Here is an 85774-nt window from a genome sequence, read left to right on the forward strand (position 1 = left end):
AGGCTGTACCACCCAGATAGTTGGTGACTGCGCCAGAAGCTGGCGATGTTGCTGTGTTTGCAGTACCAGCACCTTTGATGGCACTATCGATAGGACTGCCGACATCAACTTTATCCCACCAAATTTGATTCTCTTGGCCAGCGCGGCTCAGAGTACGTTTTTGGTGGAAAGCCTGCACCAGAATACCCATGGTAGATGCATCATTTTTCCAAGCGATCAGACCGCTCAACTGAGGATCAGATTTGCCGGAGTTGGCAGAGTTGACCAGACCGATACTTGCCTGTGCATTGAATTGCTTTTTGAAATCCAGTGGCTTGCGTGTTTCGATATCGACGACACCTTCAGCACCGCCATCAAGCAGGTTGGCTTGAGAGCCTTTATGTACTGTTACGCGGCCTATCAGTTCAGATGGGAACAAAGAGAAGCTGACGCTGCGGCCACCGCCAACGATATTGTCGGCAAACCAGTCGCCGCTCGATACTGAGTGACCATTAAGTGTTGTCAGTGTCAGGCCAAATGGTGTGCCGCGCAAGGCAACGCGATCGTTCTCACCAAAGCTGCCTTCGCCGCCACCGGCTGCAGCAACGCTGACACCCGGTACGCGTTGCAGAGAGTCAGCAACGTTTTTATCAGGCATTTTGCCGATGTCTTCGGCAGTGATGACTTCAACGAAATTATCAGCGTTACGCTTTTGATTCAAAGATTGCTGCAGGGATGCGCGAATACCAGTTACAACCACTTCTTGAGGCGCTGCGGGCTTTGCTGCCTCTTGTGCTTGCGCCTGCATGGCAACGCTCATGATCAGTACCGCAACAGCGGACGCCACGGGCGTTAAATTGTTCCTCATTGGACTCATTTTATTTTGCATTTATTTCTCCTTCGGTTAAGACCTGTGAAAAGCTTTAGATCCGTGACAAAAAATTGCTTCCTCCCCCATACCCTACACACTTGATGTTTTGCCAGTGAGTATTTTCGGTACAACCCGCTGCAGTAAAAGTCATTCAGAGTTAGCTACCACTCGAAACAACAACACCGGATGTGAAGCACTTTAGTGGTGACCAAACAGGTTGTCAATCGGTATCTAAGTGGTATCTTTACGATGTTTAAATGATTATCTCTTTGATATGTGTATTGCATCTATCTATTTGTTTTTATTGAATAAATTATTCTTTTCAAATTTGGAAGATGAGAAGTGGACTGATGTTTTATTCCCACATGTGGTCTTTAATTGTTCCTTTTTTAGTCAATAAAGTGGATTTGAAGTGGCTTTGAACTTGGTTTTTTAAATTTATTTACTTATGCCTTGAGTGAGGTATTGACGGCTGCATTCTGCGCACAAAAAACATGGTTTAAATTTCCCTGGAAGTGCTGACAGATATAGGTGTTGCCCCGATCATGTCTGCTTGATGACTTTATTTGCTGATTGATGAGCTAAGACCAGTTGCAAAAATGTGTCATTGTTTTGACGTGAATTTTTGCTTGAGCAAGGCTCATAATACCTTCTGATTTGAGCCTTTCAGGATGTCCTGAAAATGGTAGATTTAATTCCACATAGATACCTCTTGACAACCAGTTATGAGGACACTACAGTAAGCCAGATTCTAAAGACTGGCGCTTACTTAAGACGTGCTCAAGGCTGTTCAGGGCAAGTTGTACGGGAGTGGTATTTTTGTGTTTTTCTGCAAGGATAAAGTTCGGGGCATGCTTGCATCTGCAAAATTGCAGACACATGAATTGACGCATCATTTATCCAAGCAATGCGATGCAAACTGCTCCTGGTCCTGAATCTGCCATTGCTGTCGTGTATGGGAGCAGGTTGGTGAAAATGTCTTCACAATAATAGAGGGAGCAGTAATGGATTTTTCAAATCGCCAGCAAGAGCCGGGGAAGAAGTTTATAGGCTTAGGGCTGGTTATCGCATTTCACGTACTGGTGGTATATGCCCTGGTATCTGGATTGGCGCGCAAAGCGATGGAAGTGGTGATCAAACCAGCAGAAGTCAAGCTGGTAGAAGAAGTGAAACCACCGCCACCGCCACCAGACACACCGCCACCACCGCCACCGAAATTGTTGGCCCCGCCGCCACCGTTCATTCCGCCACCGGAAGTTCAGGTACAGCCACAGCCACAACAAACGCCAGCGATTACTGCGGTCTCCAATGTCAAGCCAGATAACCCGACCTTGAACAAGGCCCCGCCAGTGGTAGCGGCACCGACAGAAGCCAAGGCCACAGGCCCGGTCACCATACCAGGCGTCATCGACTTCAACGTCGGTGGATGCAAACCGGAATATCCACGTGCCTCCCTGCGCAATGAAGAAACCGGCACCGTCCTGTTGTCCGTATTGATTGGTGCAGATGGTACAGTGGCCGATGTCAAGATCGACAAATCCAGCGGATTCCGCGGTCTCGACAATGCGGTTAAATCCCAGTTGATGTCAGGTTCCTGCAAAAACAAACCAGGTACCGTCGATGGCAAGCCACAACAGACCTGGGCGAAAGTTCAATACGTTTGGAAGTTGGAGTAGATAAAATCAAGATCAAGATCAAGACCTCTCACCACAGAGGCACAGAGACACAGAGAAAAGCAAGAGGAAACACGGATGGATAAAAACATCCACACTTTGCGAAATTTTTCTCACCAGGGTTTTCTCAGTGCCCCCTCTCTGACTCAGTGTCTCTGTGGTGAAGATGTTTGGTCTTAAAGTTTTACATTAAACAAACCAAGTCGCACATAAAAACAGCAGTAAGCAATACCAACCTTATTTTGTTAAAAGGAAGCACCTCAATGAAAACCCGTTTCTCCGCATTCCTGGCTGCAACACTCCTGGCCTTGACAGCCGCCGTTGCCGTCGCCCCTGTTTCTGCACAGGAATCCGCCTCTGCAGCTGCCTCCGCTGCTGCCCCGGCACCAGCCGCTCCAGCAGACGCTGGTGCCCCAGCAGCACCTGCAGCTGCCAAAGAAATGGTAGACAACCCATACGGTCTCGATGCTCTCTGGAAAACTGGTGACTTCGTCGCCAAAGGCACACTCATCATCATGGTCATCATGTCCATGGGCAGCTGGTACATCCTCATCACCAAAATCATTGATCAAGTCAAACTGTCCGGTCAAGCCACAGATGCCCGTTCCAAATTCTGGAAAGCAGCTTCTGTTCAAGCCGGTGCCGCTTCTTTGAAAGAAGGCAGCCCATTCCGCTTCATCGCTGACTCTGGCATCAAAGCCACAGAACACCATGAAGGCGCTCTGCTCGAACAAATCGATCTGAACACCTGGGTTTCCATGTCCATCCAGCGCGCTGTTGATAAAGTTCAAAGCCGTTTGCAAGACGGTCTGGCCTTCCTGGCGACAGTTGGTTCCACAGCACCGTTCGTTGGTCTGTTCGGTACAGTATGGGGTATCTACCATGCGCTGACAGCGATTGGTATGTCCGGTCAGGCATCGATCGACAAAGTAGCGGGCCCGGTTGGTGAAGCGCTGATCATGACCGCGATTGGTCTGGCTGTGGCTGTTCCTGCAGTTCTCGGTTACAACTTCCTGGTTCGCCGCAACAAGAGCGCCATGGAAGAAGTCCGTGCGTTCTCCGCTGACCTGCACTCCGTTGTTCTGTCTGGCACCATGGGCAAGAAGTGAAATACTGATGAAGCTACTGCGCGACGCGATTTTGAACCTGCGATGCTCACCGTACTAAAGTACGGTTGCGCTTCTTAGTCCAAACTAGCGCCGCTCGCTACGCTTCCTCAGCATTTCACACGGCTACTTTTTATGGTTTAAAAAAACTGAAGACACTTAATCGGATAGATGCAGAGGCAGAGGAGCACAGAAAATCAGAATGAATGCAAGTGGATAAAAGAAATTTGTCACTTGTATTTGTCGTGTAGAGATTGCTGTAGGGTGCGCCGTGCGCACCGTTTGTTGTCTGATGGTGCGCATAGCGCACCCTACCTAACTTCTGTGAACCTGCCTTCTGTGTTGAGAGGTCTTAAGGCTTAAAGCGTAACATCGAAAGAGAACACATTATGGCAATGGCAATTGGCAATGATGGAGATGGTGAAGACGAAGTCAACAGCACCATCAACACCACCCCGCTGGTCGACGTCATGCTGGTTTTGCTGATCATCTTCCTGATCACCACCCCGGTGATTACAGATACGGTCAAGCTCAAGCTGCCGGCAGAAACCAACGTGATTTACAAAACCAAACCGGAAAACATCACCCTGTCGGTGAACAAGGATGGTGATCTGTACTGGAACGGCAGCATGAGGCCGCTGGCTGGCACGGATGCCCTGTTTGAAAAGCTCAAGGTAGAAGCAGTCAAGATCCCGCAACCGGAGTTGCATATCCGTGGAGATCAGAATACCCGCTATGAGTTTATTGGCAAAAGTATCCTGACGGCACAGCGTGCCGGTATCGCCAAGGTCGGCTTCGTGATTGAACCGCCACCACGGAACTAAGACAGTAGGGTGCGCCGTGCGCACCATGGGCAATGCTGGAACGGTGCGCATGGCGCACCCTATGGTAAAGCCCCTATAAAGAGGAGTACTTATGGGTATGCAAATAGGTTCCGGTGGAGCGTCAGCCGATCCGGAAGTGATGATAGAAATGAACATGACGCCGCTGATTGACGTCATGCTGGTATTGATCATCATGTTGATTATTACTATTCCTATTCAGAATCACGCAGTGAATCTGAATTTGCCGACAGGTAACCCACCGCCGCCACACACACCACCTGTGGTAGTGAGTATTGATGTCGATTTTGATGGTACGGTGTCCTGGAATGGTACGGTAGTTGATCATACACAACTGGAAGCCAAACTGGCTGAGTCGGCAGCGATGCCAGCAGTTGACCAACCAGAAATCCATCTACGTCCGGTTGCGGTTGTGCCTTACAAGTCTGTGGCTGCGGTCATGGCAGCGGCACAGCGTCTTGGTGTGACCAAGATCGGTATGGTCGGAAATGAACAGTACCTGAAGTAAGAAAGTTCATTGAATAGTCACTGCAAGCGCTAATACAAGTTGTTATGGTGCTTGCGTTGAAAGTGGTCATTAACAGGCCTGTTTCATTGTGCTGGATAGCAATAGTGTTGCGGGAATAAAGTAGGCGAAATTAAATTTAACGATACCACTTAAATACCTATTGACATCCACTAGTAAAAAAACTTACAGTGAGGCTTAAAATAGTAGCAGAAGTACAGATTCTGATTTGGCCGGATAACTTATTGCACCATTTTTATTATCGTTCTTGTCATCGTTTTTATCGTCGTTTTTATCACCATTCTTATCACCATTTAATTATCAATGAACAAACAGGCAGAACATCTTTCTACGGCTGATTCATCAGGTACTGCAGAGCGGTCCTCAGCAAAACCTGCTTGTTCTTATTTTATTGGTGCTGATGGTGGTGGTACTGGCACGCGAGTGGTGTTGGCCGATGCCAGTGGCAAAGAACTTGGCCGTGGCAGTGCTGGTCCTTCTGGTCTCGCACATGGCCGGGATAAAGCCTGGCAATCCATCCTGCTGGCGACCCAGCAAGCGTTTGCAGCAGCGAATCTGGATGTACCGGCACTGGTCGACATCGCAGTCGGCTGCGGCTTGGCTGGTGTCCATAATATTCATTGGGCCAGAGAGTTTGTTGCGCTCAATCCTGGCTTTGGCGCAGTCTGTGCAGAAACCGATGCCTATACCACTTTGCTGGGCGCCCTTGAGGGTAAGCCCGGTTCCATCATTGCCCTGGGAACTGGCAGCGTTGGTGAAGTTTTGTTACCTGATGGTCAGCGTCGAGAAGTCGGTGGCTGGGGTTTTCCGGTCAGTGATGAGGCCAGTGGTGCCTGGCTAGGCATGCGCGCCGTCAATCATTTGCAGCGCGTGCTTGATGGCCGTGCTGCCAGCAATCCATTTGCCAGCGCTGTGCTGACACAATGCGGCGGCGACAAAGATGCCGTCTTCGCCTGGCTCGCACAAGCCAATCAAACCCGTTATGCCGAACTGGCACCCCTGGTGATACGCTTTGCGCCCGAGGTAGAGGTCGCCCGCGCGATCATGCTCGAAGCAGGTAAAGAAGTCGCCATCATGGCACAGGCCCTGGACCCGGAATCTGCATTGCCGATTGCCCTGTGTGGCGGTCTGGCAGCGCCGGTAGCCAGCTATTTGCCAACAGATTTAAAAGAGAGAATACAAATGCCCAAGGCTGATTCAGCAGTTGGGGCTCTCATCCTGATACAACAGCATTTGCAAGCCTGATAAATACATAAAAAATACATAAAAATACATAAAAAAGAGAGAAAGACATGCTGGCACAATTGATAGACTTTAAACCTGACGCAGAAAGTTCTACCCCCTTGTATCTGCAACTGGCGAACAAGCTTGCGAACGGCATACATAGCGGATTGTGGCAGCCGGACGAAGCCTTGCCTTCAGAGCGCATGCTGTCTGACACTCTGGAAATCTCACGCGTCACCGCACGCAAGGCCATAGACATGTTGTGCGAGCGTGGCATGCTGACCCGCAAACATGGCTCTGGTACTTACATCACGCCAAAGATAGAACAACCGCTGTCGCGCCTGACCAATTTCAGTGAAGAATTGCGCAACCGTGGTTTTGTTCCGGGTTCACGCTGGTTGTCTCGTGAAACTGGTATCGCTTCACCAGAAGAGATTTTGTCACTGGGTTTGTCACCCAATACCGTGGTATCGCGTTTGAAGCGTCTGCGTACCGCTGACAATGTCGTGATGGCGATAGAAAGCTCGACCATTCCGGCTATCTACATGCCAAATCCAAAACTGGTCAGTGACAGCCTGTACGGTTACCTCGAATCACATAACCTGTCACCGACACGCGCCTTGCAGCATATACGTGCCGTGAATGCGACTGCCGAACAGGCGCGCCTGGCAGATATCAAGCAGGGCGCTGCGATGTTATTCATCACCCGTGTTGCCTATCTCCCTAACGGTGCAGCGATAGAACTGTCGCATTCTTATTGCCGTAGCGATTACTATGACTTTGTGGCGGAGCTGTTCAGATGAGCTTGCAACAACAAGTGCAGGGACAAATACTGACACCCCAAGGCTGGGTGCGCGGCTCTCTGGTGTTCGATGAAAGAGTGCAGACCATTACTGCCGATGCTGCCGATGCTGATGTAGAGAGCGCTGCTAAAGCAGAATCCCTGCATTACATCTTGCCCGGCTTTGTCGATTTGCATGTACACGGAGCCGGTGGCAAAGACACCATGGAGGCTGGTGACGCCGTCGAAATCATCGCCCGCAAACATGCCAAACATGGCACCACCAGCATGCTGGCCACCACCATGACAGCGCCGCTGTCTGATCTGGAACTGGCCTTGAAGGCGATCAGGCCGCTGGTAGATAAACGCAGCAGTGGCGCTGCCCGCATACTCGGCGTGCATCTCGAAGGGCCGTATATCAACCCCGGCAAGCTTGGTGCGCAACCAGACTTTGCTCACACCGGTTCGCTGGAACAGGTACGTCACCTTGATGCAATAGCACCAATACGCCTGATCACCGTGGCACCAGAAATGGATGGCCATTTGCAGCTGGTACGCGAACTGACAGCCATAGGCATGCAGGTACAAATAGGCCATACCCTCGGTACTTATGAAGAAGGTAAGGCAGCGCTGGAAAACGGTGCCACTGGCTTTACCCACTTATACAACGCCATGTCGCGCCTCGATCATCGCGCGCCCGGTATGGTCGGTGCAGCTTTGGCGCATGCGCAGTTTTCTGAAATTATTCCCGACTTGTTGCATGTCCACCCTGGCGCGATTAAAGCCGCCATGCGTGCGATTCCGCATCTGTATTGCGTCACTGATTCCACTGCCGCTTCCGGTATGCCGGATGGGCAATATATGCTGGGCCGCCAGGTCGTGCATAAATGCCTGGGCGGTGTGCGCCTTGAAGACGGCACGCTGGCTGGCAGCACACTGACCATGGATCAGGCCTTGCGCAATCTGGTCAGCATAGGCCTGGACCTGGAAGATGCATCGAAGCGTGTTTCTACTTACGCAGCCGATTATCTGGGACTGAATGAGCGTGGCCGCCTGCAGGCTGGCAGTTACGCAGACCTGGTTGTGCTGGACCGCCAGCTCAACCTCATCGCTGTTTATGTAGAAGGAGAAAAGATTGACCTCGCAGATGCTTAAGGAAGCCAGCTCTTCCGCTGATTTTGTAGCCGAACAACTCAAACATGAAGGTGAGCGTTATGCCGAACTTGGCGCATACTTGCGCGCCAAACCACCCACATCCGTTGTTACCGTTGCCCGTGGCAGCTCAGATCATGCTGCCAATTATGCAGCCTATCTGATCATGGCCAGGGTAGGGCGCATCGTCGCCTCGCTGCCTATGTCTCTGGTGACCTTGAACAAGGCACCACTGGCTGCAAAAGATGCACTGGCGATTGCGATTTCACAGTCTGGCCAAAGCCCTGATGTGGTCGAGCCTATCCGTTATTTCCGCGAAGGTGGCGCAACTACTGTGGCCCTCGTCAACGACGCAGCATCGCCGCTGGCACAAAGTGCAGAATGGACCATGCCATTGCATGCCGGCCCGGAGCTGAGTGTCGCTGCGACCAAAAGCTTTATAACTTCTCTGGTTGCAGGCGCACGTCTGGCAGGCCATTGGCAAAACGATGCAGAATTTTTGGCGGCGATAGAGCAATTGCCAGAATCCCTGCACGCTGCCACCAAGCTTGACTGGTCACCAGCAATAGAAGTTTTGCAGCCCGCATCACGCATCATGGTGGTGGGCCGTGGCATCAGTTTCCCGGTTGCGCTGGAGTCCGCACTTAAATTCAAAGAGACATCTGTCATCCAGGCAGAAGCTTTCAGCGGTGCAGAAATCAAGCACGGCCCCATGGCCCTGATCCACGACGGTTATCCATTGCTGATTTTCGCAACCCGTGGTCCTGCACAAGCTGGCCTGATTGCTCTGGCAGAAGAAATGCGTGGCCGTGGCGCGAATGTATTGCTGGCAGCACCAGAAGATGTCAAGGAACGTAACCTGACTTTGCCAGTGGCAGCAACACCTGATCTTGATCCTGTGGTTGCAATACAAGCCTTTTACATGATGGCAGCCAACCTGTCGATTGCCCGTGGCCTCGACCCGGACAAGCCAAGGCACTTGAGCAAAGTCACCAAGACAAATTAACATCGCTAAAGCAGCAGGCTATTTTTTAAAAACTTAGAAAATAGATACTGCCCCCAGTATTTTTATTAATAGCAAGATTGGTATGATTAAAATGCGAGATTGCTTAAAAATATTGGGGAGTATGTGTCAAAGAGTGATTTTGGTAACGAAGTTACGCGTGCTCTTGAGCGTACTGCTATTGAGTTTTGGCTTGCACGGCAATGCCTTTGCCGTCCAGAAAATAGAATTCTGGACTATGAGCCTGAAGCCAAAGTTCATTCCCTATTTCCAGGAACTCGTCAAAAATTATGAAGCCCAACACCCCGGCATCAAGCTCGAATGGGTGGACTTTCCCTGGGACATTCTGCAATTAAAACTGATTACCGCGATTGCCGCCGGTACGCCACCGGCACTCGTAAATTTGAGCGTGCCATGGGCAGAAGAAATGGCGCGTGATGGCTTGCTTGAACCTGTTGATGCCTTGCTGGCAGTGCCAGGCACCACCAATGACTACACCGATGCCGCGCTCGCTGACTTGCGTTTCAATGGCAAGGTCTATGGCTTCCCGCATTACAGCAATGTCAATGTGATTGCCTATAACCGCAAGATACTGGCAGCGGCAGGCATCTTCCAGGCACCACGCAGCATGGATGAATTGCTGACCCAAGCAGTCATGATCTCCCTCAAAACCGGCAAACCTGGCTACGCACCAGCACTCGGCAAGATCGATGGTTTTTTCATGCAGCAGGGGCTGGATTTGATGCGTGATGGCAAGGCAGTCTTCAATTCTCCAGCCCATGTGAGCCTGGTCAAAAAATTGGCTGCGACTTACAAGGCGGGCGGTTTTTTAAAAGATAAATTATTTGCAGAAGACAATTTCCCTGCAGTGGTAGATGCCTATCTCGGTGGTCGCCTAGGTGTCATGGTCAGCGCACCGACTGCCATCAAACGCATACAAACTGATGCTCCAGAAATCTATGCGCAGACCGGTATCTTTCCTGTACCGCCGGGCCCAACCGGCATCAATGACGGTGGCTGGATGTTTCATTTCGCTATACCCAAAGGCGTAAAGAAAAAAGATATACCTGAAGTTGCCGCCTTCGCCCGGTACCTGACCAGTGACGCCAATCAACTGGCTTTTGCCAGCATGGCCGGTGTCATGCCGACGACCAAACAGGCGCTGGCAAATTCCTACTTCAAGAAGATATTACCCAATGCTGGCGCATCAGAGCAGGCTTTGGCAGTGGCGGCAAACTCCATGAATTCTGCCCGCAGCCTGTATGTCAGCGGCATAGATGATTATGATGAGTTGCGCCGCTTCCTGGTTAAGGCGGTGGAGGCAGGTGTTACCGGTCGCCGCGATATACAGGAAGCGCTGGATGAAGCAGTAGGTATCTGGAACCGCAAATTGCAAGGGCCAAAGTTGCCATGAGCAAGCCGCATATCTATGTACCTGCGTCCGCGCCTGTATCCGCAACAAGCAAGCGGCACAACCTGCTGGCCTATGCCTTCCTTGCACCAGCCTTGCTATTGCTACTGATGTTTTCTTTTTGGCCCGTGATGTATGGCTCTTACCTGAGCTTTACTGATTTCAGCCTGATACGCGAAGTACACTGGGTAGGTTTTGCCAATTATCGCGCCCTGTTTGCGAACGACATGTTTTTGACAGGACTTAAAAATTCTTTGCTGTTTTTGCTGGTCGTACCCTTCACGCAATTGGGGGCGATAACGCTGGCTGTGCTGGTGAATAATCAATTGCCTGGCATACGCTGGTTTCGCGCTGCTTACTATGTGCCTGTAGTGACGACGGTTTCTGTGGTCGGCATCATGTGGGGCTTCATGTTTCATGAGCAGGGCACACTCAATTATGTGCTGTTGCAATTGCATCTGATTGCTGCGCCACTGGGCTGGTTATCGGACGATGCACTCGCTTTGTTTGCCGTGATGTTCGTCTCTTTCTGGCGCGGCCTGGGCTGGTATATGGTGATGTACTTGGCTGCCTTGCAGTCACTGCCCGCCGAGATGCAGGAAGCCGCAATACTGGACGGTGCCAATCGCTGGCAACGCTTTTGGCGCATCACCGTGCCCATGCTGAAGCCGACGATACTGGTATGTAGCATCATGTCTGTACTGGCCGCTTTGAAGGCTTATCAGGAGGTCGATGTGCTGACGCAAGGTGGCCCCATGAATTCAACCTTCACGGCCCTGTATTATGCCTATGACCAGGGCTTGAAACACCTGAAGCTACCGCGTGGTCTGGCTGCGAGTTTTGTTGTATCCCTCTGCTGCATGGCGATCGCTTTCGTCTGCCTGCGCTGGCTTAAACCAGAGCACAGAGAATGAGCATGCACATCAAAAAAATCCTGCGCACGGTCTCGCAATATGGCTTGCTAAGCTTGATTGCCATCATCTGTATTTTCCCATTCTGGTGGACGCTGGTGGTGGCGATGTCTACCGAGGGCAATCTGTTTGAATTTCCACCCACCTTCTGGCCGCGTGGCATTTCGCTGGATAATTTTATCGAGGCTTTCCGCGTCATCCCCATCATCGCTTTCTACAAGAATTCATTGCTGATCACTTTGGCGACCGTGCTGGGCAAGCTGGTCGTGTGTTCATTCGCCGCTTACCCTTTGTCGCGCATGCAGTTCAGCGGCAGCAAGCTCATCATGGGGGTGATACTGGCGACCATGATCTTGCCGTCTGAAGTCAATTTTCTGGTCAATTTCATTACCATGACCAAAATATCTCTGGTCAATACTTATACCGCCGTAGTGCTGCCAAATATTGTGACAGCAGTCTCGATACTCTTGCTGAAGCAGGCTTTTGATGAGGTGCCGCAAGACTTGCTTGATGCCGCCCGTGTCGATGGTGCCAGTGAATGGGTTATTTTTTATCGTATCGTCCTGCCATTGATTACGCCATGGCTGGCAACGGTGGGCATCCTGACTGCGGTAGAGGCATGGAACGAATACATCTGGCCATCGATAGTCATCAGCAAGCCAGAAGATTTTCCCTTGTCTGCCGGTGTGCTGTATTTGCGCGGCACTTACGGCAGCAGCACCCGCGTGATTGCGGCAGGAACCATTTTGACAGTTGCGCCTATATTGGTCGCCTTTTTATTTACCCAGCGCTTTTTTATGCGCGGCATGGATGGAGCAGTGAAATGACGCAAGACAATAAACAAAACAATAAGCAAGAAAATAATCATCAACATACCCTGACACGCGAAGAAGCACGCCGCCTGGCCGGGCAACTGGTGATGATACGCATGCCCATCACCAGCCTTGATGAGACATCTGCACAATTTTTAAAAGACAATCATATCCGTGGCATTTGCCTGTTCAGGCAAAACATGGTTGACGAAATCCAGCTGAAAAAACTGACGGCTGATCTGCGCCTTATCTTGGGGGAGGGGGCGCTGATCGGCATCGATCAGGAAGGGGGCGCAGTCGTGCGCTCCACCTGGGTACCGCAGCCCCCGGCGGCAATGTCGCTGGGGGCCAGCGATGATCCTGACTTATGCCGCCAGGTGGGCGCTGCTGTTGCCCGCGGCGTCAAGGCCCTGGGCTTTAACTGGAACTTTGCGCCTGTGCTCGATTTGAATAATAACGTCGATAACCCTGTCATTTCTGAACGTTCCTTTGGCTCTGACCCAAAACGCGCCAGTGAATTGGCCCTGGCCTGGATGGATGGCAGCCTGGCTGAAGGCGTGGCCTGCTGCGTCAAGCATTTCCCCGGTCATGGCGACACCAATGTTGATTCCCACCGCGACCTGCCTACCGTCAACAAGAGTCTGGAAGAATTGCAGGCGCTGGAACTGGCACCTTTCCAGATTGCTGTCAGCCGCAATGCACCCGCGATGATGACGGCACATATCGTCTATCCTGCACTGGATGCAGAAAACCCTGCCACCATGTCCAAACCGATATTGACTGGCCTGCTGCGCGATCAATGGAATTACCAGGGCGTCGTCATCACCGACGGCATGGACATGCATGCAATAGCAGGGCGCTATGGCGTAGGCAATGCCGCAGTACGTGCCTTGCTGGCCGGTGCCGACATGGTCATGGCACTGGGTACGACGGAAACCCAACTGGAAACCCTGAATGCCCTGACCGAAGTGATTTTGTCTGGCCAGATTTCTCTCGCAGAAGTGCAGCAAAAACTGCAGCGCATGGCAGACCTGACCAAGACCTACCCCTACCCCTGCATAGACACTGCCTACCAGACCGACATGGCAGACCGCATCCTCATGTCCAACGCCTGGAAGCGCGGCCTGACTACTCAAGGTAATGCACAACCGCCTGCGAAGGGCAGCAAGCTGCGCCTTGTCATCAGCGCCGATGTAGTCAGCGACGGCGTTTCAGAGGCAGGCATACCCGCAGCAAAAGTCAGCGCCATGCTGGCCAGTTTGTATGACGTAGATACCGTCACCTTTGACAATGCCGACAGCTTTGACTGGAGCGCTTTGCCAGATGATGGCCGCTTTGTCGTGCTGGCATCGACCGTGCGCATACGCTACAGCAAACAGGTACGCGACACATGGAAGCCAGACCTGCACCTGGTCTTATGGAACCCGTTTCAAATGCTCGACATTCAGGCACCCGCACTCATCACCTACGGGTTTGCCCCACCAGCCATAGATGCAGCTCGCGCCTGGTTTGCCGCAGAAGTGGTCGCCAGTGGCCAGATGCCGGTTGCCGGTTTTTCCAGCGCCGCTGCTTAAGGGATTAAGGGATGGCCGAAGTCAGACTGCAGCAGATCAGCAAATCCTATGGCAGCAACCAGGTTTTGCAAGGCATAGACCTGCATGTGCGCAATGGTGAATTCATGGTCTTTGTCGGCCCCTCAGGCTGCGGCAAATCCACGCTCTTGCGCATGATTGCCGGTCTGGAAGATATCAGTGCCGGTGAGCTGCATATAGACAATCAACTGGCCAACGATATCCCACCCGCCAAACGCGGCCTGGCCATGGTGTTCCAGTCATATGCCCTGTACCCGCATATGACCGTGTATGAAAACATGGCCTTCAGCCTGAGCCTCACCAGCATGAGCAAGGCCGAGATAGATACAGCCGTACAACATGCCGCCAGCATCCTGCAAATGACCCACCTGCTGCAACGCAAGCCGCGTGACCTGTCCGGCGGCCAGCGCCAGCGCGTCGCCATAGGCCGCGCCATCGTACGCAAGCCTGGTTTGTTCCTGTTTGATGAGCCGCTATCGAATCTAGATGCCAGCCTGCGCGTACAAATGCGCATAGAACTCAGCAAGCTGCACAGAGAACTTGCCGCCACCATGATCTACGTCACGCACGACCAGGTAGAAGCCATGACCCTGGGCCAGCGCATCGCCGTATTCAACGGTGGCAAGATAGAACAAATAGGCGTACCGCTGGAGCTCTATGACAAACCCGCGAATCTCTTCGTCGCAGGCTTCCTCGGTTCACCGAAGATGAACATCGTCAAAGCCAAGGTATTGCGCAATCTGGGTAATGAGGCAGAACTGCAACTGGCAGCAGGTACCCATATCAACATCCAGCTTGATGCCAGTAATTTGCAGCCAGGTGACGAAGTCAGCCTCGGCATTAGGGCAGAACACATCCTGCTGGCATCACAAACCACAGAGCATAGCAACCAGCTCGAAGTCTGCATCAGCTTTGTTGAACATCTGGGGGATGCTGCGATTGTCTATGCGACACTGGCGGGTGAAGAGAATCTGTTCGCTATCAAGCTGCCAGCGGATACTTCAGACCTGTATGCAGGGGCTGATCTTTGCATACAGCTGCCGGGGTATAGGTGTCATGTGTTTGATGCCAACGGTGTCGCACTACCCAAGTGACAAACAAAAGCTAACCGGGCGTGTTGATAGTATTACTTCTTCCTGTCGCTTAAAGCGTAAGCAACGATAGCATTGGCGTGCCCGTGCCCCATTTCGTGCTCAGCCTTGAGCCTGTTGACTATCTCCATGTGCTTTAATCCCTTGTTCTGCTGAACCAGGTCCAGCCAGTGTTGGATCGGCTTGCCATACTTCTTTTCTATGGATGGAAAATAAGAAGCAGGGCCTTTGACTTTTTCTTCGTTTGACATGGGTATTGCCTTTCTTGGATATATCTTAAGTAGGACTTACGCAAAACCGCCCCAGCTGCGTTGTAGCTCCTAGCCGTACTAAAGTACTGTCTTCGTCGCTACGCCTTGCTGGGACAATTTTGCGTTAGTCCTATTAAGTAGATAAGGACAGCTTCACTGCGTGTCTGCCATGGTCAGACTTGCATGATATTGTGCATCAGATTGATATTGTTGCAAGGAAGTATATTGTACTTGTAATGTCAACTTAAATTACCAGAGAGGAGGAGGGGTGTTCATCGGCAGCATCAAGCAGTTGCTGCAGCATGGCCAGGGCGCTGTCGTGATGGCGAGGTTGCCGTTTAAGGTGTCGAGGGTTTTGAGGGCCTTGCAGATGCTGTCCAGTTCGTCGAACTGGGCGTCAAAGGCGATGAGCTTTAAGGCCTCAACTTGCAGGCCGCGCAGGCGTTTCAGGGTTTTTGCAGATATTGCAGGCGTGTAAAGGCAAAGGACGGGCGTGGTGAAGACACTGCGGGGGCAATAGGGTGAGCAGCCTTGATGGCCTCTTGGTGGTTTTTCGCTCAAATTCACCCCTGTTCAGAGGGTGGCAGGGTATTTGAACATTGCCACTAGACGGCCCGTAAATTTCCTCTTGCGGGTCTTGTATGGTTACGCGCTACACTGCCATAGGAAACCTATGGCCGTAAAAAACCACAACTTACGGGCGCGGGCGGTTGGCCGCTAGTGGACAGGTGTGTTGAGCACCTGGCGCAGGTATAGCGCAGATTTGGGGGAAATGGCAATGTGTATCGTTATAACTACTTAAGTTTCGTGGCGGTAATCAATTAACAACAATTAACCATTAATGTAGATAATTATTGATAAATTTAAATATAAATTAGTTAATTGTGTTGAGCTTGGCGATTTGGCAAATCTCGCAAGTCGTTATGCGGTGCTATCCGTGCCTGCATGGACTAATACAAATAATTATTCTATAGATAATTTTGTTGCCTTGGAGATTTGATAATGATTGAGATACCTTTAGGGAAATTTTTTGCGACAATGAATCAAATCTCTACGTTCTCCCAAGTGGCAGAAATGCAAATATCCAATAAAAGTGTTGTGATAATTGATGAAAAAACCCATGCGGATTTTGTTGTGAGTGTGAATGAATTTATTGGCATTTGTGAGGCTGTAGGTCTTCAAGCAACGCAGCTTGCCGCACAAGATTTTTGTAAGGCATTAACTGCCGGAAAAATTAATAATAATAGTTTTGAATTTTCTTTTGCTCAGCTAGCAATGGCACATGGAAGCGCACGTGCTGTTCAAAACTGTCTTAAGTATGAGTCTTCGATAAAAGTGGGTCTTATTTTGCATCACAACAAAATTGAATTGTTTAGCCCAAGAAATCCTTTGTTTGGGCATTCTGTGCAGACTAGCTTTCCAAATATCAAATATGAAATAGATGAAGCTGGCAAATGCTTGGCACTGGGTCGATCTACAGCGACAGTATTCCATTTAATGCGAATTATGGAAACCGCACTTAGATCAATTTATTTATGTCTAAGCATTCAGGCCCCGTTGACTGGCAATAACAAGAATTGGGGAAATATACTCCAAGCTATTAAGACTGAAATTGCTCGAAGAGGGAACAACTGGTCTGAGAAAGAATATTTTAATGAAATCTATGCAATGGTTGCAGCAGTTAAAGATGCATGGAGAAATACAACTATGCATGTTGAAAAGATATACACCGAACATGAGGCTTCTGTTCTGTTTGAAATCATCAATGCTTTCATGAAGAAAATCGCATCACGTTTGGATGAAAATGGGCAGCCATTAGCTTAGCAAATTTTTTGATTTAAAAGATTTTTAAAGGAGGTTTTTTGCGTGCTGAATTTCTAATCCTCATTCCAGATAATGAATCCTTTTGCAGCACAAAAAAAGGTTTTGTTGATTTTCTCAAAATTGACTCATTGATCTCGATAACAGGACAAAACCTTGCATTTAGAAGATCACCCAAGTCAAAAGATATTGTCTCGGTAAAATTTCATGTCGATACTGCCAAAGTGAAGTCACAAGCGGAGCGTTATTTCTTATTTTCTATGGAGTGTGAAGATCAGAATTTAATCGATGAATTCTTTGAGCTTTCCGAAAAAATTAAAGCCATAGTTCAAAGGATTTCACCTGGCTCAACTTCAATCAATGTCTTATGGGATGATGTTGGCCGTATTTATGCCGAAAAATCATATCCAATTATTAATGAGACAGAAAATTTAATGCGACGCCTCATTGCAAAGTTTATGTTGATTACGGTTGGTATGAATTGGTCTAAGGATGCCTTCAATGATGCATTGCAAAAAAAAATAAAAAATTTTGGTGATGAGGACACATACCTAAACGACTTGTATAAATTGGATTTTATTCATTTGAACGAAGTGTTATTTGAAAAAAAACGCGATATAGGAATAGATGAATTAACTAGAATACTTTCTAAGACGGACTTTTCCAAAGCAGATCAAGAGCAAATTTCAAAGTATGTTCCCAAATCGAATTGGGAAAAATATTTTTCCGAGTTGGTTGATAAAAAAGATAGCAGTCTCGAAACAAAATGGAAATTGCTATATGAGTTAAGGAATAAGGTTGCTCATAATCGAAATGTCAAAAAAGCAGAGTTTGAGCAGATCAAGGGCCTTTCAAGTGATATAAAAATCATCATTGAAAAGGCGATCTCTAAATTGGGGGACATTGATATCAATTCTGATGAGAGAGATTTGATTATTGAGTCGCACATTTTTGAGCTTAAAACGGAAACACGTGGAGAAAATTTTTCGGATGTTATTAACTCGGTGGCAGAATATTATGGGAAAAATGGATTTGGGGTACAAATGTGGATCGCCTCAAACAAAGATGGTTTAGGTGATTTCAGTATTGGTAAAGGCGGTGAGATATACATTGTTGAAGTGTTGAATTTCACACCATTGTTATTCCCATTCCGCTGGCGCGAGTTAATAAATAAATACCGTGACGCATTTCCTGGTGATCCTGCATACGACCCAATGCCTAAACTTCACGTAGTAGTTGTTATGCCTACAGTTATCAACTTGGAACGTTTAGCTTCGGTGCGGAAACTTACAAGCGCATCTGAAAAAATGTTTGTTGATAGATTGACCGTGACCATTGGAAACCGCAAAGACGGTATTGTTTTTGAGCCTTTAGGCCATTTGTGATTTTTACCTAAAAAGATGAATTCGATCGTTGCGGCTAGCCCTTATAGGTGTTTAATTTGATAATAGGCGATGAAAAAAAATCTTCGGAAATTGTCAGACCAGAAAAAGAAGTTTTGCTGGAAGGTACTTTTGTTGGATTTGGTTGGCGGGATCTGAAACCTTTTTTAATTGAAGGCGGGAAGGATGTTGAAGAAATATTGCTGTTTAGTCGTGATGAACATATGGACGAACACTTTCGCCAAATCGGAGGGAAAGTCTTCAAAATTATTGATGATAACTTTGTGACAGTTCTAGAAGGTAGTTTAGGTTCATTGTGTGGCAACTGTTATTCCTATGTGAATAAGGCACAGTTAAAGGGTTTAGTTCGCCAGAATCCAGATCAAACTGAATTTATTTTGACAGAAATATCCATGGCAAGAATTGTGGAGGATGATGGACGCGTGCACGATCTTGCGCTATAAGTTTTAGCTTCGAATGAAACTCAGGATTATTCCAGAGTTGTCTCTTTATCTGTTTGACTGAAACCTATCAAGCGGCGCTCTGTATAGTGAGCTGCTTGCCTGTTTGCTGGACGATGACGCGCTCTGTGATGTCGAGGTCAATGCTGATGTCGACGCTGTTGTTGTTGAAATCGACTTCAAAGCGCATGGATTTGGCTTTGTCGTCGTTGCTGAGCAGGTCTGCCTGGTGGGCCGTTACCCAGTCGAGCAGGGGGTCCATGAGGGCATCTTCCTCGCCGCTAAAGTCAGTGACGATGATGTTGAGGATATAGGCGTATTCAAACGAGCGGGAAGCGGTGCGGATGGTGTGCAGGCTGCCTTTGTCTGCGAAGGCGAGGAGTTTGTCTGGGTTGCGCTTTAAGTTGGGGATAGCGGCGGTTAAATGGGTTTGTCACAACAGCTTGTTTCACAACGCCGCAAACTTCCCCGCCAAAAACTCCACCAGCGCCCTTACCCGGTTAGGTATGAAACGCCCACTGGGCAGCAGTGCATGCAGCGGATAAGCCTCAGTCTCCCAGTCCGTCAGCAGCGCTACCAAACTGCCATTTTCCAGCTCCTGCCTGACATCGATCAATGATTTAAAAATGATGCCTGCGCCTGCTATCGCCCACATGCGGGCCAGTGAGGCGTCGTCGGCACTGCGGTCGCCTTTTACTCTGACCTCTTTCCATTTGCCGTTTTGTCCAAAGCGCCAGGTCTTGTGCAGGCGGCTGCTGCGTTCGAATAGCAGGCAATTGTGGTGGGCCAGGTCTTGCGGTGTTTGCGGGGCAGGGTGGCGGGCCAGGTAGCTGGGGGCGGCGCAAAGTATCGGGCGGCTTTGTGCCAGTACCCTGGCGACCAGGCGTGAGTCTGTCAGGGTGCCATACCTTATTGCCACATCCACCTCATCGCGCACTACGTCGAGTGGTCTGTCACCGACATTCAGCGCCAGTTGCACACCGGGATGCAGGGCCAAAAATTCATCCAGCCAGGGTAGCAGGGTGGTGCGGGTCAGGTCGGACGGGGCGGCGACGCGTATCGTGCCGACCAGTGCGGTGCGGGCTTCTGATACCTGGGATTCGCCTTCATCGAGCAAATCAAATGCCCTTTGCGCATAGTCGAGCAGGATTTGCCCTTGGGCGGTGATACGCAGGGCGCGGGTCGATCGTTCGAACAGTCGGGTGCCTAGCTGGGTTTCCAGTCGCTTGAGGGTGGCACTGGCGGCTGCGGGTGTCATGCCCAGCACGCTGGCCGCGCCTGAGAGTGAGCCGCAGCGTGCGGTTTGCACGAGTACATGCAGGTCGCTGAGATTTTCAATTTTCATTTGAAAGTGATAGTTATTTATCGGTCTTATCAATTCATGCTTCAGATTCTACAATGCCTGCACTGATCTGGAAATGTTTCTGGACACCATACCGATACCTAACATATTCAACATACTCAAGGACTCAACATGAAAGCCATTGCCTACCGCCATTCTTTACCTATCGATAACACTGCATCTCTGGAAGATGTGGAATTGCCAAAACCGGCGCTGGAAGCGCGTGACCTGCTGGTGCGCGTAAATGCCATCTCCGTCAACCCTGTCGATACCAAGGTCAGGCTGGGTCGTGCACCTGCTGAAGGCCAGTTGAATGTGCTGGGCTGGGATGCGGTTGGCATCGTTGAAGAAGTTGGTGCTGCAGTCAGTAACTTCAAAGCGGGCGACCGCGTTTATTATGCTGGCGCGATAGACCGCGCCGGCGCAAACAGTGAATTGCATGCGGTGGATGAGCGCATCGTCGCCAAGGCACCCTCTACGCTGGATGATGCACAGGCTGCCGCCTTGCCACTGACGACGATTACTGCCTACGAATTGCTTTTTGAACGCCTGGGTGTCGCCAAGAACGGTGGCGCCGGCCAGACCTTGCTAGTGATAGGTGGTGCCGGTGGTGTTGGTTCCATCCTCATACAACTGGCACGCCAGCTGACGCAATTGCGTGTGATTGCCACAGCTTCACGTGCCGAGACACGTCAGTGGTGCCTGGATCTGGGCGCACATGCAGTGATTGATCACTCTAAACCCCTGAGCGCTGAATTGAAAGCCATAGGCATCAATGAAGTCGATATCGTCGCTGGCCTGACGCAGACAGCGCAGCACTATGCAGAAATCATTGCCAGCCTGAAGCCACAAGGCAAGCTGGCCGTGATTGACGACATGGTAGCGCTGGACTTGATGCAGTTGAAAGGCAAATCCATCTCCCTGCACTGGGAAATGATGTTCACCCGCTCAATGTTCAAGACCGTCGATATGGATGAGCAAGGCAAGTTGCTGGCAGAAGTTGCCGCACTGGTGGATGCAGGTAAAGTGCGCACAACTGTGAATGCGAATTTTGGCAAGATCAATGCGGCAAACTTGCGCAAGGCGCACGCGCTGATAGAAAGCGGCAAGGCGCAAGGCAAGGTTGTTCTGCAAGGCTTTTAATTTAATCTCACCAAAATTTACCAGAAAGTTTTTATGCAAACTACGAACATCAATAAATCATTTACGGCTGCCAGCATCACCCGCGATGCTGCGCATGCCCTGATCACCGCAGCCAGTGCTGCCGCCCGCGATATCGGCATCGATGTCACGATAGCCGTTACCGACAATGCCGGTCATTTGAAAGCATTTGAACGTGCAGACAGCGCAGCATTTTTGACGGTAGATGTGGCAATCGACAAAGCCTGGACGGCAGCCTCGTTTGGCCTGCCTACCCATACCTGGACAGCAATCATCAGCAATGACGTGGTAGCCCAACTTGCCCACAGGCCGCGCCTGGTGGCAGTTGGTGGTGGTTGCCCGATTATTGAAAATGGCAAAGTCATAGGCGGTATAGGTATATCTGGCGGTAATGCACTGCAAGACCAGCAGGCGGCAGAAATTGCATTGGCTGCACTGGGTTTTGACGTGAAGGCGTAAGTCAAACCATCTGCGTTGAGAAAATGCATGCATGCCATGCATTTTCTCTTTTTAAGGAAATCAATCACCATGAAATCTGGTGTTATTCGTTTGCTGCCAGTAAAGCCTGGCGCAGTTATTTTTTTGGCCTTGTCAATATTCATGTACATGGCACATGCAGGCAAACTCAATGAGATGGATGCGGTCAAAGCCGCGTCCGTCGATTTTTTTGCCAGCATCAGTAGCCGAAATCTCACATCAGTGACAAGCTATCTGGGTTCTGAAGGGTTTACTGAGTTCATTCCTGAATCAGATAAACTCTTGCAACTGAATGCTGGTGCATTTTCTGCTTTATTCAAATCAGGCGCGCAAATTGATGTACGTCTCACCGACATTCAGGTCAGGACCAATGGAGACACGGCGATAGTCACCGGCACCCGTGTCGGTGCAATCACCAAACCAGGAGTAACACCAGTTGAAGGAAAATCACTGGTTACGATGATATGGTTCCGGCACGACAGCGGCTGGCAGCTTGAACATATTCACCTGTCAGCACTACAGAAATGACTTTACCTATCTGAGCGCGTCAACAAGAAAATCCACCAGACTGGTGAGCTTGCGTCGGGGGTAGGGATCTTGCAGATAGATCAGATGTACCTGAAGCGGCGGTGGCAGGAAATCAGTCAGGACGGAAACCAGTTGCCCGTTCTGAATGGATTCTTCCAGCAATGCTTCTGGTTGCATGATCAGGCCGACACCACTGATGGCGGCGGCGCGCAAGGCATAGCCGTCATTTGAAGAAAACACATGCCGGGTGGGCCAGCTTAATTCTGCCCCGTCATCTTGTTGCCATACTGGTTGCCATAACTGATGTGCAAGGCAACGGTGCTTGTCGAGATCGGACCATTTTCTGGGCACGCCTTCGCGCTGCAAATAAGCAGGTGAGCCGCAAATCAGGTTGCGGTAAGGGCGCAGCGGGCGTGCGACCAGGCCAGAATCTGGCAAGACACCCACACGTATGGCCAGGTCGAACCCTTCATCGATCAAATCTACTTTGGCATTGCTCAGCACCAGTTCGATTTCTACCGTTGGAAAACGATGAAAATAGCTTGCCAGCAGCGGTGCAATGACGCAGCTACCCATGGATACCGGGGCGCTGATACGCAGTTTTCCGCCAAGCCCGGTTTCCAGTTCAAGGACTGCGTCTTGCGCTTCGTTGATGTCGTTGAGTATCGTTTTGGCACGGCGATAGTAGACGGCACCCGCATCAGTCAGGCTTTGGTGGCGCGTATTGCGCTTTAGCAGGCGCGATCCCAGCAATTCTTCCAATTGGCGAATCTGCTTGCCAACCATGACGGAGGTTATGTCGAGTTTGACAGCGGCCAGCGTGAAGTTGCCTGTTTCGACCACGGTGACAAACACTTCCATGCATTTCAATTTATCCATTGCTAACCATTAGTTAGAACACTACTTCCCGCTGCCTGCTTCACCGGCAGTTGTCATCCATGGACAATGTGAAGCCTTGAGACAAGTTGCAAGTACATTCATTTGTGGAGATCAAACATGACAAAGCTTTCAGAATTTTATATCACCAAAAAGTGGTATCCAGCCCATGTGGACAGGATACAGCTTTATTCCCTGGCTACGCCAAATGGCGTCAAGGTTTCCATCATGCTTGAAGAGACAGGCCTGGCCTACGATGCCCATCGCGTTACGCTGGACCAGGACGGGGTATGGTCGCCGCATTTTCTGTCGGTCAATCCCAACAACAAGATCCCGGCCATTATAGACCCAGCTGGTCCGGATGGAAATTCACTGGCATTGTTCGAATCGGGGGCGATCTTGCTGTACCTGGCCGAAAAAACCGGACAGCTTTTGCCCACATCTGCAGCAGCGCGCTATGAAACCATACAGTGGCTGATGTTCCAGATGGCAGGTATAGGGCCGATGTTTGGTCAGCTTGGTTTCTTCCATCGCTTTGCAGGAAGGGAATATGAAGATAAACGACCGCTGACACGCTACGTCACAGAAACAAAGAGATTGATGGCAGTGCTGGAAAAAAGGCTGACTGGCCGTGCCTGGATCATGGGTGATGACTATACGATTGCCGATATCGCGATTTTCCCGTGGGTGCGCATATTGAGCGGTTTTTTTGAAGCTGGTGAATTGATTGGTATCGACAATTATCCCCATGTTGCACGGGTACTGGCGAATTTTATGCAAAGGCCTGCGGTAATAAAAGGCTTGGAGGTACCTGTTACGCAACGACCTGCTTGATCTGATTTGTACGAATGATCTGAATGATTCGTGTGATCAGAATCAGGCACTATTCCTGGCCGTAATGTTTTCATGGCATGCAGATGCCGGGCCAGGCTTTTTTCTAATTTTGTAAAAACTTATTTTGTAAGAACCTATGCAAACAACACAAATCAGCCGGTCATTTCCCGCCGCCAGTATTACTGCCAGTGCCGCAACAGCCTTGATCGCCGCAGCCAGTGCAGCTGCGCGTGATCTTGGTATCGCAGTGACAATCGCTGTCAATGACAATGCCGGGCATCTGAAAGCCTTTGAACGCGCTGACAGCGCAGCTTTACTGACGGTGGATGTGGCCATAGACAAGGCCTGGACAGCAGCATCCTTCGGTTTGCCTACACATACCTGGACCGCAATCATCAGCAATGATGTCGTGGCCCAGCTCGCTCATAGGCCGCGCCTGGTTGCTGTTGGTGGCGGTTGCCCCATTATAGACAATGGCAAAGTGATCGGTGGTATAGGCATATCCGGCGGGAATGCGCTGCAAGATCAGCAGGTCGCTGAAATTGCCTTGCGGGCACTGGGTTTTGAGATAAAAGCCTGAGACAGGCTCGTCCATGTGCCGGGCCGATCCGTGGCAAGTGTCAAAGATGCGGCCGCCACATACCCATGAAAGCGACGGCAATGCCTATGCCGCTTGCCACACTCAGCACCAGCAATCCGCCTGCCATGCTGTAGCGAGCAAGGGTGCTCTTGCTGTCCTGGGTGCGCAGGTACAGTTCCAGCACCAGCAGGGGGATCAGTGAATTCGCAAACGACAGGAAACTCAGGAAAGGTCCCTCAAAAGTCTTGGGATTAAAGCCTGCCGGGCCATGATTAATGGCTATCCAAAACATCAAACCTATGCGGAAGAACCAGACACCGTTCGCCAGCAGGAACAGACGCAGTGCCCAGCGGTGGTGCAGGGCAAACTGACGGGCGAGAGCATGGTGCAAGACCATGGCTGAGCAGACCAGGATTAATACTGCATTAAGGCTGACACCCAGATGCTGGGTAAAGTCACCAACACCATCGCGTAACCAGACCATGTACAAACCAGTCGTGGCGGCAATGACCAGGCTGGACAGATAAATGCGCCCGTTCCAGCGATGGAATTTTGGTGCCCGTGCGCGGATTTGCGGAATCATCTGGAGTATGCCGGCCAGGGTAATACTGGCCGCCAGAAAGATGTGCGTGATGATGGCGAAATTGCCTGCACTGTCGCCCTTGATATAGCCGTGTGGGAGTACTTTGCTCCATGCAGCAAGATCGCCTTTCATCGCTGACAGAACGTAAAAACCCAGGATGTAATAGACGAATAATAGCTGGCCTATGATGGCGACTGAAAACCACAATCCTGCGGCATATTTCAGGCTGGCACGAGAGAATTTTTCATTGCCATATTTTTTTGCCTGAGGTGTGGCCTGTCCAGAATATATATTCGTTTCATAAGCAGTGTCTTGCGTCATTTGAAAACTCCCTTTTTTAATGTGAATTAGTCGCGTCTGATCCTGCCGAACAGGCGTAAGTGTGCGTGCAACGCGTGCCTGCAAAGGCGGTTTTGCTTTTAAGGTTTGTTGCTGGAGAAAATCAGTGCGGTGCTACATCTGCCTGAAAAGATGCAGGTAGCTGCGGCTGACTGGCAATACATCGGGGCGACCGCGTATATGCAGTTCGGCAGTTTCATTCATGCCGCGAGTGACTTCGCTGACATAGTGCAGGTTGACGATGACAGAGCGATGGGTTTGCGCAAAACGGTCGGGGTCGAGTTCATCGCTGAGTTCACGTATGCTTTTGCGTATCAGCGCATCGCCACCATCCCAGGCGACCAGGGTGTATTTGTCGTCAGAACGCAGGAAGGCGATTTGTTCTACGGGTATCAGGCGCACGCTATTGCCTACCGATGCTTTTATCCATTGCAGGTAGTTTGGTTTTTGACTGCGCTGGCGCATATCGCTGGCCATGCGGTCAAGCAGATCCTCATAGCTGGAGCTTGTATCTATTGTTTGTTTCAGGCGCTGTTGCAGGCGCGTGATGGTATCCGCCAGGCGCGCTTCTATGATGGGCTTGACGAGGTAATCAAGGGCACCTTGCTCAAACGCCTGTACAGCATATTGTTCATAGGCTGTAAAGAAGACGATATGCGCTCTGCGTGCGATAGACCTTGCGGCCTCTATGCCATTTAAGCCTGGCATGTGCACATCCAGAAAGACGATGTCGGGCTGATGGATGTCAAACATCTCCACCGCTTCGCGGCCATTGCGGGCTTCATCGACGATATGCAATTCCGGCCACAGGCGTGCCAGGTTGGTGCGCAGATGTTCCCTCAACAAAGGTTCGTCATCGGCGATCAGCGCAGTGACCTGTTTGCTCATTGCGTTCATGCCTTCGCCCCCGGATGAAAAATTAATTCAACCCGCAAACCATGCGGTGTTTGCTCATGCAAATCGACACGCGTATCTTTGCCAAAGCATGCTTGCAGCCGCGCTTTCACATTTGCCAGGCCAGTACCTGGTACGGCAGTTTCTGCCATGCCTATGCCGGTATCGGCTACCCAAAGCGTGACTGTGTTGTTTGCGTCCTGCTTGCCGCCGATTTCTATACGACCACCTTCTGTGCTGGGGTCTATGCCGTGGCGTACGGCATTTTCTACCAGGGTCAGCAAGGACATTGCCGGAAAACGTAAATCCTTGAGTTCAGGTGTGAGACTCAGCTCAAATTGCAAACGGTCAGGCATGCGCATGTGCATGATTTCCAGATAGGCACTGACTAATTGCATTTCGTTTTCCAGCGTTGCCTCCGCATCATTCAGGCGCGGCATCGCGGCGCGCAGATAGGCAATCAGGTGACGCAGGACCGGTGCTGCATTCTCTGAACCAGCTTCCACCAGTGCTTGCACATTTGCCAGGGTATTAAACAGGAAATGCGGCTCTATCTGTGCCTGCAATAAACGCAGGCGGGCATCCAGCACTTCGCGTTCCAGGGCGCTCTTTTCCAGTTCCAGTTGCAGGCGGTCGGCACGTTCACGTTGTTTGTCTTCGCGCTTGATGGCCGCCACTGCGACAAGGGGCCCAAAAAACAGCGCAAAAATCGTGCTGGTGGCAAAACCGGACAAAAGATTATTCGCCTTGATGAAGTTCATGAAACCGCCGGCTATCGCCACATACGCAGCCAGGCTGGCAAAGGGTGCCAGCAGACAGACTGCGGCTACCCGCACCAGCCAGTGTGGTATCCAGCGTGGCAGCCACAGCAAACGCCAGGTGCCGGAGATTGTGAACGCCAGCAGCATGACCATGGCGATGAAGGTCGTGCGCCTGAGCACCAGCCAGAAAGGTGACTGGAAGATCGGTGTGGTCACCCAGGCGATCAGCAGGCTGATGATAAGCACAACGACAATTTGTCGCAGTCTTGGCAGTGCTGGCCATCTTGGTGTCGTTGTAGTCGCGGTATTCATGAAGCTAAGATAGCTGCAACTGATATTTTCGACAAGCAGGCCAGTCCTGATATGCGACCAGTGACGGTTTTCAGGGCTTGAATGACGGCAGTGCAGGTGTATGCCATTGCCAGGGCTTAACCATAATTTGCAAATATGAACCACTTGCAGAAAGTATCCTTCCCTTTTTAACGTAAACTGCGTGGTATCAGCGATAGTGTGATCTGGCCGCCCTAAACTAGTTCAGAAATGAGAATGCAATGATGAAGAAATGGATGTTTGCAGCGACGGTGCTTGTTGCATCGCCAGCAATGGCAGACACTTTTCGCATTGCTTATTATGAAGGCGGCGATGCGCCCTTTGTCATGCTGGACAAGGGTGGCCCCAGAGGTATATTCCCGGATTTGATGGCAGCAATTGTCAAACTCAGTGGCGACAAACTGGAGCAGCGCTACCTGCCCATGCGCCGCCTGCTCAAATCATTTGAAGACGGGCAACTTGATATGGAAGTCGGGGCAAATCCAAAATGGCGCACAAGTTCGCCCGTGCCTGGTGTGTATAGCATCGCCTTTGGCTTGCCCAAGGCTGTTCTCTGTTTTCGCCCTGGTGAGACACCAAAAGAGCAGGCAGTCAGCGATTTTTATGGGCAAAAAGTGGGAGTGATTTCGGGTTATTCGTATCCTGAATTTGATGCAGCCTTTGCCAGTGGCAAGATACAGAGGGAGGATATTTTTAATTCTCCTAATCTCTTGCTCACCTTAAGGGCGAAGCGCTTTGACCAGATTATCATCAGCAACTATGTACGGCAATACTGGACCAAGGTCGATGCGCAGCGCTATGCCTGCGATGAAGGCCGCATGATAGATGAAAGCGAGATGATGCTGAGGCTGCATCCATCCAAAGCCGATGCCCTGTCGCGCCTGAATGCCGCTATCGCCACCCTGAAAAAGAGTGGCGAGCTCGATGCCATTTTCAAACGCTATACAAATTGATGCGCTTGGTCCGATTGACTGACCGAATTAAGGCGCTGGTGGCGATGCTGGTGAGGCCACTGGCTGGCCTTTTTCGACGACATATACGCCAACCAGTTTAACGGGGTCTTTGCCATGGTTTTTTGCACTATGGACGACGCCGGCAGGTATGACAAATCCTTCCCCCGGTTTTATTTTACGTGGTGCTTGATTGGCGAGCAGTAATTCCAATTCGCCATGCATGACATAGCTGATTTCATCACCAGGATGGGTATGCCAATCGACCTTGCCACCTCCAGCTACATCAATACGAAAGATGTAATCTTCCTTTCCGGGAATCGACGAATCGGCCTGTATCACGGGGGTGCGGGTAACACCTGAATTTTGTGCCAGCAGATTAGTGCTGATCAGCAATAAACCGACGGCAGTTAATTGGCGCAAGATGTTGGTTTTGGTCGAATGCAAGATAGATCTCCCGGTTGAATAGTCATGCGCTGTTGTACATGTTTGCGCATGATTATAATTACAATCCTTTTTGATAAGATAGTAAAGAGGAAATGAATTTGTCTTCGGCTGGTGTTGTTTCCAGAGAGGGGATGGCTTGCAGGTGTTGCGGAATGATGCGAACCGCTGTCCGCATCATTGATAGAAAGATGATCAGGCGTCGGCAGTTTTTGCCATGCCTTCTGACGCAGCCTTGCTGCTGCCTTCTTTGCCGCCAGCACTGTCACCAAAAGAGACAAAGCGTGTCATGACCAGTACAGGAATGGCGCTGAGCAGAACCCATAGGAAGAAGTTCTGATAACCCAGAGCGACCTGTATATCACCGCTGATGGTCTTGAAGAACACAAAGCCCAGCTGCATGACGCCCGTGCCCAGCGCATAGTGAGCTGTCTGGTATTTGCCAGGCGCAACCACCTGCATGATGAACAGGATCAGGCCGACGAAACCAAAGCCATAGCCAAACATTTCGAATGCCAGCGCTGCTGTGATGACGGTCATGCTTTCTGGCAGGCTGCTGCTGAGGAAGAAGAACGCCAGGTTTGGGGTATTCATCGCCAGTATCAACCATGGCAGGGCACGTTTCAAGCCCAGCCATGAGGCAAAGTAACCACCCAGTATGCTGCCACCCAGGAATGCGATCGTGCCAGCAATACCATAAGCAGTGCCGACCTGGTCAGTGGTCAGACCCAGGCCACCGAGGTTTTTGGCTTCGCGCAAGAACAAGGGGCCTATGGTTTGTATCTGACCTTCCGCCGCGCGGAACAGGATGATGAATACGATCGCCAGCCAGATACCGGGCTTTTTAAAGAATTCAACGATCACGTCTTGCAAGGTGACGAAGATGCTATGTACAGACTCCTTGCTTTCTGTATTTTTAGTGCCTGGCAGCGACCAGCTGTTATACAAACCCAGACCGAACAAGAGCACGCCCATGATGGCAAAAATGATCGTCCACGCTTGTGCCGGTGGCAGGCTTTTTTCCAGATAACCGGCCAGATACACCAAAGGCCCGAGGGTAATGAATTTTGCCGCATTAAAAAATGCGCCTTGCCAGCCAGCATAACTGGCTTGCTGGGTGTTGCTCAGGCTGGCCATGTACAAACCGTCGGCGGCAATATCATGGGTGGCAGAGGCAATGGCAACCACGCCAAGCAGGGCAATGCTGATCGCAAAATAAGCAGGCAGTTGCAGCGACAGTGCCAGCAAACCCAGCGACACACCACCCGTCAACTGGAACAGGACTACCAGCATTTTCTTGCTGCCAGCAGCTTCCAGGAAGGGACTCCATAAAGACTTGAACACCCAGGCCAGCCCGACCAGCCCTGTCCAGTGGGCGATCTGATCGTTCGGTACTCCCATACTTTTATACATCAGCCCGGCGATCAGGGCGACAGCATAAAACGGCAGGCCAGATGCCAGATACAGGCTGGGTACCCAGCGCATTGGCGGAGGAATCTTGGTGTTTTCTATGCTCATGTACTTGTCTCTGGTTACGTGTCTCTAGTTGAGGGTGTTCTTAAACCCGGTGCGTTTATATTATTTTTGTTTTTATCTGCCAGCAATGCAAACATACAAGCCGCAAAATTGCTGGTCAACTGGTTTTATATTTACAATGCCACTTAAGTGCCAGTAAGATGTGGCAAGGATGAAATTGACCTCAAATAATGCAGATGTTTGAGGAGATATTTCCGTATTTTTACTATGAAATGGTAAAAGCTTTTTCTATTTTTTTATAAGAGGCCAGATTAAATACCACTTTGTCAGATTTTAGCACTGGTATTAAGCCATCGCTTAGCCATTCTGAGATTTTTCTTGATGCCAGGTAAGCTTGCCTGGCTGAATTGGTATTTCTGTACTGGTCTCAGCACACCCGGAAGCTGGATATGCTTACAGTAAAACGTTTTGCAGCATTGGATGCGATGCGCGGCCTTACGGTTGCTGCCATGCTATTGGTAAACAATGCCGGTGACTGGTCGCATGTGTATCCCTGGCTGGAGCATGCGGCCTGGCATGGCTGTACACCTGCGGATTTTATCTTCCCGTTCTTCTTGTTCATCATGGGCGCGTCTTTAGCGATGTCTGTGGATGCGCAAATCAGTAAAGCTGGCAACATTGTTGATATACGCAAGAAAATACTCTGGCGCGGTTTGCGTCTGGTCATGCTCGGTATTGTTCTGCATCTCATTGCCTGGGCCTTGATAGACGGGCGTCAGTTCCGTTTGCTTGGAGTCTTGCAGCGCATCGGTATCTGTTATGCAGCAGTAGCTTGCCTGATTACCTATGTGCGGCAATTGTCCAGCCTGGCTTTGCTTTCCCTCGCGGCCATGCTCGCCTATTGGGCTTTGCTGGGCTGGGGCGGTTCGTATGAGCCACATCTGAACCTGGTCGATAAAATAGATACTGCCATGCTCGGCAAACTGGCGTATAGCTTTGATGCACAAACCGGTCTCGCGCAAGAGCCGGAAGGTTTGCTTTCTACAGTGATGGCAATGATGAGTGTCTTGACTGGCGTCTGGGCGGGCAGGGCAATGCGTGATACGCAGTTGATGCACATGCTCGCAGGTGCGGCTGGCTTGGTATTGCTGGCGCTGATCTGGTCAGTATATCTGCCTTTCAATAAACAACTGTGGACGCCATCTTTTGTGTGCTGGACCAGTGCCTGGGCGATCTTGCTGTTGCTGGGCATGCACATGCTGATAGACAGGCAGGGCTGGCCAGCGATTGGTAAAAGCCTGGGTGTGAATGCGGTAGCCGTTTATGCGGGCGCATGGCTGGCAACTTGTGTGCTGGCCTGGACTGGGTGGGCAAATGCGATCTACCAGCATGTATTTGTAGCTGTGCTGCAAAAGCAAACAGGCGAAGAATTTTCATCCTTCGCCTATGCAGCATGCTTTACTTTGGTATTTGCCGCCCTGGCATTTGTCATGAACAAAAAGGGCTGGCGGATTGTGATCTGAGGTTTTGCTTCTTTTGCTTCTTTATTACATCATCAGGGCAGTAGCCAGCGTATCTATCTGTTCTTCCTGCTCTTCCATGATGATCTGGAAGCTGCTGTCTTCAGTATCAAAATTCAGGCGACGGGCAAAGCGTTTGTTGTATTCCCTATCGACATCATGCAAAGGCGACAGCACCGGTGCGATGTCATTGGCCAGGATCAAGGTGTCCCCCAGGGACTCTGGCGGGAAGGCGCAAACGCCATGCCACATGGCTTCTACAGCCTGCATGACGCTGTCTGGTATGCCAAGCTGGCGCATGATGCCGCGGCCTATCATACGTTCGCCATATTCAATCCAGATTTCTGGTTCGCCATCAAGCAAGCCAGGGAATTCTTCTGCACGTGAGATCAGGTAAAAGCCACCGATTTCATGGACGATACCGGCAAACATGGCAGTTTCAGGATCAACCCTGGTGACCTGCTTGGCAATCACCTGCGCCAAGGAAGAGACATGGGCAGAGTGTTCCCACAATCTGTCGGCCTTGTGCTTTAAAACCGGGTCAGTGGTCTTGCTATTCAGTTGGCGCACGATGACGGCGGCCAGCATGGCTTTCAGGGTACGGAAACCGAGGCGGTTGACTGCCAGCCTGACGTGGGTGATTTCATTCGTGGTACGGCGATATGCTGCCGAATTGGCGATGGCAACTGTGCGGGCAGACAGCAGGGGGTCGGCCATAATGAGCTTTGCCGCTGCGTCCAGATGGCAATCGGGATCGTCCAGGGTGCGTTGTAGTCTTAGCGAAGCTTCCACATTGGTAGGGAAGACGATGTCCCCACGATTAACCTCTGCGGCTATGCTTTTAAAAATTTCCAACCTGTCCATGACTTTCTCCCGGTAAACATCTGGCGATTCCTCCACTCATAGGCAATTGCTACATGAGTTTGCATGCTGCGGTTTGCGCAGAATGCTAAAAGTTGCCTTGAGGAATGATCGACTGTCTGTATGATAGTCAATAAATTCTCAAAAGCAACTTCTAATTTAACTTTATTTTGCAATCATCCAACGCCTGTCGATAGCATACGCGCTCACGGGAATCATGCAAGATAGGATAGTCAAAAAATTGTTCCGGCAAGAGCTACCGCAAAGGAAACCGCCCTTGAAAGGGCGATTCGTTTCGTCGGCAGACAATTTCTTGTCTGAAACCCCTACTTCACCACTGGCGACGACAGTACAACTGTACGGCTAGACAGTGTAACGCAGCTGGGGCGGTTTTTTGGCTATCCTATTTTAATCAGGGGGGTAATTTACCAAAATATCGACTATTAAGTATATAGACGGAAAGTCATCTCTCTGCACTTTGACGTGATAAGTGCCAATTTTTGTTGGCGCTACGTAGTTACCTGACAAGTTAATGCTGCCGCCGTCGGCTTCAATGACACTCCAGGTTACTGGCTGGCGTATGTAGTTGACATTAGGCGGATAATTAATGCTTGCCTGCAAGTTCATGGTCGCACCCGGCATGACATTGACTATGTGCCTATCTACGCTCAGTGTCGGTACAAAGTCTGGTGTGCTGTTATCCACGACCACCAAAGCAGTTGCGCTCAGTGAAGGATAATCTTCGCGTTGTGCCCTGACATGATAAGTACCTGGCTTGTTGGGTGCAGTGTATTCGCCATTGATATTGATCGTCCCACCATCGGCTTCCACTACCTGCCAGGTGACAGGCTGACGTATGTAATCGATAAGTGGCGGATAATTCATTGCGGCAGTAAACATGCGTTTGCTGCCAGGTGCCATGATCAGTGCACCAGGGGCAATATCAATATAGGCAGCAGTTTCCCAAAGGCCGGGGCCACTGCATGACATAAATTGCTTATCGGCTAACTGTATCAGGCAACCAGCGCGGCCAAATACCGGGAGGCTGGCAGGTGGATTTGTTTTCGCCAGTGTGGTGAGTAGCGGATCATATAAATTTGCCGCCAATGCCAGGTTCAGGGTATCCAGTATTTTGTCCTGGGCATCACCACTGGCGGGGCTGGCGCTGGTGGCTGCTTTCAGTGGCGTGCTGTAAAAATCACTTAAGCTACTGGTATCAAGCAAGCCGCTGAGTAGATTGCGAATTTCGGTTTGCGCCGTCGTGACGTTGGTGCTGGTCAGGGTCTTTGTTACCGCATCCAGATCAGGATTGGTAAAAAAAACAGCCATATCGGTACGCATGAGACGGGTAGAAAGCATCTCAGTCAAGGGCGTCAGGTTGATGACACCGGTATTGACCGCAAGCGCATGCAGTTTTTTGCCATTTGCAGGATTGGAGGTTTCCAGTATGCAGGGTAGTGCACTACCTGCAGGCAGGCTGATTTCAAACGTACCATCTACCGCCGTTCTGGTTGCCCCTGTGCCGTTGCGGCATTTGTAATTGACAGCCGAATCAGCGATGGCCTTGCCTATTGCCGCCGTGCCACGCAAGCTGAGACTGGTGCTCTGTGGTGTGACCACCGGGTTGCTGGCAGTTGAGCTGCCACCACCACAGGCTGCCAGCAAGCTGGTCATCAGGCACAAGCTGCCTGTCAGGAATATATGTCGAGCTTTCAATTTGCTGCCCCATCTTCTATTTTATCGTCCTATCATCATAGTCTCTGGGGCCAGACAGACTTTTGGAAAAGTGTCCGCAAATTGTCATCAATTTGTACCGCACCAGTTCTGTTGCAGCACTGATCTGGTGCGTTTATTCAATGACTGAGTCATTCCAACTTGAACGCTCTGGCAATGGCAGACCAGGGAATGTATTTGAAGTTTTGCGTGCCGTCTGGCAAGCGCTTGTACCCGTCTTGCACGACCAGCATGCCTAGTGCAAACTCGCCACCAAAATTGACAGAACTGACCTCTATCCCATCTGTTTCTGAAGTGCCATCAATACCCTTCGCCAGATTCATGCCTACGCGAAACTTGCCGCGCAGACGATAAGGGGCTTGCGCTTCCAGTACGAGATAACTGCTGTCACCTTGGCTGGATACCAACAGGTAATTTTTCTGCTGACCAAAGTAAATAGCCAAGCCCTCAACATCGGCCACCAGTTGCTTGCCAACCGGCATCACCATTTGTAAATCCGCAGGCTGCTCCGCCTTCGCAGAGGTGACCCAGATACCGCGCTTTTCTTCGCCCATGAACAGGCGGTCAGTCTTGTCATCGGCCACACAACCTTCCGGCTGGCTGGCCAGTTTGAAACTGCGCACCAGGCTGCTGCTGAAACCCTGTTCATTGTGGGTAATGCGGAATTGCTGGTAACTGCCATCCTTGTCATTCACAAAAGCTTCCAGACCACCAGTGCGTGGCTGGTACAGGCAAAAACCGTAAATTTTGTCCAGCTTGGTAGCGAAGCGGGCTGCTTCCGCTACTTGTCCCTGATCATTGATGACGTATAACACAAGACTGTTTTCATCACGCTGGGTGGCCATGGCGATATCAAAGCTTTGCTGACCCCATTTAATATTCTGACGCACATCCACATTATTCAGACGTCCGCTTTCCAGCAACTGGGTTTGCTTGCCCTGCATGTCATACACTAGCAAACCCTGTTTCTTGTTGGTACCCAGCACGCGGGAAAGCCTCGCATCTTGCGGGTGCACCCATATCGCAGGATCATCGGCAGCATCGCCATGACGGGCGACCGTGTCGGTTTGCACCGAGGGTTCGATGACCACTATTTCTGAGGCTTCTGGCTGCTTCCACACGGCACTGCTGGCACGCCAGGTTTTTGCCTGCTCATCCTGCAGCAGGAAATCCAGTTTATTGCTGTTATTGCTGGATGCATTCACATGGATATTCGTTGCACTGTAAGGCAGGTTCAAGATTTGTTCTGGATGGAAATGCTGCTCATCCTTCTGGCGATACAGATGCAGTTTTTTTCCATTCGCATCGAGAATCGCCACACCACCTGGCAGCGCACTGATGGCCGTGGCACCGCCATGTAATTTGCCAAATGGCGCAGTCAAGGCGACGGGCTTCAATTTGGCTGCAGTTTCTGCTTCTGCCGTAAATGCCCAGACGCCGCTATCTGGCACGCTCAGGTACAGGGTCTGGCTCTGATCATCGACACGGCAATGCTTGCTGTGTGGTGGCAGCGCCAGCTTGCGTACCAGTTGCGCGCTGCCTTTGTGCATGACCCATTGTTCGCTCAGTCCTTCCTTGCCTATCAGGAAGACATGATCCAGCTGTTGCGCATCGCGATACAGGCATATGCTTTCCAGTGAAAAATCAGGAGAAGCCATGCTGGCCTGCAAACGCAGTTGCCCGGTTTTCTGATCCGCCACATACGCATAGGTCTTTTGCGTATCTGCATCAGTAAATACTGCCAGCATGCCATCAACATGTGGACGGGCATCGAGATGCTTTGCCCGCATGCTGACTTTGCTGCGTTCTTTGCCTTGCGCATCCAGAAGACGCACACCTTGCTTGTCCAGCGTGAGCCAGCCGCCATCTGGCAGGGCGATTATTTCCTGGGCTTTGCCAGTGACTGCGGGTGGCAAACCTGCTGCTGAAGCGCAGGAAAAGGCCAGTATTGATGCCAGGCTGGATATCAGATATTTTGTTTTCATCGTTTTTATGCTCATCAGAATACGCTGGCTTTCAGTGTGACTTTATACGTGCGACCATATTGTTCGTATTGCGAGTTAAATTGATGCGCGCCTTGATACACATAGTATTTTTCATTGTTCAGGTTTGCCGCTTCAAAGACCAGCTGGAAGCGCTTGCTGAGCTGATAGGCCAGCGAAAAATCGAGCTGCTTTTGAGTATCAACAATACGGTCTTGATCTGCGCGCAAGATATCCGTTCCGAGCTCCAGCAGGTAAGGGGATTTATAGTTGAGCGCAAGGCGGGTGCTGACACGGCCATGCTCGTAACCCAGCATCAGGTTCATGACACGGTCAGACTGGCCGGGCAGGCTGATAGAGCGGCTACGGGATTTACCCAGTGCAGTATCAAAGCGGGCAATGTCTGCACTGGAGCGTGTGAAGCTCGCATTCGCACCAACGATCAGGTATTTCCACGGGGCTGGCAACATGCGCAAAGGCTGTGAGTAAGACAGTTCTATGCCTTTAACATTGGCAGTATCGCCGTTCGCATAGGACACCGCACTGGTATAGCCTTGCCATGCACCTGAACCGGCCAGATTGGTCGTGTAAGTAAAATTCTTTATGTCCTTGTTGAACAGATAGGCAGATACGCTGCCATCATGCGCCAATATTTTTTCTACACCCAGATCAAGATTGCTGGCTTTCAGTGGTTTCAAATCCGGGTTGCCGATAACTGCTTCGGTAGTGCTGGTGAGGTTGATGCCGGGTGCCAACTGGCTGAAGTTGGCACGTACGACAGCATTGGTCCACGCTGCGCGTACACTGGTTTTCTGGTCTAGGTCATAGCGCAGGTGCAGGGACGGCAGCCAGTCTGAATAACTGCGCTGGCGGCTGATGGCTTGCAGGCTGGTGCCTCCAGTCACTTGCGTACCAGCAGCGTCAAACTGCGTGCGTTCTACGCGGGCACCGGCCAGTATGTGCAAGGCATCCATGTCAAAGCTGTTTTGCAGATAGGCGGCGTCAATATTTTCATTGATCTTGTAATCATTGATGGCCGATTCCAGCACCAGGCGCGCAGCATTTCTGTCCAGACCAGCCACGCGGGCGCGTATCAGGTCAGTACTGATGGCGGTGCCTATATTACCCAGGGGATAATCGAGCGCCTGGTTTTGGACGAAGGCTGTCATGGAGGTAGAGCCCGGCCCCCAGTAATTGCCGCTGCTGGTTTTGCTGCTGTTATAAGTCCATTGATTGGTGTCATTGGTCTTTTCACGACGGCTGGTCTTAGCGCCGAATTTCAGATTTGATTCAAACTGCTCGAAATGGAACTTACGGGCCAGATCAAATTTCAGATGTTGTTCAGTATCCTTGGAAAAACGCTGCTGCAGGCTGATGGCATTCAGGCTGTAGTTCGCCGGATCATACAGGCTGGCCGGGCCTATGATCTTGGGCACTTCACCATCAACAAAACCAACTCCAGCGAAATTGGCATTGCCCCGGAAGCGGCCGTCGTTCAAGGCTTCTGGCGTATCTTCGCTGGCACGACTGGAGCCTGCTGCCAGATCCAGTTTCCAGTCCTGGAATTTTTGTTCCGTGCCCAGCTCGATGGAACTGATGGTCTGGGTATATTTACGCTGGCGTATGCGGCGCTCTGCTCTCGCCGTAGTCGTTGCACCTTCGGCCAGAGTGCCGCTGGCAAAGCTGCCTATGGTGATGCGATCACGTACTTCATCATCGCTGAAGTCGCTCAAAAAACCATGCATGAAGTAAGTTTGTGATGCTGTCGGCTTGTAATCCAGGTTCAAGGCATAGGCATGACGTTCACGCACAGGCAGGTAATCACGTAATTCAAATCCACCCAGTTTGCCATTGTCCCAGGCACCACCGGTTTCCACATTGTCTGAGCCAAAGCTGCGTTTCTCAGCGCTAATACCAGCGGCGATACCCAGCTTGCCGCCAGCAAAACGGTCAGCCCACAATAGACCAGCATTAGGGCTGGTCTTGCCAGTGACCTGGTCATAGCTGGCACCGGTGTTTAATGTCAAAAATTTCCCTGGCAAATCAAAGGCAGTCAGGCTCTTGACTTCGACTGCGCCGCCGAGCGAGCTGGCATCCTGTTCAGGGCGCAGGGTCTTGGTGACCTCCAGTGAACGTATCATCCCGGCAGGCAAAACATCGAGCGCTACCGCACGACGACTGGCTTCTGGTGAGGGCACAAGTGCATTGTTGATGGTCACACCGTTCAGATCGGCACCCAGGCCGCGTACAACGATATATCGGCCTTCGCCCTGATCACGCTGGACAGAAATGCCGGGCAGGCGTGCCAATGCTTCCGCTGCATTTTTATCTGGCAGGCCACCGATATCATCACTACTGACCACGCTGACGATATTGTCGGCCTTTTCCTGCATCTCCAGCGCCTTGCGCATACTGGCGCGCTGGCCGCTGATAACGACGCTGCTGGCATCACTGACAGTCACGTTAGGCCCCTGGGCATGCGCGTTCAGCATGGCGGAGATGCCCAGCATGATGATGGATAGTTGGGGGACAGGCTTTTTCTTCAGGGTTTTCATGAGTGAGATTTTCCGCAGGTAATGGATGGCAAAGAGTGGGCGGATTCTAGGAGTTACATATGTCGGGTTTGTGACAGGGGGGAGCCTGCTTTGCCGTTACGAGGAAATCGCACTGTAAATCGCGAAAATGTGAGCTGAAATGACTTTTGCGTTTGGCGATACTCGACTGATAACGGGCCCATTTTGAAAAACAGACCAAAAAGCTCACCACAGAGACACAGAGACACAGAGGCACAGCGGAAGAAAGAAGAGAATACTCAAATCAAGTCTATCCATTTTGGCAAAGAGACTTTTTCCTCTTGTTTTTCTCTGCGTCTCTGTGCCTCTGTGGTGAGAGGTCTTTCAGGCATTGAACCCGTGAAGATGAAAAAGAACTGAGCTGTTTGCACCCCCGTTGTTTTCCATCCATAGGCAATACGAAAATGCACGCATGTCATCGTCCCGTCACGCATGTCAATTACCCTCGCGCGACTTGACCTTAGGATGTGAATGCAATGCTCAAAAATTCCATGCTGCGCCTGCATAGAAACTTCATCATCACTGCCTGTGTGGCTTTGATTGCCTTTATTTTTCTGTATGCCTATATGGGCACACCCAAGCCTTTCATCAAATGGAAGTGGATGGACATCGTCGGTGAAGGCGGCACTTCAGTCATGTCTGGTTTGTGGTTGCTGATCATGCTCAGCAGCCGTCCCAAGGGGCTGGTGACGCGGCTGTTTGCATTTGGCCTGGCGGCCATCATGCTGGGGTCATGGGCAGATTGTCTGGATGAGTTTTTTGCCATCCCCAAGGCGGATGTCTGGGATAACTGGCTGGAATCCATGCTGGTCTTTGCCGGTATGCTGATCGTCACTGCCGGCATGTATTACTGGCGCGAAGAACAGTTCACCCTGAATGAGCATTTGCAAAAACGTGAGCGTCTGTTCCGTGACCACCGTGCATTTGACCGTGTGACCCAGCTCAGCAATGCTGATTATTTGCGCCAGCAAATCAAGCAGGAGCTGGACAGCCATCCCGGCGTGCCTTGTGCGCTGGTATTGCTGGACATAGACCAGTTCCATCTGATCAACCGTCAGCATGGCCAGCATGAGGGTGACCGTGTTTTACAGGCCGTCAGCCACATGCTCTTGCTGAACCTGCGTAATGAAGACGTGCTATGTCGTTATGCAGGCGACAGGTTTGCTCTGGTCTTGCATGACACCAGCCTGGAAGAAGCGCAGGCATTGGCCGTACATCTGTGCAAAATGGTCAGGCAGATGCGTTATTGCGCCAGAGAGGTGACACTGGAAATCAGCATGCGTCATGCCTGCACTGTGGCGGATGATGCGCCGGATACTTTGTTGAGCAGGCTCAGTCGCGCAGTGGAAGCCAGTGCACTTGCCTCTACTGAGCCGCAGTTGGCAGCGAGGGGCTTGTAATGCATTTCCATCAGGCTGCAGATGCCTGCCTGCCAGCCGGATACCATGCGGCGCAGATATTGGCCTATACGCGTAGCCGCGAAGTCGATGATGAGCTCATCTTGCGTAGTGTAAGCCTTGATGCTGCACGGATCACGCAAGGGCAATGCAATATCAGTCCACTGCAATATCTGCAATTGCTGGCAAATGCCTTGCAAGCCCTGCGCAGTGCCGACAGCAGTTTCATGTTGGGGCAACAAATGCTGCCTGGGCATTTTGGCAGCATCAGTCATGCATTATTGCAGGCACAAAGCCTGCGGCAGGCATTGGAGATTTTGTGCGCACATTCTACCCGACTATGTCCTTTGCTCAGCCCCAGGTTCAGTGAAGGCAAGGATGTAGCTGTCTTGTACTGGATGAATAGCTATGGCGCCCCCAGTCTGCGCCCGGCAATAGTCGAGATGCACATGACAGCCGTGGTTGCGATGTGTCGCTGGTTAAGCGGTATGCGCCTGCCATGGCGCTTCTGTTTCAACCGCAGCGCTGCTCGCCACACCGAGCAACATGAAGTGCACCTCGGTAGTGAGCTGCGTTTTAATTGCCATCTGGATGCGATGCTGATTGCCACAGAATATCTGGACTCGCCTTGGCCACGAGGTAGTGCGCTGGCAGCCAGCCTGGCCTTGCAACAGGCACAGCAAGAAGCCTTGCTCAGCGATGAAACGCCGAGTCTGTTAAATGCGGTCTATGATTATCTGCTGACCCATATACGCGGTAACCCTAGCCTGGAGCAACTGGCGGCTGCATTTGCAGTTAGCCCGGCCAGCATGAAACGCTATTTGGCCAAAGAGGGCACGCATTTCCAGGCCGAGCTTGATCAGGTACGCACCCATGTCGCCCTGTATCTATTCCAGAGCCGTCATTACGACAATGAGGCAGTCGCCATGCACCTGGGTTTTCATGACGCGAATAATTTCCGGCGTTCTTTCAAGCGCTGGACAGGGCTGACGCCCAGCAGCGTGAAAGAAAATCTGACTCAGGATTTTCCTGGACTGAATTTCAGTGTTGGGATTTGATGGTGCGATAGCAGTCAGGCTGTTTTTGCAACTATCCAATCAATGTATATCCTTGATTCGTCTTTCATACGGCACGTTTGCATCTTTCCCGCGGTTTTGCCGCACGCTCATGGAAATGATTTTCAATAATATCCTGATGAGGACAAAGGCAATAAACAAGGTAATGATCAGCGGAATAATGGTGATCAGTAGTGCGATGGCCAGTACGACAACCAGGATTTTTGGCAAAGGCGTACGCAGCAGGCGTTCTCCTACCTTTTGTCCTATCTGACGAAATTCTTGCGCTGCCTGTCGGCAAACGGAATACAAGTATTGGCTGATGCTATTTTTCATGGGTTACTCCTGAATCGGTGCTTGCCTGAGCTAAAAATCAGGCGATGGAGGCATTATCAGCATGCTTGCGCAAATAATCTACGGTAATTTTAATGCGAAATTGCCGTTCCCTGTTTTTTGCTTTTAGCCTTCAGGCCAATTTCCATCAAAACGTATGCGCACCCAAGCAGGTATTAATTGCTAACAAGAACGGTTAGCCTCTTAAGCAAAATCAAGTTTCCACGGCTTGATCGAAGCTGGGCTGTAAAGCATGATTATAAGCTTTTCGTCCTGTTCTGGATGAAGGGCCTATTGACACAGGCATGTAAAGTGTCAGCAATCAGGAATATCATGCGGTCAACACTCCTTATTATTTTTACTCTCAGCATAACCGTGCAGATAGCGCAGTTTGCACAGGCACAGACAGCAGTCGGCATGGAAAAGCAAATCGCTGACAACGAGTTCAAAATTAAAAAACTGGAAGCAGAACAACAACGCTTGCTGCAAGAAGCAAAAAAATCGGTGAAGCTACGTGATCCAGAACAACAGAAAATAGCCGATCGGGCTGAGCAAATTATCCGTGAGATTGAAGCGCAATCCCATCCTCTGAAAATCACACCTTCAACAAAATTCAGCAGCCCAGTGGCGCAAGAGTATATAAATACGATTTCAAAAAAAATAGAAGATTGTGGAACCGAACATTTCCCTGTAAAAAACAAGAAAAAATTGTACGGCAAGGGCATTTTCATGCTCCGCTTTGACCGTGCAGGAATATTAAATGACAATCAGGTTCTGCTCTCCAGCAAAAACAAAGAACTGGACAGGTATTTATTGAAGATCGTCAAAGCATCTGGCCCATTTGGCCCTGCACCACAAGAATTGCATGAGGGGATCTATAAGGATTTTGAAGTTTACTCTGCTTTCAACTTTACACGTGAAAACCAGCCCGGCACACAGGGAACGGAAATAAAATATCATTGCCCATGGAAAAATTAGGTGTTTGATCAAACCCTGACATCAGATAACTCTCGCCATGAATATTTTTTAAAAAACGCCAGCACTCGTTTCATTGCTAAGCTATTGCTTATTGGCTTTGTAAGCTTTAGGCCTCAAAGCATAATCAAACTTCATTCGAATACTCGTTCCCTTGATAGAAGCAAAAAGAGCGACCAGCATGGTCGCTCTTTTGTTCAAGTTAACCGCGGCTAATTCAATGCTTATTTAGCCTTGCCCAAATGCTGCAGGAAGAAAGCTTCATATTTCTTGTGCAAAGCCTTCGGTTTGACTGTGCCACCCAGGCCATGTTCACCATCTGGATCAAGGAATAGATCAACCAGGGATTCCTTGCCGTTTTCGAGCAGGGCACGATACACATTCACTGTGTCCTGATACAAGACATTTGGATCCTGCATGCCGTGTACCAGCATCAAGGGTTTTTTTAGACCAGCAGTCAGAGGCAGTAGTGAATATTTACGCAGGTTAGGTTTGCTGCGCTCTGTTTTGCCTATGGTGCGGCCACTGTACCAGCTATTGTAGTTTTCCCATTCTGTCGGGCCAGCACCGGCGATACCGGCAGCAAAGGTATCAGGGCTGGTGTACATGGTGTATTGGGTCTGGAAACCGCCAAAGCTCCAGCCTGTGAGGCCTATGCGCTTGCCATCAACACCGAGGTTCTTTTGCATGTACTTGGTCAGGTCTTCCAGATCTTCAGCCTGCGGTTTGCCTACCTGTTCCCAGTTGGCATCGCTGAACTTGCGGCCATAATTGGAGTGGCCGCGTGGATCAACCGCCACGGTCACATAACCATGTTTGGCTGCCATATACATGCCAAACATATAGGCGGTCTGCTGGAAGCTGTCAGTTTCGACGATATGCCTGTCATTCAGCGGGCCACCGTAGGTATAAACAATCGCAGGGCGGTGGTCAGAAGAGCTCAGACCGGCTGGCTTGAATACATAGGCCTGTATCTTGTCACCATGGCGGTTGGTGTAGCTGAAGCGCTCAGGGCGTTGCAGGTCTATCGCATTCCACTGAGGGTCATGGCTTTGTGTCAGCGTCGTGGATTTGGCTTTGCTGATATCCACCAGTTTCAATTCAGGGCGGCTGGCCCATTGGCCTGCCATGCTGGCTAGTTTGTCGCCGCTTTCAGTCACAGTGCTGTTGCGATAGAAGTCACCAGCCTGGCCCAGGGCTTTCATGTCACCAGTTGCGAGATCAACCTTGTACGCATTCATTGCTGCAAAATCATCCTTGTTGGCGAGTACGAACATGGATTTATTGTCATCGCTAAAACCGATGATGTTGTGCGCTTCAAACTCGCCTTTCAGCAAGGGTTTGACGCTGCCGTTGCTGACATCAATGACATAGGGCTGGCGATAACCTTGTTCATCAAGCACGGCAATCAGTTGCTGGCTGTCGGCGGTGAAGCGTGGTGCCAGTACATTGACGACTTCATGACCAACGTTGCCGCGTCTTTCCAGAACCATTTGTGGTTTGACACCTTCTTCTGCCTTGCCTACATAGATGCGCAGCAAGTCTTTTTCACGTTCCCAGGTGGAGAAGGTGTAGCGGCTGCCATCCTTGGCCCAGGCAACCGGGCTCATTTCAAACCAGACATCGCCACCGTCATTGGTGAAGACAGGTAGTGGCTGGCGTGCAGAGGCATCGCCAACGCGGCGTATATACAGGGCCGTAGCGGGTATCTTGCGTTTGTCGTCGGATACTTCACGCGATACTTTTTTTGCCGTAGCAAAGCGCTCGCTGTAGTTCATGATCTCGACCTGGCGCTCAGCAGGTGGGGCAGGTTTGCCATTTTCTGGTTTGGCATCCGGTGCCTCGGCAGAAATCGCCATCCATTGTTTGTCTTCACTGAGCACGGTACTGGCAATGCGATATTTTTTATCGGCGTCGTCTGGGTGTATCAGTTCGCGGTTCAACTGGCGTATTGCGCTGCTGCTAAAGCTGGCGTTGAACAGGCGTTTTTCATCCATGTAGATATAGCCATTATCATCTGCCTGATAGGCGACGATGCGTTCGGTTTTATCAGTCTGTGTCAGGCGTTCTATCTTGCCATCTGCGGCGTTCAGGCGGAACAGGTCACCGCGATACTGGAAGATCAGCTCATTCTTTTTATTCGCCCAGACCAGACCATCTACACCTGGGTAGAGGTCACTGGGTTTGAGTTTTTCTTTTTCGAGTTTCTTTTTCAGCTCGTCACGCAGCTCCCAGATTTCCTTGGCTTTGTTGTCGTCCTTTGCATCTTTCTTTTCGTCTTTTTTGTCGCCATCGTTTTTAGCTACGCTGGCTGTGCCGGTTTTCGCGGCAGCCGCAGCGGCCTTTTCCCTCGCAGCTTCAGCATCGGTTTCAGCTTTCTTGGCAGCGTCCTTGGCTTTTTTCTCGGCCAGTTCACGCTTCACTTCTTCGAGCGCGGCCTCTTCCCACTGCATCAGGTTGACTTTTTCACCGCGCAGGTAGGCGGCCTGGGCTTCTGCTTTGGCCTGGCGCTCGGCTTCTTCTTTTTCTTTTTGTTTGGCTTTTTTATCGAAGCGTTCCCAGTCTTCTGGTGCATCGTAGGTTTTCATCAGGGCTGGTGAAGTAATGCGTTTGGTTTCTCCAGTCTGGGTGTCATGCACATATAAATCAAAACCATTTTCACCGAAAGGGTTCCAGGTGTAAGCCAGGTAACGGCCATCCTTGCTGAATTGTATATGGCGGGCGGCCTGCCCTGCATAGCCTTTGGCGCGGTATACCTGTTCCAGCGTCAGGTCGGCTGGCTTGATTTTGGCGACGTTATTAATAGCCGGCGCAGCTTGTGCTGTTTCTTGAGGAAATAACAAGCTGGCTGCTCCGCTAAAAGCGAGCGCAATACTGACGGTGAGAATTTTCGGAGACATGATGAAAACCTTGGTTTTAGTTTAATTAGCAGGTATGGGATTGATCAAGAGGTGATGCGTAAACGCTGATGTTAGCAAGCTATCGCCGGAATTAACGCATTTTCCATAGACAAATGTCTTTGAAAACAGTTCCGTGGGAAAATATTTTCTGTGAAAATCGGTAGAAAATTTGCTTTTGCTTTATGAAAGCGGAGTTAGCTTCAGTTTTTTGCGGGATTGAGCTTCACCCAGCCAGCTTGCGGTATTGCTGAGGGCTAAGCCCCAGCCTGGATTTAAAGGCGCTACCAAGATGGGATTGATGAGCAAAACCACAATCTGCGGCAATATCGGCAATAGACAAATTGCTATCAAGGATGAGCAAGCGCGCTCTTTGCAGGCGGCGTTCGGTAATGTAGGCATGTGGTGTGGTGCCGGTTGCATGGGCAAAGCTGCGCAAGAAACGCAGCAGTGGCATATTTGCCATCGTTGCTAGTTCTTCCAGATTCAATGTGGTGTCGAGTTGATCTTCTATGTAATCCAGTATGCGGCCATGCAAAACTTTGTCTTGCGCATATGGGCTGCACGTCTTTACCTTGCTTGATCTTTCATTGGTGAGTATTAATCCGCGCTGTAAAAACAAGCCAGCTTTTTCTTGCAGAAGCAGAGCGTCTTTGTCTTTTTGCAAGAGCAGGCTGCGCAGTTGCCAGGCCAGCATGACGGCCTGTTTGTCGCCTTGGAATATCTGCCTTGGCGATGATGCATGCATGTCTGCCAACAGATCAGGATTGGTGATATGCATGAGCAGGTATTCTCCGCCATGTGCTGATTCTGAAAACATCGGCAAGCCAGCAGTGCTGATGGCAAAGTCGCCTGGCCATGCATCAAAGTCATGACGGATATCGCTGCCTATCGCATGCACGCCTGTCTGACGTGCAAATGCCAGACCCAGGCTGGTATGGGAAGATGTGCTGCTGATGGAATAGGGCAGGGCTGGCAATAATTCCAGTCTTGCCCACTTGATGTCGATGGTATCCATGCTCATGACAAAAGCTCTATGCTGAAATTTCTTGATAGCCTGGAAAATGCGGTCTGTTTATTATAGATCCATTCTATCCACTGGCCAGGGCAGCGGCCTTTAATTTACACATGGAGTTGCAATGAAAACCATAGGCCTGATAGGTGGCATGAGTTGGGAATCGACGATACCTTATTACAAGCAAATCAATGAAACCATCAAAGAAAAACTCGGTGGCCTGCATTCTGCAAAAATCATCCTGTATAGCGTCGATTTTCATGAGATAGAGAGACTGCAACACGCCGGTGACTGGGATGCCGCTGGTGTCATCCTCGCGCAAGCAGCGCGATCACTGGAGTTGGCCGAGGCAGATTTTCTGGTGTTGTGTACCAATACCATGCACAAGCTGGCAGATGTTATTGACGCTGCGGTAGCGATACCCTTGTTTCATATCGCCGACCCTACTGCGCAAGCCATCAAGGATGCGGGTTACGGCAAGATAGGTTTGCTCGGTACACGCTTTACCATGGAGCAGGATTTTTACCGCGAGCGTTTGCACAGCAAACATGGTTTGCAAGTGCTGGTGCCCGAGCTGGCAGACCGTGACATTATTCACCAGGTTATTTATGAAGAACTTTGCCTGGGCAAGATCAATGAGGCATCACGCCAGCACTACCGCCGTATCATGGCCAGCCTGAAAGAGAGTGGGGCGCAGGCAATCATCCTTGGTTGTACCGAGATCAGCCTGCTGGTAGGCCAGGATGATGCTGGTGTGCCCTTGTTTGATACTACGGCCATTCATGCGCGCAGTGCTGCGCTGCATGCTTTGTCGTGAGGGGCGGGTATCAATTGACTTTGCGCAGGGCTTCCCTCACAGCGGGCAAGAGGTTTTCCTTCAGGGCGGGTTCGGTGCTCTCCCTGACTGAAAAATATAGCGGTAGCAAAAAGGCGCTGACATTATGTCTTTGCGCCAGTCTGGCCTGGTTGTATGGGCCAGGCTGTATGCTGTTGTCCATCAGCTTGTTGAACCACAGATCCCAGTCGCGCTTGTTGAAACTCGGTGCGCGCGCCAGATAATACACGGCTGTCATCAACCTGACTCCCTCACCATATTGATAGAAATGCGTGGATGGGGCGATCTGCGTAGCAATGGCTGCCAGCATAGTGTCATGCTGGGATTTTTCTATGTCCGGGTTCATCGCCAGTTGCAGCATCAGGTCAGCACTATGTGCTATGCCATGTCGCCAGCCGTCTTTTTCATCAAAGCCACGATAGTCGCGCAAGTTGCTCAGATAGTGGCTGCCGGCATTGACGATATCAATTCTCTCCTGTGCGCTCAGATATGTTTTTTTCCTGTCTGCCCGCACCAGTTCTGCCAGCGTCAATATGGCAAAGGGTCGCAAAAAGCTGCTTTCTTCCGCTGCAGGTGCCTGTACGGCATTCAGCATTTTCATGCGCAGGCCGGTGAGTGTCGTGATCTCCAGTTTCTCAGCGCGCATCCAGGCTGATAACCCTTCAAAGGCCAGTTCATCACGCAATTCTGTATCCGGGTTACCAAGACAATCAGCCGCAGAGAGTGCCAGGCTTTGTCGCTTGCTGTCATCGTCCAGTTTCCAGCCAGCAGATTTCGCGGACTTCAAGTCCTGTTTGGTCGGTTCAGCACAATCGGCTAATGCAGTAGTGGTGGCGAACAATAAAGCGAGCAGACAAAAAGTAGAGGTCAGGCGATGCATGAGTGCTATCCATACAGAAGAGGAAGATTGACAAGTGTGCCATGCCGATTTTTTCTTGTCATGCACCGCAAAAAACTTGCACAAACTGAATTGAGTTAGTGTTATAGTTAACTACAACACTAATTTACTTGTGGATGACGCATTAGAAGTATCAATCTCGTTGTCCCAAGTATTCACAGGAAGGTGCAAGCATGAGTGTTAACTGGAATGACCAGACGCCGATTTACCGACAATTGAAGCAGCGGGTGCTGGGCATGATGCTGGATGGCTTGTTAAAGCCGGGCGATGCCTTGCCCTCGGTCAGGCAGGTGGCAGCAGAGTATCAGCTCAATCCGATTACGGTCTTGAAAGCCTATCAGGAATTGGTCGATGAAGAACTGGTGGAAAAACGAAGGGGTGTGGGCATGTATATGACCGAATCAGCGCTCGATAAATTACTGGCAAATGAACGCCAGCGTTTCATTGAAGAAGAATGGCCAGCCATGCTGGAGCGCATACGCAGGCTAGGTTTGGATGTGCAGCAATTGCCGGGTTTGATGACGACAGGAGGGGGCAAATGAGCAGTATCACCAATACTATAAGCAGCGCTATATCCGCCCGTGGCGTCAGCAAGCAATATGGCAAACAGCGGGTACTCGATGACATCAGCTTCGAGATTGCTCCTGGTCGCATCGTAGGCCTGATAGGGCCGAATGGTTCGGGCAAGACCACCACCCTCAAATCAATACTGGGTTTGGGCAATTTTGACGGTGAAATGCAGGTATTAGGGTTGGACCCGCGTACCCAGCGTGATGCCCTCATGAATGACGTCTGCTTTATCGCTGATGTCGCCATTTTGCCGCGCTGGATCAAGGTGAAGCAGGCTATCGATTTCATTGCAGGAGTGCACCCCAAATTTAACCGTGCCAAGGCTGAAAAATACCTGGCTAATACCAAGTTGACGCCGGATATGAAGGTCAGGGCCATGTCCAAGGGCATGATAGTGCAATTACATCTGGCGCTGGTCATGGCCATTGACGCGAAACTGCTGGTGCTTGATGAGCCTACCCTGGGCCTGGATATTTTGTACCGCAAGCAGTTTTATCAAAATTTGCTGGAAGATTATTTTGATGAAAACAAAACCATCATCATCACTACCCATCAGGTAGAAGAAGTTGAGCATATTCTCAGTGACCTGATTTTTATTAATGAAGGAAAAATTGTGCTGGAAACCAGCATGGAGCAAATGGCCGGGCGTTTTGTCGAAGTGATGGTTGCACCGGAAAACATGCAGAAGGCAATCGCCTTGCAACCCATTGATCAACGCGCAGTATTCGGCAAAACGGTGATGCTGTTTGATGGCGTTGCGCAGGAATTGTTGTCCAGTCTCGGTGAAACACGCATACCTGGCGTGGCAGACTTGTTCGTCGCCAGTATGAAAGGAATCGCTAAATGAAAACCATGATTAGTCTTTTGAAGCGTGAATTCTGGGAACACAAGGGCATGTTCCTGTGGACACCCTTGTGCGTGGCTGGCGCCATGATATTTGTGTTCCTCTTATCCTTTCTAAGGGGACATGCATTATTTGGTGCCAGGATTTTAGGAAGGGTAACGACATTTAAAGAAGATATACCCAGAGTCGGTGATCTATTGGCAAGCATGTATTTGCTTTTCTCTGGGCCCTTGCTGATAGTAATGGCCATCATTATTTTCTTTTATTGTCTGGGTGCGTTATTTGATGACCGGCGAGATCGCAGTATCTTGTTCTGGAAGTCTTTGCCCGTCTCGGATTTTCAAACAGTATTGTCCAAGTTAATTACCGCTAGTCTGACCGTCCCGGTGATATTTATCCTTTGCGCTATCGCCATGTCTTTTCTCATGTTGATGATAGTTAGTATTGCATTGACGACTCAGGATGTGTATGTATTTCAGGAATTGTTCTTGAATGGGAAATTGTACCTGGCACCCTTGCAGTTATTCGCGACCTTGCCAGTGTATATTTTATGGGCTTTGCCCAGCATAGGTTGGTTGATGCTGGTATCGAGCTGGGCGCATTCCAGGGTGTTTTTGTGGGCAGTTGGCATACCATTGCTCCTGGTATTTTTGGTGGTTATGCTGAATTTGCTGTTGGGTCAAAATGGTGACATAAAATGGTTCAGCAATTTGATTGTTGGACGTGCATTGGGAGGAATACTTCCAGGTGCATGGATAGAGTTTGAACATGTCCCGCTTGCCAGTTTCGCCCGCCCTTCGGGCACAGGCGTAGATTTCAGCAACGTGCTGTCAGTATCCTGGCAGACGATGTTCAGTCTGCAGTTATGGCTGGGTGTGGTGGCAGCAGCAGGAATGTTTTATCTGACCGTGCGGTTGCGCCGCTGGCGCGAAGCAGCCTGACGCAAAAAGAACAGGGATTGCGGCAATAAGCGCAAGCCCTGCATTTCACCTTGATGGTCTGACCACCAGCGCTACACCCGCCAGCGCAATCACCATGCCCAGTATCGCTGTCATCGTCAGCTTCTCGCCAAACATCAGCCAGGCCATGGCGGCTGTGACTGCTGGCACCAGGTACATATAGCTGGTGACCTTGGTTGCCTCGCCATGCCGTATCATGATGAACAGTACCGAGATACCAACGCCAGACAATACAAATACTGACCAGGCCATGGCAGCAAAGAACTGTGGTGTCCAGATGATGGTCTGGGTTTCCAGCGTCAGTGCGAATGGCAGCGTCACCAATAAAGATGCAACAAACTGTATGACTTGCCCGGTTCTGACATCAAAACTGGGGCAGGTTTTTTTCTGGTACAGCGTGCCTATGGTCATTGCCGTCAATGCCATGACGGCCAGCGCCACGCTGCTGACGGACAAGCCGATGACAGAGATTTTGTTGGCGACCACCAGCGCTACGCCACAAATACCAAGCGCCAGTCCTGCCCATTGTTTGCCATAGATGCGCTCACCGATGATGGGGCCGAGGAATGCAGTAAAGATGGGCTGAGTGTTGGCGATGAGTGCGGCGACGCCAGCTGGCATGCCCAGCTTGACCGCACACCAGATACCGCCGAGGTACATGGCCTGCATCATGATGCCTGCGACAGCTATCGGCAGCCAGAAGCGGCGTTCAGGCCAGGGCGCGCGCATGGTCAGCGCCAGTATCAGCATGAAGATGATCACGCCCAGATAACGCAGACATAAAAACGTCAGCGGTTCGGCATAGGGCAGGCCGTATTTAGCGACGACATAACCGGATGCCCAGATGAAAATGAAGATGGCGGGGAGAAAGCGTAATAAAGGAGAGGCTTTGGTTTGCATGCTGTTCAAAGAGTAAGGCGATAGAGCATAGGGGGAAATTCCTTGCGCTCATTTGAGCCATGATCTTCGCATAAACAGCTTGAATGATGGATGAAAAAAAAACCTGCGGTGCTGATGCAAGCGCAGGTTTTTTTCATCTGTGATGTATATGTCATGCTTATGTCATGATGCGGCTGGCATCATGACAAGCTGGCTCAGCCCAGGTTTGCTGTTGCAAATTCCCAGTTGACCAGTGCCCAGAATGCTTCCAGGTATTTTGGACGTGCATTGCGGTAGTCGATGTAGTAAGCGTGTTCCCACAGATCGCAAGTCAGCAATGGTGTGTCTTCTGTTGTCAGTGGTGTTGCTGCATTGGATGTGTTGACGATATCCAGTGTGCCGTCGGCTTTTTTAACCAGCCATGTCCAGGAGGAACCGAAGTTGCCCACGCAAGACTTGGTGAAAGCTTCTTTGAATGCATCGAAAGAACCCCATTTGGCATTGATGGCATCTGCCAGTTTGCCGCTAGGTGCGCCGCCGCCGTTAGGTTTCAGGCCATTCCAGTAGAAAGTGTGGTTCCAGATCTGTGCGGAGTTATTGAAAATGCCGCCAGAAGATTTCTTGACGATTTCTTCCAGTGTGGAGTTTTCAAATTCTGTACCCTTGATCAGGTTGTTCAGATTGGTCACATAGGTTTGATGATGCTTGCCATAGTGATATTCCAGAGTCTCCTGGGAGATATGTGGAGCCAAAGCATCCAGTGCATAAGGCAGTGCCGGTAAGGTATGTTCCATATCGTGTCCTTTTATCGTGAGTTCATCATTTCCGGCAATCCGGAAAAGCCAGACCAGCATTGTAAGCTTTTGTGCAAAAGCGTGCACGCGACCTTATACAAATTCTATGTATATGCGCAAAATGATGATTGCGACAGAACGGGGGCAAAACTGCGTAGTTCGGCTTAAGTGCGCATCAGTCGAGTTTGTTTTGCACGCTGCTGATACCAACTTCAGCGGTACCTGATGCCAGCCTGACTTGTATCAGCGATTGCGGTTTGAGTTCAGACGTCTTACGCAAGGCCTTGCCTTTGTGGTCGCTGAGGATGGCGTAGCCGCGCTCCAGCGTGCGCTGTGGGTTCAGCAGCTCCAGTTGGCTGCGCAGGGCAGATAGCTGCTGTTGCTGGCCTTCAAGATTGTGTATGGCCGCTTGCTGCAGGCGTCTTTGCATGTCTGCCAGCCGCAGTCTGGGTTTGCTCAGGTCGGGCCTGTGTGTTTGCCAGCTCAGGGTCAGTTGCGTCAGTTCATGCCGCGCCTGGCGTACTGGCAGGCTGGCGCTGTGGCTGAGGTTGCGGGCTAGGTTTGCCAGTTGCAGGCGCCTGGCGGCAATAGCAGCCTTGGGGCTGAGCAAGCGGCGGCTTTGCCAGTCCAGGGTCTGGGCCTTGTCATCCAGTTGTCTGTGCATGCAACGGCTGAGTATTTGCGCCTGACGTTGCAATAACTGCAGCCAGGCGTCTCGCGGCGTTGCTGCCAGCTCCGCAGCCGCTGTCGGAGTGGCTGCGCGCAAGTCGGCGGCAAAATCGGCGATGGTAAAGTCGGTTTCATGGCCTATGCCGGCAATTACAGGCATGGGGCAATTGACGATGGTGCGGGCGACGACTTCTTCATTAAAGGCCCACAGGTCTTCCATGCTGCCACCGCCACGGCAAACCAGCAAGATATCGCATTCTTCGCGGGCAGCGGCAGAGGCTATCGCCTGGGCGATCTTCATGCCTGCGCCTTCGCCTTGTACTGGGGTAGGGTAGAGGATGACGTTGACGTGTGGCGCACGCCTGTGCAACGCGGTCAGTATGTCGCGCAGGGCGGCAGCCTGCGGGCTGGTGACTATGCCTATGGTTTTGACAAAGGTGGGCAAGGGGCGCTTGCGTTCAGCGTCAAACAAGCCTTCCTGTGTCAGTTGCGCTTTCAGGCGCAAGAATGCTTCATATAAATTGCCAACGCCGGCGCGGCGTATGGCCTCTACACTCAACTGATAATCGCCGCGCGGTGCGTACAGGGTGACCAGGGCGCGTACTTCTACCTTGTCGCCTTCCCTGGGCTGGAAGTCTGCATATTGCGCGCGGCCACGGAACATCACGGCCCTGACCTGAGCACCACTGTCTTTTAATGTGAAGTACCAATGTCCAGACGCGGCGCGGGTAAAGTTGGAAATCTCGCCAGAAACCCAGGTCAATGGCAGGTTGCGTTCCAAAAGCTGAGCAACGGCCTGATTCAGCGCCGTAACTGTCATCACGGGGGGCGTGTTTACTGGAGTGGCGTAAGGCGATTCAGGATTCATAAAGCTCGGCAGCGGAAAATCTGTCCACAGAAGCGTGGAATGGTCATCAGCATGTCATTTTGCCTCTGAGATGTCAAAAGAAATGAAAGTTTACTATCTAAGTCTTTGATTTTTAATAAAAATCAATCTGCAAAAGAATGAGGCAAAATGAAAATTCCCTTTCAAATCAAGGACATTGCGCTACATCAAGCAGCTTGTGCACAAACTTATCCACAGAAATTGTGGTTAAGCTGTTGAAAACTTTATTTTCCAGCCTGCTCAAGCGTTTTGCCTAAAATATTTGCATTGCAGTAATCTTTTTTAAAATCAAGTACTTAGTGCCTTTCCCTGCGCTTTTACACAAGCTTGTCCACATATTTTGTGCAGAATAAAGTGTAATTCGTGGGGAAAATGATAGTAAAGACAATATTTTGAACCTGCCTGTGAATAATTAGAGTTTGCCACTTTTTTAGGCGTGAATAAAAGAATGATTAAAATCAGTGACTTAGTTACATACCCTATACTTTTTCACATAGTTGTCCACATATTTTGTGCAAAAGCCCGGATTGAAGAAAATCTGCCTCATACATATTTGCTTTAATGTTAATTTTTCTGTGGAAAAAGTATTGTTGCACTGAAAAATTGCCGCTTGCCTGTTTTTCTGGCAGGAGATATTAATGATTAAAAATCAGTGACTTGTAGCATTTATTTGCGGTAATGCACAATGTTGTCCACATATTTTGTGCAAAACGCAGAGCATTTTCCTGCTTACATTTTTATGATGAAAATTTGTGCAAAAATGCGTCAGATTGGATGTTTGCCTAAAATATTGGCAGTACAATAATTTGCTTTTAAATCAGTCACTTGTCAGTATGTGCAAGACTTTTGCACATACTTGTCCACAAATTATGTGTAGAAAAGACGGGGCTAAAATGGGAAAAATGCTGTTTTATCCACAAAATCGCTGTGCCTAAATCTTTGGCACAGTCAAAAAAATGAAATAAATCATGGGCTTAGGCAGAATCGATGTACTTATCCACAAGCTTGCGCACAGATTTTGTGTAAAACAGTGAATATTTTCAAACACAGTACGTTGTTGTGATCAAAGCGAGCTTTATGCTTTTTGTTGAAAATTATGCTTTGAAACATTTTGTGCCTAGTTTTTTGCTTTGCACTCTTGCCCGCAGGCAGACAACGCGCTACATTGCGGGCTTGGATTTAGGAACCTTCAAGGAGTTAATTTGTTCGATATCATTCGCGCCGCGGGCTGGCCAATTTATTTTTTATTGATTGCCTCAGTTATAGCGCTGGCTTTAATCATAGAACGCAGCCTTTCTTTGCGTCGTAGCCGCATTTTGCCACCTACTCTGGTCGATGAAGTCATACGTGTCTATCAGGCAGGCAAGGTAAAGCCAGAAGTCATAGAACAGCTGGCAGGTAACTCCCCTTTGGGGAAAGTACTGGCCGCAGGTTTGCGCAATGTGAATGCGCCGCGTGAAGTCATGAAAGAATCGATAGAAGAAGCGGGCAGTGCCGTTGCCCATGAACTTGAGCGTTTTCTGACTACTTTGGGCACGATTGCTTCTCTGGCACCTTTGATGGGCCTGTTTGGTACTGTCGTCGGTATGATAGAAATTTTCGGTTCGCAAAATGCAACTGGGGCTAATCCGGCGCAACTGGCGCATGGTATTTCTGTGGCCTTGTATAACACTGGCTTTGGTTTGATGATCGCCATGCCTGCGATGGTGTTCTGGCGTCATTTCCGCGCGCTTGTTGATAGCATCGTCGTCGATATGGAACAACAGGCAATCAAGTTTGTTGATGTCGTCCACAGCTCCAGGAAGTAGTCATGAATTTTCGTAAAGGAAGGGGCAGGGAAGAGCCAGAGATCAACCTGATCCCGTTTATCGACGTCTTGCTGGTGATCCTGATCTTTTTGATGGTGACAACGACGTACAGCCGCTTCACCGAACTGCAAATCACCTTGCCAACTGCAGATGCAGAAAAAGCCCAGGACAAACCGAATCAGATAGATATCGGTATTGATGCTCAGGGCCGCTACAAGATCAATAACCAGGCCGTGTCTTTCCTTGACACCCTGACCCTGGCGGAAGATTTGAAAAAAGCGGCAGCAGCGCTGGAAGCCGGCAAGACTGGTACCCAGCCTGATCCTGTGATCATCATCAATGCTGACCGTGCGACCAGCCATCAGTCTGTGATCGATGTGCTGGAAGCTGCACGTATTGCTGGCATGGCCAAGGTCACGTTTGCGGCCCAGGCTACGGCGAAGTAAAGTATGAAATGACCAGCTTGTAAGTAGCGTAGTGCTTCAGAAGCTGGCAAAAAACCGGGGAGTGTAACTCCCCGGTTTCTTTTTGTAGAAAACAGCTATAGAAAAACAAGAGAGTGACATGCGGGCAGTATTGGAAAAAGTCTTATTGAGTACCTGGCAAAAGCGCGGGCTGCTGGCATGCCTGCTGTGGCCAGTATCCAGGCTATTCCAGCTCATTGTCACTTTCCGTTTTGGTTTGTTTGTCATGGGCTACAAAGCGCAAACCAAATTACCCGTACCTGTGGTCGTGGTCGGCAATATCTTTATCGGCGGTACCGGCAAGACACCGCTGGTGATCTGGCTGGTGCAGCAATTAAAGCTTGCAGGCTGGCATCCGGCTGTCATCTCACGTGGTTATGGTGTGCATGCCGAGAGCGTAATTTTGCTGGATGCTACTTCGCAGCCGCAGCAGGTTGGTGATGAGCCAGTATTGATTGCTGCCAGGGCAGAATGCCCGGTAGCGGTGGGGCGTGACCGCGTTGCCGTGGCGCGTTGCGTGCTGGCAGCTAATCCGCAAGTCGATGTCATTATTGCTGACGATGGTTTGCAGCATTACGCCCTGGGCCGTGATGTTGAACTCGTGCTGTTTGACCAGCGTGGCGCTGGCAATGGCTGGCTCTTGCCAGCCGGGCCTTTGCGTGAACCTGTGGAAAGGCGGCGTGATTTTACTATCTGCAATATGCCAGCGCCGGACGCAGTATTTCCGCCGAGGATGCCAGCAGACACCGTGCGCATGCAGTTGCAGGCAGGTCAGGCTTATCGTTTGAATGATGATACTCAATGCAAGCCACTGGCCGGATTTGCAGGGCAGCGTTTGCTGGCAGCCGCTGGCATAGGTAACCCACAACGATTTTTTAATATGCTGGCAATGCAGGGTTTGCCATGCCAGACCAGAGCTTTTCCTGATCATCATGCCTTTGATGCGCAGAGTTTTGAAGGCGTTGATGCTGATTGCATCCTGATTACCGAAAAGGATGCAGTAAAATGTAGGCAAATCCCGGCTTTACTGGACGATACCCGCATCTGGGTAGTGCCAGTCGAAGCTCAACTTGATGCAGCTTTTGCCGCATCCCTGATACAAATGATTTCGGAGAAAAAACATGGACGCACGTCTGCTTGATGTGTTGGTTTGCCCTTTGTGCAAAGGACAATTGGTCTATCAAAAAGCCAGTCAGGAATTGATTTGCTATGGCGATAAACTGGCTTACCAGATACGCGACGATATCCCCATCATGTGGGCAGATCAGGCGCGCGCGCTGACGAATGAAGAACTTGATGCCAGACCGAAGGCATAAGTTTTATGAGTTTTATCGCTATTATTCCGGCCCGGCTGGCCTCCAGCCGTTTAGCCAATAAACCGCTGGCAGATATAGGCGGCAAACCCATGGTAGTGCGCACGGCTGAGCAGGCATTATTGTCTGGTGCCAGTGCCATCATGGTGGCCACCGATCATGCCGATATCGTCGCAGCTTGTAATGCACATGGCGTGCCGGTATGCATGACACGGGCAGACCATCCATCAGGCACTGACCGCATAGCCGAAGTCGCCGCCGGCATGAACCTGGCGGACGATGCAGTTGTCGTCAATGTGCAGGGTGATGAACCACTGATAGATCCGGCCCTGATTGCCGCTACGGCAGCGCTGGTGAATGCGGATGTGCCGATGGCGACTGCAGCCCATCCTATCCATGCTGTGGAAGATGCTTTTAATCCCAATGTCGTCAAGGTGGTATTAGACAAGCATGGCCGCGCACTGTATTTTTCACGCGCCACCATACCCTGGCACAGGGATGGATTTGCCATCAGCCGCGAGCAGTTTCCACCAGCCTATGCACCGCTGCGTCATATAGGTTTGTATGCCTACCGCAACGATTTTTTAAAAAAATATCCGCAACTTGCTGTTTCTCCATTGGAACAAATTGAGGCATTGGAGCAGTTGCGGGTTTTGTGGCACGGCTATGCGATTGCGGTTCATGTAACTGCTTCCAGCCCGGCACCAGGGGTGGATACGGCAGAAGATCTGGAACGTGTCCGGCAATTTTTTATAAATAAGAAATAAAAAAACGGGCAAAACCCCAAGTTTTCGTGGCAAAGCATCAAGAATTGCGAAAATTGTGGTAAGTTTCGTGAAAAGAAACTGTGTTATCAAGCTAAAAGAAGAAAAGTAAAAAAGAGCCGTGCCTGCAATGAAACCACTGCCGGGCATGATTTGATAATACAAGTAAAAAAATTCAAACTCGTCTTAGGAAATTTAACATGCGTCTTATTTTGTTGGGAGCGCCGGGAGCCGGCAAGGGTACACAAGCCACGTATATCAAAGAAAAATACAACATTCCTCAAATCTCTACTGGTGATATGTTGCGCGCCGCTATTGCAGCGGGCACGTCTTTGGGTCTGGAAGCAAAAAAAGTCATGGACACCGGTGGACTGGTATCAGATGACATCATCATCGGTCTGGTCAAAGACAGGTTGAAACAGCCTGATTGCGCCAACGGTTACTTGTTCGACGGTTTCCCCCGCACCACGCCACAAGCCGATGCGATGAAAGATGCTGGCGTGACGATAGACTATGTACTTGAAATCAATGTACCGGATGAAGCTATCATCGACCGCATGAGTGGCCGTCGTGTTCATCTAGGTTCTGGTCGTACTTACCACGTGAAATTCAATCCACCAAAAGTTGAGGGCAAGGATGATGTGACTGGTGAAGAACTGGTGCAACGTCCTGATGACAAGGAAGAAACCGTCAAGAAGCGTTTGTCCGTCTATCACGAACAAACTGAAATCCTACTGTCTTACTATGGTGATTGGGCCAAGTCGGGCAAACCAGGCGCCCCCAAATATCGCAAGATCGCTGGTGTCGGACCGGTAGAATCCATTCGCGACAGCGCATTTGCGGCGCTGGCTGAATAAGTAAGAAAAAAGCGGACTGCAATGTCCGCTTTTTTTATGGCTAAGCCCCAGCCTGTTTCTCCAAAAATATGGGCTACGTAAAAGTTTCGCAGTGTGCAGGATTCATTTTTGTCATTTGATGCAACGCAGTCTGGCATCAGGGTCTGGAAAATGAAGAATTGTCGTTGTTTCACTTTGTCGTTAAAAAAATGCATGTGCCCACAAGGCCAACATGCCCATAACATTGGAGGAGTCAACATGACAGCAAGTCTGTGGTTTGTCATCGCATGTGGCGTCATCGCCGTACTATATGGTTTGATATCGCGCAGCTGGATCCTGAAGCAGGATGCCGGTAATGCGCGTATGCAGGAAATTGCCGCTGCCATTCAACAAGGCGCAGCCGCCTATCTCGCACGGCAGTACCGCACCATTGCCATCGTTGGCGTGGTGCTGTTCATCGCCGTTGCCGCTATCCCTGGCCTGGGTCTGATTACTGCCGTCGGTTTCCTGATTGGTGCAGTCTTGTCGGGTGCCTGCGGCTTCATCGGTATGAATGTGTCGGTCAGGGCAAATGTGAGAACTGCGCAGGCTGCAACCAAGGGTATGAATGAGGCGCTGGATGTGGCTTTCCGTGGCGGTGCTATCACTGGCATGCTGGTCGTTGGCCTTGGTTTGCTCGGTGTGACGATCTTCTACTGGGTATTGGTCATGAACGCTGCCGGTAGCACCCTGACGCAGCACGATGTCATCAAACCCCTGATAGGTCTGGCCTTTGGTGCTTCGCTGATTTCCATTTTTGCCCGTCTTGGTGGCGGCATCTTTACCAAAGGCGCTGACGTTGGTGCTGATCTGGTCGGCAAGGTCGAGGCCGGCATCCCTGAAGACGACCCGCGCAATCCCGCTGTGATTGCTGATAATGTCGGGGACAATGTTGGCGACTGCGCCGGTATGGCGGCTGACTTGTTTGAAACCTATGTTGTGACCCTGATCGCTACCATGTTGCTGGGTGCGCTGGTGATTACCGCCAATGTGACCGAAGCGATTGTTTATCCTTTATTGCTCGGTGCGGTTTCCATCCTGGCATCCATCGTTGGCTGCTCCATGGTCAAAGCCAAGCCCGGCAAGAAAATCATGTCTGCCCTTTATACAGGTTTGTGGTGGGCGGCAGGCTTGTCGCTGGTCGGTTTTGCCGTCGTCACCTGGCAAGTCTGGCCTGATGAGGCGATGCGCATGAAGATGATGGGCTCGGCCCTGGTCGGTATCGTGCTCACCGGCCTGATGGTATATATCACTGAATATTACACAGGCACAGACTTCAAACCCGTGCAGCATGTGGCTGAGGCATCGACTACTGGTCACGGTACCAACATCATCGCAGGCCTCGGTGTTTCAATGAAATCGACTGCCTGGCCCGTGCTGGCGGTGTGTGTCGCCATACTGGTGTCATTCAATCTTGCTGGCTTGTACGGCATCGCGATTGCGGCAACTTCCATGCTGTCCATGGCGGGGATTATCGTTGCGCTCGATGCTTATGGTCCTATTACTGACAACGCCGGTGGCATTGCTGAAATGTCGGAAATGCCAGCCTCTGTGCGTGCCATTACTGATCCGCTGGATGCTGTTGGTAACACTACCAAGGCAGTCACCAAGGGTTATGCAATTGGCTCAGCCGGTCTGGCTGCGCTGGTGCTGTTCGCTGATTACACCCACGCGCTGGATTCAGTTGGCAAGAGTACTTCGTTTGATTTGTCGAATCCGCAAGTCATTGTCGGCCTGTTTATTGGTGGTCTGATTCCTTATCTGTTCGGTGCAATGGCGATGGAGGCCGTGGGCCGTGCTGCCGGTGCCGTGGTGGTAGAAGTGCGCCGCCAGTTCAAGGAAATCAAGGGCATCATGGATGGCACAGGCAAGCCAGAGTATGACAAGGCTGTCGATATGCTGACGACATCAGCGATCAAGGAAATGATCATTCCTTCACTCCTGCCTGTCATCGTCCCCATCTTGGTTGGCCTGTTGCTCGGGCCAGCGGCGCTTGGTGGTTTGTTGATGGGGACTATCGTGACAGGTTTGTTTGTCGCTATCTCCATGACGACTGGTGGCGGTGCCTGGGACAATGCCAAGAAATATATAGAAGATGGTCATTTTGGTGGCAAGGGATCGGAAGCGCACAAGGCCGCCGTGACTGGTGATACTGTCGGTGACCCGTACAAGGATACCGCTGGCCCTGCCATTAACCCTCTGATCAAGATCATCAATATCGTCGCTCTGCTGCTTGTGCCTATCTTGCCTGCGGTTGGCACCAATGAAGTTGCCAAGCATGTCACACCGACGATGCCGGTAGTGCAGTCAGCAGCGCCGGCGGCATCTGCTTCAGCATCCGTGCCTGTATTGGTGCCAACAGCGTCCGCCTCAGTATCTGCCTCTATGGTAGTGCCAGAGCCGCCACCTATGCAAGAAGCAACACCTGCCAGCAAATAATTGTTTTTGCAGGGTTTGATTGGTGGGATGAAAAGTGGTGGCAATTTTTGCTGCCACTTTTTTTTATTTTTAGCTTCGTACAATTATTCGCTACAATAGGGCTATATAACGTTAACGTAAACGTAAGCGGCATTGCGCAGCGGATTCAATACTGTTCATTCCCACTTCATCTTTAAACTTGGAGAGACAAACATGCAAATTCAAAATCATGTATTTATTATTACTGGTGGCGCTTCCGGCCTCGGTGCAGCTACAGCAAGAATGATCGTTGCCAATGGTGGCAAGGTCGTGCTGGCTGATGTGCAGGTAGAAGCAGGTGAGGCGCTGGCGGCTGAGTTGGGTGGCAAGTTTGTCAAATGTGATGTGACTTCCGAGGCCGATGGCAAAGCAGTCGTCGAGGCGGCTGCCACTCTGGGTACGCTGCGCGGCCTGGTCAATTGCGCCGGTGTTGCTCCTGCGATCAAGACAGTCGGTAAAGATGGCCCGCATCCACTGGACGTATTCCAGCGCGTGGTCAATATCAACCTCATCGGTACTTTCAATATGTGCCGTCTGGCAGCAGATGCCATGGGCAAGACCGAAGCTGCAGAGCATGGTGAACGCGGTATCATCATCAATACAGCATCCGTCGCTGCTTATGATGGCCAGATTGGTCAGGCAGCTTATGCTTCTTCCAAGGCAGCAGTCGTTGGCCTGACCCTGCCTATGGCACGTGACTTGTCGCGCAACGGCATCCGTGTCATGACGATTGCTCCTGGCATTTTCGAGACGCCTATGCTGCTGGGCATGCCGCAAGAAGTGCAGGATGCACTGGGCAAAATGGTACCGTTTCCTCCGCGCCTTGGTAAGCCGGATGAGTATGCGAATCTGGCCAAGGCGATTATTGAGAATGTGATGTTGAATGGGGAAACAATCCGTTTAGACGGAGCCATTCGCATGCAACCCAAATAGTAAGTGTTGATAAAGCTACTGCGCGTCACGATTTTGAGCCTGCGATGCTCATCGTACTAAAGTACGACTGCGCTTCTTAACTCAAACTCGTGGCGCTCGCTACGCTTTCTCAGCACTTACGCGCCTCAGTTTGTTGTCAGAAAAAACAACTACATTTCAGTACGCTGTAAGTATGGTTGTTGTATTTGTTGAGTCTGGACTTTTCACTGTGCCGTGCAGCATGACAAATTGCTAGGGGGCTACTACACTAGGGCAAATCTGGATTTGCCCTTTTTTTATGCCTACACAAACGAGTAATAATGCGGGAACAGGATTGATCTTGACGGGTGGTGGGGCGCGTGCGGCCTATCAGGTTGGGGTACTGCATGAGATTTCGACTATCCTGGTGGAGTCTGGCTGGCATCCTGCCAGTAACCCATTTGGCATTATCTGCGGCACCTCGGCAGGGGCGATCAATGCGACCTCACTGGCTTGCGGGGCTGATAATTTTGCTGATGCAGTCGGGCGCATGCTGCATATCTGGGAAAATTTTGAGGCGGCGCAAGTCTATCGTGCTGACTCTCTTGGTGTCATGCGTAGCGGCGCGCGCTGGCTGACATTATGGTCGTTTGGCTGGCTGTTGAACAAATGGCGTAAAGCACCCCCCAACTCGCTGCTGGATAATTCTCCGCTGGAAGCGCTGCTCAGCCGCATGCTGGATCTGAGTAGTCTGGATGCGGCATTCAGCAATGGCAGTCTGCATGCACTGGCAGTGACAGCTTCTTCATATACTGCTGGACAGCATCTGACTTTTTACCAGACCCTCGCAGACATTGAGCCCTGGGTCAGGAGCCAGCGTCTGGCGCAACGTGATTTTATCGGCGTCCAGCATTTGCTGGCATCCGCTGCCATTCCTTTTATTTTTCCTGCCGTGCCGCTGAACTGGGGCGGGCGTATGGAATATTGTGGCGATGGTTCCATGCGTCAGCTGGCGCCGATATCACCAGCCATCCATCTGGGTGCGCAAAAAGTGCTGATTGTCGGTGCTGGTCGTCTGACTGAGCCGCCTAGCGTCAATACCGAAGTCGCACGTTATCCCAGTCTGGCGCAAATTGCCGGTCATGCCTTGTCCAGCATTTTTCTTGACAGCCTGGCTGTGGATATAGAAAGGCTGATGCGCATTAACAAGACCTTGTCGATGTTGCCACCAGAATTACTGGAAAAAACCCCGCTGCGGCCTGTCGATCTTCTTGTCATCGCTCCTTCAGAACGGCTGGACGAAATTGCCAGTCGCCATACCAACAGCCTGCCTTTACCTGTGCGCACCATGCTGGGCGGCATAGGTGCTACCGAGGCGCGCGGTTCGGCGCTGGCCTCTTATCTGCTATTTGAATCAACCTACACCAAAGAATTGATTGCGCTCGGGCGACGTGATACCCGCGCCAGAGTGGATGATGTCTTGCACTTCTTTGGGGTTGATACAAAGGTACGCGCCTCAGCGCGATTGGCTTGATTCCAGCGCAACATTGCTCCAAGGCATGTTGTTAGAAATGTGACAGGCGCATGAATTAATACATTGTAACATCTGCAACAATGGTTGATTCATCATCGACAAACCGTTACTCTATGCGCTGTTTAAGCGTGTGCGGATAGACAAAATAATGATAAATCCAACATTTTTTAAAAAATGGCTGGTTTTCCTGACGCTTGCTTTGCTGGCTGCAACCAGCTTCGCCAAAGGCCCAAATGGTGTTGGCCAGGTGGCGCTTGCCGAATTGCCTAAAGAGGCACAGACGACGCTGACGCTCATCAAGCAGGGTGGCCCATTTCCTTATGACAAGGATGGCGTTGTGTTTGGCAATTATGAATCCAGATTGCCAAAGCAAAAGCGTGGTTACTATCATGAATATACGGTAAAGACCCCGCGTACCCGCAACCGTGGCGTGCGCCGCATTATTGCCGGAGCAGACCCGCAAACTTCGGGTGAATACTATTACACGGAAGACCATTACGAGAGTTTTCGCAGAATTAAAGAGTAAATATGATCTCAGCAACCGAGGGAGAAATAGAATTGTTGGCAACGGTAGCACCAAATGTGGTGCAATCGATACGTGCTTTCCGTGTGCCGGATTTGCAGGCTGAGGCAGCCAAGCTGGGCCAGCATTTTCTGTATGCCTATTGCCTTGATGCAGTGACCAAGCAACAGGTATTGGGCAAGATTGCGCTGTCTTTTGGTTTTCCCAAGCCCATGTGCCGCAACCTGGATGCATTGTCAGATTGCCTGACTGATATGATTTACAAGGCGGGACCGCAGCCCGGCTTTTTGATCGTGCTTGAACAATTGCCAAATACGCAAAAATTTGACAAGGAAGCACGTGAGACCCTGCTCGACGTGTTCCGCGATGCGGCCGATTTCTGGGCCGACAGAAAAGTCGCTTTCAGGGTGTTTTACTCCTTCGAATAGTTTTTAATGGTATTTTAATGGCCTGTATAATAGGTGCCGGTAAGTAATTATCGGCATTTTTATTTGGGGCTAGACCCCTGTCAGCGGTACAATGCCGCCATGAAAAAGATTGTTATCCTCATTTCTGGTCGTGGCAGCAATATGCAAGCCATCGTTGAAGCTGCCGCAAAGCAGCAATGGCCAGCGCAAATCGCTGCCGTTATCAGCAACCGTGCCGATGCAGGTGGCCTGGAATATGCCGCTAATCGCGGTATTCCAACTGCCGTAGTAGTCAGCAAGCAATTTGCCACGCGTGAAGCATTTGATGCTGCTTTGCAGGCAAAGATAGATGAATTCACACCTGACCTTGTCGTCTTGGCTGGTTTCATGCGCATACTGACGGCAGGCTTTGTCGAACATTATGCAGGCAGGATGTTGAATATCCATCCATCGCTACTGCCAAGTTTTGTCGGTCTGGCAACGCATCAGCAAGCCATAGATGCGGGTGTTAAAGTGCATGGTGTGACCGTGCACTTTGTGACTGCCGAACTGGATCATGGCCCCATCGTCGCCCAGGCAGTTGTGCCTGTGCTTGACGATGATAATGAAGACAGTCTGTCACACCGTGTACTCGAACAAGAACACCAGATTTATCCGCGTGCCGTCTTGCAATTTGTCGAAGGCAAATTGCGTATCGATGGCAATCGTGTTCATATCAGTAATTAACAAGCTGGATAACAAGCTGGATGTTCAGAAATAAGAAGCTTGATTAACCAGTATCAGCAAAATCGCTTGCGCGGTTTGCCATCCGTATTACCTAGCAAAAAATAGTAACAGGGCCCGTCCGGGCCATATCAGCATATTAGAAGGAAGCAGCATGAGATTACCTCCAGCCATACTCGTCAATACCGAAGAAGTATTACGTGAGATTTTGCGTTTTACCGGCCCGGCAGATGGCACTTTGTCGCGTTATTTCCGTGATCACCCGCGCCTGGGTTCACGTGAACGTGGCGTAGTTGCGGAGGCTGTATACGGCTTGCTGCGCAATAAAGCGGTCTATACCAATTTTTCTGAGTCTGGCATAGGTTCACCTATGCGCCGCCTGAGCCTGCTGGGTCTGGCTGATGCGGTTGGTGTCGATTCCCTGGGTGGTTTGACAGAAGATGAAACTGCCTGGCTGCAGCGCGTCATGGAAATTGACCGCACGCACCTGCCTTTGATGATGAAGGCCAATTTGCCAGAATGGCTGTGGACAAAATTGCTGGAACGCTTTGGTGAAGAAGACGCACTGGCGCTGGCCATGTCCCTCAATACCCCGGCACCGCTGGATTTGCGTGTCAACACCATCAAAGGTGATCGCGAAACCGTCATCACGACATTGGCGCAAGCACCTATCATTGCTGAGCCTACTCCATATTCCAGCACGGGTTTGCGTGTACGCAAAAAACCATCGATCCAGAATCTGCCTTTGTTTAAAGATGGCACGATAGAAGTGCAAGATGAAGGTAGTCAGTTGCTGGCGCAGTTGGTCGGTGCCAAGCGTGGTGAAATGGTGGCAGATTTCTGCGCTGGTGCTGGTGGCAAGACCTTGGCACTGGGTGCATTGATGCGCAACACTGGCCGTTTGTATGCTTTCGACATCTCTGAAAAACGCCTGGCCAAACTCAAGCCACGTATGGCACGCAGTGGTTTGTCGAATGTACATCCTGTCGTCATCGCCCATGAAAAAGATGCCAAGATCAAACGTCTGGCAGGCAAGCTGGACCGCGTGCTGGTTGATGCTCCTTGTAGTGGTCTGGGTACCTTGCGCCGTAATCCTGATGTCAAATGGCGTCAGACGCCAGAAGGTGTGGCAGAGTTGAATGTCAAACAGGCTTCCATCCTGGCCAGCGCTGCGCGCATGGTCAAGCCAGGTGGCCGTCTGGTATATGCAACCTGCAGTATTCTCGATGAAGAAAATGAAGGCATAGTCCAGGCTTTCCTGGCTGAGCATGCTGATTATGCATTGGTGCCAGCTTCTCAAGTGTTGGCTGAGCAAAAAGTGGATCTGGAAATGGGCGACTATCTGAAGCTCTATCCTCACCTGCACCAGACTGACGGTTTCTTTGCAGCGATACTGGAGCGTAAAAAAGCACCAGCCAAAGTTGCTCCAGAAGCTGCCGCGCCAGATGCGGAAGCAGAAGAATAATACGGCCATCCATTTAAAGTCTTCAAGAGTACGATAAGCACGCACAATAAGCACGATAAGCACAATAAGCACCGCCTATGAGCACACCGTTACTTGCCAGTTTGCTGTCTGATTTATCCAAGGATCTGGGCCAGCCTGATTTTTACTGGCAAGTTGGGGTGGTTGCTCTTTGTTTTAGCCTCGCCTGGGCATTGTCGCGTGCCCTGAGGCGCAGTTTTACCGCCAAAGACAGCGATTCTGGCGTGGTGAAACTGGGTGTGGAAAGTTTTACCCGCGTACTCTCGCCAACTCTGGCGCTGATTTTTATCCTGATCGCAAAAATGATTTTAGGCAAATGGCAGCATACGCATTTGCTGTCCCTGTTGTTTCCCATCATAGGTTCACTGGCACTGATACGCTTTGCGCTGTATGTCGTGCGGCAAACCTTTGCACGTGATGGCTATATAGGTAATTTCCTCGCCGTCTTTGAAAAGCTGTTTGCCAGCCTGGTCTGGCTGGGTGTTGTTCTGCATTTTACCGGTCTGGGCCTGGAGTTGTTCACGGCCCTCGATGAGGCTTCCCTGCCTTTAGGTAAAAACAAGGTATCTCTGCTGACCATACTGCAAGCCGTGGCCTCGGTCGTGGTTACCCTGGTCGTCGCCATGTGGGCCAGTGCTGCGCTAGAAACGCGCCTGATGAAGTTGCCGAATGCGCATACTTCGCTAAAAGTTGTCTTGTCGAGGGTAAGCAAGGCAGTATTCATCTTGCTGGCGATACTCATCAGCCTGACTCTGGTTGGCATAGACCTGACAGTGCTGTCTGTCTTTGGTGGTGCTCTCGGTGTGGGGCTGGGTTTTGGTTTGCAAAAAATCACCAGCAGTTATGTATCCGGTTTCATCATCCTGCTTGACCGCAGCATGTCCATAGGCGACATGATCACGGTCGATAAATATAGCGGGCGGGTCACGCAAATCAATACCCGCTATACCGTCTTGCAGGGAACCGATGGTGGCGAAGCTGTCATACCGAATGAGATGCTGGTGTCTTCACCAGTGCAGAACTATTCTCTCAGTGACAGGACGGTCGCCATGTGGACTGACATGACAGTTGGCTACGAAACCGACCTCGGAAAAATCATGCCCATCCTTGGTCAGGCTGCCGCAACTGTAGAGCGGGTTTGCAAAGACCCCGCGCCTGCCGCCTATTTGCTGAAGTTTGGGGCAGATGGTTTTGAGCTGCGGGTAGGGTTCTGGATTGCCGATCCTGAAAATGGTCGTTCCAGCGTCATGTCTGCAGTAAACCTTGCTTTGTGGCAGGTTTTGCAAGAGCATCAGGTGAATTTACCCTATGGTCAGCGGGTTGTGACTTTAATTAACAGTCCAGCTAAAGAAACTTGAGGCAAGGCAATAATATTAGTTCTAGAATTGGGTGAATACCTCTAAAACCGCGTACAATGCCGTCCGATGTCTATAATGAAAAAAGTTGATGACGTTTTTGCGAAATCAACCAAGATGCCGTCAATAACAATGGAGTACATGTCATTTTGAGCACTTTTATCGATACAGTAGTTGATTTTCTGTCCAACGGCATGACCCGTGCGACAGCCTGGCAGGTGTTTATCTTCACGATGGTCGTGACGCATATAACGATTGCCAGTGTGACCATATTCCTGCACCGCTGCCAGGCCCACCGCGCCCTGGAATTGCATGCGATTCCCAGCCATTTCTTCCGCTTCTGGCTGTGGCTGACTACTGGACAGGTGACCAAGGAATGGGCTGCGATACACCGTAAACATCATGCCAAGTGCGAAACTGAAGAAGATCCGCATAGCCCGGTAACGCGTGGTATCAAAAAAGTCTTGCTCGAAGGTGCAGAACTGTATCGTGCAGAATCCAAGAACCTCGAAACCATGGAAAAGTATGGCCATGGCACACCAGATGACTGGATGGAGCGCAATGTATATACCCGCTTTAGCTGGCAAGGCGTGGCCCTGATGCTGATCATCGACTTCATGCTGTTTGGTGTTGTTGGCGTCACAGTTTGGGCTGTACAGATGTTGTGGATACCGGTGACTGCAGCGGGCATCATCAACGGTATTGGTCATTACTGGGGCTACCGCAATTACGATTGCACCGATGCCTCACGCAATATCCTGCCTATCGGTATTTTGATTGGCGGTGAAGAACTGCATAACAATCACCATACATTTGGTACCTCTGCCAAACTGTCGTCCAAATGGTATGAGTTCGACATAGGCTGGCTGTATATCCGCAGCATGGAGATCGTTGGTCTGGCCAAGGTCAAGAAAGTCGCCCCTGAACCCAAGTTCAAGGAAATCAAGACCGTCGTCGATCTGGAAACACTGCAAGCCGTGATCACCAACCGTTATGACGTCATGGCCAAATACACCAAGTCCCTGCGCCGCGCCTGGAGCGAAGAAGTCGCCAGCCTGCGTGAAAAAGCCATGTTCGAAGCGCAGATGCTGAAATCGACCAAGAAATTGTTGCAGCGTGAACCGACCAAACTTGAAGCACCGCAGCAACAGCAATTGTCTGAAGTACTGGCCCATAGCCTGGCACTGAAAACCATGCATGATATGCGCGTGGAACTGGGCCTGATCTGGGAACGGTCTACCGTCAGCCGTGAGCAACTGGTACAGCAATTGCAGGACTGGTGCGTACGTGCAGAAGCATCTGGCATCCAGACTCTGCGCGAATTCTCCCTGAGATTGCGCACTTACGCGTAAGGCTTGTCTGCTTCTTCAAAAACGGCGCTGAGGCGCCGTTTTTACTTTTGCTCGCCATTTTTATGCTATTTCCTTCATGGCAAGGCTGCACGGTGTTTTTGGTCTTATGAAGCACTGTCTTGATCAATCGAGTGTTGTGCCAGGATTTATGGCAGGCGGCTTTAGTTTGAGTGGCAGTTGCATTTCCACAGCAAGCCGCTCAGATAAGTATCGACAGATTGAAGTTGATGAGAAGACTGAATAGGATAGGGAGCGAAGTGTTTGATTTGCTGACGGCGCCTGTGTGTAAAAAGCCGGCACCCATAAAAAAACCCTGCAGTGCAGGGTTTTTTTTCTACAGAACTAAAATCAGAATTACTTGATTTTGGTTTCTTTGTAGATGACGTGCTTACGTGCTTTAGGATCGAACTTCATGATCTCCATTTTTTCAGGCATAGTGCGCTTGTTTTTGGAGGTTGTGTAGAAGTGACCTGTACCAGCAGTCGATTCCAGCTTGATTTTGTCGCGACCAGATTTAGCCATGATATTTTCCTAACAATAGTTTAGCTTAAACTTTTTCGCCGCGAGCACGCATGTCAGTCAAAACGGCATCGATGCCGATTTTGTCAATGACGCGCAGACCAGCATTGGACAAACGCAGAGAAACCCAACGGTTTTCTGATTCTACGAAAAAGCGACGATTTTGCAGATTAGGCAAAAAGCGGCGTTTTGTTTTGTTGTTAGCGTGGGATACATTGTTGCCAACCATTGGCCCCTTCCCAGTCACTTGGCAGACACGTGCCATGTTTAACTCCTTAGACGATTCCGAAATTGGAAAAACACAAGTATAAACAAAATCTCATGAAATATCAACGACTTGCGAAAAACAAGTGTGTCTTATTTAAAAAATTAATTTAACAATTTTATTTTCCTGGGTTTACAGCAGGTAAACACAAGTGTAAACGGCGGATGTAACCCAAGCCTTGCCTACAACATTGGCTGTTTCAATGCTGCAAAATGTCTGCCCTGACAGGGGCCATACTCAAATCAGGCCATGTTCTGCAAAAGAATACACATTTGGATTGGCGACGATGAAATGGTCCAGTACGCGCACATCTACCAGCGCCAGCGCTTGTTTCAGGGTTTGTGTGAGGCTGATATCCGCCTGGCTGGGCTCGCATGAGCCAGAAGGGTGGTTGTGGGCCAGTATAATGGCTGCAGCATTGTGTTGCAGGGCTGCCTTGACTACTTCACGTGGGTAAACGCTGGCGTGGCTCAAAGTGCCACGAAATAATTCTTCTGCTCTGATCAGGCGGTTTTTGATGTCCAGGAAAAGGACGGCAAAAGATTCATGTGGTTTATTTCCTATCATCAGTTGCAGGTAATTTTTGACAGCCTGGGGTGAGGAAAGGCTGGCGTTTTCCTGCAGTTCTTCAGAAATTGCCCGTTTGGCCAGTTCGAGAACGGCCTGCAACTGCGCGTACTTGGCCGCACCCAGCCCATGTATGGACGAAAAATCCTTCATATTCGCTGCAAACAGCCCGGAAAGTGAGCCAAAGTGCCTGGTCATATCGCGCCCCAGATCGACTGCACTTTTTCCTTTGACGCCAACCCGCAAAAAAACAGCCAGTAATTCAGCGTCTGATAAAGCGCTGGCTCCATGCTTGATCAGGCGCTCACGCGGGCGCTGGTCTTCCGGCCATTCATTGATTGCCATCTAGCTTCTCTCCATAGAATTTGGTCCTTGTCTCTGTATAAGCTAAAGCTGGCTTACAATATCGGATTCTCAGCCTTATAAGCCCAGCTTCATATCATGTCTTCAAATGCAATCCCTACTGTGACACCCAACGCCTACCTGACCCTGCATTATCGCCTTGCGACGCTAGCTGGTGAAGATATACTCAGCACTTTCAAAGAGCGCCCAGCCACATTGCAACTGGGGACAGGGCAACTGGCACCAGAGCTGGAAGCATCCTTGCTGGGACTGGAAGAAGGTTCTCATACCACCCAGGAGCTGGCACCTGAAAAAGCCTTTGGGCCGCGCAATCCGGAATTGATACAAAGAGTGTCGCTGGCTACACTAAAAGAAAATTCTGCTTTTGGCGAGCAATATGTGATTGGTGACCTGGTTGAGTTTGCCGCACCCGCAGGCGGCAAGTTTGCCGGCATCTTGCGTGCAATTGATGACCAGGGCGCATTGTTTGACTTTAATCATCCTCTGGCCGGACAAACCGTGTTGTTTGAAACAAAAATTATCGGGATTCTTTAATCAAAGCTTATGGACAAAGAAATCTTATTAGCTCAGCCACGCGGATTTTGCGCTGGTGTTGATCGCGCCATTGAAATCGTTGAGCGCGCCTTGCAACAATTCGGTGCGCCGATTTATGTCAGACATGAAATCGTGCACAACGCCTATGTCGTGAATGACTTGAAAAACAAGGGCGCGATTTTTATTGAAGAGCTCGAAGACGTCCCGCCGGGCAATACCCTGATATTTTCTGCCCACGGTGTGTCACAAAGCGTGCGCCAGGATGCCGAGGCCCGTGGCCTGACGATTTTTGATGCGACCTGTCCATTGGTCACCAAGGTGCATATAGAAGTGGCCAAGATGCGCAAAGAAGGCCGAGAAATCATCATGATAGGCCACCATGGTCACCCTGAAGTAGAGGGCACGATGGGCCAGGCTAATGAGGGCATGTATCTGGTGGAAACCGTGGCCGATGTCGCCAGCCTGCAAGTAAAAAATGCAGATATGCTGGCTTTTGTGTCGCAAACCACATTGTCTGTTGACGACACGGCAGAAATTATAGATGCTCTGAAAAAGCGCTTTCCTTTGATCAGTGAACCAAAAAAGGGAGATATTTGCTATGCCACGACCAACCGGCAAGAGGCGGTGAAGTTCATGGCACCGCAAGTTGATCTGGTACTGGTGGTTGGCAGTCCGAACAGTTCTAATTCCAACCGTTTGCGCGAAGTCGCCGAGAAAAAAGGTGTGACCGCCTATATGGTCGATAATGCCAGCCAGATCAAGCCTGAGTGGCTGGAAAACAGTTTGCGCATAGGTGTGACAGCCGGTGCTTCTGCACCGGAAGTGCTGGTGCAAGAGGTGATTGCGAGTTTGCGCCAACTGGGTGCACGTAGTGTACGTGCGCTTGACGGTGTTGAAGAGGCTGTGACTTTCCCCATGCCCAAAGGCCTGGCTGCAGCAAAAGTTTGATGCTTGTAACTCTCTTAAGTAAGTGAATTTGATAAAAAATTTGTTTTGGCTGTTGTTTTCGATATTTTATTTTGCAAATACGTGTTTAAGATTGCGGCACAATCAAGTTCGGTATTTGCCGGACTTGGCAAAACGTGTATGCTGGTATTCGGCACTTGTGGAAAGTACGTAGCTTGCGGTGGTTTTTTTACCACTGGAAGAGCAGGCAAACTATGTATAATCCGGCCGACTTTACTGGGATAACCTTTAAGTCAAAATATATTACAAAAACTTTTACCAAAAGTTGCTGAGGAGAGTTCTACTATGTGCATCGATTACGCCATTATTGCTTCTACTTTGATGACGCGCCTGTTTGGCTAACGCGCGTTCGAATTCCGGCGGCACCCAGTCTGGGTGCCGCTTTCCTTATCAGGAATGATTTTTGCTGAAACCTGCATGTTGTTACCCGATTCTTGCGGGTGGCAAGATGGCAAACAGTTCATCTCCTGGTTTTTTCAGAAATTCGTTTCGTTTTTAAAGTGAGAAGCAAAATATGGATACCTTTATCCAACAAATTATTAACGGTCTTGTGCTGGGCAGCATGTATGCCCTGGTCGCACTCGGTTACACCATGGTCTATGGTGTGCTCAATCTGATTAACTTCGCGCATGGCGACGTGCTGATGGTCGGTGCGATGGCTGGCCTGAGTATCATCAAGTTTTTATCGGTAGTCGCTCCTGAACTGCCAGGCATAATCAAACTGATTATCGCCATTCTTGGCGCCATCCCTGTCTGTATTGCTGTCAATGTCCTTATCGAGCGCGTGGCTTACCGGCGTTTGCGAAATGCCCCACGCCTGGCTCCGCTGATTACGGCGATTGGTGTCTCCATCCTGGTGCAGACTTTTGCGATGATGATCTGGGGCCGTAGTCCTATTCCTTTCCCTTCCGTGATGCCATTGGAACCTGTGCAAATCGGCGGTGCAGTGATTTCGCAAACACAGATACTGTTGCTGGTGTTGGCGACTCTCTCCATGGTTGCCCTGGTTTTGCTGGTGGAAAAAACCAAGATGGGCCGGGCCATGCGTGCAACTGCTGAAAATCCGCGGGTTGCCGGTCTGATGGGTGTCGATTCCAACAAAGTGATTGTCGCAACCTTTGCGATAGGCGCTGCACTGGCGGCTGTTGCTGGCGTGATGTGGGCTGCCAATTATTCCTCCGCACAGTTTGCCATGGGTTTTGTACCGGGTCTGAAAGCATTCTCTGCAGCGGTGCTGGGTGGTATCGGTAATATCTACGGTGCGATGGTTGGGGGTATCGTACTGGGCCTGATAGAAAGCCTGGGTGCCGGTTATATAGGTGACCTGACTGGAGGTATTCTGGGAAGTCACTATCAGGACATCTTTGCCTTCGTGGTATTGATTATCGTATTGACCTTGCGGCCATCCGGCATCATGGGTGAACGTGTTGCTGATCGTGCGTAAGGAGAAAATCTATGTCTACATTATTTGATGTAAAAGCCAACCCGCAAAAGGCATTTACCAGTTTCGCCGTACTGGCGGTAATTCTGGTGGCGTTCCCTTTTGTTGCTTCCAATTTTGGTAATTCCTGGGTCAGGATTGTTGATCTGGTGCTCTTGTATGTCATGCTGGCCCTGGGTCTCAACATCGTGGTTGGTTTTGCTGGTTTGCTTGACCTGGGCTATATCGCGTTTTATGCGGTAGGTGCCTATCTGGCAGGTATATTTGCTTCGCCACAATTTGCCATTGCTCTGGAATCCATCGTTGATAGCTATCCTGGTTTCGGTGCTTTCCTGGTCAATGTGCTGGGGCAGGAAATCACTCAGAATGGCATTCATCTGTCAGTCTGGCTTATTGTGCCAATGGCTGCAGCGGTAGCCGGCCTGTTTGGTGCGATACTGGGTGCGCCGACGCTGAAATTGCGTGGTGATTACCTGGCGATCGTGACTCTGGGCTTTGGTGAAATCATCCGTATTTTCATGAATAACATGAATGCGCCGATTAATTTTACCAACGGCCCAAAGGGTATTAACAAGATAGACCCCGTCAGTGTGTTTGGTGTATCACTGGCTGGTGAGCCCGGCAGCAATGCGACGGTACACTTCCTGGGCATAAGCATGCCTTCGGTGAATGCCTATTATTTCCTGTTCCTGTTCCTGTGTATCTGTATCGTTCTGGTTTCCTTCCGTTTGCAAGATTCCCGTCTTGGCCGCTCCTGGGTTGCCATCCGTGAAGATGAAATTGCCGCCAAGGCCATGGGTATCAATACCCGCAATATCAAGTTGCTGGCATTCTCAATGGGCGCTTCTTTTGGTGGCGTATCTGGTGCGATGTTTGCCAGCTTCCAGGGCTTCGTTTCTCCAGAATCCTTCTCTCTGATGGAATCCATCATTGTTCTGGCGGCAGTCGTGGTCGGTGGTATCGGGCATATCCCTGGTGTGATCATGGGGGCTGTGGCACTGATCTCCTTGCCAGAAATATTGCGCCACGTTGTCAAGCCTTTGCAAATGCAATTGTTTGGTGAAGTGTGGCTGGAAGATGAAGTTTTGCGTCAGTTGATCTACGGAGCGACACTGGTTGGTGTCATGCTTTATCGTCCTGCCGGTTTGTGGCCAGCGCCCAAGCACGAAGACCGTATGGCTAAGACTAACGAAGCGGCAGCATAAGGAAGATCGAGATGACTGAACAAACTATCTTAAAAATTGAAGGTGCCAATAAACGTTTTGGCGGCTTGCAGGCGCTTTCAAATGTAGGTATCAATATCAAGAAAGGCCAGATTTATGGCCTGATCGGGCCTAACGGTGCCGGCAAGACCACTTTTTTTAATGTCATTACTGGCTTGTATCAACCTGACACAGGGACTTTTGAACTGGAAGGCAAGCCTTATTCGCCATCGGCACCGCATGAAGTGGCCAGGGCAGGTATCGCCAGGACTTTCCAGAATATCCGTCTGTTTGGTGAAATGACGGCACTGGAAAATGTCATGGTTGGCCGCCATATCCGTACTCATCAAGGTGTATTTGGTGCTGTGTTCAGACACGGTGCGGCAAAAAAAGAAGAGGCTGAAATTCGCCAGCGTGCGCAGGAATTGCTGGACTTTGTTGGTATAGGCCAGTTCGCCAGCCGCACATCCAAGTTCCTGTCGTATGGTGATCAACGCCGCCTGGAAATTGCCCGTGCACTGGCAACAGATCCAAAACTGCTGGCACTTGATGAACCCGCAGCTGGTATGAATGCGACTGAAAAACTTGCCTTGCGCGAGTTGCTGGTCAAGATCAAGGCAGAAGGCAAGACGATTTTGCTGATTGAGCATGACGTCAAATTGATGATGGGATTATGTGACAGGATGACTGTTCTGGATTACGGCAAGCCAATTGCAGAAGGTCTGCCAGCAGACATACAGAAAAATCCGGCAGTTATCGAAGCGTATTTGGGAGGTGGTCACTAATGGCTGAGAACGTATTAAAGATAAGCAATCTGAAAGTTGCTTACGGCGGCATCAAGGCCGTTAAAGGAATAGACCTGGAAGTCAACAAGGGTGAATTGATTACCCTGATCGGCGCCAATGGTGCAGGTAAAACCACGACCCTGAAAGCCATTACGGGCACTCTGCCTGCCTGCAAGATTGAAGGCGAGATTGTCTATCTGGGTAATTCCATCCGTAACGTTAATTCTTTCGAGATGGTGAAAAACCACCTGGCCATGGTGCCAGAAGGCCGTGGTGTTTTCACACGTATGACGATTCTTGAAAACCTGATGATGGGTGCCTTTATCCGCAATGATAAAGCGGGTATCGAAGCCGATATCGAGAAATGGTTTGCCGTCTTTCCGCGCCTCAAAGAGCGTGCTGCTCAACTGGCTGGTACCTTGTCTGGTGGTGAGCAGCAAATGCTGGCTATGGCACGTGCACTGATGAGTCATCCTAATCTGTTGCTGCTGGATGAGCCATCCATGGGTCTGTCACCGATCATGGTGGAAAAGATTTTTGAAGTGGTGCGTAATGTGTCTGCCCAGGGAATTACCATCCTGTTGGTAGAGCAGAACGCCAAGCTTGCCTTGCAGGCAGCACACCGTGGCTATGTGATGGATTCTGGTTCTATTACCATGAGTGGTAATGCCAAGGACATGCTGAATGACCCTAAAGTCCAGGCCGCCTATCTTGGTGAGTGATGATACGTTTTATGAAGTAAGGTAAGTCTCTTGCGCAGCATGGCTGTGCCGGGACCTTTCAAATACCTGCAAGTAATTGCAGGTATTTTTTTGCCTGTTTTTACCTCTCGTTTCATCTTTTAACCTGATCGTGTCAGGTCTTTCTACTCTCCGCTAAAAGCTGGTCAGCGGACAATGCAAAGTAATCGGCAGATTTTTCTGCAAAAACATGTTTCTAAAATTGATCTTGATATAAATGTAGGAATCAATGCGGAATTGGCAACTTGACAGACTATCACAACACATCAGATAGGAATAAATATGTAAGACATAAACGTGGAAGACATCAACAAGCATATTGATCCCAGCATGGCTGGCAAAATCATTTTTTACTGGGCTCTGGCCTGCGTTCCACTGGGATAAGGAGTCTGGCAAAAGGCAATGAAAGTCATGGCTATGTTTGCGTAAGCTAAGCATGTGTACATAAGCAAAAGCCCTGGTATGTTGCCAGGGCTTTTTTGCTTGTTGCCTGCTTGTTAGCCTGTTAGCCTGTTACAGTAGGAGGGGAGTCCTGCTGTAACAATGCTGATGCTTACTTCTTCGCGGCCTTTGGTGTTGCCGCTTTTGTTGCAGTAGAAACTGCATTGTTCAGATTGGCTTCCAGCGCTTCAACTGCTTGTTTGGTTGTTTTGCTGATGTGATCGTAGCTGGCGTTCGCATTGTCTATCGACGTCTTGAACAAGGATACAAATTGCTCGGAACCAGCAGGAGCATTTTTAGACACTTCATCAATCAGGGTCAAAACTTTGCGATTGGTCTCAGCGATTTGCGCTTCAGCAGCATGTGTAAATTCTGCCTGTGTGCTGGTCGCGATGTTTGCCAGGTGACGGCCATAAGCCAGCACTTTTTCGGCTGTCGGCTGCGCCTGAGCTGCGGACAGATTGAAAAATTCTTGTGGGTCTTTGGCTGCCAGTAATTGCTTGGTTGCAGCAGAGCTTTCTTCCAGAGAGGATTTGACAGCGTTCAAATTCAATTCGATGAATTTTTCTACGCCTTCAAATGCTTTGCCTGTCAATGTAGTGAACAGAGCAAGTTGTGCATCGAAATTGGCTTTAGTTGCTGCAGAAATTTGTTCGGGTGCAGTAAACATGGACATCTCCTAAGTAGGAAAGTGGAATACAAGAAACCTGGCGATTGCTAAGTGGAATGTTGCAGCGCTTAAATTAATTAATAAACCATGAAATTGTGCGATGCAATAAATCATATTTTATTGATTCGCAAAATGAAGTCAAGGTAAATTTGTGCGTCGCAATATAATAATTATGTATATAAAAACATTTGATACAAATACCCGGTCAGGAAAATGAAAAACAAGCAAAGACACTTTTCCTGTGGCAATTATGTATGGCAATTATGACCAGAAAATGAAGTGGCATGCCTATGTTAGACTTTCATACGGAGATTTGCGTTCAGGCAATTCATTTTGTGGCAAGAATAAAGTGGGGAGAGACAATGGCAATAACTGCAAAAACAAGAAAAGACTTTAAGCATTTTCATAAAATTACCACACGCTGGATGGATAACGATGCTTATGGCCATGTCAATAATGTCGTGTATTACAGCTGGTTTGACACGGTCGTCAACGAGTTCCTGATCAGTAACGGAGTGCTGGACATAGAAAACAGCCCGGTCATAGGCCTGGTTATAGAGACCCAGTGCAATTACCTGGCTTCGGTCGCTTTTCCTGATGTCATCGAAGCGGGCGTCAGTGTCAGCAAGTTGGGCAATTCCAGCGTGCGCTATGAAGTAGGCATTTTCAAGAATGGTGAAGACCTGGCAGCCGCGCAGGGGCATTTCGTGCATGTCTATGTGGATAGAGAAAACCGCCGCCCTACAGCCATCCCGGACAACATGCGCCAGCTCTTGCAAACCATAGAGGTAACAGGCTCATGATTACTTCAGCACATCAGCAGATCGTCGATGAAGCTATCACGTCGCGCCGTTCCATACGCGCATTTTTGCCAACAGCCGTGGCGCGTGAGGATATGCAGGCCATACTTGAGGTTGCCGCTCGTGCACCATCTGGCAGCAATACCCAGCCCTGGAAGGTCTATGTGTTAACCGGCTCCCGCCTGCACGCTTTGTCGAATGCTATTTTGGCTGCCCACAATAGCGAGGGGCAGGGCGGGCATGCGCAAGAATACAATTATTACCCGGTGAAATGGGTTGCACCTTATCTTGAACGCCGACGAAAGGTAGGCTGGGATTTATATGCCTTGCTGGGGCTGGGACGTGAAAACAAGATGGGCATGCATGCCCAGCATGGTCGCAACTATGCTTTTTTTGATGCGCCAGTTGGTCTGATATTCACTATAGACAGGGTCATGGAGCAGGGTTCATGGCTGGACTATGGCATGTTCCTGCAAAATATCATGATTGCTGCGCGCGGTCGCGGTCTTGATACCTGCCCACAGGCAGCCTTCACTCAATATCACAAAGTCATTGCAGAGCAATTGCAATTGCCCACAGATGAAATGCTGGTATGCGGTATGTCGCTGGGTTATGCCGATCACAGCAAAATTGAAAACACTCTGGTGACCGAAAGAGCCGAGCTTGCTGATTTTGTCCGATTTATCGAATAAAGAAGACAATTGAATATTTCTGGAAATTGAATTGTGAAATTTGTTTAAAAGACAGAATATTTTTGCAACTTAGTCTAAGGATGCGAATGAATAAGCGCAGCTAACTCCTTATTTTCCTTGCGGAATTTCCGAATTTTGCTACACTGCACTATCTTTTTGGCATATCTGATCTGGAGTCATTGATGGTGAAATTTGCCCGATGTGCAGTGGTTTTTTCATTAATCGCACTCTTGCCAGTGGCTAGTGTGCTGGCTGCCACAAACTCACACAAGAATTCATCCAAGAAACATGCTGCTCATGGCAAGACGCATGTGGCTGCGCATAAGAAAATTATTATTCATACTGCGTCAGGCAAATTGGGCAAGCGTACTGTCATGGTGCATGGCAAACGAAAAGTCATTACAGAGCGCGTGGTACTGGTACGTGAAGTACCAGACAGGCCAAGCATGGGCGACACTGCGGGCTTGAAAAATACCCAGGACCCTTTGGATCTGAAATCAAATGTGGCTTACGTGGTTGATCAGGATAGCTCCAAGGTCTTGTTCGAGAAAAATTCTGAGGTTTCCCTGCCTATCGCCTCGATTACCAAACTCATGACCAGCCTGGTAGTGGTAGAAGCTCACCAAGACATGGATGAGCAGATAGAAGTGACGAATGATGACATCGACAAGGAAAAAAACACCAGTTCCCGTTTGAAGATCGGTGCCAGATTGTCGCGTTCTGACATGTTGCATATTGCCTTGATGAGTTCAGAAAATCGTGCCGCATCAGCATTGGGACGCAATTATCCAGGTGGCTTGCCTGCATTTGTTACGGCCATGAATACCAAAGCCAAACAACTGGGCATGTCAGATACACATTATGTGGATTCCAGTGGACTCTCCAGCCAGAACCGCGCCAGCGCGCGTGATTTGGTCAAGCTGGTGAATGCGGCCTATCAGCACCCTGTTATCCGCCAGTATTCTACTGATTCAAAATATGTCGTCGCTCCTGGTGGCAAAAATCTCGAATACGGCACATCTAATAAATTGGTGATCAACCCTGCATGGGAAATCGGCCTGCAAAAAACTGGTTATATCGCGGAAGCTGGCCGTTGTCTGGTCATGCAAGCCATGATTGAAGGTCGCAATATCGTCATGGTGTTTCTTGACTCCAAGGGCAAATATTCACGCCTGGCAGACGCAGACCGTATGAAGAAGTGGCTGGAAACAATCAAGCCGCATGTATGAAATTGATGCTCAGGGACAAGTATAGCCAGGAATAAAACTGGCATTGTTATACGTAAAATTAAAATACCCGCCACTGGCGGGTATTTTTTTGTCTGTACTTCCCGTGATTGAAAAAACTGCAAAGGCGAATGCGAGCCTGGCGGTTTTGCGAGGTCCCGCTGAAGGTGTCCTCCGAGATGTGCGGCTTTCATTAAAACTGCCAGCATTTTGATGCCATAGATAAACAATGCACATTTTAACGATGTTTAACATTTCACATTTTGTAAAGAATAAATATTTAATGTTTTCTCAGGTATTGTTTGGCCTTTTGTCTATTTTTTCTCATAAGTGTCTTTTTATATTGATATAAATGGCTAGCGGTGAAAAATGGATTGATTTCATTTGAACTACGCACTTATTTACACTAATTGCTATTCATAGTTTGCTCTGTTGATACAGACTTTGCACAGGTTTGGCTTATCCGTCTCAAATAATGACTACTCCGATCTACCATTTCATCTCTGGCCTGCCACGTTCCGGCTCTACCTTATTGGCTGCTTTGTTACTGCAAAATCCACGCTTTCATGCCGGGATGACCAGCCCTGTCGGTACTTTATACACCAGCATGCTGCATCAGTTCGGCGCAGGGACTGAGTTTGGGCCTGTGATTACCAAGGCTGAACGCAAGCGTCTGGTGCGTGGCTTGTTTGATTCTTATTATGCCGAGCACGCTGAGAAGAGTGTGGTATTCGATACCAACCGCATGTGGACTGCACACCTGCCGATGTTGATGGACCAGTTCCCTGGCTCCAAGGTGATTGCCTGTGTCCGCAATGTCGCCTGGGTCATGGATAGCATAGAGCGTAAATATGCAGCTGACCCCTATGAAATCACGCGCCTTTTCAATGACGACAATGAGCGAGCAACCGTCTATAGCCGGGTAGAGACCCTGGCGCAGCGCAACCGCATGGTGGGTTACCCATGGGCGGCCCTGAAGAGCGCCTTTTACAGTGAGCATGCCGGTTCCATGCTGCTCATTGATTATGACTTGCTGGCGCAGGCACCACAAAAAGTGCTGCCCCTGATTTATGACTTTATCGGTGCTGAACCATTCGAGCATGATTTCCAGAATATCCAGTATGACGCGCCTGAGTTTGATGCCCCCATGGGCATGCGTGGACTGCACAAGGTCAGGCCCGAAGTCAGCTTCCAGGCCCGCGACACCATACTGCCCCCCGATTTGTTTCAACAGTACAGCCAGCTATCGTTCTGGAAAGACACCACCGGTAGCCGTGCCAATGTGATTACCGCCAAATTTGTTCCAAATTCTACTGAAGACTGAAGATGATACCGACCAATTCCCTGAATCCAGCCATTGCTGACACCAATTCATCTTCCAGTTCTTCTCCAGGTTTTGCATTTGACCCTTTGCATCCAAGCCAGGCAGATGGTTTGCCTGTGACGACGACGGCTGTTGCTGCACCACCTGTTCCCGTCGTTGTTCCCGTCATTGCTCAGGCCGCTGCTGCCGCGCCTGTCGCTTCGGCAACACCGCACGAAGTCGTGTTTGTCGATACCACACTGCAAAACTGGCAAAGCCTGATTGGTAGTCTCAAACCTGGTACTGAAGTCGTCACGCTGGATCCGCTGAAAAACGGCGTACAGCAAATGGCCGATGCGCTGCAAGGCAAGGCAGATATCACTGCTGTCCACATTGTGTCGCATGGTGGCGAAGGGTATCTGGTGGTTGGTAATACCATGCTGTCTTCGTATAACCTGACAGACTATCAGGCCAGCCTGGCGACCATACAAAAAGCAATGGCACCTGGGGCCGATATTTTGCTGTATGGCTGTGATGTCGCCAAAGGTGATGTGGGTGCCAATTTTGTGAATCAACTCGCAAAAGCGACTGGCACTGATGTCGCTGCATCGACCAATGACACCGGTGTGCATGGTGACTGGGCTTTGGAATACCATAGCGGCGTGGTGGAAACTACCGCTATCTCAGCACAACAATATCAGTATGATCTGGCGACCATCACGGTCACCAATCTGAATGATAGCGGGGCCGGTTCCTTGCGCGATGCTGTTCTTGCCGCGACTGGCAACGGTGCTGCTGATACCATCGTATTTGATCCTGCTCTGTTTGCCAGTGGTGCTGCGACCATCACCCTGACCAGCGGCGCACTGGAAGTTGGTGGTACCAGCAATGCGGACGCGTTCAGCATTATTGGCCCTGGCAGCAATTTATTGACTATCAGCGGCAATAATAATTCGCAAATTTTCCGTGCTGACAGTTATGCTGCCGCCAATACTTCTGCCCTGAATATTTCAGGCATGACGCTGACCAATGCCACCAATACCACGGGTAGCGGCGACACCTTGACGCGTGGTGGTGGTGCCATCATCGTGGCCAGTACCGGTGCTGTGGTCATTGATCATGTGGTCATAAAAAATTCCAGCTCTTCGGCGTATGGTGGTGGCTTCGCTTCTTACGGTAATTACAATAGCAGTATCACCATCAGCAATTCGAGTTTCCAGTCCAACACTACGACTGGCAGTGGCGGTGGCGTTAATTTATTTGCCAACTCTGCGACATTGCTGAACAACACGTTTGAAAGCAACACAGCCGTTACAGGTGGCGGCGGTGCATCGCTGTCCATCATCGGCGGCGGCACCTTCAGCATCACTAACAATACCTTTTCCAATAACACCAGTGGTGCCAGCAACGTGGTGGCTGGCAAGGGCGGCGGCCTGCAGGTAACGGCTTTCTCTGGCAGCACTGGCAGCATCATCAATAACACTGTTGTTGGCAATCATTTTATCGGCAAATCTACCATCAATACTGATCTGGTATTTGCAGATGGTGGCGGCTTGCATGTGGATGGTTCGCCTGGTGTTGTCACTTTGTCGAATAACCTGATCGCCAATAATACAAGTACCGGCGCTGTCGGTAACCATGGCGCTGATGTGGTTCTGGGACGTAATGTGACCATCAATGGTGCCAATAATATTTTTGGTACCACGGCGGGTACTTACACCGCATCCAGCAGTGGTGGTAATACCATCAGCAACCTGACCGGCACCATTTCCACCGTTCCCAGCATGGGTACGCTGGCCTACAACGGTGGCCCGGTAAAAACCATTTCGATTGCCGGTGGCAGCAGTGCCGTGAGTGCCGGTACCACAACCGGCGCGCCGACGACTGATGCGCGTGGATTTAACCGTGGTGGCACAATTGATATTGGCGCCTATGAATCTTCCGATAATGGCAGCTTCAATTTCGGTGGAGTGGTTTCCCCCGCAAATGGTGTTATTGATGTACCCATCAACTATGACCTGGTGATCGATTTTGGTACTGCGGTTACTGCGGTTGCTGCCAAGAATATCGTCATTTACCGCCAGTCAGACAATGCGGTGCTGGAAACTATCGCTGCCACCGATACCAGCAAGGTCACGTTCAGCAGCGGCACGGGCGGTGCCAATAGCAAGATTACGATTAATCCTGCCGCCAATTTTCTCGGCAAGACTGGCTACTATGTATTGATAGACAGCGGTTCGTTCCTCGACAGTAGCAGCAAGTCATTTACCGGCATCACGTCCAGTTCCACCTGGGCTTTTACTTCTGCCGGTTTGCCATCGACCATCACCAGCGCCACTTATGACGCCAGCACTGGCATTCTGTCCGTCATCGGCACCAATATGGCGAACGGCGACACCATTGATGTTTCCAAACTATCGCTGACAGGGCAGGCGGGTTCATATACGCTGACGACGGCGAATGTAACGACCAGCAGTGCGACAGCTTTTTCAATAACATTGAACGCGGCTGATAAGCTGGCCATCAACGGTGTCTTGAACAATAATGGTACAACGGCTGTTGATACCACCACATTCAATCTGGCCGCTGCTGCTGGCTGGGATGCTTCACAGGGACCATTAGCCGACACCACAAACCCAATAACGGTCAGCAACGTCACCGCCCCAACGATTACATCGGCAACCTATAACGGCACGACCCATGTCTTCACCGTCACCGGCACCAACCTGGTGCAAACGATAGGCGCGACCAATGACATCACCATATCCAAGCTGACGATTACTGGCGAAGGTGGCGCAACGCGTACTTTGTCCACGACTGGCAACGTCGAAGTCACGTCTGCCACCAGCTTTACGTTCACCTTGGCCGGTGCCGACATCGCTGCCGTTGATGCCTTGTTGAATAAAAATGGCACTTCTTCAGCCAGCAGCGCCACAACGTACAATCTGGCCGCAGCCGACGACTGGGACAGCGTCATCACCGGCGGCAATATCGCTGACCTGACTGGCAATGGCATCACCGTCGCCAATGCCGCACCAAGCATCTTAAGTTCCACCTACGATGCCAGCACCGGCATTTTATCGGTCTCTGCCGTCAACATCGCCGGTGGCGACACCATTGATGTAAGCAAACTGTCTTTGACTGGCCAGACCGGTTCCTACACCCTGACCA

General features: G+C 50.3%; 81 protein-coding genes and 1 pseudogene (1 of these 82 running past the window's edge). 56 read left to right on the plus strand and 26 right to left on the minus strand.

Annotated elements, in window-relative coordinates:
• Window positions 1–868 carry the beginning of a TonB-dependent receptor gene (locus ACO0LI_RS23260; protein ID WP_423035588.1) on the minus strand. It extends 1889 nt beyond the left edge of the window, so 868 of the gene's 2757 nt are visible here — the first part of the coding sequence; its start codon is at window positions 866–868; the stop codon falls past the left edge of the window.
• A gap of 986 nt (window positions 869–1854) precedes the next feature.
• On the opposite strand from ACO0LI_RS23260, the gene ACO0LI_RS23265 reads away from it, so the two are divergent.
• The 13 genes from ACO0LI_RS23265 to ACO0LI_RS23325 all read left to right on the plus strand — a co-directional run bounded on the left by ACO0LI_RS23265 (window position 1855) and on the right by ACO0LI_RS23325 (window position 14977).
• Complete coding sequence (locus tag ACO0LI_RS23265; RefSeq protein WP_422951108.1) at window positions 1855–2526, plus strand: energy transducer TonB; 672 nt, start codon at window positions 1855–1857, stop codon at window positions 2524–2526.
• A 260-nt stretch (window positions 2527–2786) separates the two neighbouring features.
• Complete coding sequence (locus ACO0LI_RS23270) at window positions 2787–3632, plus strand: MotA/TolQ/ExbB proton channel family protein (RefSeq protein WP_423035590.1); 846 nt, start codon at window positions 2787–2789, stop codon at window positions 3630–3632.
• A 386-nt stretch (window positions 3633–4018) separates the two neighbouring features.
• Entirely contained in the window at window positions 4019–4453 is a 435-nt protein-coding gene (locus ACO0LI_RS23275; RefSeq protein WP_422953300.1) for an ExbD/TolR family protein, read from the plus strand.
• Between the two features lie 91 nt (window positions 4454–4544).
• Window positions 4545–4979 carry an ExbD/TolR family protein gene (locus ACO0LI_RS23280; RefSeq protein ID WP_423035592.1) on the plus strand — a complete coding sequence of 145 codons (435 nt, stop codon included), beginning with the start codon at window positions 4545–4547 and terminating at the stop codon, window positions 4977–4979.
• A 321-nt stretch (window positions 4980–5300) separates the two neighbouring features.
• The gene (locus ACO0LI_RS23285; protein ID WP_423035594.1) at window positions 5301–6242 is read left to right on the plus strand and encodes a BadF/BadG/BcrA/BcrD ATPase family protein; all 942 of its coding nucleotides are present in this window, start codon (window positions 5301–5303) and stop codon (window positions 6240–6242) included.
• 47 nt (window positions 6243–6289) lie between these two features.
• Window positions 6290–7024: a GntR family transcriptional regulator gene (locus tag ACO0LI_RS23290; RefSeq protein ID WP_422953303.1), complete on the plus strand. Its 735-nt coding sequence runs from the start codon at window positions 6290–6292 to the stop codon at window positions 7022–7024.
• Complete coding sequence (nagA, locus tag ACO0LI_RS23295) at window positions 7021–8157, plus strand: N-acetylglucosamine-6-phosphate deacetylase (RefSeq protein WP_423035596.1); 1137 nt, start codon at window positions 7021–7023, stop codon at window positions 8155–8157. Before ACO0LI_RS23290 ends, nagA begins: the two co-directional genes overlap by 4 nt.
• A complete protein-coding gene (locus tag ACO0LI_RS23300) occupies window positions 8150–9160 on the plus strand; it encodes an SIS domain-containing protein (protein WP_162061824.1) in 1011 nt (336 codons plus the stop codon). Before nagA ends, ACO0LI_RS23300 begins: the two co-directional genes overlap by 8 nt.
• A gap of 139 nt (window positions 9161–9299) precedes the next feature.
• Entirely contained in the window at window positions 9300–10571 is a 1272-nt protein-coding gene (locus ACO0LI_RS23305; RefSeq protein ID WP_423035598.1) for an ABC transporter substrate-binding protein, read from the plus strand.
• Entirely contained in the window at window positions 10568–11482 is a 915-nt protein-coding gene (locus ACO0LI_RS23310; RefSeq protein ID WP_423035600.1) for a carbohydrate ABC transporter permease, read from the plus strand. Before ACO0LI_RS23305 ends, ACO0LI_RS23310 begins: the two co-directional genes overlap by 4 nt.
• A 2-nt stretch (window positions 11483–11484) precedes the next feature.
• Window positions 11485–12306: a carbohydrate ABC transporter permease gene (locus tag ACO0LI_RS23315; RefSeq protein WP_423035602.1), complete on the plus strand. Its 822-nt coding sequence runs from the start codon at window positions 11485–11487 to the stop codon at window positions 12304–12306.
• Window positions 12303–13865 (plus strand): beta-N-acetylhexosaminidase, encoded by a 1563-nt coding sequence (nagZ, locus tag ACO0LI_RS23320; RefSeq protein WP_423035604.1) that lies wholly within the window; start codon window positions 12303–12305, stop codon window positions 13863–13865. Before ACO0LI_RS23315 ends, nagZ begins: the two co-directional genes overlap by 4 nt.
• An 11-nt stretch (window positions 13866–13876) precedes the next feature.
• Window positions 13877–14977 (plus strand): ABC transporter ATP-binding protein, encoded by a 1101-nt coding sequence (locus ACO0LI_RS23325; RefSeq protein WP_423035606.1) that lies wholly within the window; start codon window positions 13877–13879, stop codon window positions 14975–14977.
• Window positions 14978–15009: 32 nt separating this feature from the next.
• Here the strand turns inward: ACO0LI_RS23325 and ACO0LI_RS23330 are convergent, their stop codons facing one another.
• Entirely contained in the window at window positions 15010–15225 is a 216-nt protein-coding gene (locus ACO0LI_RS23330; RefSeq protein WP_423035608.1) for a DUF4287 domain-containing protein, read from the minus strand.
• A gap of 249 nt (window positions 15226–15474) precedes the next feature.
• Window positions 15475–15786: a hypothetical protein gene (locus ACO0LI_RS23335; RefSeq protein WP_423035610.1), complete on the minus strand. Its 312-nt coding sequence runs from the start codon at window positions 15784–15786 to the stop codon at window positions 15475–15477.
• A gap of 441 nt (window positions 15787–16227) precedes the next feature.
• Here ACO0LI_RS23335 and ACO0LI_RS23340 point away from each other — a divergent pair, with 441 nt between their 5' ends.
• Genes ACO0LI_RS23340 through ACO0LI_RS23350 form a run of 3 tightly spaced genes read left to right on the plus strand, consistent with a single transcriptional unit; the run spans window position 16228 to window position 18892 of the window.
• A complete protein-coding gene (locus tag ACO0LI_RS23340; RefSeq protein WP_423035612.1) occupies window positions 16228–17049 on the plus strand; it encodes a hypothetical protein in 822 nt (273 codons plus the stop codon).
• 38 nt (window positions 17050–17087) lie between these two features.
• The gene (locus tag ACO0LI_RS23345) at window positions 17088–18431 is read left to right on the plus strand and encodes a hypothetical protein (RefSeq protein WP_423035614.1); all 1344 of its coding nucleotides are present in this window, start codon (window positions 17088–17090) and stop codon (window positions 18429–18431) included.
• 56 nt (window positions 18432–18487) lie between these two features.
• A complete protein-coding gene (locus tag ACO0LI_RS23350) occupies window positions 18488–18892 on the plus strand; it encodes a hypothetical protein (protein WP_423035616.1) in 405 nt (134 codons plus the stop codon).
• Window positions 18893–18959: 67 nt separating this feature from the next.
• Here ACO0LI_RS23350 and ACO0LI_RS23355 read toward each other — a convergent pair.
• Together ACO0LI_RS23355 and ACO0LI_RS23360 are read right to left on the minus strand one after the other, a co-directional pair.
• Window positions 18960–19307 (minus strand): annotated as a pseudogene (locus ACO0LI_RS23355) (phage tail protein); the annotation flags it as partial.
• 30 nt (window positions 19308–19337) lie between these two features.
• Window positions 19338–20234, minus strand: coding sequence for a LysR family transcriptional regulator (locus ACO0LI_RS23360; protein WP_423035618.1), 897 nt, complete (start codon window positions 20232–20234; stop codon window positions 19338–19340).
• 129 nt (window positions 20235–20363) lie between these two features.
• On the opposite strand from ACO0LI_RS23360, the gene ACO0LI_RS23365 reads away from it, so the two are divergent.
• The 3 genes from ACO0LI_RS23365 to ACO0LI_RS23375 all read left to right on the plus strand — a co-directional run bounded on the left by ACO0LI_RS23365 (window position 20364) and on the right by ACO0LI_RS23375 (window position 22397).
• Window positions 20364–21374, plus strand: a complete 1011-nt coding sequence (locus tag ACO0LI_RS23365) for a zinc-binding alcohol dehydrogenase family protein (protein ID WP_423035620.1) — start codon at window positions 20364–20366, stop codon at window positions 21372–21374.
• A 48-nt stretch (window positions 21375–21422) separates the two neighbouring features.
• Window positions 21423–21851, plus strand: coding sequence for a GlcG/HbpS family heme-binding protein (locus ACO0LI_RS23370; protein WP_423035694.1), 429 nt, complete (start codon window positions 21423–21425; stop codon window positions 21849–21851).
• A gap of 69 nt (window positions 21852–21920) precedes the next feature.
• On the plus strand, window positions 21921–22397 hold the full coding sequence (locus ACO0LI_RS23375) for a YybH family protein (protein ID WP_423035622.1): 477 nt from the start codon (window positions 21921–21923) through the stop codon (window positions 22395–22397).
• Window positions 22398–22403: 6 nt separating this feature from the next.
• Here the strand turns inward: ACO0LI_RS23375 and ACO0LI_RS23380 are convergent, their stop codons facing one another.
• Complete coding sequence (locus ACO0LI_RS23380; protein WP_423035624.1) at window positions 22404–23276, minus strand: LysR substrate-binding domain-containing protein; 873 nt, start codon at window positions 23274–23276, stop codon at window positions 22404–22406.
• Between the two features lie 117 nt (window positions 23277–23393).
• Between ACO0LI_RS23380 and ACO0LI_RS23385 the strand changes: the two genes are divergently transcribed.
• Together ACO0LI_RS23385 and ACO0LI_RS23390 are read left to right on the plus strand one after the other, a co-directional pair.
• Entirely contained in the window at window positions 23394–24107 is a 714-nt protein-coding gene (locus tag ACO0LI_RS23385) for a glutathione binding-like protein (protein ID WP_423035626.1), read from the plus strand.
• Window positions 24108–24258: 151 nt separating this feature from the next.
• Window positions 24259–24687 (plus strand): GlcG/HbpS family heme-binding protein, encoded by a 429-nt coding sequence (locus tag ACO0LI_RS23390; RefSeq protein WP_423035696.1) that lies wholly within the window; start codon window positions 24259–24261, stop codon window positions 24685–24687.
• A 40-nt stretch (window positions 24688–24727) separates the two neighbouring features.
• Here the strand turns inward: ACO0LI_RS23390 and ACO0LI_RS23395 are convergent, their stop codons facing one another.
• From ACO0LI_RS23395 to ACO0LI_RS23405, 3 genes are all read right to left on the minus strand, one after another.
• On the minus strand, window positions 24728–25591 hold the full coding sequence (locus tag ACO0LI_RS23395) for a DUF2306 domain-containing protein (RefSeq protein WP_423035628.1): 864 nt from the start codon (window positions 25589–25591) through the stop codon (window positions 24728–24730).
• 132 nt (window positions 25592–25723) lie between these two features.
• Entirely contained in the window at window positions 25724–26506 is a 783-nt protein-coding gene (locus ACO0LI_RS23400; protein ID WP_423035630.1) for a LytR/AlgR family response regulator transcription factor, read from the minus strand.
• The gene (locus ACO0LI_RS23405) at window positions 26503–27576 is read right to left on the minus strand and encodes a sensor histidine kinase (RefSeq protein WP_423035632.1); all 1074 of its coding nucleotides are present in this window, start codon (window positions 27574–27576) and stop codon (window positions 26503–26505) included. Before ACO0LI_RS23405 ends, ACO0LI_RS23400 begins: the two co-directional genes overlap by 4 nt.
• A 239-nt stretch (window positions 27577–27815) precedes the next feature.
• On the opposite strand from ACO0LI_RS23405, the gene ACO0LI_RS23410 reads away from it, so the two are divergent.
• Window positions 27816–28547 (plus strand): substrate-binding periplasmic protein, encoded by a 732-nt coding sequence (locus ACO0LI_RS23410; RefSeq protein ID WP_423035634.1) that lies wholly within the window; start codon window positions 27816–27818, stop codon window positions 28545–28547.
• 27 nt (window positions 28548–28574) lie between these two features.
• Here the strand turns inward: ACO0LI_RS23410 and ACO0LI_RS23415 are convergent, their stop codons facing one another.
• Window positions 28575–28991: a cupin domain-containing protein gene (locus ACO0LI_RS23415; RefSeq protein WP_423035636.1), complete on the minus strand. Its 417-nt coding sequence runs from the start codon at window positions 28989–28991 to the stop codon at window positions 28575–28577.
• A 192-nt stretch (window positions 28992–29183) separates the two neighbouring features.
• A complete protein-coding gene (locus ACO0LI_RS23420; RefSeq protein WP_423035638.1) occupies window positions 29184–30506 on the minus strand; it encodes an MFS transporter in 1323 nt (440 codons plus the stop codon).
• Between the two features lie 407 nt (window positions 30507–30913).
• Between ACO0LI_RS23420 and ACO0LI_RS23425 the strand changes: the two genes are divergently transcribed.
• Window positions 30914–31987, plus strand: coding sequence for an acyltransferase family protein (locus tag ACO0LI_RS23425; RefSeq protein ID WP_423035640.1), 1074 nt, complete (start codon window positions 30914–30916; stop codon window positions 31985–31987).
• Window positions 31988–32011: 24 nt separating this feature from the next.
• On the opposite strand, the gene ACO0LI_RS23430 is transcribed toward ACO0LI_RS23425, so the two are convergent.
• The 4 genes from ACO0LI_RS23430 to ACO0LI_RS23445 all read right to left on the minus strand — a co-directional run bounded on the left by ACO0LI_RS23430 (window position 32012) and on the right by ACO0LI_RS23445 (window position 39116).
• Window positions 32012–32848 carry an HDOD domain-containing protein gene (locus ACO0LI_RS23430; protein WP_422953322.1) on the minus strand — a complete coding sequence of 279 codons (837 nt, stop codon included), beginning with the start codon at window positions 32846–32848 and terminating at the stop codon, window positions 32012–32014.
• Window positions 32849–33253: 405 nt separating this feature from the next.
• Window positions 33254–34561, minus strand: coding sequence for a hypothetical protein (locus ACO0LI_RS23435; protein ID WP_423035642.1), 1308 nt, complete (start codon window positions 34559–34561; stop codon window positions 33254–33256).
• A gap of 149 nt (window positions 34562–34710) precedes the next feature.
• A complete protein-coding gene (locus ACO0LI_RS23440) occupies window positions 34711–36564 on the minus strand; it encodes a phytase (RefSeq protein ID WP_423035644.1) in 1854 nt (617 codons plus the stop codon).
• Window positions 36565–36578: 14 nt separating this feature from the next.
• The gene (locus tag ACO0LI_RS23445; protein ID WP_423035646.1) at window positions 36579–39116 is read right to left on the minus strand and encodes a TonB-dependent receptor; all 2538 of its coding nucleotides are present in this window, start codon (window positions 39114–39116) and stop codon (window positions 36579–36581) included.
• A gap of 494 nt (window positions 39117–39610) precedes the next feature.
• Here ACO0LI_RS23445 and ACO0LI_RS23450 point away from each other — a divergent pair, with 494 nt between their 5' ends.
• Both ACO0LI_RS23450 and ACO0LI_RS23455 read left to right on the plus strand, forming a co-directional pair.
• A complete protein-coding gene (locus tag ACO0LI_RS23450) occupies window positions 39611–40534 on the plus strand; it encodes a GGDEF domain-containing protein (protein WP_423035648.1) in 924 nt (307 codons plus the stop codon).
• Entirely contained in the window at window positions 40534–41589 is a 1056-nt protein-coding gene (locus ACO0LI_RS23455) for an AraC family transcriptional regulator ligand-binding domain-containing protein (RefSeq protein WP_423035650.1), read from the plus strand. Before ACO0LI_RS23450 ends, ACO0LI_RS23455 begins: the two co-directional genes overlap by 1 nt.
• Before the next feature lie 39 nt (window positions 41590–41628).
• On the opposite strand, the gene ACO0LI_RS23460 is transcribed toward ACO0LI_RS23455, so the two are convergent.
• Window positions 41629–41922: a hypothetical protein gene (locus ACO0LI_RS23460; protein ID WP_422953328.1), complete on the minus strand. Its 294-nt coding sequence runs from the start codon at window positions 41920–41922 to the stop codon at window positions 41629–41631.
• Between the two features lie 330 nt (window positions 41923–42252).
• Here ACO0LI_RS23460 and ACO0LI_RS23465 point away from each other — a divergent pair, with 330 nt between their 5' ends.
• Window positions 42253–42897, plus strand: a complete 645-nt coding sequence (locus tag ACO0LI_RS23465) for a hypothetical protein (protein WP_423035652.1) — start codon at window positions 42253–42255, stop codon at window positions 42895–42897.
• Window positions 42898–43118: 221 nt separating this feature from the next.
• On the opposite strand, the gene ACO0LI_RS23470 is transcribed toward ACO0LI_RS23465, so the two are convergent.
• Both ACO0LI_RS23470 and ACO0LI_RS23475 read right to left on the minus strand, forming a co-directional pair.
• Window positions 43119–45794, minus strand: a complete 2676-nt coding sequence (locus ACO0LI_RS23470; protein WP_423035654.1) for a prolyl oligopeptidase family serine peptidase — start codon at window positions 45792–45794, stop codon at window positions 43119–43121.
• A 223-nt stretch (window positions 45795–46017) separates the two neighbouring features.
• Complete coding sequence (locus tag ACO0LI_RS23475; RefSeq protein WP_423035656.1) at window positions 46018–46815, minus strand: helix-turn-helix domain-containing protein; 798 nt, start codon at window positions 46813–46815, stop codon at window positions 46018–46020.
• 115 nt (window positions 46816–46930) lie between these two features.
• Here ACO0LI_RS23475 and ACO0LI_RS23480 point away from each other — a divergent pair, with 115 nt between their 5' ends.
• Complete coding sequence (locus ACO0LI_RS23480) at window positions 46931–47623, plus strand: aspartate/glutamate racemase family protein (RefSeq protein WP_423035658.1); 693 nt, start codon at window positions 46931–46933, stop codon at window positions 47621–47623.
• A 10-nt stretch (window positions 47624–47633) separates the two neighbouring features.
• Here the strand turns inward: ACO0LI_RS23480 and ACO0LI_RS23485 are convergent, their stop codons facing one another.
• Window positions 47634–48521: a DUF2785 domain-containing protein gene (locus ACO0LI_RS23485; RefSeq protein ID WP_423035660.1), complete on the minus strand. Its 888-nt coding sequence runs from the start codon at window positions 48519–48521 to the stop codon at window positions 47634–47636.
• A 191-nt stretch (window positions 48522–48712) separates the two neighbouring features.
• Between ACO0LI_RS23485 and ACO0LI_RS23490 the strand changes: the two genes are divergently transcribed.
• Genes ACO0LI_RS23490 through ACO0LI_RS23500 form a run of 3 tightly spaced genes read left to right on the plus strand, consistent with a single transcriptional unit; the run spans window position 48713 to window position 50894 of the window.
• Window positions 48713–49081, plus strand: coding sequence for a GntR family transcriptional regulator (locus ACO0LI_RS23490; RefSeq protein ID WP_422953334.1), 369 nt, complete (start codon window positions 48713–48715; stop codon window positions 49079–49081).
• A complete protein-coding gene (locus ACO0LI_RS23495; protein WP_422953335.1) occupies window positions 49078–49956 on the plus strand; it encodes an ABC transporter ATP-binding protein in 879 nt (292 codons plus the stop codon). Before ACO0LI_RS23490 ends, ACO0LI_RS23495 begins: the two co-directional genes overlap by 4 nt.
• Window positions 49953–50894, plus strand: coding sequence for a hypothetical protein (locus ACO0LI_RS23500; protein ID WP_423035662.1), 942 nt, complete (start codon window positions 49953–49955; stop codon window positions 50892–50894). The genes ACO0LI_RS23495 and ACO0LI_RS23500 overlap by 4 nt, the downstream gene beginning before the upstream one ends.
• Window positions 50895–50939: 45 nt before the next feature.
• Here the strand turns inward: ACO0LI_RS23500 and ACO0LI_RS23505 are convergent, their stop codons facing one another.
• From ACO0LI_RS23505 to xseA, 3 genes are all read right to left on the minus strand, one after another.
• Window positions 50940–51812: a DMT family transporter gene (locus tag ACO0LI_RS23505; protein ID WP_422953337.1), complete on the minus strand. Its 873-nt coding sequence runs from the start codon at window positions 51810–51812 to the stop codon at window positions 50940–50942.
• Window positions 51813–52006: 194 nt separating this feature from the next.
• Entirely contained in the window at window positions 52007–52585 is a 579-nt protein-coding gene (gene sodB / locus ACO0LI_RS23510; RefSeq protein WP_422953338.1) for a superoxide dismutase [Fe], read from the minus strand.
• Window positions 52586–52760: 175 nt separating this feature from the next.
• On the minus strand, window positions 52761–54122 hold the full coding sequence (xseA, locus tag ACO0LI_RS23515; protein ID WP_423035664.1) for an exodeoxyribonuclease VII large subunit: 1362 nt from the start codon (window positions 54120–54122) through the stop codon (window positions 52761–52763).
• A 1220-nt stretch (window positions 54123–55342) separates the two neighbouring features.
• Here xseA and ACO0LI_RS23520 point away from each other — a divergent pair.
• From ACO0LI_RS23520 to ACO0LI_RS23590, 15 genes are all read left to right on the plus strand, one after another.
• Complete coding sequence (locus ACO0LI_RS23520) at window positions 55343–55948, plus strand: MotA/TolQ/ExbB proton channel family protein (RefSeq protein WP_422953340.1); 606 nt, start codon at window positions 55343–55345, stop codon at window positions 55946–55948.
• 2 nt (window positions 55949–55950) lie between these two features.
• A complete protein-coding gene (locus ACO0LI_RS23525) occupies window positions 55951–56394 on the plus strand; it encodes an ExbD/TolR family protein (protein ID WP_162058213.1) in 444 nt (147 codons plus the stop codon).
• A 118-nt stretch (window positions 56395–56512) separates the two neighbouring features.
• On the plus strand, window positions 56513–57553 hold the full coding sequence (gene lpxK, locus ACO0LI_RS23530) for a tetraacyldisaccharide 4'-kinase (protein WP_423035666.1): 1041 nt from the start codon (window positions 56513–56515) through the stop codon (window positions 57551–57553).
• Window positions 57534–57728, plus strand: a complete 195-nt coding sequence (locus ACO0LI_RS23535; RefSeq protein WP_162040499.1) for a Trm112 family protein — start codon at window positions 57534–57536, stop codon at window positions 57726–57728. The genes lpxK and ACO0LI_RS23535 overlap by 20 nt, the downstream gene beginning before the upstream one ends.
• A gap of 5 nt (window positions 57729–57733) precedes the next feature.
• A complete protein-coding gene (gene kdsB / locus ACO0LI_RS23540; RefSeq protein WP_423035668.1) occupies window positions 57734–58492 on the plus strand; it encodes a 3-deoxy-manno-octulosonate cytidylyltransferase in 759 nt (252 codons plus the stop codon).
• Window positions 58493–58689: 197 nt separating this feature from the next.
• Window positions 58690–59346, plus strand: a complete 657-nt coding sequence (adk, locus tag ACO0LI_RS23545; RefSeq protein WP_423035670.1) for an adenylate kinase — start codon at window positions 58690–58692, stop codon at window positions 59344–59346.
• A gap of 237 nt (window positions 59347–59583) precedes the next feature.
• Window positions 59584–61803 (plus strand): sodium-translocating pyrophosphatase, encoded by a 2220-nt coding sequence (locus ACO0LI_RS23550; protein WP_422953345.1) that lies wholly within the window; start codon window positions 59584–59586, stop codon window positions 61801–61803.
• Window positions 61804–61995: 192 nt separating this feature from the next.
• Window positions 61996–62754, plus strand: coding sequence for a 3-hydroxyacyl-CoA dehydrogenase (locus ACO0LI_RS23555; protein WP_422953346.1), 759 nt, complete (start codon window positions 61996–61998; stop codon window positions 62752–62754).
• A 277-nt stretch (window positions 62755–63031) separates the two neighbouring features.
• Window positions 63032–64246, plus strand: a complete 1215-nt coding sequence (locus ACO0LI_RS23560; protein WP_423035672.1) for a patatin-like phospholipase family protein — start codon at window positions 63032–63034, stop codon at window positions 64244–64246.
• A gap of 148 nt (window positions 64247–64394) precedes the next feature.
• The gene (locus ACO0LI_RS23565; RefSeq protein WP_423035674.1) at window positions 64395–64772 is read left to right on the plus strand and encodes a ribonuclease domain-containing protein; all 378 of its coding nucleotides are present in this window, start codon (window positions 64395–64397) and stop codon (window positions 64770–64772) included.
• 26 nt (window positions 64773–64798) lie between these two features.
• Window positions 64799–65197 carry a barstar family protein gene (locus tag ACO0LI_RS23570; protein ID WP_423035698.1) on the plus strand — a complete coding sequence of 133 codons (399 nt, stop codon included), beginning with the start codon at window positions 64799–64801 and terminating at the stop codon, window positions 65195–65197.
• Window positions 65198–65296: 99 nt separating this feature from the next.
• Window positions 65297–65902: a phosphoribosylglycinamide formyltransferase gene (purN, locus tag ACO0LI_RS23575; RefSeq protein WP_423035676.1), complete on the plus strand. Its 606-nt coding sequence runs from the start codon at window positions 65297–65299 to the stop codon at window positions 65900–65902.
• A 151-nt stretch (window positions 65903–66053) separates the two neighbouring features.
• The gene (locus tag ACO0LI_RS23580; RefSeq protein ID WP_423035678.1) at window positions 66054–67364 is read left to right on the plus strand and encodes an RsmB/NOP family class I SAM-dependent RNA methyltransferase; all 1311 of its coding nucleotides are present in this window, start codon (window positions 66054–66056) and stop codon (window positions 67362–67364) included.
• Between the two features lie 77 nt (window positions 67365–67441).
• A complete protein-coding gene (locus tag ACO0LI_RS23585) occupies window positions 67442–68740 on the plus strand; it encodes a mechanosensitive ion channel family protein (protein WP_423035680.1) in 1299 nt (432 codons plus the stop codon).
• 191 nt (window positions 68741–68931) lie between these two features.
• The gene (locus ACO0LI_RS23590) at window positions 68932–70089 is read left to right on the plus strand and encodes a DesA family fatty acid desaturase (protein ID WP_422953371.1); all 1158 of its coding nucleotides are present in this window, start codon (window positions 68932–68934) and stop codon (window positions 70087–70089) included.
• 354 nt (window positions 70090–70443) lie between these two features.
• On the opposite strand, the gene rpmG is transcribed toward ACO0LI_RS23590, so the two are convergent.
• The 3 genes from rpmG to radC form a co-directional block, all read right to left on the minus strand.
• Window positions 70444–70611, minus strand: a complete 168-nt coding sequence (rpmG, locus tag ACO0LI_RS23595; protein WP_110257750.1) for a 50S ribosomal protein L33 — start codon at window positions 70609–70611, stop codon at window positions 70444–70446.
• 25 nt (window positions 70612–70636) lie between these two features.
• Complete coding sequence (gene rpmB / locus ACO0LI_RS23600) at window positions 70637–70873, minus strand: 50S ribosomal protein L28 (protein WP_110257749.1); 237 nt, start codon at window positions 70871–70873, stop codon at window positions 70637–70639.
• 237 nt (window positions 70874–71110) lie between these two features.
• On the minus strand, window positions 71111–71785 hold the full coding sequence (gene radC / locus ACO0LI_RS23605; protein ID WP_423035682.1) for a RadC family protein: 675 nt from the start codon (window positions 71783–71785) through the stop codon (window positions 71111–71113).
• A 96-nt stretch (window positions 71786–71881) separates the two neighbouring features.
• On the opposite strand from radC, the gene ACO0LI_RS23610 reads away from it, so the two are divergent.
• The 6 genes from ACO0LI_RS23610 to ACO0LI_RS23635 all read left to right on the plus strand — a co-directional run bounded on the left by ACO0LI_RS23610 (window position 71882) and on the right by ACO0LI_RS23635 (window position 77453).
• Window positions 71882–72337, plus strand: coding sequence for an FKBP-type peptidyl-prolyl cis-trans isomerase (locus ACO0LI_RS23610; RefSeq protein ID WP_423035684.1), 456 nt, complete (start codon window positions 71882–71884; stop codon window positions 72335–72337).
• A 9-nt stretch (window positions 72338–72346) separates the two neighbouring features.
• Entirely contained in the window at window positions 72347–73285 is a 939-nt protein-coding gene (ispH, locus tag ACO0LI_RS23615) for a 4-hydroxy-3-methylbut-2-enyl diphosphate reductase (RefSeq protein ID WP_422978653.1), read from the plus strand.
• A 532-nt stretch (window positions 73286–73817) separates the two neighbouring features.
• Entirely contained in the window at window positions 73818–74747 is a 930-nt protein-coding gene (locus ACO0LI_RS23620) for a branched-chain amino acid ABC transporter permease (protein ID WP_422953359.1), read from the plus strand.
• Between the two features lie 11 nt (window positions 74748–74758).
• The gene (locus ACO0LI_RS23625) at window positions 74759–75949 is read left to right on the plus strand and encodes an ABC transporter permease subunit (RefSeq protein ID WP_423035686.1); all 1191 of its coding nucleotides are present in this window, start codon (window positions 74759–74761) and stop codon (window positions 75947–75949) included.
• Between the two features lie 11 nt (window positions 75950–75960).
• Window positions 75961–76731 (plus strand): ABC transporter ATP-binding protein, encoded by a 771-nt coding sequence (locus tag ACO0LI_RS23630; protein WP_162040519.1) that lies wholly within the window; start codon window positions 75961–75963, stop codon window positions 76729–76731.
• Window positions 76731–77453: an ABC transporter ATP-binding protein gene (locus ACO0LI_RS23635; RefSeq protein WP_422953361.1), complete on the plus strand. Its 723-nt coding sequence runs from the start codon at window positions 76731–76733 to the stop codon at window positions 77451–77453. Before ACO0LI_RS23630 ends, ACO0LI_RS23635 begins: the two co-directional genes overlap by 1 nt.
• A gap of 571 nt (window positions 77454–78024) precedes the next feature.
• Here the strand turns inward: ACO0LI_RS23635 and ACO0LI_RS23640 are convergent.
• The gene (locus ACO0LI_RS23640; protein ID WP_422953362.1) at window positions 78025–78582 is read right to left on the minus strand and encodes a phasin family protein; all 558 of its coding nucleotides are present in this window, start codon (window positions 78580–78582) and stop codon (window positions 78025–78027) included.
• 362 nt (window positions 78583–78944) lie between these two features.
• Here ACO0LI_RS23640 and ACO0LI_RS23645 point away from each other — a divergent pair, with 362 nt between their 5' ends.
• The 5 genes from ACO0LI_RS23645 to ACO0LI_RS23665 all read left to right on the plus strand — a co-directional run.
• Window positions 78945–79385, plus strand: a complete 441-nt coding sequence (locus ACO0LI_RS23645) for an acyl-CoA thioesterase (protein WP_423035688.1) — start codon at window positions 78945–78947, stop codon at window positions 79383–79385.
• Window positions 79382–80074, plus strand: a complete 693-nt coding sequence (locus tag ACO0LI_RS23650; protein ID WP_423035690.1) for a nitroreductase — start codon at window positions 79382–79384, stop codon at window positions 80072–80074. Before ACO0LI_RS23645 ends, ACO0LI_RS23650 begins: the two co-directional genes overlap by 4 nt.
• Before the next feature lie 182 nt (window positions 80075–80256).
• Window positions 80257–81303, plus strand: coding sequence for a D-alanyl-D-alanine endopeptidase (pbpG, locus tag ACO0LI_RS23655; RefSeq protein ID WP_422953365.1), 1047 nt, complete (start codon window positions 80257–80259; stop codon window positions 81301–81303).
• 472 nt (window positions 81304–81775) lie between these two features.
• Window positions 81776–82624: a sulfotransferase gene (locus ACO0LI_RS23660; RefSeq protein WP_422953366.1), complete on the plus strand. Its 849-nt coding sequence runs from the start codon at window positions 81776–81778 to the stop codon at window positions 82622–82624.
• Between the two features lie 2 nt (window positions 82625–82626).
• The coding region (locus ACO0LI_RS23665; RefSeq protein WP_423035692.1) for a DUF4347 domain-containing protein at window positions 82627–85774 on the plus strand (3148 nt) is incomplete at its 3' end.

The sequence above is a fragment of the Undibacterium sp. Tian12W genome, assembly GCF_049339405.1.
GTDB lineage: Bacteria > Pseudomonadota > Gammaproteobacteria > Burkholderiales > Burkholderiaceae_D > Undibacterium.

Excerpts from the sequence above, each read along its gene's own strand:
- ACO0LI_RS23265 (WP_422951108.1), top strand. The coding sequence starts at position 1,855 with ATGGATTTTTCAAATCGCCAGCAAGAGCCGGGGAAGAAGTTTATAGGC.
- ACO0LI_RS23270 (WP_423035590.1), top strand. The coding sequence starts at position 2,787 with ATGAAAACCCGTTTCTCCGCATTCCTGGCTGCAACACTCCTGGCCTTG.
- ACO0LI_RS23275 (WP_422953300.1), top strand. The coding sequence starts at position 4,019 with ATGGCAATGGCAATTGGCAATGATGGAGATGGTGAAGACGAAGTCAAC.
- ACO0LI_RS23280 (WP_423035592.1), top strand. The coding sequence starts at position 4,545 with ATGGGTATGCAAATAGGTTCCGGTGGAGCGTCAGCCGATCCGGAAGTG.
- ACO0LI_RS23285 (WP_423035594.1), top strand. The coding sequence starts at position 5,301 with ATGAACAAACAGGCAGAACATCTTTCTACGGCTGATTCATCAGGTACT.
- ACO0LI_RS23290 (WP_422953303.1), top strand. The coding sequence starts at position 6,290 with ATGCTGGCACAATTGATAGACTTTAAACCTGACGCAGAAAGTTCTACC.
- nagA (WP_423035596.1), top strand. The coding sequence starts at position 7,021 with ATGAGCTTGCAACAACAAGTGCAGGGACAAATACTGACACCCCAAGGC.
- ACO0LI_RS23300 (WP_162061824.1), top strand. The coding sequence starts at position 8,150 with ATGCTTAAGGAAGCCAGCTCTTCCGCTGATTTTGTAGCCGAACAACTC.
- ACO0LI_RS23310 (WP_423035600.1), top strand. The coding sequence starts at position 10,568 with ATGAGCAAGCCGCATATCTATGTACCTGCGTCCGCGCCTGTATCCGCA.
- ACO0LI_RS23315 (WP_423035602.1), top strand. The coding sequence starts at position 11,485 with ATGCACATCAAAAAAATCCTGCGCACGGTCTCGCAATATGGCTTGCTA.
- nagZ (WP_423035604.1), top strand. The coding sequence starts at position 12,303 with ATGACGCAAGACAATAAACAAAACAATAAGCAAGAAAATAATCATCAA.
- ACO0LI_RS23325 (WP_423035606.1), top strand. The coding sequence starts at position 13,877 with ATGGCCGAAGTCAGACTGCAGCAGATCAGCAAATCCTATGGCAGCAAC.
- ACO0LI_RS23330 (WP_423035608.1), bottom strand. The coding sequence starts at position 15,225 with ATGTCAAACGAAGAAAAAGTCAAAGGCCCTGCTTCTTATTTTCCATCC.
- ACO0LI_RS23340 (WP_423035612.1), top strand. The coding sequence starts at position 16,228 with ATGATTGAGATACCTTTAGGGAAATTTTTTGCGACAATGAATCAAATC.
- ACO0LI_RS23360 (WP_423035618.1), bottom strand. The coding sequence starts at position 20,234 with ATGAAAATTGAAAATCTCAGCGACCTGCATGTACTCGTGCAAACCGCA.
- ACO0LI_RS23365 (WP_423035620.1), top strand. The coding sequence starts at position 20,364 with ATGAAAGCCATTGCCTACCGCCATTCTTTACCTATCGATAACACTGCA.
- ACO0LI_RS23375 (WP_423035622.1), top strand. The coding sequence starts at position 21,921 with ATGAAATCTGGTGTTATTCGTTTGCTGCCAGTAAAGCCTGGCGCAGTT.
- ACO0LI_RS23380 (WP_423035624.1), bottom strand. The coding sequence starts at position 23,276 with ATGGATAAATTGAAATGCATGGAAGTGTTTGTCACCGTGGTCGAAACA.
- ACO0LI_RS23385 (WP_423035626.1), top strand. The coding sequence starts at position 23,394 with ATGACAAAGCTTTCAGAATTTTATATCACCAAAAAGTGGTATCCAGCC.
- ACO0LI_RS23395 (WP_423035628.1), bottom strand. The coding sequence starts at position 25,591 with ATGACGCAAGACACTGCTTATGAAACGAATATATATTCTGGACAGGCC.
- ACO0LI_RS23400 (WP_423035630.1), bottom strand. The coding sequence starts at position 26,506 with ATGAACGCAATGAGCAAACAGGTCACTGCGCTGATCGCCGATGACGAA.
- ACO0LI_RS23405 (WP_423035632.1), bottom strand. The coding sequence starts at position 27,576 with ATGAATACCGCGACTACAACGACACCAAGATGGCCAGCACTGCCAAGA.
- ACO0LI_RS23410 (WP_423035634.1), top strand. The coding sequence starts at position 27,816 with ATGATGAAGAAATGGATGTTTGCAGCGACGGTGCTTGTTGCATCGCCA.
- ACO0LI_RS23420 (WP_423035638.1), bottom strand. The coding sequence starts at position 30,506 with ATGAGCATAGAAAACACCAAGATTCCTCCGCCAATGCGCTGGGTACCC.
- ACO0LI_RS23425 (WP_423035640.1), top strand. The coding sequence starts at position 30,914 with ATGCTTACAGTAAAACGTTTTGCAGCATTGGATGCGATGCGCGGCCTT.
- ACO0LI_RS23430 (WP_422953322.1), bottom strand. The coding sequence starts at position 32,848 with ATGGACAGGTTGGAAATTTTTAAAAGCATAGCCGCAGAGGTTAATCGT.
- ACO0LI_RS23440 (WP_423035644.1), bottom strand. The coding sequence starts at position 36,564 with ATGAAAACAAAATATCTGATATCCAGCCTGGCATCAATACTGGCCTTT.
- ACO0LI_RS23445 (WP_423035646.1), bottom strand. The coding sequence starts at position 39,116 with ATGAAAACCCTGAAGAAAAAGCCTGTCCCCCAACTATCCATCATCATG.
- ACO0LI_RS23450 (WP_423035648.1), top strand. The coding sequence starts at position 39,611 with ATGCTCAAAAATTCCATGCTGCGCCTGCATAGAAACTTCATCATCACT.
- ACO0LI_RS23455 (WP_423035650.1), top strand. The coding sequence starts at position 40,534 with ATGCATTTCCATCAGGCTGCAGATGCCTGCCTGCCAGCCGGATACCAT.
- ACO0LI_RS23460 (WP_422953328.1), bottom strand. The coding sequence starts at position 41,922 with ATGAAAAATAGCATCAGCCAATACTTGTATTCCGTTTGCCGACAGGCA.
- ACO0LI_RS23465 (WP_423035652.1), top strand. The coding sequence starts at position 42,253 with ATGCGGTCAACACTCCTTATTATTTTTACTCTCAGCATAACCGTGCAG.
- ACO0LI_RS23470 (WP_423035654.1), bottom strand. The coding sequence starts at position 45,794 with ATGTCTCCGAAAATTCTCACCGTCAGTATTGCGCTCGCTTTTAGCGGA.
- ACO0LI_RS23475 (WP_423035656.1), bottom strand. The coding sequence starts at position 46,815 with ATGAGCATGGATACCATCGACATCAAGTGGGCAAGACTGGAATTATTG.
- ACO0LI_RS23480 (WP_423035658.1), top strand. The coding sequence starts at position 46,931 with ATGAAAACCATAGGCCTGATAGGTGGCATGAGTTGGGAATCGACGATA.
- ACO0LI_RS23485 (WP_423035660.1), bottom strand. The coding sequence starts at position 48,521 with ATGCATCGCCTGACCTCTACTTTTTGTCTGCTCGCTTTATTGTTCGCC.
- ACO0LI_RS23490 (WP_422953334.1), top strand. The coding sequence starts at position 48,713 with ATGAGTGTTAACTGGAATGACCAGACGCCGATTTACCGACAATTGAAG.
- ACO0LI_RS23495 (WP_422953335.1), top strand. The coding sequence starts at position 49,078 with ATGAGCAGTATCACCAATACTATAAGCAGCGCTATATCCGCCCGTGGC.
- ACO0LI_RS23500 (WP_423035662.1), top strand. The coding sequence starts at position 49,953 with ATGAAAACCATGATTAGTCTTTTGAAGCGTGAATTCTGGGAACACAAG.
- ACO0LI_RS23505 (WP_422953337.1), bottom strand. The coding sequence starts at position 51,812 with ATGCAAACCAAAGCCTCTCCTTTATTACGCTTTCTCCCCGCCATCTTC.
- sodB (WP_422953338.1), bottom strand. The coding sequence starts at position 52,585 with ATGGAACATACCTTACCGGCACTGCCTTATGCACTGGATGCTTTGGCT.
- xseA (WP_423035664.1), bottom strand. The coding sequence starts at position 54,122 with ATGAATCCTGAATCGCCTTACGCCACTCCAGTAAACACGCCCCCCGTG.
- ACO0LI_RS23525 (WP_162058213.1), top strand. The coding sequence starts at position 55,951 with ATGAATTTTCGTAAAGGAAGGGGCAGGGAAGAGCCAGAGATCAACCTG.
- lpxK (WP_423035666.1), top strand. The coding sequence starts at position 56,513 with ATGCGGGCAGTATTGGAAAAAGTCTTATTGAGTACCTGGCAAAAGCGC.
- ACO0LI_RS23535 (WP_162040499.1), top strand. The coding sequence starts at position 57,534 with ATGGACGCACGTCTGCTTGATGTGTTGGTTTGCCCTTTGTGCAAAGGA.
- kdsB (WP_423035668.1), top strand. The coding sequence starts at position 57,734 with ATGAGTTTTATCGCTATTATTCCGGCCCGGCTGGCCTCCAGCCGTTTA.
- adk (WP_423035670.1), top strand. The coding sequence starts at position 58,690 with ATGCGTCTTATTTTGTTGGGAGCGCCGGGAGCCGGCAAGGGTACACAA.
- ACO0LI_RS23550 (WP_422953345.1), top strand. The coding sequence starts at position 59,584 with ATGACAGCAAGTCTGTGGTTTGTCATCGCATGTGGCGTCATCGCCGTA.
- ACO0LI_RS23555 (WP_422953346.1), top strand. The coding sequence starts at position 61,996 with ATGCAAATTCAAAATCATGTATTTATTATTACTGGTGGCGCTTCCGGC.
- ACO0LI_RS23560 (WP_423035672.1), top strand. The coding sequence starts at position 63,032 with ATGCCTACACAAACGAGTAATAATGCGGGAACAGGATTGATCTTGACG.
- ACO0LI_RS23565 (WP_423035674.1), top strand. The coding sequence starts at position 64,395 with ATGATAAATCCAACATTTTTTAAAAAATGGCTGGTTTTCCTGACGCTT.
- purN (WP_423035676.1), top strand. The coding sequence starts at position 65,297 with ATGAAAAAGATTGTTATCCTCATTTCTGGTCGTGGCAGCAATATGCAA.
- ACO0LI_RS23580 (WP_423035678.1), top strand. The coding sequence starts at position 66,054 with ATGAGATTACCTCCAGCCATACTCGTCAATACCGAAGAAGTATTACGT.
- ACO0LI_RS23585 (WP_423035680.1), top strand. The coding sequence starts at position 67,442 with ATGAGCACACCGTTACTTGCCAGTTTGCTGTCTGATTTATCCAAGGAT.
- ACO0LI_RS23590 (WP_422953371.1), top strand. The coding sequence starts at position 68,932 with ATGACCCGTGCGACAGCCTGGCAGGTGTTTATCTTCACGATGGTCGTG.
- rpmG (WP_110257750.1), bottom strand. The coding sequence starts at position 70,611 with ATGGCTAAATCTGGTCGCGACAAAATCAAGCTGGAATCGACTGCTGGT.
- rpmB (WP_110257749.1), bottom strand. The coding sequence starts at position 70,873 with ATGGCACGTGTCTGCCAAGTGACTGGGAAGGGGCCAATGGTTGGCAAC.
- radC (WP_423035682.1), bottom strand. The coding sequence starts at position 71,785 with ATGGCAATCAATGAATGGCCGGAAGACCAGCGCCCGCGTGAGCGCCTG.
- ACO0LI_RS23610 (WP_423035684.1), top strand. The coding sequence starts at position 71,882 with ATGTCTTCAAATGCAATCCCTACTGTGACACCCAACGCCTACCTGACC.
- ispH (WP_422978653.1), top strand. The coding sequence starts at position 72,347 with ATGGACAAAGAAATCTTATTAGCTCAGCCACGCGGATTTTGCGCTGGT.
- ACO0LI_RS23620 (WP_422953359.1), top strand. The coding sequence starts at position 73,818 with ATGGATACCTTTATCCAACAAATTATTAACGGTCTTGTGCTGGGCAGC.
- ACO0LI_RS23625 (WP_423035686.1), top strand. The coding sequence starts at position 74,759 with ATGTCTACATTATTTGATGTAAAAGCCAACCCGCAAAAGGCATTTACC.
- ACO0LI_RS23630 (WP_162040519.1), top strand. The coding sequence starts at position 75,961 with ATGACTGAACAAACTATCTTAAAAATTGAAGGTGCCAATAAACGTTTT.
- ACO0LI_RS23635 (WP_422953361.1), top strand. The coding sequence starts at position 76,731 with ATGGCTGAGAACGTATTAAAGATAAGCAATCTGAAAGTTGCTTACGGC.
- ACO0LI_RS23640 (WP_422953362.1), bottom strand. The coding sequence starts at position 78,582 with ATGTTTACTGCACCCGAACAAATTTCTGCAGCAACTAAAGCCAATTTC.
- ACO0LI_RS23645 (WP_423035688.1), top strand. The coding sequence starts at position 78,945 with ATGGCAATAACTGCAAAAACAAGAAAAGACTTTAAGCATTTTCATAAA.
- ACO0LI_RS23650 (WP_423035690.1), top strand. The coding sequence starts at position 79,382 with ATGATTACTTCAGCACATCAGCAGATCGTCGATGAAGCTATCACGTCG.
- pbpG (WP_422953365.1), top strand. The coding sequence starts at position 80,257 with ATGGTGAAATTTGCCCGATGTGCAGTGGTTTTTTCATTAATCGCACTC.
- ACO0LI_RS23660 (WP_422953366.1), top strand. The coding sequence starts at position 81,776 with ATGACTACTCCGATCTACCATTTCATCTCTGGCCTGCCACGTTCCGGC.